The sequence below is a fragment of the Microbacterium hydrocarbonoxydans genome (assembly GCF_011752045.1).
GTDB lineage: Bacteria > Actinomycetota > Actinomycetes > Actinomycetales > Microbacteriaceae > Microbacterium.
The window spans coordinates 1,018,909-1,130,957 of sequence record NZ_JAAKXW010000001.1 but is presented as its reverse complement, the minus strand read 5'-3'; the positions used below and the strand labels follow the sequence as shown (position 1 = coordinate 1,130,957).

Genomic DNA, 112,049 nt, shown 5'->3' with positions numbered 1-112,049 from the left:
GTTCCCCAGCGTGAGCCTCACCCTCGACCGCGCCGCCACGGCCTCGCACGGCGGGCTCGCCCCGCGCTGGATCACGCCCGCCGACGGGCGCGTGACCCCGGATGCCGTCGCCGAGGCCCTCGACGACGAGGTCACGGCGGTCGTCGTCAGCCACGTCGACTTCCGCACCGGCTACCGTGCCGACCTCGCGGCGCTCCGCGAGCTGATCGGGCCCGACCGCCTGCTGATCGTCGACGCCGTGCAGTCGTTCGGCGTGATCGACGTGGACTGGTCCGCGGCGGATGTCGTCGCCGGGCACGGCTACAAGTGGCTCCGGGCCGGCCGCGGCAGCGGCTTCACCTGGTTCTCCTCGCACGCCAGGGAGCGGATCGCCCCGGTCCTCAGCGGCATCACGGGCACCACGGCGACCGGGCTCTTCGTGGACGAGCTGCCGGCGCCGGCGGCATCCGCCCAGGCCTTCACCGTGAGCATGCCGGACACGCTCGCCGCCGGGCGTCTCGCGATCGGCGTCCGCGACGTGCGCGATGCCGGGGTGGCGGCGATCGAGGGGCGCCTCGCCGAGCAGGTCGACGCGATCCTGGATATCGCCGATCATCGCGGGATCGCCGTGGTCTCGCCGCGGGAGCGGTCGGAGCGGGCGGGGATCGTGGCGCTCGCGCCGGAGGAGCCGGCGAGACTCGCCGCGGCGCTCGCGAACGCAGGGCTGGTCGTCACGGCGCGCGGCTCCACGATTCGCGTGGCACCGCACGCGGGCACGGATGCCGGCACCCTGCAGCTCCTCGACGACGCGCTCGCAGCGTTCGGATACGAGACGTTCACCATCGCGTAACAAGATCGTGGCGTGTCGGGTCGCGGTAATGTCCGCTCCCGGTCGTACCTTCTAGGCATCGGGCAAGGCGCCCGGTCGGGTCGACCTCAAGGTTTCCGACTCGAGACCCCCTGGTCGACTCGTTCGCATAGCCGGGAATCCCCGGGTCGGGAGTGGGTCGTGAGCACACGTACAGCGCAGCAGGCCACCAGCACAGCGCAGCAGTCCACCCGTAAGACGACGAGGCGAGCATCCTCCGCAGGTCCCGACCAGGATCTGCGCACGTACGTGCTGGACACGTCCGTGCTGCTGAGCGATCCGCAGGCGTTCTTCCGCTTCGCAGAGCACTCCGTCGTGCTCCCGGTCGTGGTGATCACGGAGCTCGAGGGCAAGCGGAACGATCCGGAGATAGGCTACTTCGCCCGCCAGGCGCTGCGGCACCTCGACGACCTGCGCGTCGAGCACGGGCGGCTGGACTTCCCGGTCGAGGTCGGAGACGGCGGCACCCTCCGGGTCGAGCTCGCGAACGTCGACACCTCCGTGCTCCCGGCAGGCATCCGGCTCAGCGACAACGACAGCCGCATCCTCTCCGTGGCCATGCATCTCGCCCAGGACGGACAGGACGTCACGATCGTCTCGAAGGACCTGCCGATGCGCGTGAAGGCCGCGTCCCTCGGCATCCGCGCCGAGGAGTACCTGGCTGAGCAGGCCATCGACTCGGGCTGGACCGGCATCAGCACCCTCGACCTCTCCGGCGACGACATGAGCGACCTCTACGAGAGCGAGGTCGGCATCAGCGAGGACGCCCGCGGCCTGCCCGTCAACACGGGGCTCATCATCCACTCCGAGCGCGGATCCGCGCTCGGCAGGGTCACCGGCGACGGCGAGTACCGTCTCGTGCGCGGCGACCGCGACATCTTCGGCATGCACGGCCGGTCGGCGGAGCAGCGCATCGCGATCGACCTGCTGCTCGACCCCGACATCGGCATCGTGTCGCTCGGCGGACGAGCAGGCACCGGCAAGTCGGCGCTCGCCCTGTGCGCGGGTCTCGAAGCGGTGCTGGAACGGCAGCAGCAGAAGAAGATCATCGTCTTCCGTCCCCTGTTCGCGGTCGGCGGTCAGGAGCTCGGCTACCTGCCCGGCGACCAGGGGGAGAAGATGAACCCGTGGGGGCAGGCGGTGTTCGACACCCTCGGCTCGGTGGTCTCAGGGAACGTCATGGAGGAGGTCATCGAGCGCGGCATGCTCGAGGTGCTTCCGCTGACGCACATCCGCGGTCGCTCCCTGCACGACGCCTTCGTGATCGTCGACGAGGCGCAGTCGCTGGAGCGCAACGTGCTGCTGACGGTGCTGAGCCGCATGGGACAGAACTCCCGCGTCATCCTCACGCACGACGTCGGCCAGCGCGACAACCTCCGCGTCGGCCGGCACGACGGCATCGCCAGCGTCATCGAGACGCTCAAGGGGCACGACCTTTTCGCCCACGTCACCCTGATGCGCTCGGAGCGCTCCGCGATCGCGGCGCTCGTCACCGAGCTCCTGGAGGGCGGCGAGCTCAGCTGAGATCGACGGGAACGGCGGATGCTGCGGCATCCGCCGTTCTCGCGTGTTCCGGCTGACGGCCCGGCGACCGCGGCTAGGCTCGGGGGCATCGACACGATGGAGTGACCATGACTGATGCGATGAAGACGGTTGATGAACGCGAGCTGCCGCCGGTGGCGGTGGACGAGAGACCCCGCTGGACGCCGCTGAAGATCGTGATCTGGGCCGCGGTCGCCCTGCTCGGCGGCGTGGCGTGGACGATGCTCGCGATCGTGCGGGGCGAGACCGTGAACGCGATCTGGTTCGTCTTCGCCGCGGTCTGCACCTATCTGATCTTCTATCGCTTCTACTCGAAGTACATCGAGCGGAACCTCGCCAGGCCGGATGACAGGAGGGCGACACCGGCCGAGTACAAGGCCGATGGCAAAGACTACGTCGCCACGGACCGCCGCGTGCTGTTCGGCCACCACTTCGCAGCGATCGCCGGCGCCGGACCGCTCGTCGGTCCCGTGCTCGCCGCGCAGATGGGCTACCTCCCCGGCACGCTGTGGATCATCGTCGGCGTGGTGCTCGCCGGCGCCGTGCAGGACTACCTCGTGATGTTCTTCTCGATGCGCCGAGGCGGCCGCTCTCTCGGTCAGATGGCGCGGGACGAGCTCGGCCGGTTCGGCGGCACGGCCGCGATCATCGCGACCCTGCTCATCATGATCATCATCACGGCGATCCTCGCGCTCGTCGTCGTCAACGCCCTCGGCGAGAGCCCATGGGGCGTGTTCTCGGTCGCGATGACGATTCCGATCGCGCTGTTCATGGGCGCGTACCTCCGCTGGATCAGGCCGGGGAAGATCACCGAGGTCTCCCTCATCGGCTTCGTGCTGCTGATGGCCGCGATCATCGGCGGCGGCATGGTCGCCGAGACCGACTGGGGCCAGGCGCTGTTCACGCTCGATCGGACCACGATCGCCTGGGGCATCATCGTCTACGGCTTCATCGCGGCTGTGCTGCCGGTGTGGATCCTGCTCGCACCGCGCGACTACCTCTCCACCTTCATGAAGATCGGCGTGATCGTGGCGCTCGCGGTGGCGATCGTGTTCGTCCGCCCGGAGATCTCGGTCCCGGCGTTCAGCGAGTTCGCCGGGGGACAGACGGGCCCCGTCTGGGCGGGAGCGCTGTTCCCGTTCCTGTTCGTCACGATCGCCTGCGGTGCCCTGAGCGGCTTCCATGCCCTCATCTCCTCCGGCACGACGCCGAAGATGATCGAGAAGGAGAAGCAGACCCGCTTCATCGGATACGGCGGGATGCTGATGGAGTCGTTCGTCGCGATCATGGCGCTCGTCGCGGCGATCTCGATCGATCGCGGCCTGTACTTCGCGATGAACTCCTCGCCGGCGGCGACGCTCGGCACGGTCGAGGGCGCCGTCGCGTTCGTGAACGGACTCGGCCTGACCGGGGTGAACCTCACGCCGGACATGCTGACGAGCACGGCTGCCGCGGTCGGCGAGGAGACGATCATCTCCCGTACCGGTGGTGCGCCGACGCTGGCGCTCGGTCTCGCGCACATCATGCAGCAATGGATCGGCGGCCCCGGCATGATGGCGTTCTGGTACCACTTCGCGATCATGTTCGAGGCGCTCTTCATCCTCACCGCGGTGGACGCCGGCACCCGCGTCGCGCGGTTCATGCTGCAGGACTCGGTGGGCAACGTCATCCCGCGCTTCAAGGACACGTCGTGGCGGGTGGGCGCGTGGATCTGCACAGCCGTGATGGTGGCCGGATGGGGCGCGGTGCTCATCATGGGCGTCACGGATCCGCTCGGCGGCATCAACACCCTGTTCCCGCTGTTCGGGATCGCGAACCAGCTGCTGGCGGCGATCGCGCTCGCCGTGGTGCTGACGATCGTCGCGCGACGTCGCACGTTCCGCGTGCTCTGGGTGGTCGCGCTGCCGCTGGCCTTCGTCACCGTGGTGACGGTGACGGCGTCGCTGCAGAAGATCTTCTCCACGGTCCCGCAGGTCGGCTACTTCGCGAATCACGTCGCGTTCCGCGATGCGCTCGCCGCAGGGGAGACGTCGTTCGGCACGGCGCAGACGGTCGAGGCGATGCAGGCGGTCGTGCGGAACACGATGATCCAGGGCACGCTGTCGGTGATCTTCCTCGCGCTCTCGGTCATCGTGATCACGATCTCGGTGGTCCGCGTGGTCCAGGCGTTCCGTCCCGGGCCGGTCGTCGACCGCGAGGACCCGGAGCGCCCGTCCCGCCGCTTCGCCCCTGCCGGCCTCATCGCCACGAGTGAGGAGCGGGCGCTGGAGAAGGAGTGGGACGCGCTCCCGGCATCCGCTCAGCCGACCAGGGGGCACTGATGAGCACCGTCACCGCCGGACCGGTGCGCCGGGCATGGGGCGCCCTCGCCTGGTACCTCAACGGCCTCACCGGTCAGTCGCGGTACGCGGCCTACCTGGAGCACGAGCGCACGCGGCATCCGGATCGGGAGCCGCTCACCGAGCGCGAGTTCTGGCGCCGCCATTACGCGGCCCAGGACGCCGACCCCGGCGCCCGCTGCTGCTGAGCCGTTCGTCCCGATCCGCGGACCGCGTCCCGATCTGCGGAGGATCCGATCGGCTTGCTCGGCGGATCGGGACAGGCTCCGCGCGTCGGGTCAGCAGCGGTCTCGCATCCGGGACAGCGCGGCGAGAATCGCGCTCTGAACCGTCGGCCATTCATGGACGATCTGCGCGTAGTCGAAGCGCAGGGTCTCGTACCCGAGGGCGGATGCCGCCGCATCCCGGACCAGGTCTCTGTGCCGCTTCCCCGGAGCATCGTGATTCCCCTTGCCGTCCGCCTCGAGTATCAGCATCCCGTCGATCATGAAGTCGACGCGGCCGACGCCGGCCAGCGGAACCTGGCAGTCCAGCCGGATGCCCAGCAGGTGCATGCGCAGGCGAAGGAGGGACTCGAGACCGCTGTCGGCGTCCGGCCTCGCCAGATCCAGGAGCCAACGAGCGGACGCCGGCACCATCGCGCGGATCCGGCTGCATGCGGCGCGGGACAGCAGACGGAGCCGAAGTGCGGACTCGTACGCCGCGAAGAAGGCCTCGTCCCCGGCGCAGCGGAGGAAATGGGCCAGGGCGGTCTCGAGCGGCGCGCTTCCCAGGGGAGGGACCCCGCGATAGTAGTGGGACACGCACACGCACCCCGGATGAGAGTGCGGATGCCGGTCGGCGCCGAGCCAGACGTGCGGGACGAGCGTCGGGCAGAGGACCCAGACGCCCATCATCTGCAGAACGCTCGCGCAGGTCAGCGCCCCGCCGTGCGCTGCAGCGGTCCGCAGACGAGCATCGATGTCGCCGGCGGAGAACACGCCGTCACGGATCCGCTCGATCTCTCCCCGCTGTACAGCGCGAGACAGGGCGCGGCGGGTGAAGCCGAGCTTCTGCAGATGCGTACCGCGTGCGATCCCGCCGAGGCGTCTGATGGTCTCCGGTGCTGAGAGCATGTCCGACAGGATGCCGTGGCCGCGGCATCCGTGTGACGCGGTGTGCCGGTGCATGGGGACAGCTGGGTCATCGGTCGGGTTGTGCAGAAGCAGCAGAACGCCCCGATCCGCTGACCTCGTCACGATCTGCTGATGAATCCGGGAGGAAGGTCAGCAGATCGGGACGACGGCCGCAGATCGGGGCGCCGCGACTGAGGTCAGCCGGCGTGCGTCATCGACAGCAGGTCGAGCTTCTCGTCGAGCTGCTCGAGGGTGAGCTCGCCGCGCTCCACGTAGCCGAGGTCGATCACGGCGTCGCGGACCGTGATGCCCTTGGCGACGGAGTGCTTCGCGATCTTCGCGGCCGCCTCGTAGCCGATGAGCTTGTTCAGCGGCGTGACGATCGACGGGCTCATGCCGGCGAACGCGGCGGCGCGCTCGAGGTTCGCCTGCAGGCCGTCGATGGTCTTGTCGGCCAGAACGCGCGAGGCGTTGGCGAGCAGGCGGATGGACTCGAGCAGCGCCGTGCCCATCACCGGGATGGCGACGTTGAGCTCGAAGGAACCGGATGCTCCGGCCCAGGCGACCGTCGCGTCGTTGCCGATCACGCGGGCGCAGACCATGAGCACGGCCTCCGGGACGACCGGGTTGACCTTGCCGGGCATGATCGAGGAGCCGGGCTGCAGGTCGGGGATGTGCAGTTCGCCGAGACCCGTGTTCGGGCCTGAGCCCATCCAGCGCAGGTCGTTGTTGATCTTCGTCAGCGAGACGGCGATCGTGCGCAGCGCGCCGGAGGTCTCGACGAGGCCGTCGCGGTTCGCCTGAGCCTCGAAGTGGTCCTTCGCCTCGGTGATGGGCAGCTCGGTCTCGGCCGCGAGCAGCGCGATGACCTTCTGCGGGAAGCCGAGCGGGGTGTTGATGCCGGTGCCGACGGCGGTGCCGCCGAGGGGGACCTCCGCGACGCGGGGGAGGGCGGACTGCACGCGCTCGATGCCGAGGCGGATCTGACGGGCGTAGCCGCCGAACTCCTGGCCGAGGGTCACCGGGGTGGCGTCCATGAGGTGGGTGCGGCCCGACTTCACGGCGTCCTTCCACAGCTCGGCCTTCGCCTCGAGCGCCACGGCGAGGTGGTCGAGCGACGGGATGAGCGTGTCGATGAGCGCCTGCGTGACGGCGATGTGCACGGAGGTCGGGAACACGTCGTTCGAGGACTGCGAGGCGTTCACATGGTCGTTGGGGTGCACGGTCGCGCCGAGGATGCGGGTCGCGAGGTTCGCGAGCACCTCGTTCATGTTCATGTTCGAGGAGGTGCCGGAACCGGTCTGGTACGTGTCGACGGGGAACTCGCCGTCGTGCCGGCCTGCTGCGACCTCGTCGGCGGCCTGGGCGATCGCGTCGGCGATGGCGCCGTCGAGCGTGCCGAGCTCCTTGTTCGCGAGGGCGGCGGCCTTCTTGATGCGGGCGAGCGCGGCGATCTGCGCGGACTCGAGGCCCTTGCCCGAGATCGGGAAGTTCTCCACGGCGCGCTGGGTCTGCGCCCCGTACAGCGCGTTCACGGGCACGCGCACCTCGCCCATGGTGTCGTGCTCGATGCGGTAGTCGATGTCGGTCATTCCGAACCCTCCTCGGTTGCGGGGTCGATCCCTGTGTGTGCGTGTCGGTGTGTATCGGGGGTCAGTGGGCGTCGTCGAGGCCGACCGTGATCACGGGCACGGCGGTCCCCTCGGCGAGCCGGTAGTTGGCGCCGACGATGCCGAGGCGGCCTTCGGCGACGGCGGCGCTGATCAGCTCGGAGGACTGCAGCAGGTCGTTGACCGTGTTGCGCAGGTGCTCCTGGCCGACGAGCTCGGCGTCGATGTCGGCGACGGTGCTGCCGCCGTTCTCGACGAGCACCTTGCGGGCGGCGGGGACGATCGGCGCGATGAGCTTCCAGATGTGCGGGGGGAGCGGGTCGGCGTCGATCGCGGTGCCGTCGATGGCCGCCCTCACCGCGCCGCACGAGTCATGCGCCAGCACGACGATGAGCGGCACTTCGAGAACCGCCACCGCGTACTCCAGGCTCGCGACGATCGACTCGCCGATGACCTGGCCGGCGTTGCGCACCACGAACAGGTCGCCGAGGCCGAGGTCGAAGATGATCTCCGCGGCGAGACGCGAGTCGGAGCATCCGAAGAGCGTCGCGACCGGGTTCTGCGCCGCGGTGAGGTCCTTGCGCCGCGCCACGTCCTGGTTCGGGTGCCTCGGCTCGTCGGCGACGAACCGGCGGTTGCCCTCCTGCATCTGGGCCCAGGCTGCGGCGGGGGTGAGGACGTGCGTCATGAGGCCTCCGAGAGGGAGCGGATCTGGGGGATGAGGGATTCGGCGAGGTCGGCGGTCGAATCTGCGGAACGCGAGCCGTACAGCAGCACGTAGTCGTCGCCCGCCTGAGTGCCGATCGCGTAGGTGAGGTTCTGCTTCGCGCCCGTGTCGCCCATCTCGAAGACGTCCCAATCCAGGCCGCCGATCGAGACGGTGCCGGTGGGAGCGATGCCGTTCAGGCGCTGCGGCGCCCAGGAGGAGTCGGCGTCGAACGCCTGGGCGAACTTCACGAAGCCGCGCTCATCCTCGGCGGAGGGGGCGAGCGTGACGTCCCAGACGACGGTCGCCCCGCTGCTGAGCTCGGCGGCGTTCACTCGCCAGAACTCGTCGGCCTCCGGGACGATCACCGGGCTGCCCATGGTCGACTCGACGTCGGCGGCGATGCGTGCGACGTCGATCTCCGGGGCGGCTGCGGGTTCGCCGCGAGGCACGGCGAAGACGATCACGGCCACGATCGCGAGCGTGGCCAGGAGAGCGGCGATGAGGTTTCGGACCGTCTGACTGGAGCGGTAGACCCGGCTCGACTCGGCCTTCCGCGCGGCGGTCTCGTCGGGCGTCTCCGGACGCCCGAGCTCGGCGACGATCGGCGGATGCTTGGCCATCACGCGTCGCCGCCGGGGGTGGCGGAGCCGGATGCTTCGGCGCGAGCGGCCTCGAGGCGGCGCTTCGCGCCCAGCAGCCATTCCTCGCAGCGGGCGGCCAGAGCCTCGCCGCGCTCCCACAGGGCGAGGGACTGCTCGAGCGTCGGCGCGCCCTGCTCGAGTTCGGAGACGACGCGGACGAGTTCGTCCCGAGCGGCCTCGAACGACAGCGTGTCCACGGGGGTGTCGTTCAGCGCGCTCACTCCTCCATCCTACGCGCTGCCCGGGACACGCTACGCGGGGCCCGGAGGGGACCCCTCGGCGATCTCGCCCTCCGAGCGCGCGGCCACCGAACCGCGATCGACCGTGATGGTGAGCGCGGTGCCGGCCGGCGCGTCCGCGGCATCCCGGAGGATCACTCCGCCCTCGAGATGGGCGATCGCGTACCCGCGCGCGAGCGTCGCGGCGGGGGAGAGCGCGCGGAGCGACGCCCGCAGTTCGCCGGTCTTGCGGGAAGCCGTGTCGAGCTGCCGCGCCACCGCGTCGCGCCCACGGGACTGCAGGAGCCAGAGCTCCTGGGCCCGCGACTCGATGATGGGATCGGGGGAGCGCAGCGCCGGGCGTGAGCGCAGCTGCTCCAGCTGGGCGATGTCGTGGGTGATGCGCTGCGTCAGCCGGCTCGTCGCCCGGGACCGCAGCTGGGCGATGAGGGCCCGCTGCTCGCTGACATCCGGGACGACGCGCTTCGCGGCATCCGTCGGCGTCGACGCGCGGAGGTCGGCGACGTCGTCGAGCAGGGGGTGATCATTCTCGTGCCCGATCGCGCTGACGATCGGCGTGGATGCCGCGGCGACCGCGCGCACCAGGCGCTCGTCGCTGAAGCCGAGGAGGGTCTGCGGGTCGCCGCCGCCGCGGGCGATGATGATGACGTCGACCTCGGGGTCGGCGTCGAGCCGCGCGAGCGCGGCGAGAGTGTCGGGCACGCACCGGTCGCCCTGCACGGCGGCGTACTCGGTGCGGAAGCGCACCTGCGGCCAGCGCAGCTCGGCATTGCGGTGCACGTCCTTCTCGGCATCCGATCGCTCGCCCGTGATCAGGCCGATCACGTGGGGGAGGAAAGGCAGCCGCTTCTTGCGGGACGGGTCGAAGAGGCCCTCCTGGCGCAGCTGCACGCGCAGCCGCTCGAGGCGTTCGAGCTGGTCGCCGAGCCCGACGTGCTTCATCGCGGAGACCGCGAAGCTGAAGTCGCCGCTCTTGACGAAGTAGTCGGCTTTGACCGCGGCCACGACGTGATCGCCGACGCCCAGGTCGTTCGGGGTCCGGGCGCGCACGCTCGACCAGATGCGGATCGAGATCTGGGCGTCGGAGCGGGTGTCCTTCAGTCGGGCGAACACGTTGCCGGCGCGGACGTTCCACGAGGTGATCTCGCCCTCGACCCAGACCGTGTTCCAGCGGGCGATGAAGTCGCGGATCGTCGCGTTCAGCCGGGCGACGGATGTCGGCGCGTCGGCCGTGGAGTCCCGAGGGGCCACGGAGTCGGCGGGCGGGGTCTCGCCGGGGCCGACGGCGGCCTCGAAGACTGTCATGCGGTGCTGTCCCTTCCCGGTCCTGCCCAGGTTCGCGGCGGTAGAATCCTCTGGTGACTTCGACTGCCGTGCATCTGCCTTCTCCGCGTGTCCCTCGAGTGCGCGCTGCGGCCGGGCGGCTTCAGGATAACCCGGTGGACGGACAGAAGAGGGTTCTGCTCGCCGCCCCCCGTGGCTACTGCGCCGGGGTCGACCGCGCGGTGGTCGCCGTGGAGAAGGCGCTCGAGCGCTACGGGGCTCCTGTGTACGTCCGCAAGCAGATCGTGCACAACATCCACGTCGTCACGGAGCTCGAGGCGAAGGGCGCCATCTTCGTCGAGGAGGTCGACGAGGTCCCCGAGGGCGCGCACGTCGTCTTCAGCGCCCACGGGGTGTCCCCGGCCGTCGTGAACGCGGCTTCCGACCGCGGCCTGCACGCCATCGACGCCACCTGCCCTCTCGTGACGAAGGTGCACCGCGAGGCCGTGCGCTTCGCCCGCGACGACTTCGAGATCCTCCTCATCGGTCACGAGGGGCACGAGGAGGTCGAGGGCACCGCGGGTGAGGCTCCCGAGCACGTCACGATCGTGAACTCCCCGGAGGAGGCCGAGACCGTCCAGGTCAAGGACCCGTCGAAGGTGGTCTGGCTCTCGCAGACGACGCTGTCGGTGGACGAGACCATGGAGACGGTCAACCGCCTGCGCACGCGGTTCCCCGAGCTGCACAACCCGCCGTCCGACGACATCTGCTACGCGACGCAGAACCGCCAGGTCGCGATCAAGAAGGTCGCCGCCCAGGCGGATCTCGTGATCGTCGTCGGATCCTCGAACTCCTCCAACTCCGTGCGGCTCGTCGAGGTGGCCCTCGAGCACGGCGCGAAGGCCGCCTACCGCGTGGACTACGCGGAGGAGGTCAAGCAGGAGTGGCTCGACGGCGTCGCCACGGTCGGCGTGACCAGCGGAGCATCCGTCCCCGAGGTGCTCGTGCGCGAGGTTCTCGAGGCGCTCGACGGCGCCGGCTATCACGACGTGGAAGAGGTGCGGACGGCCGAGGAGGACCTCATGTTCTCCCTTCCCAAGGAACTCCGTCAGGACGCCGCCGGACAGCGCGACGCCAGGGCGCTCGGCGGGCGGGCCTCCGGAGCCTGATCGCGCGTTTCACGCCGGCTTTTCTGGATCGGATCCAGGATTCTCCGCAGAACCCCTGGCGGGGCGGCATGCGCTTTCCTACAATCGAGGCAGAAGTCTGGGTGCAGAGCACTCGGCTCCCGGACCGGCGGGCGTCCCCAGCGTCACCGGCCGAAGAGGAGGCGGAGCGTCCCCAGCGCTCCGCTTCCGCGGCCCCCACGGCTTCCGTGCTTCGTGACGGCCGTGACACCCGCGACCTGGGAAGGCCCCGCAGCCCCGCCGGTTAGCATGGCGGGATGACCGATCAACGGCCTCAGTACGGCGAGCTCGCGACCCCCGAGGAGCAGCGGAGGGCCGCAGGGCTCCCTCCGCTGGACGAGACGGTGGCGCCGATCGCGGAGCCGCCGGCCCCGTCGGCGCAGGCCGCGCGTCCGGCCGGGCATCCTGTGGACCGGTTCGCGACCATCGCGCTTCTGGCCTACGGCCTGGTCAACGTGGTCATCTCCGGCCTGTCGTACCTCGATTTCGCTTCTGTGATGAACGAGGCCATGAAGACGCTCGGCGTCGAGGGGGAATTCACGAACTACGCCCAGGGCCGGATCTGGGGCACCGTCGCGGCGGTCGTGCTCGTCGTCGGCTGGTGCCTCACTGCGATGCTCTCCATCCGGCGGCTGCGCCAGGGCAGGCGAAGCTGGTGGGTCCCACTGGCCGGGGCGGCCGTGACGCTGCTCCTCACGTCGATCTGCGTCGCCGTGCCCATGATGAGCGATCCCGCGTTCATGGAGTACGTGTCCGACATGGCGGGCCGATGAGCAGGGTCGTGGCGGTCTGCACCGTGCACCAGCTGCGTCCGGATGCCGGCAGTGTCGGCATCACGGCGATCGACAAGCGCGCGGTCGAAGGTCCGGTGCGGATCGGCCCGTACGGGGTGTACGCCGACGTGCAGGCCGACCGCAAGCATCACGGCGGGCTGGACAAGGCCCTCTACGCCTATGCGCAGGAGGATGCGGAGCACTGGGCCGCTGAACTCGGCCGGGAGCTGCCACCGGGATGGTTCGGCGAGAACCTCCGGGTCGAGGGAATCGACGTCAACGCGGCGCTGGTGGGGGAGCAGTGGCGGATCGGTGCGACGGCGATCGTCGAGGTCACGATGCCCCGGACGCCGTGCCAGACCTTCGCGCGCTGGGTGGGCGGCGACGACGAGCGCGGCTGGGTCAAGCGCTTCTCGCAGGCGCGCCGGCTCGGTCCCTACCTGCGGGTGGTGAAGAGCGGGAGGGTGCAGGCCGGCGACGAGATCGTCGTCGTGCACCGTCCGGCAGGAGCGCCGAGCATCCTGGACATCTACCAGGGGCCTTGAACGTGACGAAGGTCCGGCCCCTCGGGGCCGGACCTTCCTCACTCGGGGATCAGTGGCTGTTGCCGCTGTTGTAGTGGTAGTCGCCGTCGGCGCCCTGGTCGCCGTTCGCGCCGGGGCCTCGGCCGTCGGTGCCGGGCTCGACGTGGTTCGTCCGGGTGTGCACGATGTCGTAGTAGACGCTCGTGTCGGCGGCGTTCGGGAAGACGCGGTAGGTGAAGACGTTCTTGTCGAGCCGGATGATCGGCACGACGCGCTGGAAGAGCACCTGGCCGGCGTCGTTCTTCGCGTTGATCCAGCGCTCGGAGCCGTCGGGGGTGACGGTCCAGTCTCCGTGCAGCTTCAGGCTGTCGTCGAGGTTGTAGATCGCGTAGGTGCCGTCCGCCCTGAAATAGGCCCAGCCCACGAAGTTCGCCACGGCCGGGTCGTCGAGGGCGATGCGGCTTCCGTCCTGGTCGAACGCGCCGGTCGTCTTCCACGGCGTCGAGGCGAGCACATCGGACGGGGTCTGCGCGACGCGGACCGAGGCGACGGATGCCGGCGCGGCGGGAGCCGCGGCAGCGGCCGTGGTCGGGACGATCGCGAGCGCGGCGAGCACGACGGTCGAGGCGGCGACAGCGGTACGACGGGAGATCAGCGTGGTGAGGTTCATGTCCTCCACGCTACGGAGCAGGCCAGGAGCGCCACATCATCCGATCGGCTATCGATGAGCGGCTGAGCAGATGATCCCTGCGCACACAGGAATGCCCCGGCCGCCCGGCCGGGGCATTCCTGTGTGCGTGAAAGCGGATGTCAGCTCTGCGACTGGCCGTAGGAGCCGAGCTGGCGGGTCGACTCGACCACGCGGGCGGCCATCGCCGTCTCGGCGATCTTGCCCCAGGCGCGCGGGTCGTACTGCTTCTTGTTGCCGACCTCGCCGTCGACCTTGAGGACGCCGTCGTAGTACTTGAACATGTAGTCGGCGATCGCGCGGGTGTACGCGTACTGCGTGTCGGTGTCGATGTTCATCTTGATGACGCCGTTCGCGACCGCGAGGGCGATCTCGTCGTCGCTCGAGCCGGAGCCGCCGTGGAAGACGAGGTCGAGCGGCTTCGGGCCGGTGCCGTACTTGGCGGCGACCTCGGCCTGGATCTCGCCGAGCAGCTCGGGACGGAGCTTCACGCCGCCGGGCTTGTAGACGCCGTGCACGTTGCCGAAGGTGAGCGCGGCGATGTAGCGGCCCTGCTCGCCGAGGCCGAGAGCCTGGACGGCCTGGTCGACGTCCGCGAACGTCGTGTAGAGGGCCTCGTTGGAGCCCTCGTGCTGGACGCCGTCCTCCTCGCCGCCGACGACGCCGATCTCGACCTCGAGGATGGCGTTGATGTTCTTCATGCGGGGGAGCAGGTCCTTGGCGATCTCGATGTTCTCCGCGAGGGGAACCGCCGAGCCGTCCCACATGTGCGACTGGAAGATCGGGTTGCGACCGGCCTTCACCTCCTCCTCGGAGGCGGCGATGAGCGGCTCGACGAAGCCCGCGAGCGCGTCCTTGGGGCAGTGGTCGGTGTGCAGGGCGACGGTGACGGGGTAGCTCTTGGCGACCTCAGTCGCATAGCGGGCGAAGGCGAGGGCACCGGTCGCGCGAGCCTTGACGGTGTGGCCGGCGAAGTAGTCGGCACCACCCGTGGTGACCTGGATGATGCCGTCGGAGCCGGCCTCGGTCAGGCCCTGCAGCACCGAGTTGATCGTCTGCGAGCTGGACACGTTGAACGCGGGGTAGGCGAAGCCGCCGGCCTTCGCGCGGTCGAGCATTTCGGCGTACTGATCCGGGGTGGCGACGGGCATGTGAACTCCTGGAGTAGGGGAAGCCGGGACAGCTGTCACTCTAGCGGGGAGCGCCGCCGGATGCCGTCGGCATGACGCCCTCGCCCCCGTCCTCCTGCACCCTGGTTAAGAATCCCGATTCCTTCACGGTAATCCTGCGGAAAACTGCCGGATTCGCGACCGTCGCTGGATATGCTGACCGCATGGTGAGTCTGACAGCCGATCTGAGCCCTCTTCGTCCTGACCGCAACCTGGCGATGGAGCTCGTGCGCGCCACCGAGGCCGCGGCGATCCGCGCGGTGCCGCACATCGGCCGCGGCGCCAAGGAGGTCGCCGACGGCGCGGCTGTCGATGCGATGCGCGCCTTCCTCGGCACGGTGGCGTTCCAGGGTCGCGTGGTGATCGGCGAGGGCGAGAAGGACAACGCGCCGATGCTGTTCAACGGCGAGGTCGTGGGCACCGGCACCGGTCCGCTGTGCGACATCGCGGTCGACCCGATCGACGGCACCACCCTCACCGCCGAGGGACGCCAGAACGCGCTCTCGGTCATCGCCGTCTCCGACCGCGGCACGATGCTCGACGCCTCGAGCGTCTTCTACATGGACAAGCTCGTCACCGGTCCCGCCGGTGTCGGCGTCGTCGACATCCGCCTCCCTGTGGGCGAGAACATCCGGCGCCTCGCCGGGGCGCTCGGCAAGCCCGTCGACGAGATCGTGGTCTCGGTGCTCAACCGTCCGCGTCACGAGAAGCTCATCCAGGAGATCCGAGACGCCGGAGCCGGTACGCGACTGATGAGCGACGGCGACGTCGCAGGCGGAATCAACGCGGCTCGGCACGGTGCGCGCACCGACATGTGCATCGGCATCGGCGGAAGCCCCGAGGGCATCGTCACGGCGTGCGCGATCAAGGCGCTCGGCGGTCACATCCAGGGTCGCCTCTGGCCCCGCGACGATGACGAGCGCCAGCGCGGCATCGACGCCGGTCTGGACATCGACAAGGTGTACGAGGCAGACGACCTGGTCAAGGGCGACAACACGATCTTCGTCGCGACCGGCGTCACCGACGGTCAGCTCGTCGCCGGTGTGCGGCGCGAGGCGGGCTACATCTACACGGAGAGCGTCGTCCTGCGCGGAGCCTCCGGCACGCTGCGGCGCATCGCTTCGGAGCACCTCGTCTCGAAGTGGCTCTGACCGGAGTCCGCTGAGCGGGCGGCGCCGAGCCGAGCTGATCCGGGCATCGTTACCGAGTCGGTACGCGCCGTCGACGGTGCGCGACCGGGATGCGCGGGCGCAGCGTGCCACAATTGTCACTGGGTTTGTCACTGTCGACGGAGCCACCAGGCGCCGCGGGCACAGGAAGGCGAACAGATGACAACGCAGCACACGAACGGCAAGGCCGGATCCGCCAAGATCGTGACCACGAACACCGGTCGCATCCTGCGCGTCGACCCCAACGAGGCCGCGCCCGTCGCGCCCGCGCCCGCTCACCCCGTGGTGATCGACCCGGCGCGCCGCACGGACGTCCTGTTCCGCGTGCGTCGCGACGAGGGCCACGAGATCAGCGCATGGTGGATGATCGGCGCGTTCGTCGTCACCAGCGGACTGGTCATCCTGCTTCTCAGCGGCGTCCCCGGCATCGCCTGAGACGCACATCTCCGCGGTCTCTCCGGCCCTGCGCCCTCAGCCCCCGGGCTCCGCGACGCGTCAGTCTCCCGGCTCTGTCGCGCCGTTGACCCGATCGCGGACCTCGCCGACATCGGCGCGGATCGCCTCGGCCGCGGCGCGGATGGCGTCGGCGTCGTCAGCGCCGTCGCCCACGAGCTCCGCGGCGGTGAACCGTCGCGCGGGCGAGGTGATCGCCGGGGGAGCACTGTCGAGTGCGGATGCGTCGATGCCGGGGAACTGCCGAGCCGTCACGAGCACCCGGCTCTCCAGCGAGCCCGCGAACCTGTTGTAGCTGTCGACAGTGCGCTCCAGCGCCTTCCGGAGGTCGTCGGCGTGACCGGCGAGCACGCCGAGGCGCTCGTAGAGCTGGGTGCCGAGGTTCAGCAGGGCGCGCGCCTCCGTCGAGACCTCCTGCTGCGTCCAGGTGTACGCGACGGTCTTCAGCACCGCCCAGAGGTTGACGGGCGAGGCGAGGGCGACGCGACGGCCGAAGGCGTAGTCGAGCAGCGTGGGATCCTCGTCGATGGCAGCGGCGAGAAGCGATTCGCTGGGGAGGAAGCAGATGACGAACTCCGGGCTCGCGTCGAGGCCCGCCCAGTACGCCTTCTTCGCGAGCGCGTCGACGTGGGCCCGCACCGCCTTGACGTGCTTCTGCATGTGCGCGCGACGCTGCCCCTCGTGGGCGTCGCCGGCCGGGAGCGCGGAGGCTTCGAGATAGGCATCGAGCGGCACCTTCGCGTCCACCGCGATCGAGGTGCCGCCGGCGAGCCGGATGACCATGTCGGGCCGGCCCTGGCCGCGGTCGGAGGAGATCGTCGCCTGCAGGTCGAAGTCCACGTGGCGGGTGAGGCCGGCAGCCTCCACGACGCGGCGCAGCTGCGTCTCACCCCAGACGCCGCGGGTGGCGGTGGAGCGGAGTGCCCCGGCCAGCGACTCCGTGGTCGCGCGGAGAGCCTCATCGGATTCCTGTGCGCGTCGCAGCTGCTCGGCGAGGGAGCCGAACTGGGCATGGCGCTCCTGCTCGATCGCCGTGACCTTGTGCTGCATCTGCTGCAGGCTCTCGCGCACCGGCGCGAGAGCGGTGAGCACGGCGTTCTGCTGCTGCACCCGCTCCGCCTCGGCCCGCTGCTGCGTGCGGGCGTGCTCGACGGCATCCCGGTAGAGGTCGTACTGCCGGTCGCGATCGTCCTTCGCGGCGGCGAGCTCGGCCTGCGCTCGCGCGAGATCCGCGGCGCCGCGGGCGGCGCGCAGATACCAGCCCGCTGCGGCGCCGGCCGCCAGGGCCACGAGCAGAAGAGCGATCGTCAGAGCATCCATGGGTCCATGGTGCCGCCGGCCTCCGACATTCCGACGATGCGACTCAGGCGGCGGCGTGCTCGGGTGCGGAGACGACGGGATCGGTGACGCGGAGGCCGAGCGCAGAGGCGAGGGCGAACACGTCGGCGGCGCCCGCGCGCGCGGCGGCGTCGACGACGATCTGGGCGCAGGCGCGAGCATCCGCCAGCGCGTCATGGTGCGAGAACTCGGCGAATCCGGCCGCAGCTGCCGCCTTGGGAAGCCGGTAGGAGTCGAGGTCGTAGGTCTTGCGGGCCACTTGCAGGCTGCACAGCGACCGGTACGGCGGACAGATCTCGCCGGTGGCCTCGGACGCGCGGCGCAGCACGTTCAGATCGAAGCCGGCGTTGTGCGCGACCAGCACGTCGGCGCCGGCGAACGCGCACAGACGTTCGAACTGCTCCGGCCAGGTCGCGGCCGAGCGCACGTCCTGCGGGCGGATGCCGTGGATCCTGATGTTCCACTCCTGGAACTCGTCATGCCCCGCGGGCGGCTGGATCAGCCATCCTGCAGTGGCGACGACCTTCCCGCCGCGCACCCGGACGAGTCCGACGGAGCAGGCGGAGGCGGGACTGGAGTTCGCCGTCTCGAAGTCGATCGCGGTGAAGTCCAGTGGCACGGGACAACTGTCCCCCAGGCGCGGAGCCCCGTCCGCCAGGCGCGCCGATCCCGCGACAACCTCAGGCGCCGGCGGTCAGGGGCGTTCGGCTCCGACGATGCGCCAGGCGCGTTCGGAGCGCCGGTGGCGCGGTGCGAAGCCGTGGCGCTCGAGAACCTCCACCATCGAATCGGGTGGGTGCACGAACCCGCGATACTCGCGCCGGAGGACGCCGCACCACGCGTTCACGGCGGCCACGCCGGCACGGGTGATCCACGTTCGCGGCGGATGGCTGAACACGACGGCCCGCCGGGCGTGATCCGCCGCCGCGCTCAGCAGCGCGGTGTAGTCGGGGTAGCAGCAGACGACCCGGTTGAGCACGACGATGTCGGCGGGGCCGACGGCGTCCGGGGTGACGGCGAGATCGACGCCGAGCATCCGCTCCGCCCGCGCGCCGAGGCCCGCTTCGTCCAGCAGCCGTCGTGCCTCTCGCTCGTACGCGCCGGACAGCTCGAGGTTCGTCGTCTTCGCGGCGCCGCGCTTCAGCAGCTCCAGCTGGATGTCGCCGATGCCGCCGCCGATCTCCAGGACCGACGCCCCTTCGATGCCGGCAGCGGCCGCGAACTCCACCACGTGCTGCGCCGTGGGGGTGAGGCCCCGGCGGCGGTAATCGCGTGCGAGCCGCCGGGCGAAGCGGTCGTCGAACTCGCGATCGTAACCGCCCGGTGTGCGCGATGCACAGCAGTCGTCCACCACTCCAGTATGCGCCGTAGGCTGGCGCCATGACCGATGATCGCGCGACGTCGTTCGGGGCAGAGGCCGGGAGCTACGAGGCCGGCCGGCCCGAGTACCCGTTCGAGGCCGTGGCCTGGATGCTGGAGACGATGCCGGAGGGCGGACGCCGGGTCGCGGATGTCGGTGCGGGCACCGGCAAGCTCACCAGAGCACTGGTCAAGGCACCGGATGCCGAGGTCGTCGCCGTCGACCCCGACCCGGCGATGCTGGCGGCGCTCCGCGAAGGCGTGCCCGGCATCCCCACGTTCGTCGGGACCGCGGAGCGGCTTCCCCTGCCCGATGCGAGCGTGGATGCCGTCGTGCTCGGCCAGGCCTGGCACTGGGTCGACCCGGTGGCGGCATCGGCGGAGATCGGCCGGGTGGTGCGCCCCGGAGGCGTGCTCGGCCTCATCTGGAATATCCGCGACGAGCGCGTGGAATGGGTGCGCAGGCTCACCGAGATCATGCACAGCAGCCCGGCAGAGGAGATGGTCAACGGCCCGACCGGTCCCCGGATCGCGGAGCCCTTCGGCTCCGTCGAGACCGGCCGGTGGGAGTGGACGCGACCGATGACGCGCGAGCAGCTGCACCACATGGCCTCCTCCCGCAGCCATCTCATCACCGCCTCCGAGGAGGAGCGTGCGCAGATCCGGCGGGGGATGGACGCGCTCTTCGACGAGGTCGGCCTCGTCGACGGGTCGACGGTCGACCTGCCGTACGTGACGACGGCGTTCCGCGCGATGCGGGGCTGACGGGCTCGCAGGGCGACGGCATCCGCGCCCGGTAGACTCATACCCCGTGGCTCTCACTATCGGCATCGTCGGCCTGCCCAACGTCGGCAAGTCCACCCTCTTCAACGCCCTCACCAAGAACGACGTGCTCGCGGCGAACTATCCGTTCGCGACGATCGAGCCGAACGTCGGCGTGGTGAACCTGCCCGACCCGCGGCTGAACAAGCTCGCGGAGATCTTCGGCAGCGAGCGCATCCTGCCCGCGGCGGTGTCGTTCGTCGACATCGCCGGCATCGTGCGCGGCGCGAGCGAGGGCGAGGGCCTGGGCAACAAGTTCCTCGCGAACATCCGCGAGGCCGACGCGATCGCGCAGGTCGTCCGCGGCTTCGCCGACGACGACGTCGTGCACGTGGACGGGGCCGTGAACCCGGCATCCGACATGGAGACGATCAACGCCGAGCTCATGCTCGCCGACCTCGAGACGCTCGACCGGGCGATCACCCGGTACGAGAAGGAGGTGCGCGGCAAGAAGATCGAGCCCGTCGTCCTCGAGACCGCGAAGGCGGCGAAGGACGCGCTCGAGCGCGGTGTGCTGCTGTCCGTCTCCGGTCTCGACCTCGCGCCGATCCGCGAGCTGGGCCTGCTCACCTCGAAGCCGGTCATCTTCGTCTTCAACGTCGACGAGAGCGTGCTGACGGACGCGGCGCGCAAGGAGGAGCTGGCCGCGCTCGTCGCCCCGGCGAAGGCGATCTTCCTCGACGCGAAGATCGAGTCGGAGCTCAAGGACCTCGACCCGGAGGATGCCGCCGAGCTCCTCGCATCGACCGGTCAGGACGAGTCGGGCCTCGACCAGCTCGCCCGCATCGGATTCGACACCCTCGGCCTGCAGACCTACCTCACCGCCGGCCCCAAGGAGGCCCGTGCGTGGACGATCGGCAAGGGCTGGAAGGCCCCGCAGGCGGCCGGCGTGATCCACACCGACTTCGAGAAGGGCTTCATCAAGGCCGAGGTCGTCTCGTTCGACGACCTGGTCGAGACGGGATCCGTCGTCGAGGCCCGCGCGAAGGGCAAGGCGCGGCTCGAGGGCAAGGACTACGTCATGCAGGACGGCGACGTGGTGGAGTTCCGCTTCAACAACTAGCGCCGATGGCGTGAGAGCTGGCAGGTGACGGAGATCCGGTCAGAGGTTCAGAATGTGTAATCCTCGGACCACTCGACCTTCGGATCGTGGCCGAACCTCGACGCATATGCCTCGATGAGGGCTGTCCTGCTGACCGCCTCGCCCGCCGCGAGCCGTGCGAGGTGCGGCACAAGCCAGCGAGCCTCGCAGGCGTCGAACTCCTCGGCGAATCGCTCATCCAACGCGCCGTCGATGATGATCTGGGCGACGCTGCGCTGCCCGCCCACGTTGGCTATCGGCGGACCCTTCGAGAAGTTCAGGAGGGTCTTCTCGCCGCGCGGATGGACACTGATCGTGACCGGGTGTGGCCAGCCGCTTGCGTCGTCGGTCGTCTGACCAAGCACCAGGAACTCCAGTCGTCGCGTCTCGTCGGTCATGTGCCACCCTTGTTCGCCGTTGAATCGGACAGCGGTGCGGAGCGTGTCTCCTCCGGCCCCACGGGCAGTCTAGGAGGTGCCGGTGGCCGGCTCGCGCACCGTGCGGCGCCTTCGGCCGGCGTCGCGAGCCCGACCATCCGCTTCAACAACTGAGGCGCGATGTCGGCACCCGGTGCGAGGATGGGCGCATGCCTGAGTCGCCGGAGGTGCAGGCGCTCGTCGAGTTCCTCGATGAGCGCGTCCAGGGTCGCGTCATCGCAGGAGTCGACATCGCCGAGTTCCGCGTGGTCAAGACACGCGACCGGCCGCCGGAATCGGTCGTCGGCGCGCGCATCACGGGGATGCGGCGCTTCGGCAAGCACGTCGGGTTCGAGACGACCGCCGGCTGGCTGATGATCGGTTTCGGCCGGAACGGGTGGATCCGCTGGCGCAGCGCCGACGACCCGCCGGCGGAGGAGCCTGTGCCGGAGGTCGTGCGCATCGTGCTCGACGACGGAGCGGTGATGCAGGTCGTGGACACCGGCGACTTCCTCGCCGTGACCGCGTCGGTGGTGGACGCCCCCACCGATGTCGCCGGCATCGCCGCGCTCGGGCCGGATCCGCTCGACCCCGGCTTCACCCGTGAGGAGTTCGAGCGAGCGCTCGGCTCCCGACGCAAGCAGATCAAGGCCCTGCTGCAGGAGCAGGCGTCGCTCGCCGGCATCGGCAACGCCTACTCCGACGAGATCCTGCATCGTGCCCGCCTGTCGCCCACCCTCCACGCTGCCGTTCTCGGCGCAGAGGCCAGGGAGCGGCTGTTCGACGCGGTGACCGATGTCATGCGAACGGCGGTCGCCGAGCGCCGCGGCCTGCCGCCGGACCGGCTCAAGCAGGCCAAAGTCGCCGCGATGGCCGTGCACGGGCGAGGCGGCGAGGAATGCCCGGTGTGCGGGACGGTGATCGTCGATCGCGTGTTCTCCGGAGCATCCGCGCAGCTGTGCCCGCACTGTCAGGCGGAGCGGGAGGCATCGGCAGGGGGCCGCGCATGATGCTTCTCGACATCGAGCGGGAGGATGCGCATCCGGGCGATCTTTACGGCCGGCATCTCATGCTCGAGGTGGCGGATGAGCTGTCGCTCTCCGCGCTGCTGGAGGGCACGCTGGAGCCGTTCATCGCGAAGGCGCCCCGGGCGCGATGGATCTGTCGCGCGCGGGGGCGCGGAGGGATGCGCGACGTCGCCGAGCTGGTGACGGCAGGAGAGCCGGCGCTTCGCGGCGCGCGGCTCCTCGTGCACGATGAATCCGTGCGATCCTTCGCAGGACCGGATGCTGGGGTGCTCCGCATCGGATGCCGGCACGAGTTCCCCGGCTGAGGTCCCAACGGCGGGATGTCACCCCTGCTGTGATCGCTGCTGCGCCAGCCAGGTGTGGTTCACGATCGCGGCGCTGACTTCGCTGCGGTAGTCGCGCCCCGGATCGCCGCCGCCGCGGTACAGATCGCGGGCGTAGTACGGCGACTCCTCCTGATAGGGCCCGCTCATGTGGATCCGGTATGCGAGCTCGCCGAGATAGGTGTGCCCGCCTCTGCGGTAGGACTCGCGTTCCGAGGCGTCGAGCTCTATCAGCGCGGAGGTGTCGATGAGGGCGCTGTACGAATAGCGGGCGTCGAGATAGAGGCGCTCGCCCTGACGCACGAGGAACCATGCTCCCGGCGAGTGATCGACGTACTGCATGGCCGCGTGTGCGGCGGCCTGGCGCTCGGGAGACCCCCATCTCTCCACTGGCGGGATCTCCTCCAGAGGATGCCGTCTCGCATCGTTCACCGAGCAGTACGTGAAGCTCGGCGCGCCGTCGCGCTGGAGCGCGAAGCAGATGACCCGCCTGCACGACCGGCACGTCAGCTGGCTCTCCACCCGGGTCATGAGCCCCGAGCCGTGCAGCATCCGCAGGTCGTCGAGCGGCACCCAGTGCAGGTCCTCCTTCAGGTCGCCGGCGTCGCGCGCCGACCGGAGCGCCTGATCCGTGGCCTCGACATCGACCTCCTCGGATGCGTCCCACCGGATCAGGAGGTCTGCGCAGCGAGGACAGTCGTCGTCGTCCGGTGCGCACACCAGACCCGGCTGCTCGACCGTGATCGCGAGGCTCTCCAGGTTGCCCGGTTCGTTCCAGCCGCGCCTGTCACGGAAGTCGGCCCGCACGAAGGCGCCGTCCACGGCGAACCACGGCGTGCCGATCCCGGCGAAACCGCGCCGGGTCCCGATCGCCGCGTTCAGGTCGTCGAGGGTGGCATCGTTCCCCGCCCCGGGGAGCCACTCCGCGAGATCGACGCCCTGCTGCTTCGGAGACTGCGGCACGACGTGCAGGAGCACCTCGACCACTGCGTCGTCGTGCAGGATGATCTCCCCGCCGGAGGCGAACAGCATCCGCCGCGACCGGACGGCGGGAGCGCCGATCAGCCGTTCTCTGACCTCGACCGGATCCCCGCCGAACGCGGCGGTGAGGGCGCGCACCTCGGGGTCCTGCTCGGCGTGGGTGAGGGAATCGAGGAGGAGGGAGAGCCCGCGCTGCGTCATCCCGCCATTATCCGCACAGGTGGCCAGGCTACGCTGGAACCCGACCCGTGAACGCCGAACGAGGAGCCTCACCCCGATGACCGACACCCAGATCTTCGAGCCCGACGACCGCGCCATCCCCTTCGTGGATGAGGGCGACGGTCCGGTCAAGCTCGTGCTGATCCAGGAGCACGGTCTCGCGGCGGACGTGCTCAGCGTCGTCGGGCACTACCTCGCCGAGGAGGCGGGATTCCATGTGCTCCGCGTCGGGCACCGCGCCGACAGCGCCGACGTGTCGTTCGAGGAGCGCGTCGCCGACGCGCTCGCCGTGATCGACCACGTGGGCCTCGAGGACACCTGGTTCGGCGGCCACGGCTTCGGCGGCACCGTCGCGCGCGCCCTCGTCGCCGCGCACCCCGACCGGGCGAACGGCCTGCTGCTGCTGGGCGTCGAGGAGGCGGACATCGAGCTGCCGCCGGCGATCCCGGTGCTGATCATCCAGGGCACCGAGGACGCCACGACGCCGGCCGCGAACGCCGAGCACCTGCAGGCATCCGTCCCGGACCGCGCCAGCATCAAGAGCGTCGACGGCGATCACCTGTTCCCCATGACCCACCCCATCGAGACGGCCGTCGTCATCGAGGAGTACCTCGACTGGGACTAGAGTCCCCGATCAGCGCCCTTGGCGCTTCTTGTAGGGCTTCGGCTGCCCCTTGACGACCGGCGCGCGGCCCTTCCCCTTCGACGCCCTGGCCTTGCCTCCGGAGGGTCCGGCCGGCCTCGCGACGGGAGCGGGCGCCGCGGCGATCCGCTCACGCGCCTCGGGGAGCAGCAGCTCGCCGGCCTTGGTCAGGCGCGTCTCGCCCTCGCGGATGACGAGCGGATGCCCGACCTCCTCCTCGAGCTTCTCGATCGACGAGTAGAGGGCGGCGAGCGGGATGCCGAGCGCGGCCGCCGCCCGCGGGAAATGGCGTTCCTCGGCGAGGGCGACGAATCGTCGCAGGTGCATGATCTTCACGGGAGCGGTCCTTTCCCGCACGAATCGCGGCCGCCTTCAGCGTACGCGTCTCCGGTGGCCGATGCCGCGCAGCGGTCGATGAAAGGATGAGAGCATGACCGCAACCCTCGTCGCCCAGGACCTCGCGGGCGGGTACGGCCATCGCACGCTCTTCGACGCCCTCGACCTGACCGTCGCGCCCGGGGATATCGTCGGCGTGGTCGGGGCGAACGGCGCAGGCAAGTCGACGCTGCTGCGCCTGCTCGCCGGCGTCGATGAGCCGCACGCCGGCAGTGTCTCCCTCGCGCCGGTCGACGCGTTCGTCGGCTGGCTTCCGCAGGAGCACGAGCGCATCGCGGGTGAGACGATCGCGGCATACATCGCCCGCCGCACCGGCTGCGCCGAGGCGACCAGGCAGATGGATGCCGCGGCCGCCGCGCTCGGAGACCCGGCCGTGGCCCCCGCGGGAGCCGACCCGGCCGACGCGTACTCGACCGCGCTCGAGCGCTGGCTCGCCAGCGGCGCGGCGGATCTCGAGGAGCGCATCCCCGCCGTCCTCGCCGAACTCGGGCTCGATCTCGACGGCGCCGCCGCCGGGGACGTCCTGATGACCGGCCTCTCCGGCGGGCAGGCCGCGCGCGTGGGGCTCGCCGCCCTGCTGCTCTCCCGATTCGACATCGCGCTCCTCGACGAGCCGACGAACGACCTCGACCTCGACGGCCTCGAACGGCTCGAGGCGTTCGTGCGCGGCCTCCGCGGCGGTGTCGTGCTCGTGAGCCACGACCGGGAGTTCCTCGCCCGCTGCGTCACGCGGGTGCTCGAACTCGATCTCGCGCAGGGAACGAACCGGGTCTACGGCGGCGGCTACGACGCCTACCTGGAGGAGCGCGCGACGCTGCGTCGTCACCTGCGCGAGAAGTACGACGAGTTCGCCGAGAAGAAGGCCGACCTCGTCGCCCGCGCGCGGACCCAGCGGGAGTGGTCGAGCCAGGGCGTGCGCAACGCGATGCGCAAAGCCCCCGACAACGACAAGATCAAGCGGAAGGCGTCGACGGAGTCGAGCGAGAAGCAGGCGCAGAAGGTCAGGCAGATGGAGAGCCGCATCGCGAGGCTGGAGGAGGTCGAGGAGCCGCGCAAGGAGTGGCAGCTCGAGTTCTCCATCGCCGCCGCCCCGCGCTCGGGAGCGGTCGTCAGCACCCTCAGCTCGGCGCGCTTCACGCAGGGGGACTTCATGCTGGGGCCGGTGTCGCTGCAGGTGAACGCCGGGGACCGCATCGGCATCACGGGGCCGAACGGGGCGGGCAAGTCGACGCTGCTGCGCGCGCTCCTCGGTCAGCAGCGACCGGACGAGGGCACAGCGAGCCTGGGGTCGAATGTGCAGGTCGGCGAGATCGACCAGGCGCGCTCTCTGCTCGAAGGCGAGAAGCCGCTCGCGGCCGCGTTCGAAGCGCTCATCCCCGAGATGGCGACCGGAGAGGTCCGCACGCTCCTCGCCAAGTTCGGCCTGCGCGCGGATCACGTGAACCGTCCCGTCGACGAGCTGTCCCCGGGGGAGCGCACGCGGGCCGCGCTGGCACTGCTCCAGGCGCGCGGGGTGAACCTGCTCGTCCTCGACGAGCCGACGAACCACCTGGACCTGCCGGCCATCGAGCAGCTGGAGCAGGCGCTCGACACGTACGCGGGAACCCTGCTGCTGGTCACGCACGACCGCCGGATGCTCGACACCGTCCGCACCGACCGTCGATGGCGGGTCGAGGCCGGGCAGGTCGCCGAGCTCTGAACGCCGCCGGCGGGGACCTGCCCGGCATCCGTCGACCGGGGGATGCTCGCCCGCACGAGTCGGCGCGCGTACGCTGAGGCTGTCGCCGACCGAAGGAGCATCCGTGTCAGATCGCACCGCTCACGATCACGTCCCTGAGCCTGACGAGCCGACGATCCCCGAACTCGAGGACGACGAGAACGTCGCCCCGCGCCCGGAGGAGGAGATCGCCGACGTGCTCCGGGCGGAACCCGACGTCGCCGACCACAGCGAGCACGACCACGGTGAGCACACGGATCACGGCGAGCACGCCGGCTGAACCCGGCGCGCTCGCAGCGACTCCTACTTGAGCTGGCCGCGGACCTCGCCGCCCGGGTAGGTCGGGGTGTGCACGTTCACGTACCAGCCGCGCGGGTTCTCCTGGATCCCTGCGAGGATCGCCGGGTCGGAGACGGTCGCGCAGCCCGCCACGGAGAACGAGGTCTCGTTCGGCACGGTGAGCGGGATGCGGACCGGGCCGGCCACACCCTGATCCCCGACGTGCACGTGGGCCGCGACCGCGCCGGTGGTCAGACCCGTCACGTCGAGCGTGTAGCAGAACTGGTCGCCGTCGATCGTGTAGCTGAACTTCCCGTGGGCGCCGCCTTCGGCGCCGGTGGTCTCCTGGCCGTTGTTGACCGGGATCGCGGGGGCGGCGCTCGCCGCGGTCGCGCCTCCGGCGATCGCGTAGAGCGACAGCGCCGCGGCGGCGGCGATGCGAGTGAGTCTCTTCATGGTCTGGTCCACTTCCTTGTCGTCCGGATCCTGTGACGGCGGCGCACGGCCGCACACGGAGATCACGACACAGCGGCCCGCAGGGTTCACCGTCATCGTGACGAGCGCGACCGCGCGGATCGGTAGAGTCTGAGGCAGGGATGAGACGAAGGATGCCGTGGACGTCATCGCGCTGACGCTGATCGTCGCCGCCGCGTTCGGCACGATCGCACATCTGCTGCGCGTTCCGGCGCTCGTCGGCTTCCTCGCCGCCGGATTCGTGCTCGGCGCGATGCACGTCGAGCCGTTCACGGGACTCGAGCGGATCGCCGAGATCGGCGTGACGCTGCTGCTCTTCACGATCGGCTTGAAGTTCGACATCCGCGCCCTGCTGCGGCCCGAGGCCTATGGCACGACGGCGATCCACATGGTGCTGAGCGTGCTCGTCGGGGCGGGTCTCGTCGGGCTCGCGGGCGTGATCGGGCTCACCTCGGTCGACGGGTGGCGCACACTCGCGCTCGTCGGCTTCGCGCTCTCGTTCTCGTCGACGGTGCTGTGCGTCAAGGTGCTCGAGGACCGGTCGGATGACGGCTCGCTCTACGGGCAGACGGCGATCGCGATCCTCGTCATCCAGGACGTCGCGGCCGTCGTCTTCATCACCGTGAACGGGGACGAGCCGCCGAGCCCGTGGGCGTTCGCGCTGGTGCTCCTGATCCCGCTGGCGTGGGTGCTGCGCAAGCTCCTGAACGTGATCGGGCACGGCGAGCTCCTCGTGCTGTTCGGGGTCGTGATGGCTCTCGGACCCGGGTACCTCGCCTTCGAGGCGGTCGGGATCAAGGGCGACCTCGGCGCCCTCGTCATGGGTCTGCTGTTCGCGACCCATCCCCGCGCCATCGAGATGTCCAAGGCCCTGTTCAGCGTCAAGGAGCTGTTCCTCATCGGCTTCTTCCTCCTGATCGGCATGGGCGCCTCGCCGACCTGGGCGGATGCCGGACTCGCGCTGCTTCTCTGCGTGATCCTGCTGCCGCTGACCTTCATCGGCTACGTCTGGCTCGGCCGGCTCTTCGGCCTGCGGAACCGCACCGCGATCCGGACCGGTCTGGTGTTGAGCAACTTCTCCGAGTTCTCGATCATCGTCGCCGCCGTCGGCGTGTCGGCAGGGCTGCTCACCGGTCGCTGGCTGACCGTCGTCGCGATCGCCGTGGCGCTGAGCATGGTGGCGTCCTCGGTGGCCAACGCGCACGGGCTGCGGCTCATCACCGCCCTCACCTGGCTGCCGGCGCAGGAGGTGTCCAAGCTGCGTCCGGCGGACCGTCCGATCGACACCAGCGGCTCCGACGTCGTCGTCCTCGGGATGGGACGCGTCGGACGGGCGGCCTATGACCGTCTCGTCGAGGAGGGCGGTCTGCGCGTCCTCGGCATCGACAACGACCACGCCGTCATCATGAGGCACGAGGCAGACGGCCTCAACGTGCTCGAGGGCGACGCCACCGACATCGAGTTCTGGAGCCGGCTCGTCTCCGGCGGCTTCGTGAAGACGGTCGTGCTCGCGATGGCGTTCCACGGTTCCAACACGTTCGCACTGGAGCGGCTCCACGAGGCGGGCTTCGACGGTCGCGTCGTCGCCGTCGCCCAGCATCCGGACCAGGTCGAGCATCTCGCGGAGAGCGGAGTGGACGGCGTCGTCAACATCTACGCCGGCGCGGGGCACACCCTCGCCGGACTCGCCATGGAGGCCGACGACGACCAGCCGTCGGGAGACGGCGCCCGATAGCATCCCTGTCATGACCGCTCCGACCGTCCGCGCCCTCGTGCGGCTGCGCGCCGTGCTCTCGATCGTCGCCGGGGCGGCGATCAGCATCGCCGTGGTCCCTGTGCTCGGGCCTGCCGCAGGCATCCTCTCGGGCTGGGGCGCGTTCGCGCTCATCAACGTGATCTGGGTGCTGCTGCTGATCTGGCCGATGGACGCGCAGGCGACCAGGGAGCACGCGACGCTGGAGGCCCCTGGCCGGCGGATCGCCCGCCTGATCTCCATCGCCGGGAGCCTGGTGAGCCTCGGCGCGGTGCTCGTCGTGATCATCCAGGCGCAGGACGCGCCCGGGATCGATGAGTACCTGCTCGCGGGCATCGCCGTGGTCAGCGTCGCCGCATCCTGGATGCTCATCCAGACCGAGTACGTGCTCCGCTACGCGCGCATGTACTACGGCGATCCGGTCGGCGGCATCGACTTCAACCAGCAGGAGGACCCGGAGTACACCGACTTCGTCTACTTCTCGGTGGGGCTCGGCATGACCTATCAGGTCTCCGACACGAACGTCACGGACAACGGCGTGCGTCGCGTCGTGATCGCGCAGACCGTGCTCGGATACCTCTTCGGCACCGTGATCCTCGCGTCGATCATCAACCTCGTGGTCGGGCTCGGCTGATCGCGCTCAGCCGCCCCACACCGCCCGCGCGCCCGCCTCGCCGATGAGGACGACGAGGGTCGTGCTCCCCGCCGCGACGACGACCGAGAGCACGGCGAACGCGATCCCGGCGATGCGGTCCGCCCGCGCCGGGTGCCCGACCTCGCGCGGTGCGCGGAACCGGTACCAGGCCCACTGCGCCGCGGCCACGAGGAGCATCGCGAACACCCACGGCGGCAGCATCCGCCCCAGCGCCTCGTGATGGAGCACCTGCGGGATCGGGCCGACCTCCTCCTTCAGCCTCTCGCCCGCGAGGATCGTCACCGGCACGAGCACGGCGACGAGCAGCGCGGCCAGCGGCGTCACGATCCCGAGCCGCCGGCGGGCTGCCGGGATCAGGGCGCCCAGCACCAGCGCCAGCGCGGTCAGCGGGACGAGCACGACCACCGCATGCACGATGAGCGGATGCAGAGGGAGCCCGGCGATCTCGAACAGGTCCATACTCGTGACACGAGGCGCGGCGGTTCAGGGTTCAGGTGAACCGGGAGCGCTCCGCTCTCGTGTCCTCGGAGGGAGGTGACGGATGCCGGGTGACGACGCGGCCCGCCTGGGGGCGCTCTACGACGCGCACGCGGCGCCGATCTGGCGCTACGTCGTGCACCTCACCGGCGACCGCGCCGGTGCCGACGACGTGGTGCAGGAGACGCTGCTGCGCGCCTGGCGCACTCCGCACATCCTCGCCGAGGATCCGGAGTCCACCCGCTCGTGGATGTACACGGTGGCACGTCACCTGGTCGTCGACGAGGCTCGGAGCGCGCGACGGCGCAGGGAGATCCCGGTGGAGTCGCCCCCCGACGCAGCGGTGAGGGACGCGACGGACGCCATCTTCGACGCCATCCTCATCGAGGAGGCGCTCGCCGCCCTCTCCGAGGCGCATCGGGACGTCGTCGTCCGGGCGTACTACCGCGGCCTCACGGTCGCGGAGATCGCTGAGGAGCTGACCGTTCCGGAGGGCACCGTCAAGTCGAGACTGCACTACGGACTCCGGGCGCTGCGCCTCGGGCTGCAGGAGAAGGGAGTGACGCGATGAACGCGGATCACGCGCGCTACGAGGACTGGGACGCCGCCTACCTCCTCGGTGCGCTCGGCCAGGCCGATCGCGCGCTCTACGAGGCGCACCTGGCCGAGTGCGAGCGGTGCCGGGCGGCGATCGCGGAGATCGCGCCGACTCTCGGCCTGCTGTCCCGCGTCGATCCGGGCCGCGCGGAATCGCTGCTCCGGCCGGAGGAGGCCGGGCACGACGGCCCCGGTGCCGGGCACCGTGCGCGCGTGCTCTCGCTCGCGGCGGCGAGGGACCGCCGGCGCCGCCGGCTCGCGATCGTCGCCGTCGCCGCCGCGGTCGTGATCGCCGCGGTGGTCGTCCCCGTGGCCTCCTCGCTGCTGCGCACCCCGGAGCAGGTGATCGCCCTCGAACCGGTCGCCGAGCTCCCGCTGTCGGCGACGGTCGAGCTCACCGAGGTCGCCTGGGGGACGCGCATCGACATGTCCTGCGCCTACGGGGAGGTGCCAGATGCGCCGGAGGAGGGGTGGGCGTACGCCCTGGTCGTCGTCGGCGCGGACGGCGCCGAGAGCGTGCTCTCCACCTGGCGGGCGCGGCCGGGATCCACGGCGCGGCTGAGCGCCGCCACGGCGCTCGCGTCCGCGGACATCGCCGCCGTCGAGATCCGGGCGGTCCGATCGGGCGACGTCCTGATGCGCAGCGACGCGGACCTCGACGGCGATTGAACGCCCGCCGGGCGGCTCTCGTGTCCCCGACGACGACCGCGTCCGCGGTCCAGCACAGGAGGTCCGACATGTTCGCGAAGGCCAGGCGGTCCGCAATCGCCGCCGCTCTGCTCATCACCCTCGCCCTGGCGGGCTGCTCGTCGCCGGGCGGCTCCGGCGGGACGGACCCGGGAGGCGGCGACCCCTACGGAGCGCCCTCGTCCGACTCGACGCCGTCCGAGGACTCGCCGCCCGCCGCGGACGACGCGGAGCTGAGGGTGGCGGACTCGCCGCTGGGGGAGATCGTCGTCGACGGCGAGGGGCTCACCGTGTACATGTTCGACAGCGACACGCAGGGCGCGGATGCCAGTGCGTGCGAGGGGCAGTGCCTCACGAACTGGCCGCCGGTCACGACCGACAGCACCGAGCCCGTGGTGTCGGGCGTGACGGGAGAGGTCGGCACGATCGCCGCCGCCGACGGCTCGATGCAGATCACGCTCGATGGCTGGCCGCTGTACTACTTCGCCGGCGATCAGGCTGCGGGCGACGTCAACGGGCAGGGCGTCAACGACGTCTGGTGGGTGCTGTCTCCCGCCGGCGAGCGGATCGCGGAATAGTCCGCAGACGAACGGATGCCGCGGCCCGAGCGGGCCGCGGCATCCGAGGATCAGATCAGGCGACCTGGGAGAGCACGGCGAAGGACACCGCGCCCTCGTCGTCCACCCCCGCGTCCAGGACCTTGTCGTCGAGGGCGATCGCGGCCGACTCCTCGAGGAAGACGCGTGCGCCGGACAGCTCGATGACCTGGTCCAGCGGTTCGGGGTGCTCCGCCACGACGACGGACAGACGGGAGGGGGCCCCGGCCTCGGGGGCGGCGGTGGAGTGGATGCGCAGGCCGGCATCCGCGGCGTCGCTCTGCCTGTTGACGAGGGTCGTCACGATGGCGGTGGCGTTGTCGGTGAGGGTGAGCATGGAGCTTTTCCTTCCGGGTGGGGGCATGGCGCGGTCGCGACATGTCCGGGCCACGATTCCCCACTGGCGCGGGTGTCTCAACCCCCTTGCGCCGATTCGGAGGGACCTCCCATCATCGGAGCCGCTTGCGGAGGAAGACCTGCGCGACGCCGTCCCCGTCGGGCACGCGCTCGCTCTCGCGGTAGCCGCAGGACCGGTAGAGGCGGAGATTCGCCTCGCTGAGGCTCCCGGTGAACAGCTCCGCCTCCGCAGCTCCCGAGGCCTGCTCCGCCGCCTCGAGAAGGAGTCTCCCGATCCCCGCTCCCTGCTGATCCGGGGCGACGGCGATGCGGCCGATGAGGAGCAGGTCGTCGTCGACCGTGAAGCGGATCGCTCCGACCAGGCGGCCGCCGACGCGAGCGCCCAGGCCGCCGTCGGCACGGATCTCCGCCGCCAGCTCCTCCGGCGTCTGGGTGAGGGGCGGCATGTCCGCGCTGCCGTAGATCTGCGCCTCCGACACGAACGCCGCGCGCTGCAGCGTCAGCAGCTCGCCGGCATCCGTCTCTCTCAGCGGCGAGATCTCCGGCCGGTCGCTCACCGGGCGTCCTCGTCGTCCGCGCCCACAGCATGCCGGATCGCGCCGGGGAGCGCCAGCCACACCGCGGCCACGACGATCAGCGAGCAGACGAGCGTCACGAGGCCGGCGATCCGGTCGAGCGCGAAGTCGACGATGAGGGTGGTGACCCCGACGGTGAGCGCCGCGATGACGAAGAGATCGAGCTTCACGATCCGCGAGGCCACTTTCACCAGCTCGGGCTTGCGCCGGCTGCCGAAGAGGGCGCGATGCATGCCGACCGGCGCGAGCGCGAGGATGGTCGCGAGCGCCGCGAGCGCCACGAGCACGATGTACAGCCCGCGCTGCAGCCCATCCATGTCGGTGAACCGCGGCTGGAACGCGACCGCGAGCAGGAACCCGGTCAGGATCTGCGTGCCCGTCTGCATGACGCGCAGTTCCTGCAGGAGCTCGGACCAATTGCGGTCCGCCCGCTCGTTGGGCGTCTCGTCCCGGCCGTCGGCGCGATCGTCGCGGTCCGCGTCGTGTGAGGGTCGTCGTTCGGCGTCCATGCGCTCAGTCTCGTGCGCCCGCGAGCAGGGTGTCCAGGGGCTTGCCTTCCTGCGGCCGTATGGTGCACTGCCACGCGTCACCCGGCTGACGCCGCCGGGCCCTCCTCGCGCAGGCGCGGTTCCGTGCGGCGTTCCGGACGGAGCCCCGCCTTGTCCGCGTAGAACTCGCGGATCCGGTCCATGTCCGCGGCGACGTCGCCGGTGAGGTCGAAGGTCGGCCCGAGCCCCGTGGTCATGGTGGTGCGGTCGACGAAGCCCAGAGTCACCGGCATGCCGGTCTCGCGGGCGATGCGGTAGAAGCCTGATTTCCAGTACGCGTTCCCGCCGCGCGTGCCGTCCGGCGTGACGACCAGGCCGAACACGCCGCCCGCCCTGACCTGGTCCACGACATCCTGCACGACACGCGCCGGGTCTGCGCGGTCGACGGGGATGCCGCCGAGCCGGCGCATGAGGGGGCCGCGCCAGCCGTGGAAGAGGCTCTTCTTCCCCAGCCAGTGCACCTCGATGCCCAGACGCCAGGCGATCGCCAGCATCAGCACGAAGTCCCAGTTCGAGGTGTGCGGGGCGCCGATGAGCACGGTCGGCCGGGAGGGGGCGGCTTCGCCGGCCAGCGTCCAGCGGCTGAACGTCCAGTAGAGGCGGGCGAGGAGGCGTCTGAGCATCAGACAACCGTACGGGAGAGCTGCTATCGATCCGCCGTCGCCTGTTGCCGTCCTCCCGATCGGGCGCTCCGCACCAGCGCCTCGGCGAGGGATCGCTCCAATCCGGGGACCGCGTCGGTCGGCACCGCGAGGGCGAGCAGCGCGCGGCTGAAGAAGTTCCTGGCGGCCGCGGCGAGCGTGATGTCCACGATCTGGCGGTCGGAGTAGCCCGCTTCGCGCAGCTCCTGGGTGTCGGCATCCGTCATCGCGCCCGGGTCGGACGACAGCTTCGACGCATACCGGATCACGGTCTGCTCGGCGGCGCTGAACGCGCTGTCATCGCCGCGCGCGAAGGCGCCGAGCCCCTCCTCGTCGACCACGTCGGCGCGGAGCGACTTGCGGCCGTGGGCGAGCAGGCAGTGCGTGGAGCCGATCGTGCGCGCGGCGCCGAGCGTGGCGGCCTCGTAGACGCGGATGCCGATGGAGGGGAGGATGGCGCGGATGAGGCTCTCGAACGCGAGGTGGGCGTCGGGGTTGACGGCCATGGCCTGCGTGTGGGCGAAGACGAAGCCGTCGGCGTCGAGGTCGCCCGCGTACATCTCGGCCACGTGGCCCTCCGCGTCCTCGACGGGCGGGGGAGTGACGATCATGGGAGGCTCCTTCGCATCCGTGCGGGGCATGCGGCGGAGGCGGCGCCACCGCTGAGCGAAGACTACGCCGCAGCCACCGGGGGTGGAAGGGGCCCGGAGCCCGTCGCCCTCCACGGGCGTACCATCGAAGGATGACCGACACGCACGGCGAGATCACCGCAGTCGACGCCCCCGAGGGACTGCGGCCGCTGCCGGGGGCTCTGAACCTGCTCAGCGGTGTCGCCGCCGGCTACTGCAGCGACGGCGTCTGCCACGTTCCCGCGCCTGCGGTGAAGCAGGGCGAGTAGCGGCAGACGCCGTCGTCCGGCGCCTGTCAGTGACCGGCGTGCGGGGCGCTCATGCCGTCGTCCGCCGGCTTGCGGATGAAGAACGCGCCGACGACGGTGAGGGTCGCGATCACCGCTCCGATGAGGAATGCCGCCTGGGAGCCGGTCGCCACGGCCTCCGGCACCTCGGTGCCGCCGTTCTCGTTCGTGACCACCGTGAACAGGGCGACCATCACCGCGATCCCGGCGGCGCCGGCGACCTGCTGGACGGTGCCGATCACCGCGCTGCCGTACGAATAGAACTTCGGCGTCAGTGAGGCGAGCGAGGCGGTGAAGAGCGGCGTGAACGACAGGGCCAGGCCGACCGACAGCAGGATCTGCGAGATCAGGATCACCCAGACCGGGGTGTGCACGCCGACCGTCGTGTAGAACCACAACGTGGCGGCGGCGAGGATCGAGCCGGGGATCAGCAGGATCTGCGTGCCGCGCGCATCGTAGATGCGGCCGATGACGGGGCCGAGCAGTCCCATCGCGAGCGCTCCCGGGAGCACGATGAGCCCGGAGTCGAGGGTCGACAGCTTCAGCGCGTTCTGCAGGTACAGCGGAACGAGGGTGATCGTGCCGAAGAACGCGAGCGACAGCAGGAACATCTGCGCCATCGAGAGCGAGAAGCCGAGCGACGTGAAGACGCGGAGGTCGAGGAGCGCGTCGTCCTCGCGCTGCAGCACGACCTGACGCCAGAGGAACACGGCGAAGGCGATGACGCCCACGGCCAGGGAGATCGCCAGCGGGGCGGGGTTGGCCCCGCCCTCGGCCAGCGAGCCGATCTGGCTGAGACCGTAGACGATGCCGCCGAAGCCGAATGCCGAGAGGATGATCGACAGCACGTCGAGCGGAGCATCCGTGGTCTCGCCGACGTCGGTCAGCCAGCGCCAGCCGACGAACATGGCGGCGAGGGCGATCGGCAGCACGACGACGAAGATCGAGCGCCAGCCGAAGTGGTCGAGCAGGAAGCCGGACATGGTCGGGCCGATCGACGGCGCGAGCGAGATGACGATGCTGACGCGGCCCATCATGCGCCCGCGCGACTCGTTCGGCACCAGGTTCATGATCGTCGTCATGAGCAGCGGCATGAGCATCGCGGTGCCGCCGGCCTGCACGACGCGCGCGACGAGCAGCATCTCGAAGCCGACCGCGAGGGCCGCCAGCAGGGTGCCGCCGGAGAACAGCGCCAGCGCGGAGAGGAACACCTGGCGCGTCGTGAACCGGCGCAGCAGGAATCCGGTGGTCGGGATGACCACGGCCATCGTGAGCATGAAGGCGCTGGTCACCCACTGCGCCGCGATCGGGGTGATGCCGAGATCGGTGATGAGGTGCGGGATCGCCATCCCCATCGTCGTCTCGTTGAGGATGGCGACGAAGGCGGCGGTCAGCAGCACCCAGATCACGCGCATGTCGCGGCGGGGGATGAGGCCGGTGGCGGGGGCCGGGGTCGTCGACACGGGACCGGTTTCGACGGCAGACATGGGCGGCCTCCTGAGGCGTCGTCGGAATGGGGGAGCGTGCGAACTGCACGAGAGTCACTCAGCGTAACGGCATCCTCGGACATTTCATTCCGTTCTCACAGGAATCCGCCGACAGCGGATGCGGCCTCCCCGGAGCGGCCGCGGTGTCCGCGGCGCTGGGTACGCTGGCGGGATGAGCATGGGCGGCGGACCTCGGGGCGGATTCCACGGCGTCGACGAGACCGCGCAGCGGCGCATCAACGCCGAGGCGCCCCGCATCTCCGGACTCGGCGCCCGGGTGATCGAGCTGTTCCGCACCTACCGCTGGCGGATCCTCCTCACCGGGATCCTCGTCGTCGCCGGCGCAGGCATCGCCGTCATCCCTCCGCTGATCGTCCAGAGAATCTTCGACGACGCGCTGTTCCCTGTCGCCGGCGGGCGACCGCAGCTCGAGCTCCTGCTCGTCCTCGTCATCGTGATGGTCGGGCTCTTCCTGCTGTCGGCGGTGCTCGGCGTCGTGCAGACCTGGCTCACCTCCACCGTCGGCAACCATGTCACCGGCGACCTGCGGGTCCGCCTCTTCGAGCACCTGCAGGCCATGGAGCTCGGCTTCTTCACCCGGACCAAGACCGGCGTCATCCAGTCGCGGCTGCAGAACGACGTCGGCGGCGTCTCCGGCGTCCTGACCAACACGGTGACGAGCATCCTGGGCAACGCGGTGACGGTCGTGGCGTCGCTGGTGGCGATGATCCTCATCGACTGGAGGCTCACGCTCATCGCCGTGGTGCTGATGCCGTTCCTCGTGCTGGTCCAGCGGCGGGTGGGACAGGTGCGCGCCCGCATCGCGGGGGAGACCCAGGAATCGCTCTCCGAGCTCACCTCGATCACCCAGGAGACCCTGAGCGTGTCCGGGATGCTCCTGTCGAAGGCGTTCAACCGGCAGCGCACGGAGTCGGAGCGGTACCAGGCGGAGAACCGCAACCAGGTGAAGCTGCAGGTGCGCCGAGCGATGAGCGGCCAGGGGTTCTTCGCGGTCGTCCAGGTGATCATGGCCAGCGTCCCCGCCGTGATCTACCTCGTGTCCGGGTGGCTCATCGCGGGCGGGACGGGGGCGATCACGGCCGGCACCGTCGTCGCCTTCACCACCGTGCAGGCGCGGCTGCTGATGCCGTTGATGGGGCTCATGCGGGTGTCGCTCGACCTGCAGACATCGTCGGCCCTGTTCGCCCGCATCTTCGAGTACCTCGATCTGGTGCCCGAGATCACCGATGCGCCGGACGCGATCCCCGTCGACCGCGCGCCAGGACCCCGCGGGCGGATCGAGTTCGCCGACGTCGTCTTCCGCTACCCGGACGCCGCCCCCGACGCCCGGGCGACACTGCAGGGCGTGTCCTTCGTCGCCGAACCGGGACAGCACGTGGCCTTCGTGGGGCCGTCGGGTGCGGGCAAGACCACCGTGCTCTACCTCGCGCCCCGGCTCTACGAGGCGCACGGCGGCGCGGTGCTGTTCGCAGGCGCCGACGTGCGCACGCTGACACAGGAGTCCCTGATCGATCAGGTCGGCATCGTCTCCCAGGAGACCTACCTGTTCCACGCGAGCATCCGCGACAACCTGCTCTATGCGAAGCCCGACGCCACCGAGGACGAGCTGATGGCGGCGTGCACGGCAGCCAACATCCACCACATCATCGCCGGCTTCGAGCGGGGATACGACACGATCGTGGGTGAACGCGGGTACCGGCTCTCCGGCGGCGAGAAGCAGCGGATCGCGATCGCGCGGGTGCTGCTGAAGGACCCGCCGGTGCTGCTGCTCGACGAGGCGACCTCGGCTCTCGACACCGTCTCGGAGCGGGTGGTGCAGGAAGCCCTCGATGAGGCCGCGCGGGGGCGCACCACGCTCACGATCGCGCACCGGCTGTCCACGGTGATGGGCGCCGACATGATCCACGTGCTCGACGCCGGCCGGATCATCGAATCAGGCACGCATGCCGAGCTCCTCGCCCGCGGCGGTCTCTACGCCGAGCTCGCCGAGCAGCAGGTCGCCTCGTCCCGCGTGCTGCAGTCCGAGACGGCCATGGAGGCGGTGTCCGGCGGGCTCGACGCCGCGCTCGCCGGGCGTCGCGCCGACCGCGCGCCCGAGGAGCCGGCGGCGGCGGACGCCGAGACAGCGCTCACCGCGCCGGTGCTGCTCCCCGAACCAGCCGCCGACGCGGACCGGACGCAGCCGTCCGGCGCCTGACGGCCGGATGCGCCGCGACGCGGGCCGCTGCGGGCGGGACTCTCGCGCGGGTCAGTGCACCGACAGCCCGCCGTCGACGAAGAGCGAGTGGCCGGTGATGTACGCAGACCCGGCCCCTGCGAGGAACACGGCGGCCGCGGCGAAGTCCTCTGGCAGTCCGTTGCGGCCGATCATCGTGCGCGCGGCGAGGGCGGCGATCTGGGCCTTGTCCTCCTGGAGGCGCGCGTTCAGCGGCGTGAGCACGAACCCGGGCACGAGAGTGTTGCTGGTGACGCCGGTGCCGCCCCATGCCTCGGCCTCTGAGCGCATCAGCGACTCGACCGCGCCCTTGGAGGCGCCGTAGACCCCGCTGCCGACGAAGGCGCGGTGCGCCTGCTGCGAGCTGATGTGGATGAGACGCCCGTAGCCGCGTTCCGCCATGCCCCGGGCGAAGCGCTGCCCGAGCAGGAACGGGGCGAGGGCGTTGACGGTCATCGTGGCGTCCCAGTCGGCCTCGGTGATCTCCGCGTAGGGCGGACGGATGTTGATGCCGGCCGAGTTCACCAGGATGTCGGGCTCGCCGAACGGCTCGGCCGCCGCCTCCGCCGTCGCGCGGATCCCGTCTCGGGTGGAGAGGTCGCCGACGACACCCGCCGCACGGCAGCCGGCCTCGGCGAGCTCCTTCACCGTCGCCTCGATCCGCGCCTCCCCGCGCGCCACGATCACCGTCGCCGCACCCGCGCGGGCGAGAGCGGTGGCGATGCCCCGGCCGATGCCGGAGCTGCCGCCGGTCACCACGGCCGTGCGTCCGTCCAGGGAGAAGAGGTCTGCGAGATAGTCGTTCATCGGTCTCCTGAGGTCACCACGCGAGCGCGGCGGCGAGAGTCGGGTCCGGGCGTGCGGCGGCGAACTCCGGCAGGGCGCGGAGCTCCTCGAGGAAGGCATCGAGCTCTGCGGCGTAGGCCGGGTCGGGATGCGTCGCGGCGATCTCGACGAGCGGCGGCACGTCCATCGCCAGGATCAGCTCGAGCCGTGCCGTCACCGCGGCGGCGGCCCCGGCCTCGTGCAGCACCCGGATGCCGCCGCGGAGAGCGGCCAGGTAGTCGCGGAGCACGGCGAGCCTCGCCTTGCCCTGCGTGATGGAGCTGCCGTCGGCGCGGAGGCGCCAGTGCACGAGCGCGTCGGGGATCACGTCGAAGGCGCGGGCTCGGGTGTACATCTCCTGGGCGACGATCTGATCCTCGTACGCGACGTGCTCGGGGAAGCGCAGATCCTGCCAGAACTCGGTCCGGCTGACCTTCGACCAGGCGACGATGTTCGCCGAGGCGTGCGGATGCTCGACGATCGTGGTGCCGAGGCGCTCGGGGGACGTGGCGGCGACGACCCAGGGCTGCACCCGGCCGGGGCGGTATCCATCGCCGTCGTGGCGGGAGCGCACGTACGCGGCGGCGGCGAAATCGCTCCCGGAGCGCTCGAGGGTTCCGGTGAGACGGCCGAGGGCCGTCGGCACGAGCTCGTCGTCGCCGTCGAGGAAGCCGAGATACGGGGTGTCGACGAGGTCGAGGCCCTGGTTGCGCGCGGCGCCGAGACCCCGCGGCTCGGCATTGCGCAGCATCCGGAACCGCGGGTCGGCGGCCGCAGCCGCAGTGAAGAGGTCGCGTGTGCCGTCGACGGAGCCGTCGTCGATGAGGACCGCCCGCCAGCGGGTCTCCGTCTGCGCGCGCAGGGAGTTCAGCGCCGCGGGAGCGAAGGCGGCGATGTCGCGACCGGGGACGATCAGCGTCACGATCGGGGCGGAAGCGGTCACCAGCCGAGTCTATGGCCGACCGCGCGGCACGTGCTCGCTCGGGCGGCGTCGGCTGTGCGTCGAGTTCCCGCGAGGTCAGGGGAGGGAGACGGCGCGCACGGATGCTGCGACCAGGGCGGCGAGCTGCTCGGGAGCGCCGTCGGGGAGCGGCTCGCGTCCGAAGGTGAAGCGCACGGAGGTCTGTGCGACCTCGGGGGCGATGCCGCACGCCAGAAGCACGTGCGAGGGCTCGTCGCTGCCGGCCGCGCAGGCCGACCCGCTGGACGACACCACACCCCGGCGCTCCAGCTCCAGCAGCACGGCCTCGCCGCTCGTCCCGGCGAAGGTGAAGCTCGCGGTGCCGGGCAGCCGATCGACCGGATGCCCGGTGAGGGCGGCCCCCGGCACCGCGGCGAGCACGCCCGCGATGAACCGCTCGGTGGCCGCGCGCACACGGGCCGCGCTCTCCGCGCGCTCCGACTCCGCGAGGTCGAGGGCCGTCGACAGGGCGACCGCTCCCGCGACGTTCTCGGTGCCCGAGCGCCGGCCTCGCTCCTGGCCGCCGCCGTGCAGCAGCGGTTCGAGCGGGATGCGTCCGCGGACGGCCAGTGCGCCGGTGCCCTTGGGGGCGCCGAGCTTGTGCCCGGCGATCGACACGGCATCGGCGCCGATCGCGTCGAGCGGCAGCCATCCGGCGGACTGCACCGCGTCGACATGCACGGGAATGCCGGCGCCCCGTGCGACCGCCGTCAGCGCGGCGGCATCCTGCACCGTTCCGATCTCGTTGTTCGCGTGGCCGAACGTGACCAGTGCGGTGTCCTCGCGCAGCGCGCCGGACAGCGCTTCGGGGGTGATGCTCCCCGCACCGTCGACGACCGGGGACGAGACGGACACGTCGTGGAAGCGCTGCAGATACGCGGCGGACTCCAGGATCGATTCGTGCTCGATCGGGGAGACGACGACGTGCCGTCGCCCGCGCGCCAGGGAGGCCAGCACGATCCCCTTGACCGCGAGGTTGTTCGCCTCGGTGCCGCCGGCGGTGAACACGACGTCGCCGGTGCGCATGCCGAGCACGCGGGCGACCCTGGCCCTGGCGTCCTCCAGGGCGCTCGCCGCGGCCTCGCCGACGGTGTGGTGGCTCGACGGATTGCCGAACACTCCCGTGAGGTACGGGCGCATCGCCTCGAGCACCTCCGGGCGGACCGGGGACGTGGCGGCGTGGTCGAGGTAGAGCATGCGATCAGTCGATCCGGACGTCGAGCCCCAGGTCGAGGGCCCTGGCCGAGTGCGTGAGCGCACCCACCGAGATGACGTCGACGCCGGTCGCCGCGATGCCCGCGACCGTGTCGAGGTTCACACCGCCCGAGGCCTCGGCCTGCGCGCGGTCGCCGATGAGCGCGACCCCGGCGCGCAGGTCGTCGAGGGAGAAGTTGTCGAGCAGCACCGTGTGCGCACCGCCGTCGAGCACGGCGGGGATCTGGTCGAGCCGGTCGACCTCGACCACCACGTGGGTCGTGTGGGGGAGCTGCGCGAACGCCTCGCGGAGGGCGGTCGCGAGGTCCGCCCCCGAGCGCTGCAGCACGGCGAGGTGGTTGTCCTTCGCCATCACGGCATCCGACAGCGAGTACCGGTGGTTGTGCCCGCCGCCCGAGACGACCGCGTGGCGCTCGAAGGCGCGCAGCCCGGGAGTCGTCTTGCGCGTGTCGGCGATGCGCGCCGAGGTGCCCTCGATCGCCCGCACGTAGGCGGCGGTCAGGGTGGCGATGCCGCTCATGCGCTGGGTGAAGTTCAGCGCGATGCGCTCCGCCGTGAGGATGCTGCGCGCGGAGCCGGACACGGAGGCGAGCACGTCGCCGGGGGCGAAGGCGTCACCGTCGCCCACGTGGACGTCGACGACGAGGGACGGGTCGGTGAGCGCGAACGCGGCGCTGAACACCTCGCCGCCGCTGAACACCCCCGACTCGCGCGCGACGAGGTCGGCGGTGGCGGTGGCGTCCGCCGGCAGCAGGGTCGTGCTGGTGAGGTCGCCCCAGGGGGCGTCCTCCTCCAGGGCCGCGCCGACGACACGGGCGATGGTGGCGGCGGTGAGCATCAGACGGTCTCCAGGACGGGTTCCGTGGCGGGTTCGAGGTAGTGCGCGCCGACGCTGCCGGTGCGGGCGAGTGCGGCGGATGCCGTGGCCTCGGCGAGCAGGAGCAGGTTCGCGTCCTCGTGCTCGGCGAGGGTGGCGGGCGCGGATGCGGCGGCTCGCCAGCCGCGGATCGTCTCGGCGGCGCGGGCGAGCCCTTCGCTCGTGCGCAGCAGCCCGACCTCGTCCCACATCAGCCGCTGGAGCGCGTCCCTGCCGAACCGGACGGCCGGAGCCCCGCTCCGGTATGAGTTCCGGTCGCGGAAACGGCTCGGCGGCGACACGAACTCATACGGGAGCGCGGGACTGCCCAGGGCCGCCGCCGCGCGGGCGCCGAACACGGCACCCTCGAGCAGCGAGTTGGACGCCAGCCGGTTCGCGCCGTGCACGCCGGTGCGAGCGACCTCGCCCACCGCGAAGACGCCGGGGATGCTCGTGCGGCCGTCGAGGTCGGTGACGACGCCGCCCATGAGGTAATGCTCCGCGGGCGTCACCGGGATCGGCTCCGCGGCCCAGTCGAAGCCGCGCTCGCGGGTCACGCGGTCGATCGTCGGGAACCGGCGGCGCAGCCTCTCCGCACCCAGCATCGTGGCGTCGAGCCGCACCGGGGATCCCTGCGCGGCGGCCTGCCTGGCGATGGCGCGCGACACGACGTCGCGCGGGGCGAGCTCCCCGTCGGGGTGGCTGTCGAAGGTGAAGCGGCGCCCTTCGTCGTCGATGAGCGTCGCGCCCTCGCCGCGCACGGCCTCGGAGATGAGGAACGCCGGACCCGCGGCGAGGATGGTGGGGTGGAACTGGACGAACTCCAGGTCCGCGACCGCCGCTCCCGCGCGCAGGGCCGCGGCGATGCCGTCTCCGGTTGCGCCGAGAGGGTTGGTCGTGTGCGCGTACAGCTGCCCCGCGCCGCCGGTCGCCAGGATCACGGCGTCGGCGTGCAGCTCGGAGACCTCTCCGCCCGCCAGGATCCGGATGCCGCGCGCCGCGCCATCGGTCACGACGAGATCGACGAGGAAGGCCCGCTCGTGCACGGCGATCGTGGTCGCCCTGACCGCGGAGACCAGGGCGCGCGAGATGACTGCGCCGGTCGCGTCGCCGCCCGCGTGCACGATGCGCGCGTGGCTGTGCGCGGCCTCACGGCCCAGCAGGAGCTCGCCGTCGGCGCCCCGATCGAAGGCGACGCCGCGCGCGATCAGCTCTGCGATGCGGTCGGCGCCCTCCTGCACGAGCACGGCGACGGCGGCGGCATCCGACAGGCCCGCGCCCGCGTCGAGCGTGTCGGACGCGTGCTGTGCCGCGGAGTCCCCGGGGCCGTAGATCCCGGCGACGCCGCCCTGGGCGTAGCCCGTGCAGCCGTCGCCGAGCGCGCCCTTGGTGACGAGCGTGACCCGGTGCCCGCCCTCATGCGCGTGCAGTGCTGCGGTCAGTCCTGCGATCCCCGAGCCGACGACGATGACGTTCATCGTGGCCCCGCAGCGGCCGGGGGCTTCGCCGCGAGCATCCGCTCCAACGACACCCGAGCCGGATCGGCGACGTCCGCCGGCACGGTGATGCGGTTCGGCGTGCGTCCGGCGACGAGCTCCTCGAGCACCCAGGCGAGGTAGCCGGGGTGGATGCGGTACATCGTGGAGCACGGGCACACGACCGGGTCGAGGCAGAAGATCTCGTGCTGCGGGTACTGGGCGGCCAGCCGGCGGACGAGGTTGATCTCGGTGCCGATCGCGAACGTGGCAGGCGCCGTCGCGGCGTCGATCGCGCGCCGGATGTAGTCGGTCGATCCCGCCTCATCGGCCGCATCGACGACCTCCATCGGGCACTCCGGGTGCACGATGACGCGAACGCCGGGATGCTCTGCGCGCGCCTGCTCGATCTGGGCGACCGTGAACCGGCGGTGCACCGAGCAGAAGCCGTGCCAGAGGATCACCTGCGCGTCGAGCAGGTCCGTCTCGGCGGAGCCGCCGAGCGGCTTGCGCGGGTTCCACATCGGCATCCGCTCCAGGGGCACGCCCATCGCCTTGGCGGTGTTGCGGCCCAGGTGCTGATCGGGGAAGAACAGCACGCGCCGTCCGCGTTCGAACGCCCACTCGAGCACGGTCCGCGCGTTCGACGAGGTGCAGACGATCCCGCCGTGGCGTCCGACGAAGCCTTTGATCGCGGCCGAGGAGTTCATGTAGGTGACCGGGATGACGGGCACGCGGCCGTCCTCGTCCGGAGCATCCATGTCGCCGTAGATCTCGGCGAGCTGCTCCCAGCAGTCCTCGACCTGGTCGATGTCGGCCATGTCCGCCATCGAGCACCCGGCGGCGAGGTTGGGGAGGATGACCGCCTGCTCCGGTGTGGAGAGGAGATCCGCGGTCTCGGCCATGAAGTGCACGCCGCAGAAAACGATGGCCTCGGCATCCGCCCGGCCTTTCGCGGCGGTGGCGAGCTGGAAGGAGTCCCCGACGTAGTCGGCGTGCTTCACGACCTCCTCGCGCTGATAGAAGTGCCCGAGGATCACGACACGGTCGCCCAGGGTCGCCTTGGCGGCGCGGATGCGGGAGTCGAGTTCCTCCTCGCTCGCCTCACGGTAGGCGGCGGGGAGCTCGCCCTGCCGAGGGGCGCCGGTGGGGATGACGTCGCCCATCGAGGAGCCAGGGCCGTAGCCGGGGCGGGCGTCGAAGTCCCAGGGGCCGGCGGCGAGGTCGGTGCTGCAGGTGGCGTCCGTGGACGCACCCGAGACGATCGCCTGGATCGCGTGGTCGACCGACGCGTCGAGCAGGGGGAGCGAGGACGTGGGCATCGGGAAGCCGCCTTCTGGTCGTCGTGACATTTACTGCCTGCCAACAGATTATGTCGAAATGACCAGAACTGCAATCGGTGGGACTTCCCGACGGCTCACGCGCTCCCGTTGTACCGGTACAGCCGGGCCGGACGGTGCTTGCCCGTGCGGAACGACTCGGTCGGCACGAGCTCGTCGCTTCCCTCGAGCAGACGCCGGAAGTTCGACGGGTCGAGCCTCCGGCCGAGCACCGCCTCGTACACCTCGCGCAGCTCGGTCAGCGTGAACTCATCGGGCAGGAGCCCGGCCGCGATGGTGCTGTACCCCACCTTGTTGCGCAGGCGCCACAGCGCGTACTCGGCGATCCGCCCATGATCGAACGCCAGCTCCGGCAGGTCGTCGGCGTCGAACCACTCGACGTTCTCCGGGGCGTCTTCGACCGCGCGCTGCGCGTCCACCAGGTCGGAGCGCAGCAGCGCCCAGTAGACGATGGCGATCGCGCGCGACGGCGCGCGATCGACCGCGCCGAAGGTGTACAGCTGCTCCAGGTAGCTCGGCGCCAGCGCGGTGGTCTCGGCGAGGGTGCGGGATGCCGCGGCGTCCAGATCCTCGGCGGGGTCGAGCCAGCCGCCGGGAAGGGCCCACATCCCCAGGTGGGGCTCGCGCGTCCGCCGCACCAGCGGCAGCATGAGCCGGTCGCCGTCGGGAGCCGACCGCAGGGAGAAGATCACGGTGGAGACGCCGACGCGGATCGCGTCGTTCTCGCCGGCCTCCACAGTCACACAGATGAGCCTAGGCGAACCGCTAGACTGGGTGCACAACCGAACACAGGCCGTATGACCCACGCGGGAGAGCCCCGGCGAACGCAGCCGGGCACCGAAGGAGCAAGCCTCCCCGCCAATCTCTCAGGTACGCGTACCGCGCGGTTCCGGCCACTCTGAAAAGCGATTTCGAGCGAAGCAAGAAATCGGGTTGAGCGAGGGCGTCCACGCCCGAGTCGAAACCCTGGTGAGACGAGTTCCGCGAGTCTCCCACCTGTCTTCCTCGCATGAGATCCGCCGACGGTGAAAGCCCAGTCCCTGGGCGAAGCTCTCAGGCCCATGACAGAGGGGGAGTTCCGAGGAGCGGCGGCGTCGCCGTTCCGCCCGACCCAGCCCGGGAGAACTCCATGTCCGAACCCCGCTACACCCCGCTGCGCGAGCGCCACGAGGCTCTCGGCGCGTCCTTCACCGACTTCGGCGGCTGGCAGATGCCGGTGCGCTACACGTCCGACCTCGCCGAGCACCACGCCGTCCGCCAGGGCGCCGGCATCTTCGACATCTCGCACATGGCCGAGTTCACCGTCCGCGGCGCCGGCGCCGCGGACTACCTCGACTACGCGCTGGCCGGCCGGCTCTCGGCGCTCGCCGTGGGCAAGGCGAAGTACTCGCTGCTGCTCGCCGAGACCGGCGGCATCGTCGACGACGTCATCGTCTACCGGCTGCAGGACGACGACTTCCTCATCATCTCCAACGCCGGCAACCGGGATGCCGTCCGCGAGGCGCTCTCCGCGCGCACCGACGGCTTCGAGGTCGACGTCGTCGACGTCTCCGACGACTATGCGCTCATCGCCGTGCAGGGTCCGAACGCAGAGGCCATCCTCGCCGCGACCGCCGGCATCGACGAGGTCAGCATCCCCTGGTCCGAGCAGAGGTACTACGCCTGGGCCTCGGCCACCTTCGCCGGCAAGCCCCTCCTGCTCGCCCGCACCGGCTACACCGGCGAGGACGGCTTCGAGCTGCTCGTCGCAGCCGAGGACGCCACCGCGCTGTGGGATGCCGTGCTCGCCGCAGGCGAGCCGCAGGGCCTCGTGCCGGCCGGTCTCGCCGCCCGCGACACCCTCCGTCTCGAGGCCGGCATGCCCCTCTACGGCCACGAGCTGACGCTGGACACCAAGCCGGTGCAGGCGGGCCTCGGCCGCGTCGTCGTCACCGCGAAGGAGCGCTTCGTCGGCAGGGACGGCATCGAGGCGGCATCCGACGCCCCCGTGCTCGTCGGCCTCGCCGCGGAGGGAAAGCGCGCCGGCCGCGCCGGCTACGCCGTGGTGTCCGAGGACGGCACCGTGCTCGGCGAGATCACCAGCGGCGCCCTGAGCCCGACGCTGGGCCACCCCATCGCGATGGCCTACGTCGACCCGTCTTCCGCGGAAGAGGGAACCGCAGTATTCCTTGATGTGCGGGGGACGAAGATCCCCGCGACCGTGACCGCCCTGCCTTTCTATCGGAGGACCAAATGACCGATCTGACCACCCTCAAGTACAGCGAAGAGCACGAGTGGGTCGCGCTCGACGGCGCCGTGGCGACCGTCGGCATCACCGACTTCGCGGCTGACGCCCTCGGCGACATCGTCTTCGTGGAGCTTCCCGCCGTCGGCACCGCGTTCTCCCGCGGCGACGTGTTCGGCGAGGCGGAGTCCACCAAGTCGGTCTCCGAGCTCTACGCCCCCGTGGCCGGCACGGTGACCGAGATCAACCAGGCCGTCGTCGACGACCCGGCGCTGCTGAACTCCTCGCCGTTCGAGGACGCGTGGCTCATCAAGGTCGAGGTCGCCGACGGCGCGCTCGACGGACTGCTCGACCGCGACGCCTACGTCGCGCACACGGAGGGCTGATCCCCAAGTGGTCTCTTTCGCCGATCGTCATATCGGAACGCCCGAGTCCGCTCAGCGCACCATGCTGGCGGCGCTGGGCGTGGAATCCGCGCTCGAGGACTGGAGCCCCGTCGAGGCGCTGATGCGCCAGGCGGTGCCGTCGTCCATCTTCACCGCAGCCACGACGGACTCCGTCATCCCGGGCGCCGCCAGCGAGACCGAGGCGCTCGCCGAGCTGCGCGCCCTCGCCTCGCGGAACGCGGTGAACCGGCCGATGATCGGCCTCGGGTACTACGGCACGATCACCCCGCAGGTGATCCAGCGCAACGTGCTCGAGAACCCGTCCTGGTACACGGCCTACACGCCGTACCAGCCGGAGATCTCCCAGGGGCGCCTGGAGGCGCTCATCAACTTCCAGACGATGGTCGCCGAGCTCACCGGGCTCACCACGGCCAACGCCTCGATGCTCGACGAGTCCACCGCCGTCGTGGAGGGCATGCTGCTCGCGCGTCGCGCCTCGAAGTCGAACTCGAACGTCTTCGCGGTCGACGCCGACGCGCTCCCGCAGACGAAGGCGCTGCTCGCGGCGCGGGCGGATGCCGTGGGCATCGACCTCGTGACCGTCGACTTCGCGGCGGGGGAGGAGCTGCCGTCCGAGCTCTTCGGCGTCCTCGTGCAGTACCCCGGAGCGTCGGGCCGGGTCTGGGACCCGTCCGCCGTGATCGACGCCGCCCACCTCGCCGGCGGCCTCGCGGTCGCCGCGGCCGATCTGCTCGCGCTCACGCTGATCGCCTCGCCGGGCTCGCTCGGCGCGGACGTCGCGGTGGGCACCACTCAGCGCTTCGGCGTGCCGATGGGCTTCGGCGGACCGCACGCCGGCTACATGGCCGTGCGCGGGGGCCTCGAGCGCCAGCTCCCCGGTCGCCTCGTGGGTGTCTCGGTGGATGCCGACGGCAAGCCCGCGTACCGCCTCTCGCTGCAGACGCGAGAGCAGCACATCCGCCGCGAGAAGGCGACCTCGAACATCTGCACGGCACAGGTGCTCCTCGCCGTGATGGCGTCGATGTACGCGGTCTATCACGGTCCGGACGGGCTGAAGGCGATCGCCGCCGAGGCCGCCGCGAAGGCCGCCCTGCTGCGCGACTGGCTGGTCGAGGCCGGCATCGAGGTCGTGCACGGCGCGTTCTTCGACACCCTCACGGTGCGCGTCCCCGGCCGCGCGGCCGAGTTCGCCGCACAGGCGCACGACGGGTACGGCATCCTCCTGCACGTGGCGGATGCCGACACCCTCGGCATCTCCGTGGACGAGACCACCACCGTCACCGAGCTGCATCAGGTCGCGATGGTGTTCGGCGGGAAGCAGGAGCGCGTTTTCGGCCTCTTCGGCGCCGGTTCGAACGGAGCTCTCCCTGAGGCACTTCTCCGTGAGGACGAGTACCTCACGCACCCCGTCTTCCACGCGCATCGCAGCGAGACCGCCATGATGCGGTACCTCAAGAGCCTCGCCGACCGCGACTACGCGCTCGACCGCGGAATGATCCCGCTGGGCTCGTGCACGATGAAGCTGAACGCCGCGACCGAGATGGCCGCCATCACGTGGCCGGAGTTCGCCGGCATCCACCCGTTCGCGCCCGCGTCCGACGTGCAGGGGTACCTGGATCTCATCACCCAGCTCGAGGGATGGCTGGCCGAGGTCACCGGGTACGACGCCGTCTCGCTGCAGCCGAACGCCGGTTCGCAGGGCGAGCTCGCTGGTCTCCTCGCGATCCGCGGCTACCACCACGCGAACGGCGACGCGCACCGCACCGTGTGCCTCATCCCGTCGTCCGCGCACGGCACGAACGCGGCATCCGCCGTGCTCGCAGGCATGAAGGTGGTCGTCGTCGCGACCGACGAGCTCGGCAACGTCGACCTCGGCGACCTGCGCGCGAAGATCGCCCAGCACGCCGACGACCTCGCGGCTCTGATGATCACATACCCGTCCACGCACGGCGTGTACGAGCACGATGTCGTCGAGATCACCTCCGCGGTGCACGAGGCCGGCGGTCAGGTGTACGTCGACGGCGCCAACCTCAACGCCCTCCTCGGCTACGCGCGCTTCGGCGACCTCGGCGGCGACGTCTCGCACCTCAACCTGCACAAGACCTTCGCGATCCCGCACGGCGGAGGCGGACCGGGCGTCGGCCCGGTCGCGGCGAAGGCCCACCTCGCGCCGTTCCTCCCGTCGCACCCGCTCGCGCAGCGCGCGGAGCACGCCGGCGGCTTCGTGTTCGAGGGCGGTCCGATCTCCGCGGCGCCGTACGGCTCCGCCGGCATCCTGCCGATCTCGTGGGCGTACGTGCGAATGATGGGCGCCGATGGCCTCCGTCACGCGACCGCGGCGGCCGTGCTCTCCGCGAACTACATCGCGGCCCGCCTCGGTGAGCACTACCCGGTGCTGTACACGGGCGAGAACGGCCGAGTGGCGCACGAGTGCATCCTCGACCTGCGTCCGCTCAAGGAGGCCACCGGCATCAGCGTCGACGACGTCGCCAAGCGCCTGATCGACTACGGCTTCCACGCGCCGACGATGTCGTTCCCGGTCGCCGGCACACTCATGGTCGAGCCGACCGAGTCGGAGGACCTGGGCGAGATCGAGCGCTTCATCGAGGCGATGATCATGATCAAGGCCGAGGCGGATGCCGTGGCGTCCGGACGGTGGCCGGCCGACGACAACCCGCTCGTGAACGCCCCGCACACGGCCGTCTCCCTCATCGCGGGGGAGTGGACGCACGCCTACACGCGCGAGGAGGCGGCGTATCCCGTGCACGCCCTCGTCGCGGGCAAGTACTGGCCGCCGGTGCGTCGCATCGACCAGGCGTACGGCGACCGGAACCTGGTCTGCGCCTGCCCGCCGATTGAGGCCTTCGCCTGAACGCACCCTGATCGGAGACGGCGCCGTGCACACCCGGAGCGGGTGTGCACGGCGCCGTTTGGTGTACCAGACGAAAGCCTTTGATCACCACTCAGTAACGGTTCATTCACTCTGTTAGGAGTGGGTCCCGGCACGGGTTAGTCTCAACTATCCCTTCGCGCTCGACGATGAGCGCGCAGTCTGATCGTCCAACAGGAGGACACAAGTGAAGCGGAACAAGATCGCCCTCGCGGGCACCGCACTCTTCGCGATCGGGGCCCTGGCGCTCGCCGGATGCTCGGCCGGCGGAAGCCCGGAACCCGGGGATGACACCTCGTCCGGTGATCCCACCGCCGTCATCTCGGTCAACAACACCGAACCGCAGAACCCGCTGATCCCGACGAACACCAACGAGGTGGGCGGTGGCCTGGTGCTGCAGAGCATCTTCGCCGGTCTGGTGTACTACGACGCCGAGGGCGCCGTGCACAACGACCTCGCCGAGTCCATCGAGACCGAGGACGCGCAGACCTACACGATCAAGATCAAGCCGGACCAGACCTTCACGAACGGCGACCCGGTCGACGCCGAGTCGTTCGTCAAGGCGTGGAACTACGGCGCAGCGCTCGACAACGCGCAGCTCTCGAGCTACTTCTTCGACTCCATCGAGGGCTTCTCGTACGACGAGAACGTCCCCGAGCTGTCCGGTCTCGAGGTCGTCGACGACCTGACCTTCACGGTCAAGCTGAAGCAGCCGGAGTCCGACTTCCCGCTCCGACTGGGCTACACGGCATACTTCCCGCTGCCGGCCTCCGCGTGGGAGGACCTCGAGGCCTTCGGCGAGAACCCGGTCGGCAACGGTCCGTACAAGTTCGAGGAGGAGGGTGCCTGGCAGCACAATGTGCGCATCGACCTCGTCAAGAACGAGGACTACACCGGCCCCCGCGAGGCGCAGAACGGCGGCGTGGACATGATCCTCTACGCGTCGACCGACGCCGCCTACGCCGACCTGCAGGGCGGCGACCTGGACATCATCCAGGAGATCCCGGACAGCGCGCTGCAGACGTTCGAGACCGACTTCGAGGGCCGCACGGTCAACCAGCCGGCTGCCGCGAACGCCACGATCACCATTCCGGAGCGCCTCGAGCACTTCAGCGGTGAGGAGGGTCAGCTGCGCCGCGCCGCGATCTCGCACGCGATCAACCGCGAGGAGATCACCGACGTCGTCTTCAACGGCACCCGCACCCCGGCGAAGGACTTCACCTCGCCGGTGATCGACGGCTACTCCGAGGACATCCCCGGTTCCGAGGTGCTCGAGTTCGACGCGGACAAGGCCAAGGAGCTGTGGGCCGAGGCCGACGCCATCGCCCCGTGGACCGGATCCTTCGAGATCCAGTACAACGCCGACGGCCCGAACCAGGGCTGGGTCGACGCAGTCGCGAACCAGATCAAGAACAACCTCGGCATCGAGGCGGCCGGCAAGCCGATCCCGACCTTCGCCGAGCACCGCACGCTGATCACCGAGCGTCAGTCGACCACCGCCTTCCGGACCGGCTGGCAGTTCGACTACCCGTCGATGTTCAACGGCCTCGGCCCGATCTTCGGCACGGGCGCAGGCTCGAACGACGGCGACTACTCGAACCCCGAGTTCGACGCTCTCCTGGACGAGGGTGCGGCGGCTCCGGACGTCGAGGCCGGCATCGAGAAGTTCCAGCAGGCGCAGGAGATCCTGTTCCAGGACCTCCCGGCCATCCCGCTCTGGTACACCAACGCCATGGGCGCCTGGGGTGAGGACGTCGAGAACGTGGAGTTCGGCTGGGACACCTGGCCGATCCTCTACCAGGTCACGAAGGCCGGCGAGTAAAGTCTGACGATACTCACCCTGTGAGGCGGTGACGATTCTTTCGTCACCGCCTCACAGGCTGTATCCGTCACGACTTCCTCGCCTCCTGACCCGACGGGACAACTGATGCTCGGTTATATCCTGAGACGTCTCCTGCAGGTGATTCCGGTGTTCTTCGGAGCCACCCTGCTCATCTACTTCCTCGTGTTCGCCATGCCCGGCGACCCGATCCTCGCGCTCTTCGGCGACCGCACCCCGAACCCGGCGGTCGTCGAGCAGCTGCGCGAGCACTACCACCTGAACGACCCGTTCATCGTCCAGTACTGGTACTACATCAGCGGCGTGTTCACGGGGAACCTCGGGGACACGTTCTCGGGTCGACCCGTCTCGGCCGTGCTCGCGGAGACGCTCCCGGTCACGGGACGGCTCGCGGTGATGTCGATCGGGATCGAGTTCACGCTCGCCATCATCATCGGAACCATCTCTGCGCTCCGCAAGGGCAAGCTGTTCGACCACGTCGCGCTGATCATCGCGCTCGTCGCGATCGCCATCCCGATCTTCGTCGTGGCGTTCCTCGCGCAGTACTTCCTCGCGATCCAGTGGGGCCTTTTCAAGCCCACGGTCGGTTCCGACAACGACTGGGGCGGTCTGTGGCTGCCGGCGATCGTGCTCGGCTTCAGCCTGTACGCGGTGAGCATGCGCCTGATGCGCAGCTCGGTGATCGACACCCTCAACCAGGACTGGGTGCGCACCGCCTACAGCAAGGGTCTCTCACGCGGTCGCGTGATCCCGGTGCACGTGCTGCGCAACTCGCTGATCCCGGTGATCACGAACTCGGCCACCAACTTCGGCGTGCTGCTCGTCGGCGCGACCGTCACCGAGGCGATCTTCAACGTCCCCGGCGTCGGCAACACGCTGTACAACGCCGCGATCCGCAACGAAGGACCGACCGTGGTCTCCTTCGTCACGGTGTTCGTGATCCTGTACGTCCTGGTGAACCTCGTCATCGACCTGCTCTATGGTCTGCTCGACCCAAGGATCCGCTATGCCTGACCCCACAACTCAGCATCATTACGTCGCTCCGGTCGAGACCGAGAGCATCGCGGTCGACGTGGTCCGGGTCGCGGAGAAGCCGAGCAACCTCTGGCGGGACGCCTGGGTCGACCTCCGGCGTCGCCCGCTGTTCTGGGCATCCGTCGTCCTCGCCGTCTTCTTCCTCGTGATGGCGCTCTGGCCGACTCTGTTCACCTCGGTCGACCCGCGGGCCTGCGAACTGCAGTACAGCAACGACGGTCCCGCAGCCGGTCATCCGCTCGGGTACACCTTCCAGGGCTGCGACATCTACGCGCGCATCATCTGGGGTGCTCAGACCTCGCTCTCCGTCGGTCTGCTCGCCACCCTGATCTCCTCCGTGCTGGGGCTCATCATGGGTGCGCTGGCGGGCTTCTACGGAGGCTGGCTCGACTCGTTCCTCTCCCGGGTCGGTGACATCTTCTTCGCGATCCCGTACATCCTCGCGGCCGTCGTCGTGATGACGGTCTTCTCGCAGTACCGGTCGGTGCCGGTGCTGGCCCTTGCGATCGGAGGCTTCGCCTGGGCGTCGACCGCCCGCGTCGTGCGCGCCGAGGTTCTGAGGGTGCGGCAGGCGGACTTCGTCGTGGCATCCCGCGCGCTCGGACGCTCCAAGTTCGGCACGCTCATCGGGCACGTCATCCCGAACGCTCTCGCGCCGCTGCTCGTCGTGACCACGCTCAGCCTCGCCGCTTCCATCGTCGCGGAGGCGACCCTGTCGTTCCTCGGCGTCGGTCTCGGAAGCAGCGTGATGTCGTGGGGACTCGACATCGGCGCGGCGCAGGCGTCGCTCCGCGTCGCTCCGATGGCGCTCATCTATCCGTCGATCGCGCTCACCCTCGCGGTGCTCGCGTTCGTGACCCTGGGTGAGCTCATCCGAGACGCCCTCGACCCGAAGGCGAGGGCGCGTCGATGAGCGATAACGCAGCCGCACGGATCCCGCTGCTGAGCGTGCGCGACCTCAAGGTCGCGTTCCGCACGCAGGAGGGCGCGAAGGAAGTGCTCCACGGAGCGAGCTTCGACATCTACCCCGGCGAGACCGTGGCGATCGTGGGAGAGTCGGGTTCCGGCAAGTCCACGACGGCGACCGCCATCGTGAACCTCCTGCCGGGAACCGGAACCATCACCGGCGGATCGATCACCCTCGACGGGCGTGAGCTGACGACGCTCGGCCGCACCGCGATGGAGGGGGTGCGCGGCCGGGACATCGGCTTCGTCCCGCAGGATCCGATGTCGAACCTGAACCCGGTGTGGAGCATCGGCTTCCAGGTCAAGGAGGCCATCAGGGCCAACGGCATCGCGCAGGGCCGCGCCGCGGTCAGGGAGCGCGCGATCGAGGTTCTGAAGCAGGCGGGGCTCGCGGATGCCGAGCGGCGCCTGCACCAGTTCCCGCATCAGTTCTCCGGCGGCATGCGCCAGCGCGCGCTGATCGGCATCGGCCTCGCGGCCGACCCGAAGCTGCTGATCGCCGATGAGCCGACCTCGGCGCTGGACGTCACCGTCCAGCGGGTGATCCTCGATCACATGGCCTCTCTCACGCGCGACAAGGGCACCTCGGTGCTCCTCATCACGCACGACCTCGGCCTCGCTGCCGAGCGCGCAGAGAAGATCATCGTGATGAACAACGGGAACATCGTCGAGGCGGGCCCGAGCCGGCAGATCCTCGAGGATCCGCAGCATCCGTACACCAAGCGGCTCGTCGGCGCGGCGCCCAGCATCGCGTCGCAGCGCATCCAGGCTGTGGTGGAGGATCGGGGCATCGAGACGCTCGAGGACCTCGCCGACATCCCGCCGACCGTGCGCGTCTCCGGCCTCACGAAGGACTACCGGATCCGCCAGGGCGGCTTCCGCAGCGAGGCCTTCCGCGCCGTCGACGACGTCAGCTTCGAGATCCCGAAGGGCAAGACCCTCGCGCTGGTGGGGGAGTCGGGCTCCGGGAAGTCGACCGTGGCGAAGATGGTCCTCAAGCTCGAGGAGCCGACCAGCGGCACGATCGAGATCGACGGCAAGGACGTCTCGCGGCTGTCGAACGCGCAGGCGTTCGGGCTGCGGCGGCGGATGCAGCCGGTGTTCCAGGACCCGTACGGATCGCTGGATCCGCTGCGGAACATCGGGAACACCATCGCCGAGCCGCTGCAGATCCACAGCGTCGGAGACCGCGCTTCGCAGCGCGCGCGGGTCGAGGAGCTCCTCGACCAGGTCGCCCTGCCGCGCGCACTGGCCACCCGCTATCCGAACGAGCTCTCGGGTGGCCAGCGCCAGCGCGTCGCGATCGCCCGTGCGCTCGCGCTGAAGCCCGACATCGTCGTGCTCGACGAGGCCGTGTCCGCGCTCGACGTGCTGGTGCAGGACCAGATCCTGAAGCTGCTCGCCGACCTGCAGTCGGAGCTCGACCTGACGTACCTGTTCATCACCCACGACCTCGCGGTCGTGCGCGTGTCGAGCGATCTCGTCTGCGTGATGGAGAAGGGCCGCGTCGTCGAGCAGGGCACTGTCGACGAGATCTTCGCCAACCCGCAGGAGGAGTACACGGAGCGCCTGCTCCAGGCCATCCCGGGAGCGTCGATCACTCTCGGCGGCCGCTGACGGTGACGAAGCCGGAACACCCCGAGGACGCACGGACCTTCCGTGCGTCCTCGGGCCCCGTCATCCTGATCCTGACGGTGCTCTTCGCGCTGTTCCTCCTCGGCGACGCAGTGGTGCGCGCCGGCTGGGGGCAGATGCTGCTGCTCGCGCCGTGGATCCTGCTCATCGTCTGGGTGGTCTACGAGCTGAGCTTCGCCTCATCGGTGCGGATCGACGACCACGGCGCGGTCGTGCAGAACTTCCTCCGTCGCACGACGTTCGGCTGGCACCGGGTGCGCGACATCGATCTGCGCTGGCAGCTCGAGTTCGCGCTGGAGGACGGCTCGACGCTCAGCTCCTACGGAGGCCCGGCGCGTTCCCGGCCCGTGCGTGCACGGGGAAACGAGGACGAGCCCGCCAAGGCTCCCGCGGGTCTGCGCGACCTCACAGCGATCCGCGACCGCTGGGACGCGGCCGCCGGGATGGCGGCATCCGCTCCGATCCGCCGCACCTGGGACGCGCCGGCGCTCGTCGCGCTGGGAGTCATCGCAGTGTGGGCGACCGCGGCCGTCCTCATCGCGAACACCTGAGGGCGTTGCGGAGGCTCCTCATAGGTCAGCCTGGGAGGATCGTCGCATGCAGTGTCCCGCAGATGGTTCCACCCTGGTGATGAGCGAGCGCAGCGGCATCGAGATCGACTACTGCCCGCAATGCCGTGGCGTGTGGCTCGACCGCGGCGAGCTCGACAAGATCATCGAGCGCTCGGCATCCGCTCCGCAGCCGCAGGCATACGAGCCGCCGAGCTATGGCACGCAGCCGCGCTACGAGCAGCCGCGCTACGAGCAGCCGCGCTACGAGCAGCCGCGCCACGACGACCGCGGGCAGCGCCCGCACAAGCGCAAGCGGGAGAGCTGGCTCAGCGACCTCTTCGACTGAGCGGAACTCAGCCGGGCAGCCCGAACAGCGCGGGCCAGGCGGCTGCTGCCCACGGGTAGCCCACGAACGCCGTCGTGTCGATGAGGAAGTGCGCCACCAGGAACGGCATCAGCCGGCCGCCGCGCTGGAACAGCCAGCCGAAGAGCAGGCCCATGGCCAGATTGCCGAGGAATGCGCCCGGCCCCTGATACAGGTGGTACGTGGCGCGCAGCACCGAGGTGGCGACGATGATCGTCCACGGGCCCCAGCCGAGCCGCCGCAGCCGTGCGAACAGGTAGCCGAGAACGACGAACTCCTCCGAGATCGAGGCGCGCGCCGCGGCCAGCAGCAGCACCGGCACCGTCCACCAGTGCGCGTCGAGGCCGGCGGGGTTCACGGCCACGAACAGGCCGAGAGCACGCCCCGCGAGATACAGGCCCAGTCCCGGGATGCCGATGGCGAGGACGAGCAGGAAGCCGCGCCCGGCATCCGGCAGCATCCTCGTGCCGTCGAGACCCAGCCGGCCGAGATGCGGGCGCCGGCGCTGCCAGAGCAGGAAGCAGACCAGCAGGACGGGCACGAGCGAGAAGCCGATGGACAGGACCTGATAGATCAGGTCGAAGATCTCGCGGTCGCTGCGTGGCGGGTTCAAGGTCGCGGTCTGCTCCGCGAGCGGCGCGGTGTCGGTGAGACGGTAGGCGAGCTGGACGATCGCGTACACCGCGGACTGGCCGAGGCCGAGGGCGAGCACGATCGCGATCTCCCACCACAGGCGCGTGCGCCCCGGGGCCCGATGCCGTGCGCCCACGGACGTGGGGGAGAGGTCTGTGCCGGTCACGCTCCCGATCGTACGATGACCGCTCAGGAACAGGCTGAGTCCGTACGGTATCCTGGAACGTCGGCTTCCCGGCGCATCCCACCCCTCCTCTTAGGACTCCTGCATGGCGCACGCCCTCCGCTCAGACCTCCGAAACGTCGCGATCGTCGCTCACGTCGACCACGGCAAGACCACCCTCGTCGACGCGATGCTCCGTCAGACGGGCTCGTTCGGCGAGCACGCTCACGTCGAGGAGCGCGCCATGGACTCGAACGACCTCGAGCGCGAGAAGGGCATCACGATCCTCGCCAAGAACACGGCGATCACGTACAAGGGCAAGCACGCCGACGGCAAGGAGATCACGATCAACGTGATCGACACCCCGGGCCACGCCGACTTCGGTGGCGAGGTCGAGCGCGGCCTGTCGATGGTCGACGGCGTGGTGCTGCTGGTCGACGCCTCCGAGGGGCCGCTGCCGCAGACCCGCTTCGTGCTGCGCAAGGCGCTCGAGGCGAAGCTCCCCGTCATCCTCCTGGTCAACAAGACCGACCGTCCCGACGCGCGCATCGCCGAGGTCGAGGAGGAGGCGCACGACCTGCTGCTGGGTCTGGCCTCCGACCTCGTCGACGACGTGCCCGACCTCGACGTCGACGCCCTCCTCGACGTGCCGGTGGTCTACGCCTCCGGTCGCGCGGGTGCGGCATCGCAGAATCGCCCCGCCGACGGGTCGCTGCCGGACAACGACGACCTCGAGCCGCTGTTCGAGGCGATCCTCGAGCACGTCCCCGCCCCGTCGTACGACGATGAGGCGCCGCTGCAGGCGTGGGTCACCAACCTCGACTCGAGCCCGTTCCTCGGCCGCCTCGCGCTGCTGCGGGTCTTCAACGGCACGCTGAAGAAGGGGCAGACGGTCGCCTGGGTCCGTGCCGACGGCACAACCAGCAACGCCCGCATCACGGAGCTGCTCAAGACCCGCGCCCTCGAGCGCTACCCGGCCGAGGAGGCCGGCCCCGGCGACATCGTCGCCATCGCCGGCTTCGAGAACATCACGATCGGCGAGACCATCGCCGACCCCGAGGACGTCCGTCCGCTGCCGGCGATCACCGTCGACGACCCCGCCATCTCCATGACCATCGGCACGAACACCTCGCCGCTGATGGGCAAGGTCAAGGGGCACAAGCTCACCGCCCGCATGGTGAAGGACCGGCTCGACCGCGAGCTCATCGGAAACGTCTCGATCAAGGTCGTCGACATCGGTCGCCCGGACGCCTGGGAGGTGCAGGGTCGAGGCGAGCTCGCCCTCGCCATCCTCGTCGAGAACATGCGACGCGAGGGCTTCGAGCTCACCGTCGGCAAGCCGCAGGTGGTCACGAAGAAGATCGACGGCAAGACCTACGAGCCCTTCGAGCACCTGACGATCGACACCCCGGAGGAGCACCTCGGCGCGATCACCCAGCTGCTGGCGAACCGCAAGGGCCGGATGGAGAACATGACGAACCACGGCACCGGCTGGGTGCGCATGGAGTTCGTCGTCCCCTCGCGCGGCCTCATCGGCTTCCGCAGCGAGTTCCTCACCACCACCCGCGGCACCGGTATCGCCAACGCGATCTCGCACGGCTACGAGCCCTGGGCGGGGCAGATCGTGACGCGTCAGAACGGCTCCATCGTCGCCGATCGCCAGGGCGTCGTCACGCCGTTCGCGATGATCGCCCTGCAGGAGCGCATGTCGTTCTTCGTGCAGCCCACCGAAGAGGTCTACGAGGGCATGGTCATCGGCGAGAACTCGCGTGCCGATGACATGGACGTGAACATCACGAAGGAGAAGAAGCTCACCAACATGCGCTCCTCCACCGCCGACAACTTCGAGTCGATGACGCCGCCGCGTCTGCTCACGCTCGAGGAGAGCCTGGAGTTCGCCCGCGACGACGAATGCGTCGAGGTCACGCCCGAGAAGGTCCGCATCCGCAAGGTGATCCTGGACCAGACGATCCGCGCGCGCGAGACGTCCCGGCTCAAGCGCCAGGACGCCAACGCCTGAGAGAAGCCTGCGAGGTCGCTGAGCGAGACCTCCGCGAAAGGGCCCCACACCGCCGAAACGGCGGCTGTGGGGCCCTTTTCTCATGGAACGTCCAGGTCCGATGGATTTTTCGCTCAGGAAGCTCCTCCAGACTCGGTGACTTGCGCCCGGGACGAACTCCCGATGAGTGTCCTGTGCGGGCGCACGACGACCCGAAAGTCGAACCCATGCTTCAGAACACCCGTGCCCTTCGGCGCGCCTCCGCGGCGGCCGCCGCCCGCGACGCCGTCACCTCCCGCCGCCCGATGCTGATCCTGGGTGCCGCTTTCGGCGCCCTCCTCGGCATCACCCTCACCGTCGGCGTCGTGTCGGCTCCGGCCGCCGGCGCCGAGAGCACCGACCCTGTCGCGGCGGTCACCGAGTTCGTCACCGGCGAGGAGCCGCTGACGAGGATCGCCGACGAGGCGGCCGTCACGCTCATGGACGCCGAGGATGCCGTCGCCGCAGCCCGGTCTCTGAACGCCGACGTGGCCGTCTCCGGTCTGGTGCTGGACGCGGCGACGGCGTCGGTGGACACCGCGGACGTCGAGCGCGACATCGACCGCCTGGCCGATCGTGCGCTGATGCCCGCGATGCTCGTGGCGCTGCTGACTGCCGATGCGGCGCAGGAGACCGCGGAGGTCGTCGAGAGCACCGCGACGCTGCAGGCGGCGTTCACCGCCGCACAGGAGAAGAAGGCGGCAGAGGAGGCGGCGCGCATCGCCGCCGAGCAGGCCGCGGCGGCCGCCGCGGCCAACACGCCTGATGGGGCGAAGGCGGTCGCGCAGCAGATGGCGTCCAGCCAGTACGGCTGGGGTGCCGATCAGTTCCAGTGCCTCGTCTCACTGTGGAACAAGGAGTCGGGCTGGAACTACCAGGCCTACAACCCGTCCGGCGCCACCGGCATCCCGCAGGCGCTGCCGGGCAGCAAGATGGCGTCCGCCGGTGCCGACTGGCAGACGAACGCCGCCACCCAGATCGCGTGGGGTCTCGGCTACATCTCCTCGGTCTACGGAACGCCCTGCGCCGCGTGGGGGCACTCCCAGGCCACGAACTGGTACTGATCCCGCTCAGCGCAGTTCGGAGATGAGGACCGCGCTCGTGCCGGGAGCGGTCGCCTCGAAGAGGTGCGGAGCGTCGCCCGCATACGTGAGGTAGTCGCCGGGATTCAGCAGCACCGGTTCGCCGGCCGGGCCGATGCGTGCCTGGCCGGTCATCAGCACGACGTGCTCGATCGTGCCGGCGTGGTGCGGCTCGGAGCGTCTCGGGTCGCCGGGCTCGGCCTTGATCAGGTAGATGTCCCGGCGGGCGCCCGGCGGGCTGGCCGAGAGCAGCGTCGCGCTGTAGGCAGCGGCGGCGGACGGGACGCCCGCGAGCTCGTCGGCGCGGATGAGCGTCGGCGCATTCGACTGCTGGTCGACGAGCACCGCGAACGGGATGCCGAGGGCGACGCCGAGCGCCCACAGGGTCTCCACGCTCGGGTTTCCGGAGCCGGACTCGAGCTGAGACACCGTCGCCTTGGAGATTCCGGCGCGGCGGGCGAGCTCGGAGACGGACAGCGAGGCGGCCTCGCGCTCCCTGCGGAGCGTTCGTGCGATGCGGGTGCGGAGATCCTCCATCTGTTCATCATGTCAAACGTTCGTTCGCTTGACTATCCATCGCGCGTTGTTCAGAATGATGATCATGTGTTCACTCGAGCGAACGAGCGGCTCGTGAGCGCTGAGCGCGAGGTCTGGCGCGAGGCGCTCGGCGTCGTCCTCGCCACCAGCGCGTACGGCATCTCCTTCGGGGCCCTGGCCGTCGCATCCGGGCTCGACGTCTGGCAGACGTGCGTGCTGAGCCTGCTGATGTTCACCGGCGGCTCCCAGTTCGCCTTCGTCGGCGTGTTCGCGGCAGGCGGCATGGCGGCGCTGCCTTCCGCGATCGCCTCGGCCGCGCTGCTCGGCATCCGCAACGTCGCCTACGGCATGCGGATGTCGCCGATCATCGGAGGGACGTCCCGGCACCGGGTGGCCGCCGCGCACTTCACGATCGACGAGTCGACGGCCGTCGCGATCTCCCAGGACGACCCGCGGCTTCGACGCGTCGGGTTCTGGGTCACCGGCATCGGCATCTTCGTCGGATGGAACATCACCACGCTGATCGGCGCACTCGTCGGCGACGTCCTGGGCGACCCGCGCGCATGGGGACTGGATGCCGCGGCCGCGGCCGCCTTCCTCGCCCTGCTGTGGCCCCGGCTCAAGCAGCGGCAGGCGATCGCCGTGGGCATCGCCGCCGCCGTGGTGGCGACGGCGCTCACTCCGTTCCTGATGCCAGGGCTTCCGGTGCTCGTCGCCGCGCTCGTCGCGATCCTCGTCGGCTGGTTCAACTGGCTGGGGAGCAGGCAAGAGGTCGCGGAGGCGGCCGCGTGAGCATCTGGAGCGCGATCCTGCTCGCCGCCCTGATCTGCCTGTCACTCAAGGCCGTCGGCTACCTCGTGCCGCCGAAGGTGCTGGATGCGCCGCGCACCGCACGGATCTCCGACCTGCTCACGGTCGCCCTGCTCGCGGCGCTCGTCGCGGTGCAGACCCTGGGTGCGGGGCAGGCCGTCGTCGTCGACGCGCGGGTTCCCGCCCTGCTCGTCGCCGCGGGGCTGCTGTGGCTGCGTCAGTCGTTCCTCGTGGTGGTGGTCGCGGCCGCCGTCGTCGCGGCGATGCTCCGGCTGTTCGGGCTGGCCGTCTGACGTCGGTGCGGTCCTCGGCAGGAGAGACGTTCGCGGCCGGCACGCGTAGGATCGTCTGGTGCGCATCAGCTGGATCTCGAAGGTGCTGTCCTGGGTGGCGGCCGCATTGGTCGGCGGGGTCTTCGGCGTCGCGGGGACGATCGGGCACAGCGTGAGCTGGGGTCCCGTCCCCGTCGGGATGATCGTCGGCACGGTCGCATGCGGGGCGATCCTCGTGGCGATCAGGGCACTCACGCACGACCGCGGTGCGACCCTCGCCGCGGGGCTCGGGATGGTCGGGATGCTGGTGCTGATCTCCGGCGTCGGCCCTGGCGGCTCCGTGGTCGTCGAGGACACGGCGTACGGTCGCGTCTGGATCTATCTCGTCGCAGGTCTCGTGCTCCTCGCCGTGGCCTGGCCCCGGCTCTCGAAGCTTCCCGTGACGACGCAGTCCAGTGCCTCCCATGCCACCGGCGAGGCGGCTGCGCCACTGATCATCGAGGTGCCGGGCGTCACCGGGGGAGAGCAGACCGCCCGCGAGTCGTAGACTGAAGCGGTGACGTATGTGATCGCCCTTCCCTGTGTCGATGTGAAGGATCGTGCCTGCATCGACGAGTGCCCCGTGGACTGCATCTACGAGGGTGAACGCTCGCTGTACATCCATCCGGACGAGTGCGTGGACTGCGGCGCCTGCGAGCCGGTGTGCCCTGTCGAGGCGATCTACTACGAGGACGACCTGCCCGAGGAGTGGCAGGACTACTACAAGGCGAACGTCGAGTTCTTCGACGAGATCGGCTCGCCCGGCGGCGCCGCCAAGGTCGGCGTCTACGACTTCGACCACCCGATCATCGCCGCCCTCCCGCCCCAGGGCGAGTAGGCCGTGAGCGTCCGGGACCTCGCCGACTACCCCTGGGACGCGGTCGCACCGTTCCGCGAGCGTGCGGAGCAGCATCCGCAGGGGCTCGTGGACCTCTCCATCGGCTCTCCGGTGGATCCGACGCCCGAGCTGATCCGCCGCGCCCTGGCCGAGGCGACCGACGCGCACGCCTATCCCCAGACCGTCGGCACGCCGGCGCTGCGCGAGGCGATCGTGGACTGGTACGCGCGTCGCCGCGGCGTCCCCGACCTCCGCGTCGACAACGTGCTGCCGACGATCGGCTCCAAGGAGCTCGTGGCGCTGCTGCCCACCCTGCTCGGCCTGGGGGAGGGCGACATCGTCGTGCACCCGCGCGTCGCCTACCCGACCTACGACGTCGGCGCGAGAGTGGCCGGCGCCACGCCGCTCCCCGCCGACGACCCCGCCGAGTGGCCCGAGGGCGCGAAGCTCATCTGGATCAACACCCCGGGGAACCCTGACGGGCGCACCTGGGGCGTCGATGAACTGGCCGCCGCGGTGTCCCGCGCGCGTGAGATCGGAGCGGTGCTGGCCAGCGACGAGTGCTACGCGGAGCTCGGCTGGGACGGTCCGTGGGCCACCGAGCCCGTCCCGTCGATCCTCGATCCGCGCGTCACCGGCGGAAGCCGCTCGAACCTTCTGAGCGTGTACTCGCTGAGCAAGCAGTCGAACCTCGCCGGGTACCGCGCGGCCTTCCTCGCCGGCTGCGCGCGGATCGTGGGCGAGCTCCTCACCGCGCGCAAGCACCTCGGGCTGATGCCGCCCGCGCCGGTGCAGCACGCCATGGCGGTCGCGCTGCGCGACGACGAACACGTCCGTGCGCAGAAGGAGCTCTATCGCGCCCGCCGCGACGCGCTGCGGCCCGCTCTCGAGGCCGCGGGCTTCCGCATCGACGGATCCGAGGCCGGGCTGTACCTCTGGGCGACGGAGGGACGCGACGCCTGGGAGAGCATGGACCGCCTCGCCGGCCTCGGCATCCTGGCCGGCCCCGGTCCGTTCTACGGTGCGCACTCGGGTGAACACGTCCGGCTCTCGCTCACGGCGCCGAGCGCGCGCGTCGACGAGGCTGCCCGGCGCCTGCTTGGGGAGAGTCTGTAGAGAATCTCCTTGTGTTTCCGATCCTTTTGGCGGATGTCACAGTAGGCCGATGCGGCTATTAGGCTGTAGTGGCGATTCGGTCGTCATCCCCCAGACCGAACTGAAGAGGAGGCCCGCGTGAGCGCAGCGGCAGACCAGCAGACGACGGCGAAGCTGACCATCGGCGAGACCACCGCCGAATTCCCGCTCGTGCGAGGCACAGCGGGTCACGACAGCATCGACTTCTCGACGCTGACCCGCCAGACCGGTTACACGGGTCTCGACTACGGTTTCGTGAACACCGCCTCCACGAAGTCGGAGATCACGTTCATCGACGGAGACAAGGGCATCCTCCGCTACCGCGGCTATCCGATCGAGCAGCTCGCAGGCAGGACGAGCTACCTCGAGGTCGCCTGGCTGCTGATCTACGGCGAGCTGCCCTCCGCCTCCGAGCTGGCAGAGTTCGACGAGAAGATCCGTCGCCACACCCTGCTGCACGAGGACCTCAAGCACTTCTTCTCGGCCCTGCCGCACACCGCGCATCCGATGTCGGTGCTCTCTTCGGCCGTCGCCGCCCTCTCCACCTACTACGAGGGACAGACCGACCCGCACAATCCTGAGCACGTCGAGCTGAACATGGTGCGCATGCTCGCCAAGCTCCCCGTCATCGCGGCCTACGCGCACAAGAAGAGCATCGGCCAGGCGTTCCTCTACCCGGACAACTCGCTCAGCTTCGTCGACAACTTCCTCAAGCTGAACTTCGGCGTGCACAGCGAGCCGTACGAGATCAACCCGGTCATGTCGAAGGCGCTCGAGCTGCTGCTGATCCTCCACGAGGACCACGAGCAGAACGCCTCCACCTCCACGGTGCGACTGGTGGGGTCGACCGGGGCGAACCAGTTCGCCTCCATCTCCGCCGGCATCCAGGCGCTCTCCGGACCGCTGCACGGCGGCGCCAACGAGGCCGTGCTGACGATGCTCGGGCAGATCCGGGAGTCGGGCCAGAGCGTCTCCCGCTTCGTCGAGCGGGTGAAGAACAAGGAAGACGGCGTGAAGCTGATGGGCTTCGGGCACCGCGTGTACAAGAACTACGATCCGCGCGCGAAGCTCGTCAAGGAGGCCGCCGACGAGGTGCTCTCCGAGCTCGGCGTCACCGACCCGCTCCTCGACCTCGCCAAGGAACTCGAGGAGATCGCCCTCGGGGACGACTACTTCCGCGAGCGCCGGCTGTACCCGAACGTCGATTTCTACACCGGCGTGATCTACAAGGCCATGGGCTTCCCGACCCGGATGTTCACCGTGCTCTTCGCGATCGGTCGGCTGCCCGGCTGGCTCGCTCAGTGGCGCGAGCTGCAGAACGACCCGCAGACGAAGATCGGGCGTCCGCAGCAGCTGTACGTCGGCTCCCCGGAGCGGACGTTCCAGACCCGCTGAGTCCGGCCAGTCCGTGCCTGTGGTCAGTGCTGAGGCCGTCGTCCCGGTCGATCCGGCGACGGCCTTCGCCGTCTCGCAGACCACGGGAGCGGTGCGCCGGCGGTGGGATCGATTCATCAGCGAGCAGCACTTCCTCGACGGAGCGGATGCCGCGGCCCGGGACGTGCGCACGTTCACGCGCCAGCGATTCGGGTTCGCGATGACCAGCCGATACGTCTCCTACACGCCGCCGACGAACGTCGGCATGGTGATGGAGTCGGGGCCGTGGTTCTTCGAGAGGCTCGGCGGCGGGTGGCGCTTCACCGCAGTGCCCGAGGGCACGCTGGCGGTGTGGAAGTACAACTTCGCCTGCCGCCCGGCCTGGCTCGCGCCGCTGGCGGAGCGGATCGGGGAGCGGCTGCTCGGCTACGAGATCCGGCGAAGGCTGGCCGGTTTCGTGCGCGGATGCTCCGACCCCGAGGTGCTCGCGGCCGTGAGGCGCTGAGCCCTTCGCGGCGCACCCCGCACACGCCGACGCCCCACCGGCGCGCCCACGCCCCATCCTGCTGACGTCTGTCAGAGGGGGCGTCGGCGGCCGGGTGGGGCGTCGGCGATGAGTCGAGGGTCAGCGGCCCTGGTAACCGCGGCCGCCGCCCTGTCGGGGCTGGCCGCCCTGACGCGACTGGCCGCCCTGACGGGACTGGCCGCCCTGACGGGATGCGCCGGGCTGCCCCTGACCGCCGCCCTGTCCCGAGCGGGGGCGACGACGACGGGCGGGGGGAGTGGTGGCTCCGGCACGCTCGCCGCCGGCAGGACGCTGCTTGGCCTGACGCTGCGGCTGAGCCTGCACGGGGGCAGGGCGCACGTGCGGCGCGCGCTCGGGGACGAGCTCTGTGACGGCATCCGCCGTCAGGTTCTCGAGCGGAGCCGTGATCTCGGCCTTGCGGAGGAGGTCCTTCACGTCGCGACGCTGGTCCGGCAGCACGACGGTGACGACGGTGCCCGCAGCGCCCGCGCGGGCGGTACGGCCCGAGCGGTGCAGGTACGCCTTGTGCTCCATGGGCGGGTCGACGTGCACGACGAGGTCGACGTTGTCGACGTGCACCCCGCGCGCGGCGACATCGGTCGCCACGAGAACGCGCACGCCGCCCTCATCCGGGTCGGAGGAGAACGCGCCGAGGTTGCGCTCGCGGGCGTTCTGCGAGAGGTTGCCGTGCAGGTCGACGGCCGGGATGCCGGACGCGGTCAGCTGCTTGGCGAGCTTCTTCGCCTGGTGCTTGGTGCGGGTGAAGAGGATGCGGCGTCCGGTGCCCGAGGCGAGGTCGCGCACGAGGGTCGTCTTGTTCTCCGTGGAGTCGACGACGAGGACGCGGTGCGTCATCTCGCCGACCGGCACGCTGGCCTCGTCGACCTCGTGGCTCACCGGGTTCACCAGGAACCGCCGCGCCAGCGTGTCGATGCCGCGGTCGAGCGTGGCGCTGAACAGCAGGCGCTGACCGCCGGCGGGCGTCGCGGTGAGGATGCGGGTGACGCCGGGGAGGAAGCCGAGGTCTGCCATGTGGTCGGCCTCGTCGAGCACGGTGACCTCGACCGCGCTGAGCCGCACGATCTGCTGCTTCATGAGGTCTTCGAGGCGGCCAGGGCACGCGACCACGATGTCGACGCCGCCGCGCAGCGCCTGCTCCTGCGGGCGCTGGCTGACGCCGCCGAAGACGGTGGTGACGGTGAGGCCGGCGGCCTCGGCCAGCGGGGCCACGGTCGCGGCGATCTGCGTGGCGAGCTCGCGGGTCGGGGCGAGCACGAGGCCTCGCGGGAGGCCGCTGCGGCGCCTGTTGCCGGAGGCGGCGAGACGCGCGACCAGGGGCAGCGCGAACGCGATGGTCTTGCCGCTGCCGGTGCGGCCGCGGCCGAGCAGGTCGCGACCGGCGAGGGAGTCGGGGAGGGTGTCGCGCTGGATGGCGAACGCCTCGGTCTTGCCGGAGGCGGCGAGGACGCTGGCGAGTTCGGCGGGAACGCCGAGTTCGAGGAAGGAAGGCATGGGGAGATCTCCGAGAGTGCACGCGCAGGCGAAGGGCCCGGGTGCGGGAAGGGTGGGCGACGGCGCGGGATCGCGCATCGTTTCGCCGTTCGAAATGGCCAGAACCAGGCTAGTGGCGCGGGAGCGTGTCGACGACGCAGACGTCTCGCCGGGCGAGTGGCGTCGAGACGACAGTATCACGCGCCGCCGGTGTGGGCCTGAACGCCCACCCGGCGACGTTCCGGTCGCACTCCGGCACAGTGCCGCTGCGCGGGACTGTGCGCGACTGCGACCGGAGGGCCCGCGGATGCCGCGTCAGGCGTGCAGGGCCTCGTTCAGGGTGACGCCGACGCCCGAGCGGCGGACCGCCTCGACTGCGCCGCTCAGCGAGTTGCGGCGGAACAGCAGCCCGTCCTGGCCGGAGAGCTCGGCGCCCTTCACGGTCTTCTTGGCGCCGTCGGCGGTCACCGGGCCGTCCACGAGCACGATCTTCGTGCCGGCGGTGACGTACAGTCCGGCCTCCACCACGCAGTCGTCGCCGAGGGAGATGCCGATGCCGGCGTTCGCGCCGAGCAGGGTGCGCGACCCGATCGACACCCGGTGCGAGCCTCCGCCGGACAGCGTGCCCATGATGGACGAGCCACCGCCGATGTCGCTGCCGTCGCCGACGACGACTCCCTGGGAGATCCGTCCCTCCACCATCGAGGATCCGAGGGTCCCGGCGTTGAAGTTCACGAAGCCCTCGTGCATCACGGTGGTGCCGGGGGAGAGGTGGGCGCCCAGGCGCACACGGGAGGCGTCGGCGATCCGGACCCCGGCCGGCTGCACGTAGTCGGTGAGGCGCGGGAACTTGTCGAGGCCCTGCACCTGGATGCCGGCGCGCTGCAGCAGCGGCCGGAGGCGGTTCGCGTCGTCGGGGTGCACCGGGCCCGCGTTGGTCCAGGCCACGTTCGGGAGATGTCCGAAGATGCCGTCGAGGTTGAGCTCGTTCGGGCGGACGACGAGGTGCGAGAGCGCGTGCAGGCGCAGGTACGCGTCGGCGGTCGAGGCCGGGGCGGCGTCGAGATCGATCTCGAGCTGCACCGTCTCGACGGTCACGTTGCGGCGCTCATCGGGGCCGGTGAGCGGTTCGAGCGTTGCCAGCGCCGCGGCGACGTCTGCGGCGGCGGGCGCGGCGCTGAGCACCTCGGGGAACCAGGCGTCGAGGACGGTGCCGTCCCCGGCGATCGTGGTCAGTCCCGTACCCCATACCGTGCGCGCGTCAGTCATCCCTCCACGCTAGCGCGCCGCCACGCGGGTCACGCCGCAGATGACGGTGAAAGTAGGCTGGGGGCATGGTGCTCGATCTGACCGCGACCTCCGTCGACCTCACCCGTGCGATCTGCGACATCCCGAGCGTCTCGGGCGACGAGAAGCCGCTCGCCGACGCGATCGAGGCGGCGCTCCGGCCCTTCGCTCACCTCGAGGTGATCCGGCACGGGAACACGATCGTCGCCCGCACGGACCTCGGCCGCGCTCAGCGCGTCGCGATCGCCGGGCACATCGACACCGTGCCGATCAACGGCAACGTCCCGACGAAGGACGTCGAGATCGACGGCGTGCCGCACCTATGGGGGCGCGGCACCGTCGACATGAAGGCCGGCGCCGCCGTGCAGCTCAAGCTCGCCGCGGAGCTCTCCGACCCGGCGATCGACATCACCTGGATGTGGTACGACAACGAGGAGGTCGAGGCCTCCAAGAACGGTCTCGGGCTGCTCGCCGCCGTGCGCCCTGACCTCTTCGAGGCCGACTTCGCGATCCTCGGCGAGCCGTCGAACGGCGAGGTCGAGGGCGGATGCAACGGCACGCTGCGCGCCCTGGTCCGCACGCACGGGGTGCGCGCCCACGCCGCGCGCGCCTGGATCGGCGAGAACGCGATCCACAGGGCCGCCCCGATCCTCACCCGTCTCGCCGAGTACCGGGCGCAGGAGGTCGAGGTCGAGGGGCTCGTGTACCGCGAGAGCCTGAGCGCCGTGCGCATCGTCGGCGGCGTCGCCGGGAACGTCATCCCCGACGCCTGCGAGATCGAGGTCAACTACCGGTTCGCACCCAGCAAGACGGCTGCCGAAGCCGAGGAGCACATCCGCACCGTGCTCGCCGGGTTCGAGGTGGAGGTGACGGATGCCGCGGAGGGCGCCCGCCCCGGTCTGGACGCCCCGATCGCGCAGCAGTTCGTCACAGCCGTCGGGGCAGAGCCCCGGCCGAAGTACGGCTGGACCGACGTCGCGCGCTTCTCCGCCCTCGGCATCCCGGCCGTGAACTACGGTCCCGGTGATCCGCATCTCGCACACCACGACGAGGAGCGCGTCCCGCTCGCGCAGATCGATGCGGTCGAGCGCGGGCTGCGCGCATGGCTCAGCGCGCGCTGAGCGTCGCGCGCCGGTGGGCGCACGCGCCTGCGGCGCTGCGGATCGCCGTGGTGTACCTCCTCGCGCGCCTGGCGACCACGCTCCTGCTGATCGGCGCTGCCGCGCAGTCCACCTCGCTCTCCCGATTCGGACCGGACCCTGGTCTCGCCGACTTCGTACTCGGCTGGGACGCCCAGTGGTACTGGCTCGTCGCCGAGAACGGCTATCCCGCCGAGCTCCCGCGCACCGAATCCGGGGAGGTGGCGGAGAACGCCTGGGCGTTCATGCCGGTCTTCGCCTACGCCGCCAAGGGGATCGGCTTCCTGTTCGGCTCGTGGGGTGTCGGCGCCTTCCTGCTCTCCTTCGTCGCGGGCTACCTCGCCTGCCTCGCCCTGCACCGGCTGCTGCGCGAGCGGATCGGGAGATCGGCGGCGCTGTGGTCCGTCGCCTTCTTCGCGGCGGGCCCGCTCGCCGCGATGTTCCAGGTCGGGTACGCCGAGTCCCTGTTCCTCCTGCTGCTGTTCCTCGCCCTCGACGCGGTGGCGCGCCGTCGCTACGCCTGGCTGTACGCGATCGTCCCCGTGATGGCGTTCACGCGCCCCGGCATCCTCGCCTTCGCCCTCTACCTCGGCCTGCACGGCATCCTGCGCTGGATCCGCCGCCGGGACGACCCGCTGGCCGCGCGGGAGATCGTGCACATCGTGGCGCTCGGCGCGCTGAGCACCGCCTGCGGCTTCGCCTGGCAGCTGATCGCCGGAGTCGTCACCGGCGATCCGGGTGCCTACCTCGCGACCGAGCTCGCCTGGCGACGCCACTGGGTCGCCGGCGGCGTCGAGCACTTCGTCCCCTTCGAGGGCTGGGTCCAGGCCTCGCAGTTCTGGTTCGGGCAGTGGGGGATGCCGCAGGCCTGGGGACCGGTCGTCCTCGTGCTCCTCGTCGTCGCCGCGGGTGCGGCGCTGCTGTACGCGCCCCCGGTGCGCGCGATCGGTGCCGATCTGCGGCTGTGGAGCGCGAGCTACCTGCTCTACCTGCTCGCGGTGTTCTTCCCGCAGTCGAGCACGTTCCGGCTGCTGCTGCCGCTCAGCCCGCTCTGGGGCGCCGTCGCCGTGCCGCGTTCGCGCTGGTGGCGGCTCGGCGTCCTCTCCCTGTGTCTCGGCGGTCAGTGGGCGTGGATCCACCATGTGTACGCGCTCGGCAACACCTTCTGGCAGGTGCCCTGATCGTCGACGGCTGATGCATTTCTTCTCAGGCGACGTCCAGGTCTCGGTGACACCCGATAAACTGGTTTTCATACCACCGGAGGAAAAGGAGCCACGATGGCAGCGATGAAGCCGAGGACCGGAGACGGACCCATGGAGGCCGTGAAAGAAGGGCGACTCATCATCGTGCGTGTCCCGCTCGAAGGCGGCGGCCGTCTGGTCGTCTCCGTGAACGACGCCGAGGCCAAGGAGCTTCACGACGTGCTGGCAGCCGTCGTGGCACCGGCCTGATCGACATGCACCCGCATCAGCGGGTCGCGAAGGGCGACGGATCACCGATCCGTCGCCCTTCTTCCATCTGCGGGCGGCGACGCCCCCTGCGCGGCGCGCCGATCAGCGGTCGGCGATGCTGCTCAGCGGTCGGCGATGCTGATCAGCTGGAGCAGGCCCTCGCCGGACGAGGAGACGGTCGCGAGGACCGCCGAGGACTCCTGCGTCTCCTGGATCAGGGAGCGGTAGGCCGAGGTGACCTCGTCGCGCTGCACGGGATCGGCGACCCGTCCGCCGGCGAGGACGCGGGGGACGAGCACCATGCCGCCGGTGCGGGCGAGGCGGAGGCCGTGCTCCACGTACTCGATGACGTTCTCCGGATCGGCGTCCACGAGGACGATGTCGTACGACGCCTCGTTCATCCGGGGGAGCACGTCGGCGGCGCGGCCGGTGATGAAGCGGGCCCTGGTGGCCGGGATGCGGGCCTCGGTGAAGGACTGGCGCGCCGCGGCGAGGTGCTCCGGCTCGTTGTCGATCGTCGTCAGGACCGCCTGCGGAGCACCGCGCAGCACCCAGAGGCCGGACACTCCGGCGCCGGTTCCGATCTCGACGATCGAGCGCGCACCGGTCGCGGCGGCGAGAACGGCGATCTGCGAGCCGACGGCTGCGCTCACCGGCGCCGCCCCCAGTTCGACGGCGTGGGCACGGGCGCGCGCGATCGGATTCGGCTCCACGATCGATTCGCGGATGAAACGTGCGTTCGCGTCATGCTCGCTCATGTCTCCAGGGTATGCGCTCGACGTGCACCGAGAAGGCAGGCGCGGCGGTAGCCTGGTGACATGACGTTCGGGCTCACCTTCGAGAAGCTGCTGCTTATCGGTCTGATCGCCGTGCTCATCATCGGGCCTGATCGTCTGCCGAAGGTCGCCGAGAGCTTCGCCCGGACGGTGCGCCGGGCCGGCGAGTACATCCGCGACACCAAGTCGAAGATGCGCGACGAGATCGGACCGGAGATCGACGACGTCGACTGGCGCAAGCTCGACCCGCGCCAGTACGACCCGCGGCGCATCATCCGCGACGCCCTGCTCGAGGACACCCCGAAGCCGGCCGCACCCGCCGTGGCCACCGCGATCGCCGAGCCGCCGCGCGTCCCGACGCCGCGTCCCGAGTTCTCGCGGACGTCGCCGCCGCCGTTCGACGTCGAAGCGACCTGATCCGCAAGCCGCGAGCCGCGAGCCGCAGGCTGCGGGGTCAGCCGAGGGACATCGGCAGTGAGCGGCCGGCGAGCCCCCGGCCCTGACCGGAGAGCGTCCTGGCGAGTTCGCGGATCGCTGCGGCCGCGGCATCCTGCGCGTCCCCGGTCACCACGGGAACCCCTGCGTCCCCGCCCTGCCGCAGCGCGGGGCTCAGCGGGATCGAGGCGAGGAGGGGCACGGGGACGTCGGCGGACAGCGCCTCGGCCACGGCGGCGCCCCCGCCGGAGCCGAACAGGTCGACCACGGTGCCGTCCGGCAGCGTGAACGCGGCCATGTTCTCGACGACGCCGATCACCCTCTGTCCGGTCTGCCTGGCGACGAGACCGCTGCGGATCGCGACGTCGGATGCCGCCGTCTGCGGAGTCGTCACGACGAGGACCTCGGCGTGGGGGAGCAGCTGGCCGATGGAGATCGCGATGTCCCCGGTGCCGGGCGGCATGTCGATGAGGAGGATGTCGAGGTCGCCGAAGAAGACGTCGGTGAGGAACTGCTGCACGGTGCGGTGCAGCATCGGGCCCCGCCAGGCGACGACGGCTTCGCCGTCTCGCAGGAACATGCCGATCGAGATCGCCTTCACCCCGTGCGCCACCGGGGGGAGCATGAGGTCGTCGATGCGGGTCGGCTGGGTGCCGGCCGGGATGCCCAGCAGCCCGGGGATCGAGAACCCGTGCACGTCGGCGTCGACGAGGCCGACCGCGAGCCCCTGGTCTGCGAGGGCCACGGCGAGGTTGGCGGTGACCGTCGATTTGCCGACGCCGCCCTTGCCGCTGGAGACGAGGATCACGCGCGTGAGCGACTCGGGGCCGAAGGGCATCTGCCGGGGCGCGCGTCCGTCGCGGAGCCTCTCCGTGAGCGCCTTGCGCTCGGCCGGGGTCATCACGCCGACCTCGACCTCGACCTCGACGATGCCGGGGACGGATGCCGCGGCGGTGCGGACATCGGACTCGATGCGCTGCGCGGCCGGGCAGCCGACGATCGTCAGCACGATGCCGACGCGCGCGGTGCCGTCCTCGACATCGATGTCGCGCACCATGTCGAGGTCGCCGATCGGCCGGCGCAGCTCCGGGTCGGTGACGGCGGAGACGGCGGCGCGGACGGCGTCGGCGGCGGTCATGAGGCGGGGCCGCCCGCGGCCGGCCGGCCCTCGGCGCGGTCGGCCACCTCGAGCTCGGCGAGCAGCGCCTTGAGCTCCTGGCGCAGCACATCGCGCGTGACGACCTGCGTGTTGCGCTCCTCGAGCGACATCCGCAGCGCCACGATCTCGCGGGCGAGGTACTCCGTGTCGGCGAGGTTGCGCTCCGCGCGCTGACGGTCCTGCTCGATCTGCACCCGGTCGCGGTCATCCTGACGGTTCTGCGCGAGCAGGATCAGCGGCGCCGCGTACGAGGCCTGCAGCGACAGCATCAGCGTGAGCGCGGTGAAGCCGAGGGCGGCGTCGTCGAAGCGCAGATGGTTCGGCATGAGCGTGTTCCAGGTGATCCAGAGGATGCAGAACAGGCTGAGGATCACCAGGAACGCCGGCGTGCCCATGGCGCGGGCCACCCACTCCGTGAACCGCCCGAAGCGGTCGCGGGAGCTCGCCCGGGGGCGCGTCGCGCCGCGGCCGAGGGGCGCGTCGAGGCGGGGCGAGCGTGCCATCAGCGCACCTCCTTCGGGGCGTTCTCGTCACTGTCGTCGTGGCTGCGCCAGTCATCGGGCAGGAGGTAGTCGAGCACGTCGTCGACGCTCACCGCGCCGACGAGACGATGTGCGGCATCGATCACCGGGAGCGAGACGAGATCGTAGCTCGCGAGCATCCGCGCCACCTCGGCGGCGGATGCCGTCACCGGGACCGGCTCGAGGCTGTCGTCGACGATCGCGCCGAGCCGCTCGTGCGGCGGGTAGCGCAGCATCCGCTGGAAGTGCACGACGCCGAGGAGACGGCCGGTCGGGGTCTCGAACGGCGGCAGGGTCACGAACACGGCGGCGGCGAGGGCGGGGTGCAGCTCGTGCCGGCGGATCAGGGCGAGGGCCTCGGCGACCGTGGCGTCGGCGGAGAGGATGATCGGCTCCGGCGTCATCAGACCGCCGGCCGTGTCCGGGCCGTAGCGGAGCAGCATCCGGACGTCTTCGGCCTCTTCCGGCTCCATCAGCTCCAGGAGCTGCTCGAGGCGGCTCGGCGGGAGCTGGGCGAGGAGGTCGGCGGCGTCGTCCGGCTCCATCTGATCGAGCACGTCGGCCGCGCGCTCGTCGCCGAGCCGGTCGAGGATGTGCACCTGCTCGTCTTCCGGCATCTCCTCGAGCGCGTCGGCGAGCCGGTCATCCGGGAGCTCCTCTGCGACTTCCAGCAGTCGCTGCTGCGGCAGATCGAGGAGGGTGTTGGCGAGGTCGGCGGCGTGCAGCTCGGAGTACGAGGCGACGAGCTGCTCAGCGGACTGCGACTCGCCGGGCGCGCGCTGCTCCGAGACCTCGTTCCAGGCAGCGAAGGTCGTGGGGCCCTTCGCGAAGGGCGAGGCGCTGGTCTTCGGGCGGCGCAGGAAAAGCTGGCTGATGGCCCACTCTCCGAGCCGGTTCGGTTCGATGGCGACGTCCTCGATGACGGCCGTGCCGCTGCCGTCCACGAGGCTCACCCGGCGGCCGAGGAGCTCGGCCAGCACCCGCACCTCGCCGGCGCGCGGGGAGAAGCGCCGCACGTTGATGAGGCCGGTGGTGATGACCTGCCCGGCGCGGATGGACGTGACGCGTCCGATCGAGAGGAACACCTGGCGGCGGCCCGGAATCTCCACGACCAGGCCGATGACGCGGGGAGCGGCGGTACTTCGGTACACGATGACGACGTCACGGACCTTGCCGAGCCGGTCGCCCACGGGGTCGAAGACGGCGCACCCGGCGAGGCGCGCGGCGAATACCCGTTGTGTGCTCACCCCTCCAGCGTAGTGCGCGGCATCCGCGGGGAACCCCAGTGCCGCACTCTCGGACAGGTCATCGGCGGGCATGGAAGAATGGCCGGATGAGCATGCTTAATCGTCCGGCCGACTCCGCTGACACCGGCGAGATCGTGGCATCGATGCGCGACTACGAGAGCGCGCAGAAGACGGTGTCCAAGCTGATCGCTGCCGAGGTGCCCGCCCGCGACATCGCCATCATCGGGCAGAGCGTGCGCACGGTGGAGCGGATCACGGGCCGGCTGGGCTACGCGGCGGCCGCCCGCTCCGGCGCGATCAACGGCGTGCTGATCGGACTGTTCCTCTCCGCGATCCTGGTTCTCGGCAACCCGGACGTGCCGATCCAGCTGTTCGTGGGCTTCGTGTTCATCGGCGTGGCGGTCGGCATGCTGCTGAGCCTGGTGACCTACGCGATCGTGCGCCGTCGTCGCGACTTCGCGAGCGTCACGCAGTTCGCCGCCGACCACTACGAGGTCACCGTGCTCCCCGGTTCGCTGGCGAAGGCGCGGCAGGCACTCGGCGCGGTGCGCCCGGCAGCGACGCGCGCCCCCGTGAACCTCGACGAGCCGCCGCGCTACGGCGAGCGGATCACCCCGGCCGGCACGCCGGCGCAGACGGCGCCGGCGGCGCCCACGCCGGCGGAGCCCGTGATCCCGCCCCGTCCGGCGGACCCGGTGCCGCAGTCGGATGCCGGGCCCGTCGCGGCTCCCGAGTCCGAGCCGGCCTCGGAGGAGCCCGCTCCGGAGAAGCCCGCCGAGAACTCCTGATGGAGGAGGCCGTCGCGATCGAGGTCGCGCTTCCCACCGGCCCGGTGACGGTCTCGGCCGACTGGCGGCAGGGATCGAACGGAGCGACCGTGGTGATCGCCCACGGTGCCGGCGCGGGAAAGGATCACCCGTTCCTCACCGGGTTTGCCCACGGGCTCGCCGACCTCGGCTGCTCCACCCTGCGGTTCAACTTCCCGTACGTCGAGCAGGGGAGGCGGATGCCGGGCCCGGCCACGCACGCGATCGCGACCTGGCGTGCCGTCGTGGAGCACGCCCGCACCAGGGAACCCGGCGCCGCGATCTGGGCCGCAGGCAAGTCGTACGGCGGCCGGATGGCTTCGATGGCCGTCGCCGAGGGACTCGAGGTCGACGGGCTCGTGTACCTCGGCTATCCGCTGCACGCGCCGGGGAAGCCGGAGAAGCCCCGCGCGGAGCACCTGCCGGCGATCGCCGTGCCGCAGCTGTTCATCGAGGGGACGAACGACCCGTTCATCCAGCCGATCTCGCAGTTCGAGGAGGTCGTCGCGACCTGTCAGGACGCGACCGTCGTGTGGATCGAGGGCGGCGGGCACACCTTCGAGGTGAAGGGGCAGAAGCGCCCGGCATCCGAGGCGGGGTCATCATTGGTCACATTCGTGTCGGAGTTCGCAGCCCGCTGAGACCATGGAAGCGTCATGAACGCTTCACACCCCTACGACGCCATCGGCATCGACGAGCTGCGCCGGAGCGGCAGCTTCAAGTGGTCGGCGCACCCGGAGGCCATCGGCGCCTTCATCGCGGAGATGGATTTCGGCGTCGCGCCGGCCGTCACCGAGGCGCTCGTGGGATCGATCGGGAGACTCGTCGGCTACCCGACGCCCGCACTCGTGAACGAGATGGCGGAGTCGTGTTCGCGCTGGATGCGCGACGCCTACGGCTGGGAGGTGCCGGCGTCCCGCATCCGGCCCGTCGGCGACGTGCTGATCGCCCTGCGGGCCACGATCGACCATTTCACCCGGCCGGGATCGAAGGTGATCCTGCCGACTCCCGCGTACATGCCGTTCCTGAAGATCCCGCCCATGCACGACCGCGAGGTCATCGAGGTCCCCCTGATCGAGGAGGACGGCCGCCACGTCTTCGATCTCGAGGGCATCGACAGGGCGTTCGCCGACGGCGGCGGGCTGCTCATCCTGTGCAACCCCTACAACCCGGTGGGGCGCGTGTTCACCCGGGACGAGCTCCTGGCCGTGTCCGAGGTCGTCGAGCGGCGCGGCGGGCGGGTGTTCTCCGACGAGATCCATGCGCCGCTGGTGTTCGCCCCGCACAGGCACATCCCGTACGCGAGCATCAGCTCGGCGGCCGCCGGCCACACCATCACGTCCACCAGCGCGTCGAAGGCCTGGAACCTCCCCGGACTCAAGACGGCGCAGGTGATCCTCAGCAACGACGCCGACGCCGCCACCTGGGCCACCCCGGTCGTGACCCGCAACGAGCTGCTGGCCAGCAACCCCGGCATCGTCGCGAACACCGCGGCGTACGACCGCGGACGGGACTGGCTGGCCGACACCCATGCCTACCTCGACGGCAACCGCACGCTGCTCGCCGCACTGCTCGCCGAGCACATCCCGGCGATGGGCTACCGGATCGCGGAGGGCACCTACATCGCCTGGCTGGACGCGCGCGAGCTGGACATCGACGGTTCGCCCGCGGAGTTCTTCCTGAAGGAGGCCGGGGTCGCATTGACCGACGGCACCGCGTGCGGAGCGGCCGGGGACGGCTTCCTCCGCTTCATCCTGGCGACGCCGCGCCCCGTCATCGAGCAGGCAGTGATGCAGATGGCTGCGGCGCTCGCGCGACGGCGGGTCGCCGCGACGGTCTGAGCGGCACCATCCGCCTGCGAGGATGGCGGGATGACACGGGAACGCATGAAGGGGCTGCACCACGTCGAGATCTGGGTCGCCGACCTCGAGAGCGCCGCGCGCTCCTGGGGGTGGCTGCTCGGCCGCGTGGGCTTCGAGCGCATCGCGGAGTGGCCGGAGGGCGAGAGCTGGGATGCGGAGGGCGTCTACGTCACTCTGACGACCTCCCCGAACCTGTCGGCCGGCGGGCACGACCGTCGTCGGCCCGGCCTGAACCACCTGGCGTTCCGGGGCGGCTCCCGTGCCGAGGTGGACGCGATCATGGCGGAGGCGGCGGCGCACGGCTGGCGTCCGCTGTATCACGAGCGATACCCGCACGCGGGCGGACCCGATCACTACGCCGGGTGGCTGGAGAACGCCGACGGGTTCAAGGCGGAGATCGTCGCCGGATAGCGACGGCCTCCGCCCTTCGGGCTGACGGCCGGGCGGGCGTGTCGAGTTCCCGTGCAGTCGGCGGGCCGGCCGGAACGGACTCAGCCCTTCTGCACGCGCGCCATCCACGCCTCGACCTCGTCGGCCGTGCGGGGGATGCCTGCGGACAGGTTGACCGGGCCGTCCTCGGTCATCAGGATGTCGTCCTCGATGCGCACGCCGATGCCGCGCAGCTCGGCGGGAACGGTCAGGTCGTCGATCTGGAAATACAGGCCCGGCTCGATGGTGAACACCATTCCCGGGGCGAGGATGCCGTCGTAGTACATCTCGCGACGGGCCTGCGCGCAGTCGTGCACGTCGATGCCGAGGTGGTGCGAGGTGCCGTGAACCATGTAGCGGCGGTGCTGACCGCCGGCATCCGCGTCCAGCGCCTCCTCCGCCGTGACCGGCAGGAGGCCCCACTCGGCCACGCGGGCGGCGATGACCTTCATGGCCGCCCCGTGGACCTCGCGGAACGGCACGCCGACCTGCGCGGCCGCGAAGGCGGCGTCTGCGGCCTCGCGCACCGTCTCGTAGACGCGGCGCTGCACGTCCGTGAACGTGCCGGACACCGGGAGGGTGCGGGTGATGTCGGCCGTGTACAGGCTGTCGGCCTCGACGCCGGCGTCCACGAGGATGAGGTCGCCCGGCACGACGGTGCCGTCGTTGCGGGTCCAGTGCAGATAGCAGGCGTGCGGGCCGGATGCCGCGATCGTGTCGTAGCCCTCGCCGTTGCCGTCCTCCCGGGCGCGGCGGTGGAACACGCCCTCGACCACTCGCTCGCCGCGGGAGTGCGCGACGGCTTCGGGGAGCGAGCGGATGATGTCGTCGAAGCCCTTCGCCGTGATCTCCACGGCATGGCGCATCTCGGCGATCTCGAACTCGTCCTTGATGAGGCGGAGCTCGGAGACGAAGCGGTCCAGCTCCTCGGACTCGCCGAGCACGAGCTCGCCCTCGGCGGCGGCGAAGTCGTCGAGATGGGCGGTCGCGATCTGCAGGTCGGCGGCGACGCCGGCGAGCGACGGGCGCGGACCGATCCAGAACTCCCCGATCGTCGCGTCGGCGTAGAACTCGGTCGTCGTGCGGTCGGCCCGCTCGCGGAAGTACAGGGTGACGTCGTGGCCGGCATCCGTCGGCTCGAACACGAGCACCGAGTCGGGCTCGGCATCCGACGCCCAGCCGGTGAGGTGCGCGAATGCGGAGTGCGCGCGGAACACGTAGTCCGTGTCGTTGCTGCGCTGCTTGAGAGAGCCGGCCGGGATGACCAGCCGCTTGCCGGGGAACGCCGCCGACACGGCGGCGCGGCGGGCGGCGGCGAACGGAGCCTGCGCCCGGGCCGCGGGCATCGACTCCGGACGCTCAGCCCATCCGGTCGAGATCGTGTCGAGGAATCCACGAGGGAAGGGCTGCTTCCGGTTGGTGGTGCTGTTCTCGACGGCCTTGTCGGTTCCGGGCTCCGCGATCGTGTCGCGCTCTGCGGTGTTCATCCCACCAGTCTGTCACCTGCACGGCGGGTGCGATTCGTCTCGCCTCGCCCGCTCGACGACCGCGGCGTCAGCCCGCGGGCTCCAGCTGCACGACGAGTGCCCTGTGATCGCTGCCGGCGGCGTCGTCGAGGACCACGGATCCGGTCGGCGTCCAGTTCGCCGATGCCATCACGTGGTCGATGGGGACGCCCAGCGGGGCGGGCAGGGAGCTCGGCCAGGTGCCGCTGACGCCGTTGCCGGTGCGCGAGGCGGCATCCCGGCAGTAGCCCATGTCGCCGCCGTCGATGCCCAGCGGGGCCATGTGGTCGACGGTGGCGTTGAAGTCGCCGGCGAGGATGAAGTCACCGGCAGGGCACTGATCGGCGATCCACTGCAGGTCGCTGCGCCACAGCTCCATCTCCTCGACCCGCGGCGCGACGGCGTGCACCGCGACGATCGTCGGCCCGGAACCGTCGATCGGCATCAGCACCGCGCTCGGCACGGACCCGGTGTTGCTGGACCCGTTCTGCGACGACTCGATGACCGAGTACTCGCCGAGGTCGGGGGAGACGAGGACGGTTGTCTGCCACGACTTCGGCCCGTCGACGACGTCGGGCCGGAACTGGACGTGGTGCACCCACATCGGATGACCCTGCTCGCGGAGCATCACGGCGATCTGCTCGCCGACCGCCTCGGTGGTCTCCGGCAGCGCGACGATGTCGGCGCCCTGAGCGAGGATCTGCTCGGCGACGACCTCCGCCGGAACGGCCTCGCCGGCCGTGTTCCAGGTCAGGACGCGGATGCTCTGCTCCGTCTCCGCGGGCAGGGTGCTCCCGCCGAATCCGCGAGCGAGCCCGATGACCCCCGTCGCGCCGGCGCCGAGGAGCGCGACGATGAGGACGGACGCCGCGAAGCCGCGCAGCGGGCGCGCCAGAAGGAGCAGCAGCGCGAGCACGGCGATGGCGAGGAACGCGACGAGGACCACTCCGCGCACCGCGACCACCTGCGCGAAGGGATACGTGTGCTCGAGATGGAAGAACTGGGGCCACACCACGATCGCCGCCGCGATCGCGAGCAGCACGGTGAACAGGATCCCGACAAGACGAAGCATCCCCTCCAGCCTAGGAGGACCGCCTGTGAAGTCTCTGCCGCTCCGCGGGCGCGCCGGTGCTCTCCTGTCTCGGTACGCTCGGAGGATGGCGAACCTCTTCGCGGGCCCGGCGGACCTGCACCTGCACTCCAACCATTCCGATGGCACGGAGTCACCCGCCGAGGTGGTGCGACAGGCGCACGCGCACGGGGTCCGCACCGTCGCGCTCACCGATCACGACCGCACGACGGGCTGGGCGGAGGCCGGGGACGCCGCGGCCGCGCTCGGCGTGACCTTCATCCCAGGGATGGAGCTGTCCGCGAAGCACGAATGGCGCAGCGTCCACGTGCTCGGCTACCTCTTCGATCCGCTCGACGAGGCGCTCCGGGCGGAGACCGACAGGATCCGCGACGACCGGGTGGGGAGGGCGGAGCGCATCGTCCGCAGCATCGGCCGGGACTACGACCTGCTCTGGGAGCACGTGCTCGAGCAGACCACCCTCGACGCCACCGTCGGGCGCCCGCACATCGCCGACGCCCTCGTCGCGAGAGGCATCGTGCGCGACCGGACCGAGGCCTTCGACGGCATCCTGCACCCGCGCGAGGGCTATTACGAGCCGCACTACGCTCCCGATCCGCTCACCGCGGTGCGTCTGATCACGGAAGCCGGGGGAGTGGCGATCATCGCGCACCCGGCGACGTCCGGGCGCGACCGGATGATGCCGGTCCCCTTCATCGAGAAGCTGATCGCCGCCGGTCTCGGAGGCTTCGAGATCGACCACCGTGAGAACACGGCGGCCGGCAAGCGGACGCTGCGCGAGATCGCCGCCGCGCACGACCTCATCGTCACCGGCTCCAGCGACTACCACGGCACCGGGAAGCCCAACCGTCCCGGTGAGAACACCACGTCCGAGGAGATGGTCGCCCGACTGATCGCCCGAGGCACCGGCACCCCGCCCCGCTATCCCTGACGCACGGCGTTCTGTCGGGAACCTCCCTGCGGACTGTCGATCAGGCCGGATACCGTTCCCGGCATGCAGCGTGCCACAACCCTCGAGCAGCGCATCGATGCGGCAGCTCACCGCATCCTCCGTGAGGCCCCCGCAGACGGCGTGCGCGCCGGTCTCGTCGAAGCTGCCGTGTTCATGCTCAAGCAGGCATGGGCGTGCGTCTTCGGAGCGGCGCTCCTCGTCGTCATCGTCGCCGCACGGCTGTGGTATCCGGACGACGCCGCCCTCGCGCGCAACGACGCGCTGACGCTCGCGGCCGTGCTGATCCAGGTCGCGATGCTCGTGTTCCGGCTGGAGACCGGCCGCGAGGTCTGGGTGATCGTCCTGTTCCACATCGCCGGGACCGCCATGGAGCTGTTCAAGACCGATGCCGGCTCCTGGGCGTACGCCGCGGACGGCGTTCTCCGCCTCGGCGCGGTGCCCCTCTTCAGCGGGTTCATGTACGCGGCCGTCGGCTCGTACATGGTGCGCGTGCACCGGCTGTTCGACCTCGGCTTCGTCCGCTACCCACGACGCTGGCTCACCACGGCGCTCGCCGCGGCGATCTACGCGAACTTCTTCACCCACCACTTCTGGTGGGACGCGCGCTGGGTGCTCCTCGCCGCCGTCGTCCTGCTCTGGCTGCCGACAGTGATGCATGCGCGCGTGTGGCGCCGCACCCTGAGGCTGCCGCTGCTCGCCGTGTTCGCCGGCGTCGCCGTGTTCATCTACGCCGCGGAGAACATCGGCACCTGGTCCGGCGCCTGGGTCTATCCCGACCAGGTCGCGGCCTGGCAGCCGGTGTCTCCGAGCAAGGTCAGCTCCTGGTTCCTGCTGATGATCATCTCGGTCGTGATGGTCACGTGGGTGTATCCGCCGCAGCGCCCTGCCGGCCGCGTGCGGACGGCAGAGGGGGCGGATGCCGCAGCTGCAGCATCCGCCCCCTCTGCGGTGTCTCAGGCTCCGGCGACCGGAGCCGCCCCTGCCCCGCCGGACCCGCCGCGACGGCGACGGCGACGACGTGCCGGAGCCGGCTTGCCGTCGTGATGCTCCTTGCCGGCTCCGTCGTGGGTGCCGGCTCCCTCGGCGCCGCGGTCTGCGGCCGGTGCCGTGTGCGCGTCGGAGGAGGTCGTCTCCTGCGCGCCGTCGGCGAACGTCGAGCCGACCGGGTTCGCGCCGCCGCGGCGACGGCGACGGCGACGGGTGCCGCCCTCGGAGGTGCCCTCGGCGGCAGCATCCGCAGCCCGCTCAGGACGCGGGGCGCGTGCCGGCTTCTCGGCCTTCGGCGCGGAGACGAGACGACCCTTGGTGCCCTCGGGGATGTTCAGGTCCTCGTACAGGTGCGGGCTCGAGGAGTAGGTCTCCGTCGGCTCCGGCTGCCCGAACTCGAGCGCGCGGTTGATGAGGGCCCACTTGTGCAGGTCCTCCCAGTCGACGAACGTCACCGCGATGCCGGTCTTGCCGGCGCGGCCGGTGCGGCCGGCGCGGTGCAGGTACGTCTTCTCCTCATCGGGGATGGTGTGGTTGATGACGTGCGTGACGTCGTCCACGTCGATGCCGCGAGCGGCGACGTCGGTCGCGACGAGCACGTCGCGCTTGCCGGCCTTGAACGCGGCCATGGAGCGCTCGCGCTGGTCCTGGCCCATGTCGCCGTGCACGCCGCCCACGTTGAAGCCGCGGTCGCTGAGCTCGTCGACGAGACGCTGCGCAGCGCGCTTCGTCCGCGTGAAGATCACGGTCTTGCCGCGGCCCTCGGCCTGCAGGATGCGGGCGATGACCTCGTCCTTGTCGAGGGAGTGCGCGCGGTAGACGACGTGCTTGATGTTCGCCTGGGTGAGGCCCTCGTCGGGGTCGTTCGCCCGGATGTGGATCGGGTTCGTCATGAACCGGCGCGCGAGGGCGACGATCGGCCCCGGCATCGTCGCCGAGAACAGCTGCGTGTGCCGGACCGGCGGGACCTTCTGGAAGATCTTCTCGATGTCGGCGAGGAAGCCGAGGTCGAGCATCTTGTCCGCCTCGTCGAGCACGACCTCGGCCGCGTGCGAGAGGTCGAGCAGGCGCTGGTTCGCCAGGTCGATGAGACGACCGGGAGTGCCCACGACGATCTGCGCGCCGGCCTTGAGCTGGTCGATCTGACCCTCGTAGGCCTTGCCGCCGTAGATCGCGACGACGCTCGTCGAGCGGTTGCTGGTCAGCAGGTCGATGTCCTCGTACACCTGCACCGCGAGCTCGCGGGTCGGCACGACGATGAGCGCCTTGACGCCGGGCTCCGGGTCCTGCCCGAGCCGCTGCACGACGGGGATGCCGAAGCCGAAGGTCTTGCCGGTGCCCGTCTTGGCCTGACCGATGATGTCCTGGCCGGGAAGGCCCAGGGGGATGGTCTGCTCCTGGATGGGGAAGGCGTCGACGATCCCCTTGGAGGCGAGTGCGTCGACGATGTCCTGATCGATTCCGAGATCAGCGAAAGTTGTCACTTGTTCAATTTGCCTGTCCGGCGACCATGCGAAGGCCGCCACGTTCACGTGTCCACGCCTTCTCATGTGCCACAGGCGCGGGCCCCGCTCCGACGGCGGGGACAGCACCAGCCTACCCGAGGGGGTGCGCGCACCCGGAAGAGCGGCTTCGCCCGAGTATTGTGAACGTCGTGGTGAACTGGTTCTGGAAGCGGCGGACCCCGAGGCGCACGCTCACGCTGCGCAGTCGCGGGGAGCAGAGCGGTGCGACCCGCGTCGACTTCGCCGAGCTCGCCCCCGAGCTGAACCGCTTCCTGGGCCAGGCGGCCTACCTTCAGCTGGGTTACTTCGAGACCCTCACGCGGCTCATCCGCGCCACCCCGGAGCTCGCCGAGAAGGAGTCGCTGTCCCGGGCGGCGGGCGCCGCGCTGACGAAGCACCGGGCGATCGTCGACCTCATCGCCGAGCGCGGCGACGACCCGACCCAGCTCATGCTCCCGTTCCGCGAGAACCTCGACGCGTTCCGGCGCAAGACGATCGGGGCACGGCCGCGGGAGACGCTCCTCGCCGTGTACATCACGGCCGGGATGCTGGACGACTTCTACCTTGCGCTCGCCGGCAGCTACGGCGACACCGGCGCCAGGGTCGTCGAGATCCTCAGCGAGGACGACGCGCGCCAGGAGATCGTCGCGATCATGCAGGAGACGATCGAGAGCGACGGGGAGTGGCGCTCGCTGCTGTCGATGTGGGCGCGCCGGCTCGTCGGCGACACCATCCTCGTGTGCCGCTCGGCGCTGCGCCCCGAGCGGCTGGCCGCGATGGACGACGAGCGCATCGAACCGGTGTACACCGAGCTGATGGGCGCCCACGCCCGCCGCATGGACGCGATGGGACTCGCCTCCTAGGCGGACGGCCTCCTCGCCTCTGCGCTCAGCCACCGTGTCCTGACCGGGGATCTATCTGCTTCTGTCCCCGGGGCGGTGCGAAACGTCGGACTTTCCGCGCGACACGCCGTGGGAGAAGACCGCGACACGGCGTGTCGCCGTCGCGCTCCTACTTTTCGCGCAGGCGACGTCCGATCTCACGCAGGTGAGGTGGTCAACCGCACGCCGGTCGGGCCGCCGGCGGTTCCGACCGGCGCATCAGACGCGATGCAACAGGCCCGTGCTCAGATGCCGAGCGCGGCCCTGGCGGCGGCATCCGATCGGCGACGGGACGCTACGAGCGCGACGGTCGCGACGGAGGCGAGGACCACGGCCCCGAGCACGCTCGCGAGCCACAGCCAGATGCTGCCCTCGCCGACGCCCGCCCACTGCATCGCCGTGTAGACGACAGCGGCGATCGCGGTGGCGATCGCGGGCGTGACGGCGACGCCGCGCAGCTCGCGGCCGCCGATGAGGAAGTGGGCGGCGATGCCGAGGGCGCACGCGCCGATCAGCGCGAGAAGGATGTACATCCCGGACTCAGGCGACGAAGCCGACCCGGCGCGACTCCTCGGTGCCCAGCTCGATGTAGGCGAGGTTCGCGGTGGGGACGAGGTAGGAGTTGCCCTTCACATCGGCGAAGCTCAGGTGCGCGGTGCTCTGCTCGAGGGCGGCCGTGACCTGGCTGCGGACCTCGTCAGCGCTCGCTGCGGTCTCGAAGCTCAGCTCGCGGCCGGTGTTGATGATGCCGATGCGGATTTCCACGCGTGCTCCCTTTGATGCGGTGCGACCGTGAAGGTCGGGACTCGCCCAACTCTACCCCCGGGCCGCGCGGCGGGATCGGCGCACGGGACCGGTTTCGCCGTGAGCGCACACCGGGGCATCGCGCTCCCGGGGGAGGATGTCCGCGTGCCCCAGTAGCGTGGATGACATGACAGAGGATGCCGCGCAGCGAGCCGTCGTCGGCGCCGCCGTCGACGCATCCGGAGTGATCATCGGCGCACCGGGGACGGGCAAGACCCGCGCGCTCATCGACAGGGTCGTGCACCTGCTCGACGCCGGCGGGCTCCGCCCTGAGGAGGTGCTGGTGCTGACGCCGAGCCGTCAGGCGGCCACCGCCCTGCGCGACCGCATCGGCGTGCGGATCGGCCAGGCGACGCCGGGTCCGCTCGCGCGGTCGCTGGGCTCCTTCGCGTTCCAGCTGGTCCGCGGTGCGATGGTGCGGGAGGGAGAGGAGCCCCCGGCCCTGCTCACCGGCGCCGATCAGGACCGGCTCATCGCCGAGCTGCTCGCCGGGGACGCCGAGGACGGCCGGATCGGCTGGCCGGACGCGCTCAGCGCGTCGGTGCGGGCGTCGAAGGGCTTCCGCTCGGAGCTGCGCGCGTTCATCGCGGAGTGCGCCGAGCTGGGAGCGCGGCCGGCCGAGCTGCGCGCCACCGGCGATGAGGTCTGGGCGGCCGTCGCCGACTTCATGGACGACTATCGCGCCGTGCTCGACCAGGCGCGCGCCGCCCATCGCGACGCAGCCGACCTCCTCGCCGAGGCGTGCGGCATCCTGCAGACCGCCGACGCCGCCGGTCTCGGTCCGCTGGCCGCGCTGCGCGTCGTTCTCATCGACGACGCGCAGGAGCTCACCCGCGGCGGCGTCGCAGTGGCGCAGGCCCTCCGCGGCAGGGGGGCGGCCGTGCTCGCCTTCGGTGATCCCGACATCTCCTCCGGCGCCTTCCGCGGTGCGAGTCCCGAGCTGTTCGCGCAGCTCGCCGGTGCGCTCGGCGACGTCCACGTGCTGGATGCGCCGCATCGCCAGGCGCCGCCGCTGACCGCGCTCACCCGCACAGTGACGCAGGCGATCGGCGTCTCCGGCCGCGTGGAGCACCGTCGACCGCCCGCCCCCGCGGAGCCTGCGGACACCGCCGACGCCGTGCTCACGACGTTCATCGCGCCCTCGCCGCACGAGGAGCTCGACCGCATCGCCGGCGTCATGCGGGACTGGCACCTCCGCGCCGACGTCCCGTGGGACCGGATGGCCGTCATCGCGCACGACACGCGCCAGGTCACGCAGCTCGAGACGGAGCTCGCGGCGAGGGAGATCCCGACCAGGGCAGCCGGCGTGCAGCGCCCCCTCGGCAGCGAGACGATCGTGCGCGACATCGTCGGCATCGTCCGGCTGGCGCTGACCCCGGCCGAGGAGCGCACGCCGCAGGAGCTCGAGGAGGCGCTGCGCACACCGTTCGGCGGGATGGACGCCATCGGCCTGCGGCGCCTCCGCGCCCGGCTGCGGCACATCGAGCTCGAGCAGGGCGGTTCGACGCCTGCGAGGGAGCTGCTGCGGCAGGCGTTCGCCGCGCCCGCCCACTTCACGCTCATCGACGCCCCCGAGTCCCGCACCGCGGCGCGGTTCGCCGAGACGGTCGCGGCGGTGAGCCTCGCCGCCGCGCAGGGCGAGACGATCCACGACCTGCTCTGGCGCGTCTGGGAGCAGGCGCGAGCGGTCGACGGCCGCCGTCTCGAGGTCGCCTGGCGGGAGATGGCGCTGCAGGCGACGGGAGCCGAGACGGCCCGCGCCCTCGACGCCCTCGTCTCCCTGTTCGGCGCCGCCAAGAGGTTCGTCGAGCGCACCCCGAACGAGAAGCCCGAGATCTTCGTGCGCGACATCCTCGACAGCGAGGTCCCCGAGGACTCCCTCTCCAGCCCGGATCGCCCCGGCCGGGTCACCCTGCTGACCCCCGCGACCGCTCTCGGCACGGAGTTCGACGCGGTCGTCGTCGCCGGGGTGCAGGACGGCATCTGGCCGAACGTGCGACTGCGGGGAGGGATGCTGCAGACCTGGCGCCTCGCCGACGCGCTCGCCGCGGCCCGCACCGGTGCGGTCGCCGAGCCGCCGGGAGCTTTGGACCGGAGGCGCGCCGCGCTGCACGACGAGCTCCGGCTCTTCGTCCGCGCCGTGTCCCGGCCACGACGGCGGCTGCTCATCACCGCGGTCGACGATGACGACATGACGCCGAGCCCCTTCTTCGGATTCCTGCCCGCGCCGGAGCCGCCGGAGCTGCATGCCTCGGCCGAGCATCCGCTCACGCTGCGCGGCCTCGTGGCCCGGCATCGTCGCGTGCTCACGACCTCTTCCTCCGCGGACGCCAGGGCGGAGGCGGCCGCACAGCTGGCCGTCCTCGCGAGGGAGGGCGTACCCGGCGCAGACCCGGCTGACTGGTACGGAGTGCGTCCGCCCTCCACCGGCGCCCCGCTGCGCGACCTCGCCGTCGACGGTGCGAGGGTGTCGCCGTCGAAGATGGAGTCCTTCGAGGAGTGCGGCGTCAACTGGGTGGTCTCGGCACTCGGCGGCGACACCGTGATGCCGCCGACCGCGGGCATCGGCACGATCGTGCACGAGGCGATGGAGAAGGTGCCGGACGGCGACCTCGAGCGGATGCGCGCGATCGTCGACGAGCACTGGCCCGAGCTCGACTTCGAGACGGAGTGGATCGGCAGGAAGGAGCGACGGCGCGCGGACACCTACGTCGACCGGCTGCATTCCTACCTGGGCGCTGTGCGGCGAGACGGCGGCCGGGTGATCGCCAGCGAGGTGGAGTTCCGCTTCGCCGTGGACGTCTCCGACGCGCCCGCGGCGCACCCCGTCGGAGAGGATCGCGCGGGCCAGGCGATCATCCACGGCTTCATCGATCGCGTCGAACAGTACCCGCCGGGGAGCGGCGATCATCCGGAGTCGCGCGGCGCACGCAGCGGCTGGCGCCCGATCGATGCTGCGGCATCGGACGGCCGCACCGTCATCGTCGACCTGAAGACGGGCAAGAGCGAACCGGTGGGGGAGGCGAAGGTGGCAGAGCACGCTCAGCTCGCGGCGTATCAGATCGCCGTCCAGCAGGGGCTCATCGAGGGGGCGCCCGCCGAGTCGCTCACCGGCGCGCGTCTGGTGGTCGTGTCGCAGACGCTCGCCAAGAGCGACTACCGGATCGCCCACCAGCACACCCTCGACGACGAGGCCCGCGACTCCTTCCTGCGCCGGGTGGCCGAGGCCGCCCGCGGCATGTCGGCCTCGAGCTTCACGGCGCAGGTCGAGTCCCACTGCAGCGACACCCAGGCAGGCCGCGTGAAGCCGTGCCGGATCCACACCATCCCGGCGGTGAGCGCATGCGGTGCGCTGAGCGACCGGAGGGAGACGAAGTGAGCCTGGCCGCAGCGACCCTCGAGGACGTCGCCGCAGGCGATCGCTGGCCGGGGACGCTCGGCATCTCGGCCACCGATGTCGCGGCGGCGCTCGGGCAGCCGATGCCGACCCCCGCCCAGCAGCGCGTGATCGAGGCGCCGCCCTCGCCGGCGCTCGTCGTGGCCGGCGCCGGCAGCGGCAAGACCGAGACGATGTCGGGCCGGGTGGTGTGGCTCGTCGCGAACGGCCACGTGCGCCGCGAGGAGATCCTCGGTCTCACCTTCACCCGCAAGGCGGCGGGCGAGCTCGCGGAGCGCATCGGAGCCAGACTCGCTCTCATCGACGAGTACGGCCGTCGCGGTCTGCTCCCGCACCTGCCCGAGATCGTCGCGACGGGTGCCCTCCGGCGCGTCGACGAGACCTCCTCGTCGCGGCAGCGGGAACTCGTGCGCCGGCACGTGCTCGACGAGCTCGCCGCACGGTACGGCACAGGCTGGGACCCGGCCGCTCCGCGGCCTGCCGAGGAGCTGATGATCCGCCCCCGGGTGTCGACGTACAACGCGTTCGCGGACGGCATCGTGCGCGAGCACGCCGCGCGCATCGGGCGGGAGTCGGATGTCGCGATGCTCAGTCAGGCGGCATCCTGGATGCTCGCCAGGGAGGTCGTGCTCAGAGCCGACCTGCCGGAGCTGGAGGAGATCGACTATTCGGTGCCGTACGTCGTCGACGCGGTGCAGCGGCTGGCCGGCGAGGCGCTCGATCATCGCGTCGATCTCGATGAGGCCGTGCGTCTCGCGAGTGCGCAGGCTCTGGCCTTCGAGCCGTACCGGAGCAACGACACGATCGACAAGGCGGCGGCCAACCTGCTCAGCCTGTCGACCCTCGCACGGCTGGTGCGCGACTACATCGCCGAGAAGGAGCGCCGGGGCGTGCTCGACTTCGCGGATCAGGTGAGCGGCGCGTACGACATCGTCGAGACCGCGCCCGACGTGCGCGCAGAGCTCCGCGAGCAGCACAGGGTCGTCCTCCTCGACGAGTACCAGGACACCTCGGTGATCCAGACGCGCTTCCTCGCCGAGCTGTTCCGCGACACCGCGGTGATGGCCGTCGGCGACCCGCACCAGTCCATCTACGGCTGGCGCGGAGCGAGCGCGGACAACCTGTACGCGTTCGCCGGGGCGTTCTCGCGCGGCCGTGACGCGCGCACGTACAGCCTGATGACGAGCTGGCGCAACGACCGGCGCATCCTCGACATCGCCAACGAGGTCCTGCGTCCGCTGCAGCGGCCGGGTCTCGACGTGCCTCCGCTCGAGGCTCGTCCCGGCGCCGGCGACGGCCGCGCCGAGGTGCGCTATGCGCACACGGTCGACGAGGAGGCCGAGTCCGTCGCGAGCTGGTTCGCGGAGCGTTCGGCGGAGCACGATGCGGCGGTGGCCGGGAGGCCGCACACGGGGGCGATCCTGTTCCGCTCGAAGAAGCACATGCAGACGTTCGCGGCCGCGCTCGCGGCCCGGGGCATCCCGCACCGCATCCTCGGTCTCGGCGGCCTGCTGAGTACGCCCGAGGTCGTGGACGTCGTGTCCACGCTTCGCGTCGTGCACGACCCCACCGCGGGCTCGGCCCTGATCCGCCTGCTCACCGGGCCCCGGTTCGGGGTGGGCGTCGCGGACATGGCGGCCCTCTACGACCTCGGCCGCCGGCTCTCCGAATCGGACCCCGGGATGGGGCCGCTGCCGGAGGAGGTCCGCGTGCGCCTGCGCGGCTCGCGGGGCGCCGACGAGGCGGTCTCCATCATCGACGCCGTGGACGTGGTGCGGGGCGTCCCCGACGACTACCGGGTGCTGGAGGCCATCAGCCCCGAGGGACGGAGTCGCATCCGCGCGGCGGGGGAGATGCTGGAGCGGCTGCGCCGGGCGTCGTCGCAGCCGATCCCGGAACTGATCCGTCTCATCGAGCTGGAGCTGCGCCTGGACATCGAGCTCGCCGCGAACGAGACCCGCGGACCTGCGCGCATCGCCGCCACCCAGCTGCGCGCGTTCGCCGACGAGGTGCGCGCCTTCCTCAGCGCCGACGAGCGCGGCACGATCGGAAGCCTGCTGGCCTGGCTGGACAAGGCGGAGAGCACGGACGAGCTGATGCCGCGCCCGGAGCCGCCCGAGCCCGGCGTCGTGCAGCTGCTGACGATCCACGGATCGAAGGGCCTGGAGTGGGATGCGGTGGCGGTCGTGCGCCTGGTCGCCGACGAGCTCCCGAGCCGCCCCACCGACACCTCCGGCTGGTTCGGGTTCGGCGTCGTGCCGTTCGAGCTCCGCGGCGACCGCGCCGCCCTTCCGCGCTTCACCTGGGATCCTCTCGAGGCGGTCGCCGGCGAGAGCGATCCCGCGAAGAGGCTCAAGGCGGGAGTCGCCTCGCTCACCAGCGCGAGTGCAAGCGCGCCTGGGGCCATCACCGTGTTCAAGGCCGCCTACCGGGACTATCAGCAGCAGGAGGAGCGCCGTCTCGCCTACGTGGCCGTCACCCGGGCCCGCACCGACCTGCTCCTGAGCGGCGCGCACTGGGCGGGGCAGAAGAAGCCTCGGGACCCGAGTCCCTATCTCCTCGAGGCGATGGAGGTGCTCGGCGCCGATCCCATCGACCCCGTCGACCCCGAGGAGAACCCGTACGACGGGCCGGGGGCGACGCTCACCTGGCCGCTCGACCCGCTGGGCGCCCGCCGGGGACTCGTCGAGGCCGCCGCGGACGCGGTGCGCGCGGCCGCCTCGACGAACCCGCAGCCGACGGAGGAGCTGTCCCGGCTGCTCGCCGAGCGCGCCGCGCGACTGCGCGGAACGGACGCCGCTCCGCCCACGCGCGTGCCCGCCTCCCGGTTCAAGGACTACGTGACGGACTTCGGCGGGACGATCTCCTCGATCGTGCGTCCGATGCCGGAGCGGCCGTACCGGCAGACCCGCCTGGGGACGCTCTTCCACGCCTGGGTGGAGCGGCGCAGCGAGCTCGTCGGCGTCGGGACCCGCGTGGACGAGGCGCTGTGGGAGCTCGACGAGGACGATGCGGCGGCCGCCGACGTGTCTGCCGTCGACGCTGCGGACCTGGCCCTGCTCCAGGAAATCTTCGAACGCAGCGAGTGGGGAGCGCGCAGGCCGATCGCGGTCGAGATCGAGATCGACTTCGCGCTCGGCGGGGCCGGCGATGAGGGGCACATCGTCATCTGCAAGCTCGACGCGGTGTACCGCCGGGAGGACAGGGGCGGGCGCATCGAGATCGTCGACTGGAAGACCGGCAGGGCCCCTCGCACCGCGGCCGAGCGCGAGGAGCGGATGCTGCAGCTCGCCCTCTACCGTCTCGCCTACCATCGGCGCTTCGGAGTGCCGCTCGAGGAGATCGACGTGGCGCTGTACTACGTCGCGGACGACCTCGTGATCCGCGGTGACCGGGTCTACTCGGAGGAGGAGCTCTTCCAGCGCTGGAGTGCGGCGCGCGCCGCCCGCTGAGCCTCGTCCTCCGGGGCGTCCTCGGGGTGCTCGTCCGCGGGCAGCGCCGAGACGGCGCCATGGTCGGCGGTCTCCGTGTGCGCGTCGCGGAGTGCGGTGAGGTCCTCGGTCTCGAGGCTGCCGACCTCGGCCCGGTACGCGTCGTCGTCCGAGGACCCGGCCTCCGCCTCGTCGTCCCGCCAGAGCTGGCTCGGGTTGTACGCGTCGGTCTGCATGGAGGTGTCGATTCCGGAGACGGCCTCGGCCGGCACCCGGTCGAGTGCGTCCATCGCGGAGTCCACGCCCTCGCTGCGCGCGGCGATGACGGTGAGGTCGTCGGAGCGCAGCCCGTCGGCGAGCGCCTCGAGCAGGCCGGCCGCGTCGTCGACGATGTCAGGACGGCGCAGCGAGTCGCCGTGGACCAGCCAGCGCGCGAACTCCAGCTCGGCGAGGAGCCGGGCGCGCACCTCGAGCGCGGCATCCGGGACGCGGTCGGCGGCGCGCGCATAGGCGGCGCGCACGTCTGCGGCCGCATCGGGGGCGGTGGACAGCCAGGAGAGATCCACGGCGGGGTCCCCGACCGAGAGCGAATGCCAGCCGACGAGTCCGGTGACCTCGGGTCCTCGCTCGGGATCGTCGGCGAAGAGGAACGACGTCGCCTGGACGCCCCCCAGCACGACCGTGGACTCGAAGCGCCACAGGTCGTCGTCGGCGGCGGCCTCGCGCCAGCGGACGGTGAGACGCGCCGGCACGCGCCCGGTGGCCGCGGCGGTGTCGACGAGGCGGGAGATCTCGTCGCGGCTCTCCTGGGCGGTGCGGCTGAGCAGCCCGGCGCTGCGGACCACCGAGGTCGGGAGCGCGTGCACGGCGGCGATCGCGGCACCCATCGACTCTGCGGCGCCGGGGCCGGCCGGGACGAGTCCGGGCTCGATCTGGAAGCCGGGCAGCAACTCGGTGACGAGGGCCCTGGCATCGCCGAGGCGGGTCTCGCCGATGTACTCCGGGGCGCGGAAGGGGAGCATGGCGCGGGCGCCGGCGGTCAGCGCGCGCAGCGCGATCGACTCGGCCGCGAGCTCCCTCGCCGTCTCGTCATCGTCGGCGACGCGGATCGCGAGCTCCCTGCCGTCGGCGAGGGTGGCCACGGCGGAGTCGAACCGTGCGTCTCCGCCGGCGGTCAGCGCACGGGCGCCCGTCACGTCCGCCCCCGGCAGTGCGGCCGTCACGGCCGCGGCTAGAGTGAAAGGAGAGCGTCCCATACCCCCAGGGTAGGTCGGCTCAGGGGCGGTCCCGCCTCCGCCACGCCCGTGAGAGAGGGAGTCGATGACCATTCCGCGCACGTCGTTCGACCGTGCCGCCGCACTGCGCGAGGAGCCCGGCGTCATCGACCGGCTCCGCGCCGAGTCGTCCACGAGGGCCGTCGCGGTCCGCGAGGGGCGCGTGCGGGTGGCCGGTGACTTGCTGGTGCGGGTGGAGGCGTCGGAGATCTCCGAGGCGACCTGGGCGCTGCTCGGGCGAGACGAGGACGGCACGGCCGTGCTGCTCGCGGCTCTCGCGCCGGAGGCCGGCAGCATCGATGCCGCACCGGACGAGACCTGGCTGGGACTCCGCGACATCGGCGCGCGCCTCGGACCCGCGGATGCCGAACTGGTCGTGGAGGCTCTCGCGCTGGGCGGTTGGCTGCGCGACGCGCCGTTCTGCCCCGCATGCGGCGGGGGCACCGAGCTGCGGCAGGCCGGCTGGTCGCGACGCTGCCTGTCCTGCGGCCGCGAGCACTTCCCGCGCACCGATCCGGCGGTCATCGTCGCCGTCGAGAGCGCGGACGGCGAGCGGCTGCTGCTCGGCGCGAACGCCAACTGGGGCGGCAGGATGTACTCCTGCTTCGCAGGCTTCACCGAGGCAGGGGAGTCGCTGGAGTCGACCGTCCACCGCGAGATCGAGGAGGAGGCCGGCGTGCGGCTCGTCGACGTGCGCTACGTGGCGTCGCAGCCGTGGCCCTTCCCGCGCTCCCTGATGATCGGCTTCCGAGCGGTCGCCCTCGACGAGCGCGAGGCGCAGGCCGACGGCGAGGAGATCCTCGACGTGCGCTGGTTCACCCGCGCCGAGATCGGCACGGCGCTCGCCGGCGACGGCCCGGTGGGGCTGCCCGGACCGGCGTCCATCGCCCGCGCCCTGATCTCCGCCTGGTACGAGGAGCAGAAGGCATACGCCGTGCCGATCGAGCGAAGCGAGACGATGTGAGCGCCCTGGAGGCGCTCGACGAACGGCAGCGGGAGGCGGCGACCGTGCTCCGCGGTCCGGTCGCCGTGCTGGCCGGCGCGGGCACCGGCAAGACCCGGGTGATCACGCATCGGATCGCCCACGGCGTCGACACCGGCGCCTACTCGCCGTCTCGCGTGATGGCCGTGACCTTCACGGCGAAGGCGGCGGGGGAGCTGCGCGGTCGTCTTCGCGCCCTCGGCGTCGAGGGGGTCGCCGCGCGCACCTTCCATGCCGCGGCGCTCGCGCAGCTGAACTTCTTCTGGCCCACCCTCGCCGGGGCGCCTGCCCCGTCGATCATCGACAACAAGGTGCGGATGCTGGGGCAGGCCGCCGACGCCATGCGGCTGCGGCCGAGCACGGCGACGCTGCGCGACATCGCCTCGGAGATCGAATGGCGCAAGGTCTCGATGCTGTCCATCGACCAGCATGCCGCTCTCGGACGCACCGTGACGGGCGTGGATCAGACGCAGCTCGCGGAGCTCCAGCGCGCCTACGAGGCGCTGAAGGACGAGCGGCATCAGCTCGACTTCGAAGACGTGCTGCTCGCCTGCGCCGGCATGCTCGAGGCGGAGCCCCGGGTCGCCGCCTCGGTCCACGAGCAGTATCGCCACTTCACCGTGGACGAGTTCCAGGACGTGTCGCCCCTGCAGAACCGCCTCCTCGAGCTGTGGCTCGGCGACCGCCGGGACATCTGCGTGGTCGGCGACGCCAGCCAGACGATCTACTCCTTCGCCGGCGCCGAGCAGCGGTTCCTGCTCGAGTTCGAGCGACGCTTCCCCGATGCCACGGTCGTGCGGCTGGAGACGAACTACCGCTCCCAGGCGCCGATCCTCGCCGCGGCGAACGCCCTGATGCGCGGCAGGCCGGGGGCGCTCGAGCTGGTGCCCGCGCGCGAGACCTTCACCGCGGATGCCCCCACCGTGACCGCCTACTACACCGAGCGCGAGGAGGCCGAGGGCATCGCCGCGTCGGTCTCGGCGCGCATCGAGGCCGGCGCCTCACCCGCGGACATCGCCGTGCTCTACCGGGCGCACGCGCAGTCGGCGGTGCTGCAGCAGGCGCTCGCCGCGGAGGGCATCGCCACCTCGGTCCTCGGCGGCACCCGGTTCTTCGCGATGCCGGAGGTGCGTCAGGCGATCCTGGCTCTGCGCGCCGCCGCCGTCGCGCCCACAGAGCAGGGGTTCCTCCCGGGCGTCCAGCGGGTGCTGCGCGAGCTCGGTCTCACCGAGGAGCCGCCCGCCGCCGGAGGCGCCCAGCGCGACGGCTGGGAGGCCCGTCGCGCGATCCTCCGGCTGGCGGAGGAGGCCGGACCGCACGAGACGCTGCGCACCTTCAGCGACGCGCTGATGGCACGGGCGAAGGACCAGCACGAGCCGACCATGCGCACCGTGACGCTGTCCACCCTTCACGCCGCGAAGGGCCTCGAGTGGCCGCACGTGTATCTCGCGGGCTGGGCGGAAGGGGCGCTGCCGATCTCGTACGCGTCGGACTTCGAGGCGATCGACGAGGAACGGCGTCTCGCCTACGTCGGCGTCACGCGGGCCGCGCGAACGCTCGCACTCTCGTGGTCGCGCTCGGCCGGTCGAGGGGAACGGGCGCCGTCGCGCTTCCTCGCGGAGATGGGGACGACAGGTCGCGGCACCGGCATTCTGCGTGAAACGTCACCGAGCGCCACACGCGCTCGCCGTCCGCACTGACCTCGACCGACGCCCCTCCGGCATCCGGCTGACGCAGCAGGCGCGCGGCGAGCGTCGCCGCCTCACCGATGCGCGCCGCGCTGATGACGCCGGCGCCGCGCCCGACGAGCTGGGCATGCATCCGCGGCCAGGCGGGGTCGCGATCGCGCGCGTGGCCGTCGCGACAGCTGAGGCACGGCGACGCGCCGGGGAGGACGAGCGGGCCGACGGTGGTGCGACCCCGCTCGATCGCCACCGGCAGGTGCGGGACGTCCTCGCGCAGGTAGCGGGCGAGCTGCAGTGCGGCGGCGGCGCCCTCGACGAGGATCACCCCGACATGATCGGGCCGGCCGCGGTCTCCGCCGGGCACCCCCTCGTCTGCCAGCGCCTCCCGCATCCGGTACTCGCAGCGGGCGTCCGCGATGTCGATGCTCTCCACCCAGGCCGCCCGCGGGGCGACCGGGTCGTCTACCAGCCGGTCCTGGAGACGCGCCAGCAGCATCCGGGCCTCGTCCCGCGGCGCGCCGACGGCGTGGGCGACCACGTCGAACCCCGCCCGCCGGAATCCGGTCGCCATGCGCGTCAGCAGCGGCTCCACCCAGGGCTCGCCGACGTCGATGCGGAGGTCGCCGTCGTCGCCGAACTGGATCGTCCGCCCGTCGCGCCACAGCAGCGGAACGGCGGGGTCGAGGCGGGTGAGGGTCTTCGGAGTCAGGGGCGGCATGCCCCGATTCTGCGCATTCCGGCACCCGTGCGGGGGCCGGAACCGGGGTCCGTGGACAACTCCGTCCGGTCGCCGCGGTTGTGCAGGAACACTGCGGGACTGCCGTACGACGACCCCGGGGATCACACCGGACGGTCGCCGCCGGTGCCGCCGTCGTCGGCCGAGTCCTCGTCGCCGGAGGGCGAGTCCTCGTCGCCGGAGGCCGAGTCCTCGTCGGCCGCATCGCCGGAGGCGTCGTTCGCCTCGGCATCGCCGGAGAAGTCGTCGCCGTCGAGCAGGCGGGCCAGAGCCTCGTCGAACTCGTCGGCGACCGGCTGCTCGCCGCGGGCCACGGCCTGCAGACGGGCCACGAGCGCGGTGGGATCGTCGATGTCCTCCGCCGTCGGCATGAGATCGGGGTAGTCCCACAGCGCATCCCGTGCCGCCGTGCCGACGGCATCCGTCACCGCCTGCCACATCGCCGACGCCTCGCGGATGCGCCGCGGACGCAGCTTCAGGCCGACGAGCGCGCCCAGGGCGTCCTCCGCAGGCCCGCCCACCGCTCGGCGACGGCGCGCCGCCTCGGCGATGCGGGCGCCGTCGGGAAGCCGCGAGGTCGCCTGCGCCGTCACGACGTCGACCCAGCCGTCGATCGTCGCGACGAGGTTCTCCAGCCGGGCGAGCGCCTCGCGCTGCGCCTCGGTCTGCGCCGGGAGCAGCGCTCCGCCCTCGATCGCGGCCCGCAGCTCCTCGGGGTTCGAAGGGTCGAGCCGGCTCGCGACGTCCTCCAGCGCCTCGACGTCCACGGTCACGCCCCGGGCGAAGTCGGTGATCTGCGCCATCACGTGCAGATGCAGCCACTTCGCGTGCCGGTAGAGGCGGGCATAGGCGAGCTCGCGGGTCGCGAGGTAGAGGGCGATCTGGTCCTCCGGGATCTCCAGCCCCTCGCCGAACGCGGTGAGGTTCTGCGGGATGACCGCGGCTGTCCCTGCCGGGAGCACGGGGATGCCGACGTCGCCACCGGACACCACCTCGAGCGACAGGTTGCCGAGGACCTGGCCGAACTGGGCGGCGAACACCGAGCCGCCGAGGCCCCGCATGAGCTTGCCTGCGCCCTGGACGATGCTCCGCATCTCCTCGGGCACCTGGGTGTCCAGAGCGCTGGTGAGCGCGTCGGCGATGCTCGTCGACACCGGGCCCGCGATCTCCTTCCAGACCGGAAGGGTCGCCTCGACCCACTCGCCGCGGGTCATCGCCCTGGGGCTCTCGGCGAGGTCGGAGATGGTCGTCGCCTCGCCCAGCCACAGGTTCGCCAGCGCGAACGCGTCCACGAGCGAGGTGCGGGCGCCGTCCGAGATGCCGAGGCCGTCGCGGTTCGCGATGTGCAGGGCCTGCTTGAGGGCGTTCTCCCACGGGTCCGCGCCGAACGCGCCCTGGAGCTGCGCCATGAGCGTCTGCATCATGGCCGGGTCGATCTGGAAGCCCTCCATGCCGGAGAACGCGTTCCGGAGCGTCTCCGGATCGATGTCGCCGGCGCCCTGGCCGGGCAGCATCCGTCGGAGGAACTCCTGGAAGTCCTCGGGGTCGGGGGTGTTGTCTGCCATGGGATCGCCCTCTCAGCACGTCTGTAGCCGTGACATCTACGCTAGTCATCGAGACAGGCGTCGGACCCGGAGGCGAGCAGATCGCTGTACGCCGCTCGCGAACGACGGAGGACTGCTGTGGACCGAACCCGGCCTGTGAAGCTCGGCCTGGGCGTGTGGGCGCTGATCGTGGCGCTGATCGCGCTCGTCGTGCTGACCTTCCTGCCGACGCCGTACGTGATCCAGCGTCCGGGCCCGGTCTACGACACCCTCGGCACCGCGGCGGGTGCGGACGGCGAGCAGGTGCCCCTGATCAGCGTCGAGGGTGCGGAGACCTACGAGACCGGCGGATCCCTGGACCTCACCACCGTGCAGGTGGTCGGCAACCGCGAGCGCACGCCGAACTGGTTCGAGCTCGCCTTCGCCTGGATGGACTCGTCGCGCGCGGTCGTGCCGCTGGAATCCGTCTTCCCGGCAGGCGTCACGACCGAGCAGCGGGACGAGCGCAACGCGACGCTCATGGTCGACTCGCAGCACGAGGCGACCGCGGCGGCGCTCTCCGAGCTGGGGCATGACACCGGTGCGCGGGTCGTCGTCGTCGAGGCCGTCGAGGACATGCCCGCAGACGGTCTGCTCGAGGAGGAGGACGTGATCGCCGCCGTGGACGGCACGGCGGTCGAGTCCGCCAAGCAGCTGCGGCAGGCGATCCAGGATGCCGAGGGTGAGGCCGTCGAGCTCACCGTCCTCCGCGCGGGCGAGGAGCAGACGGTCGAGGTGACGCCGGAGCAGCACACCGAGGGCGACCAGACGACCTGGCTGATCGGCGTGACGCTCCGCACCGACTACGACTTCCCCTTCGACGTGACGATCCAGCTCGACAACGTCGGCGGCCCGAGTGCCGGCATGATGTTCGCGCTCGGCATCATCGACACCCTCACCCCCGGCCAGCTGAACGGGGGAGAAGAGGTCGCCGGCACCGGCACGATCGAGGCCGACGGCACCGTCGGCCCCATCGGCGGCATCCGTCAGAAGCTCTACGGAGCGCGGGGCGCCGGGGCGGACTACTTCCTCGCCCCCGAATCGAACTGCGACGAGGTCGTGGGTCACATCCCCGACGGACTGACCGTGATCCGCACGGCCACGCTGGAGCAGTCGCTGGACGCGCTGGAGGTCATCGCCGACGGCGGGGACGTCGGTGGGCTGCCTCGCTGCGAGACCGCCGAGGGCTGAGCCCAGCCCGGTGCGACGCGTGCGCCCGTGACCTCCCCGTGACAGGGATGACAGCCGGGGCACAGCGCGCGTGCCTAGGATGGGACGGTGACCTCGACTTCCGCTCCGAATCCGGCCACGCCTCGAGCCTCGCGGCGAATCCTCGGCACCTCGCTGGCGATCATCGCCGCGCTGATCGCCGCGTTCTTCGTCTTCGCCTCGCTCTACACCGAGTTCCTCTGGTTCGACCAGGTGGGCTTCGCCGGCGTCCTCACCACGCAGTGGATCGCGACGGCGGTGATGTTCACCGTCGGCTTCCTCGGAATGGCGGTGCCCCTGTTCGTCGCCATCCAGCTCGCCTACCGGCTCCGGCCGGTGTACGTGCGGCTGAGCTCGCAGCTGGACCGCTACCAGGAGGTCATCGAACCGCTGCGCCGTCTGGCGATGTGGGGCATGCCGATCTTCTTCGGCCTCTTCGCCGGCTTCTCCGCCGCCAGCCAGTGGAAGACCGCCTGGCTGTGGGCGAACGGCGTCGCCACCGACGCCGTCGACCCGCAGTTCGGCGTGGACACCGGCTTCTACATGTTCGCGATGCCGTTCTATTCGATCCTGCTCGCGTTCGTCTCGGCGGTGCTGCTGCTGTCGCTCCTGGTGACCGCGCTGGTCTCCTACCTGTACGGCTCCGTGCGCATCGGGCAGGGCGAGCTGCGCATCTCCAAGCCCGCACGCATCCAGCTCGCCGTGATCGCCGGCCTCTACCTGCTGGTGCAGGCGGCGAGCCTGTGGCTCGACCGCTTCAAGACCCTGGTCGCCCCTGACGACCGCATCACCGGCGCGGCGTACACCGGCGTCAACGCCACGATCCCCGGTCTCGCGATCCTCGCGATCATCGCGGCGCTGGTCGCGGTGCTCTTCTTCGTCACGGCCGTCATCGGCCGGTGGCGCTTCCCGCTCGCGGCGACCGCACTTCTCATCGTCGCCTCCCTCGTCGTCGGCGTCGGCTACCCGTGGGCGGTCACCACCTTCCAGGTGCGGCCGAACCAGAACGCCTACCAGGCCGAGTACTACCAGCGGAACATCGACGGCACGAAGGAGGCCTTCGGCGTCGCCGACCTGGAGACCACCGCGTTCGAGGCCGAGACCGAGGCCGAGGCCGGTCAGCTGCGCGAGGATGCCGAGACCACGGCGTCGATCCGCATCGTCGACCCGACCGTGATCAGCCCGACCGTCCGTCAGCTCGAGCAGTACCGCGGCTACTACCAGTTCCAGGAGGATCTGGATGTCGACCGCTATGAGATCGACGGCGCGATGCAGGACACCGTGGTGTCCGTGCGCGACCTCGACATGGACGGCGTGGACAACACCTGGAACAACCGGGTGGCGGTGTACACCCACGGCTACGGTCTCGTCGCCGCGGCGGGCAACCAGCGCACGAGCGACGGGGAGCCGGTCTTCCTCGAGCGCGGCATCCCGACGTCGGGGTTCCTGACCGAGCAGGAGAACTTCGAGCCTCGCGTCTACTTCGGCGAGAACTCGCCCGAGTACTCCATCGTCGGCGCTCCCGACGGCGCGGATGCGGTGGAGATCGACTACCCCCGCGGCAAGGACGGATCGAGCGAGACGAAGACGACCTTCGAGGGCGACGGCGGACCGCGGATCGGCAACACCTTCACCAAGCTGCTGTACGCGCTGAAGTTCCAGTCCGAGCAGATCCTGTTCTCGAACCTCGTGAACGAGGACTCGCAGATCCTCTACGACCGCGACCCGAAGACCCGCGTGCAGAAGGTCGCCCCGTACCTCGAGCTGGACAGCGACCCGTACCCGAGCGTGGTGGACGGCCGCATCGTCTGGATCGTCGATGGCTACACGACGAGCTCCACGTACCCGTACTCGACGAGCGTGAGCCTCTCGGAGGCGATCGCCGACTCGAACCTCCCGTCGCCGACGCTCGCGATCGACGAGATCAACTACATCCGCAACTCCGTGAAGGCCACGGTCGACGCCTACGACGGCTCCGTGACGCTGTACGCGTGGGATGACGAGGATCCGGTGCTGCAGGCCTGGCAGAAGGTCTACCCGTCGACCGTGCAGCCGATCAGCGAGATGTCCGCCGACCTGATGAGCCACGTCCGCTACCCGACCGACCTGTTCAAGGTGCAGCGCGACATCCTCGGCACGTACCACATCGACAGCGCGGGCTCCTTCGCGCAGCAGGACAACCGGTGGCAGACGCCGAACGACCCCCGTCGCGACGACGTGCTGCAGCCGCCGTACTACCTGACGATGCAGATGCCCGGTCAGGATGCGCCCCGCTTCTCGATGTTCTCGACGTTCATCCCCTCGGCCACCGGCGGCAGCAACCGCGACGTGCTGATGGGCTACCTCGCCGTGGACTCGGATGCCGGGTCGAAGGCAGGGGAGAAGGCCGAGGGCTACGGCCAACTGCGCATGCTGGAGATCGACACCGACACGACCGTGCCGGGGCCGGGTCAGGTGCAGAACACCTACAACTCCGACACGGCCGTGGTGCCGCAGCTCAACCTGCTCCAGCAGGGTGAATCGGAGGTGCTCTACGGGAATCTGCTGACGCTGCCCGTCGGCGGCGGACTGCTGTACGTGCAGCCGGTGTACGTCCAGTCGTCCGAGGGCACGAAGCTGCCGCGCCTGCAGAAGGTGCTCGTCGCCTTCGGCGACAAGGTGGCCTTCGAGGACACCCTCACCGCCGCGCTCGATGCACTGTTCGGCGGTGACGCCGGCGCCACCGGCGGCGACGACGAGGTCGAGCCGACCGAACCCGATCCCGGCACCGGAGAGGTGCCGACGGAGCCGACCGAGCCGACGGATGCTCAGGCCGAGGCGCTGGCCGCAGCGCGTCAGGCGCTGCTGGACCGCGAAGCCGCCCTGAAGGAGGGCGACCTGACGAAGTTCGCCGAAGCCGACAAGCGTCTGACGGACGCCGTCAACACGCTGCTCGAACTGGACGCCGCGACGGGCGAGGGCTGACCCACCCGCCGCGGACCGTCCGGTCGCGGGATTCACGAGAACAGGCGGATGCTCCTCAGGCGTCCGCCTGTTCTCGCTTCCGGAGCGCGATCCGCGGGTCCCGCGCGCACGCTCCGATCAGGAGCAGCTGACGCAAGGCGGACGCGGGACGCCTGAGCCGCGAACCCCAGTGCGGCGGGCCCCGGCGCGGCCGTTGGCGCGTCGTGTGCTCCCACGCGCCGAGGTTTCCCTGACCCCGGCGCGGGCTTTAGTCCAATGCATTGAATTGAATACTGCCATCATGGCAGACGCGTGCAGGCGACGTGGTGAGCCGAGGATCGGATACCGGCATACAGTGGGCGGCTTCGCCGCGCACTGCCGTTCCGACACGACGATGGAGCGTCGCAGAGGAGGTCGGGGACCGAGAGGCGCGCGCGATTCGCGGACCCTCTGCATCCGTGATAAGCTATCCCTTGTGCCGCGGGGTGGAGCAGTTCGGTAGCTCGCCGGGCTCATAACCCGGAGGTCGCAGGTTCAAATCCTGTCCCCGCAACAAAGAAAAGGCTCCTGATCAGGGAATAACTGATCAGGAGCCTTTTGCTTCGAGAGCTGTTGCGTGCTCCGGAGTCAGACGTTCCGCCCGGGACGCGCCCGCTCTCAGGGTGCTTTAGGAATCGGCGCACCCGGCCCGCTAAGCTGGTGGACGTGCCGCGGGGTGGAGCAGTTCGGTAGCTCGCCGGGCTCATAACCCGGAGGTCGCAGGTTCAAATCCTGTCCCCGCAACGAGAGAGAAGGCCCGATCCGTCAGGATCGGGCCTTCTCGCGTCCGGCGAGGGCTGGTCGAGCGCCTGCCGGAGGATGCCGGAGGGCGCGAACCGTGCGCGGATGGGGGAGGATGTCGTCATGCCTGAGACCGCAGCCGTCCCCGTCGCCGTGTGCCAGTTCGCCCCCTCCGCCTCCCGCGAGGGGAACCGGGAGCGCATCGCCGAGCTCACGGCGCAGGCGGCGGCACGCGGCGCGCGCGTGGTCGTCTTCCCCGAGTACTCCAGCTACTTCGTCGATCCGATGGACGCGACGCTCGCGGCGAACGCCGAGGACCTCGACGGGGAGTTCGTCGGCGCGCTCGGCGCGCTCGCCGGCGACCACGGCGTGGTCATCGTGGCCGGACTCGTCGAGCGCGCGGGCGACGGCCGGCGCGTGCGGAACACGATCGTGGCGGTCCGCGGCGACGGCATCCTCGCGACCTACCGGAAGCAGCACCTCTACGACGCGTTCGGGCAGACCGAGTCGGACTGGATCGAGGCCGGAGAACTCGGTGGCGCAGCGGTCTTCGACGTGGCCGGAATCCGGTTCGGCCTGATGACGTGTTACGACCTCCGCTTCCCCGAGGTCGCCCGCACCCTGATGGATGCCGGCGCCGATGCGCTCGTGGTCCCTGCCGAGTGGGTTCGCGGGCCGCTCAAGGAGCACCACTGGACGACCCTGCTGGCGGCCAGGGCGATCGAGAACACCGCCTATGTCGTCGCCGCCGACCATCCGGCCCCGATCGGCGTCGGGCACTCGCAGGTCCTGGACCCGCAGGGCGTGGTCATCGCCGGCGTCGGCGCAGCCGACGGGATCGCCACCGCTGTCGTCGAACGGGCGGCGATCGAGCGCGTGCGCGCCGCCAACCCGTCGCTGCGGGTGCGCCGCTACCGGGTCGCGCCCGCCTGACCGAACGCCGCGAGCCGCGACGCGGCCTCTTCGAGCACCTCGATCCGCTTACAGGCGGCGAAGCGCACGAGACCGGCGTAGTCGCCCTGCCTGGACTCGGCGACGAATGCGGAGAGCGGGATCGCCGCGACGCCGGCCCGCTCCGGGAGCGTGCGGCAGAAGGCTGCGGCATCCGTCCCGCCGAGCGCCGTCGCGTCGGCGACGGTGAAGTACCCGCCCTGCGGCGCCAGTGCCGTGAAGCCGGCCGCACGGAGACCCTCGCCGAGGATCTCGTGCTTGTGCCTCAGCGCGGCGGCGGCATCCGTGAAGTAGGCGTCCGGGAGCCGCAGCCCCACGGCCACCGCGGGCTGGAACGGCGACCCGTTCACGTAGGTGAGGTACTGCTTCACGGTGAGCACCGCGGTGATCAGGTCTGCGGGTCCGTGCACCCAGCCGATCTTCCAGCCCGTGGTGGAGAAGGTCTTGCCCGCGGAGGAGATCGTCAGGGTGCGCCCGGCGGCGCCGGGAAGCGTGGCGATCGGGGTGTGCGGGGCGGCGAACGACAGATGCTCGTAGACCTCGTCGGTCACGATGACGGCGTCGTGGAGCTCCGCCAGCCGGACGACCTCGGCGAGCACCTCGCCGCCGAACACGGCGCCGGTGGGGTTGTGCGGGTCGTTCACGAGGATGATCCTCGTGCGATCGCCGACGGCCGCGGCCAGGCGCTCGAGGTCGGGCTGGAAGTCCGGCGCGTGCAGCGGCACGGTGACCAGTCGCGCTCCGGCGAGGGCGACCGCGGCCGCGTAGGAGTCGTAGTAGGGCTCGAACACGACGACCTCGTCGTCCGGGCCGTCGATGAGGGCCAGCAGCGTCGCCGTGAGCGCCTCGGTCGCGCCGGCCGTGACGATGACCTCGGTCGCGGGATCGACCTCGAGCCCGTAGAAGCGCCGCTGGTGCTCGCTGATCGCGGAGAGCAGGTCGGGCACGCCGCGTCCCGGCGGGTACTGGTTCGCGCCGCCGGCGATGGCCGCGCGTGCGGCCTCCAGCACCTCGGCGGGTCCGTCCTCGTCGGGGAACCCCTGACCCAGGTTGACCGCGCCGGTGCGGACCGCCGCCGCCGACATCTCTGCGAAGATGGTGGGCCGGGCGGATCCGTCTGCCGCGAGGAGTCCTGCGCCTGCCGCCGTGCGCCGCCATGCGCCGGGAATGACACTCATGAAGAACAGGCTAAGGCCATAGCGGAAACTCACCCTCGACATAAGAAACGCACAGACACGGGCGTCACTCTGAAGGGGCGTTGTTGAAGGAGCACACCATGAACGAAGACAGCACCCAGGACCACCCGGCGCCGGCGTCGAACGACGCGGCGCCGTCAGAGCAGGCAGCAGCGGTCGTCGACGGATCGACGACGGAGGCCGCCACCGAGAGCATCTCCGCCGCGGCGGCCTCCGCCTCGCCGGCGCCGGTTGCCGAGGCGGCCTCCGCCCCGGCACCGGGGCATCAGCTCCCGCCGACGTTCGCCTCCGGGCCGGCAGGAGGCGATGCCGCGCTCGTCGCCTCGGCGCCGTCCTTCGCCGCATCGGCTCCGTCGATCCCTGCCCCGTCGGACTCTGCGCCGTCGGCTCCGGCACCGTCCGCTCCTGCAGGCACGGCCGCGACGGCACCCGGTGCGGCCTTCGGCATCCGCCCCGGCGAGCAGCCGACCACGCCCCTCCCCGGTGGAGCGCCGTTCGGCTTCGGAGGTCCCGGAGATCCCGCGTCCGGCGCTGCGGACGGGAAGGCCCCGAAGCCGCGCAGCGGCGTGAAGTTCGCGGCCATCGTGGTCGCGGCCGCGCTGGTCGGAGGCGTCGCCGGGTTCGGCGGCGGAGCGCTCATGGCAGGCATCTCGAACCAGAACTCGACCGGGGTCGCGGAAGGACCGCAGACGGTCACGGTGAACAACCCCGGCTCGGTGAACGAGACCACCGCGGTGGCCACGGAGGCGCTGCCCTCGGTCGTCACGATCGAGGTAGCGGGTTCGCAGGAGGCCGGCAGCGGCTCCGGCGTGATCATCAGCGACGACGGGTACGTGCTCACCAACACCCACGTGGTGACGCTCGGCGGGGCCGTCGCGGATCCGACGATCCGGGTGACCACCTCCGACGGACGCATCTACGAGGCGACCATCGTCGGGACCGACCCGATCTACGACCTCGCCGTGATCAAGCTGAAGGACGCGGAGGACCTCACGGCGATCGATTTCGCCGACTCCTCGAAGCTGAACGTCGGCGACACCGCCGTGGCGCTGGGCGCTCCTCTGGGGCTGTCGAACTCGGTCACCACCGGAATCGTGAGCGCCCTGAACCGCAGCATCCAGATCGCGTCGTCCGCCCTGCCGGATTCCTCCGCCGAGGACGCTCCGGAGGAGCAGGAGACGCCTGAGGAGGGCGAGGGGCCGTTCCAGTTCGACATCCCCGGCACGACCCCGCAGCAGGGATCGGAGTCGATCTCCATCGCCGTGATCCAGACGGATGCCGCGATCAACCACGGCAACTCCGGTGGCGCGCTCGTGAACAGCAAGGGCGAGCTGATCGGCATCAACGTGGCCATCGCCAGCTCCGGCGGCTCGGAGGACTCCGGGTCGATCGGCATCGGATTCGCGATCCCCTCGAACATCGCCCAGCGCGTCTCCGAGGAGATCATCGCCGACGGCAGCGCCACCCACGGCCTGCTCGGAGCCTCGGTCCGCGACGCCGCGAGCGTCGAGGGCGCCACCGTCGCCGGCGCATACATCGCCGAGGTGACCGGAGGCGGCGCGGCGGAGGAGGGCGGTCTGAAGGCCGATGACGTCGTGACCGCGTTCAACGGCGTTCCGATCACCAGCGCCAGCGACCTCACCGCCCAGGTGCGGGCGGCGGCCCCGGGCAGCGACGCCACCGTCACCTACGTCAGGGGCGGCAAGGAGTACGAGGTCGACGTCACGCTGGGGGAGCTCGCCGGCTGACGGCGAAGGGCTCCGGCACGCAGAGAAGGACGCCACCCGCGCGATAGGCTCGCGGGGTGGCGTCCTTCTCTTTCGGCTCCGGCAACGCGGCGAAGCTGCTCCGGATCCCGCTGTACGCCGCCGGCCGACTCGGCACCCTGCTCGTGCCGCGGGGCAGCAGATGGGTGTTCGGGTGCGGAGCCGGCATCGGCGACGGCGCCCTCGCCCTGCAGCGTCTCGCCGCCGGTGAAGGGCATGACACGATCTGGCTGACCGCTTCCGAGCGGGAGGCGCGCGATGCCGCCGCCCTCGGCATCCGCAGCGTGCCGAAGAGCGGACTGCGCGGCTGGTGGGCGACCGCCAGGGCGGGGGTGGTCGTCGTCACGCACGGCCTCGGCGACGTGAACCGCTATGCGAACGCGGGAGCATTCATCGTCCAGCTCTGGCACGGCATCCCGCTCAAGCGGATCGGCCTCGACTCGCCGGCGACGACGCAGGTCCCCGCCGTTCCCGGCGCGGCGCTGCTGCGACGCCTCATCGGTCTTCTCTACCGCGGCGCCGCCCAGCGCATCCGCGTGCTTCCCGCCGCCTCGCACCGGTCCCGCGGCCGCCTCGAATCCGCCTTCGGGCTGGGCGGCGACCGCGTGGTCGTGACCGGCGAACCCCGCGTCGATGTGCTCTCGGCCGGCTCGGCGGAGGAGCGCCGTGCGGCGGCATCCGCTCTGCTGGAGCGCACGGTCGGCTCGCTGCCTCCGGGTGCCAGGACCGTCCTGTACGCCCCCACCTGGCGCGACGGCGCCCCGGACCCGGCCGTGCCGAGCGCCGCGCAGTGGGTCCGGATCGTCCGCGTGCTCGAGGAGCACGACGCCGTGCTCCTGGTACGGTCCCACCCCCTCGGGGAGGGCGGTTACGCGCCGCCGATCCCGACGCGGCGAGTGCGGATGCTGGGCTCCGCCGTGCTCCCGGACGTCACGCCGGCGCTCCCCGCCGTCGACGCGCTGGTGACCGACTACTCCTCGATGGCGTACGACGTGGGTCTGCTGGCGATGCCGGTGCTGTTCCTCGCCCCGGACGCCGAGGAGTACGCCCGCGTCCGGGGGTTCTACGGCCGGTTCGAGGAGGTCGCCGGTGCCGACGCGGCGGAGACCTGGGAGCGGCTGCTGGAGCAGCTGAGCACCCTGCTTCGCGACGACGACACGTTCGCGGAGCGGGCCGCACGGTCCGCCGCTCTCAGCGCGGAGATGCACGCGCACCGAGACGGCGGCAACACCCGCCGCGTGTACGAGGCGATTCGCTCGCGGGGCATCCCCGCGCCGAAGGGAGCAGCATGACAACGGCCCTGATCGACGAGGCGACGGAGTCGCTGGTCATCTCCGGGGACGGCGTGCGCCCGGCCGGCGCCGACCTGATCGGACCCCGCGCGCGCGTCGCGGCGCGGATCACCGGCGGTGGGAAGACGTGGAAGGCGACCTTCCCCCTGCGCGCCGCGCGCTGGGGCGGGCCGGAGCTGCCGCTGCCGGCGGGGGACTACGAGCTGCGGATCGGCGGAGCCGACCTCGACGGACTCGACCTCGACGGACTCGTCATCGCCCCGACCGTGCTGAGCGGCGTCCGCCTGGCCGTCTCTGGCGCGACCGTGCACATCGGCGCCCCCGTCGATCCGGTGTACGAGACCCCCGAGGGGCAGTCGACCCTGGAGGAGCGCTACGTCGCCCAGGCAGGTGGCACCGAGAACGCCGTGTTCTTCGAGAGCTTCTACGGCCGCAGCGTGGGCTGCAACCCGCAGGCGATCGACCGTGCCCTGGCCGCGGAGGCCCCGGGGGTACGGCGGTACTGGAGCGTCGTCGACCTGTCCGTCGTCGTGCCGGACGGCGCCGTGGCCGTGGTCGAGGGAAGCCCCGAGTGGTGGCGTGCTCGCGCGGCGGCCCGGCTCCTCGTCGTCAACGACTGGCTGCGCCGCCGCTTCGCCCGCAAGACGGGCCAGAAGGTGCTCCAGACCTGGCACGGCACGCCGCTGAAGCGGCTGGCCCTGCACCGCCCGGGCTTCGACCCGCGGCGCATGGCAGCGGTGATCAAGGAGTCGCGCCGCTGGGACGTCCTGCTCGCGCAGAACTCCTACTCCGAGCGCATCCTCCGCAAGGCCTACGCGTTCTTCGGGCGTCCGATCTGGGTGGAGGGCTATCCCCGCAACGACGCGCTCGTCACCGGTGATCCGGCGTCCATCCGCAGCGCGCTCGGCATCACCGCGGGGGAGCGGGTGCTGCTCTACGCGCCCACCTGGCGCGACGATCGCGCGGAGATGGTCGACTTCGTCGATCCGGCGGAGCTCGCCAGGGCGGCGGACGCCGTGATCCTGGTGCGGGGCCACTCCCGCACGATCGACACCGGGCGGGACCGCTCCGGTGCCCGGGTGATCGACGTGACCGGATTCCCGGAGACCGCGCAGCTGCTGCTCGCCGCCGATGCGCTCATCACCGACTACTCCTCGGTGATGTTCGACTTCAGCGTCACCGGCAAGCCGATGTACTTCCTCGTGCCCGACCTCGACCACTACCGGGGGAAGCTCCGGGGCTTCTACTTCGACCTCGCCGCCAGGGCGCCCGGCCCGCTGGTGCGGAACCAGGACGAGCTCGTGGCCGCGCTCGGCGACGCCGGGCACGAGAAGCGCTACGCTTCCCGGTACGCGGCCTGGCGCGCGCAGTTCAACACCCGTGACGACGGCAGGGCCGCCGAGCGGGTGGTCGCGCGCATCCTCGATCAGGGATACGTCACTCGCTGAGCGGCGCTACGGCAGCGGCGTGTTCCGCGTGCCCAGACGTGAGGCGTCCACGGTGTCGCCGGCGCCCTTGAGCACGCCGCCGAGGAAGCCGAGCCCCCAGGACACGTGCATGGTGGGCAGCACGAGGAGGGTCCACAGACGCTGGCGGAT

General features: G+C 70.9%; 108 protein-coding genes, 2 tRNA genes and 1 riboswitch (2 of these 111 only partly in view). Of the genes, 64 read left to right on the top strand and 46 right to left on the bottom strand.

Going from position 1 to position 112,049, the window contains the following annotated elements:
* The 4 genes from G6G98_RS05360 to G6G98_RS05345 all read left to right on the top strand — a co-directional run.
* Positions 1–829, top strand: partial view of an aminotransferase class V-fold PLP-dependent enzyme gene (locus G6G98_RS05360; protein WP_243842012.1) — the 3' portion only. 302 nt of this gene lie to the left of the window's left edge; the window shows 829 of its 1,131 coding nt (coding positions 303–1,131); its start codon lies off the left edge, out of view; its stop codon occupies positions 827–829.
* A 159-nt stretch (positions 830–988) separates the two neighbouring features.
* A complete protein-coding gene (locus tag G6G98_RS05355; protein WP_067350230.1) occupies positions 989–2,371 on the top strand; it encodes a PhoH family protein in 1,383 nt (460 codons plus the stop codon).
* A 119-nt stretch (positions 2,372–2,490) separates the two neighbouring features.
* On the top strand, positions 2,491–4,710 hold the full coding sequence (locus G6G98_RS05350) for a carbon starvation CstA family protein (protein ID WP_243842011.1): 2,220 nt from the start codon (positions 2,491–2,493) through the stop codon (positions 4,708–4,710).
* Positions 4,710–4,916 carry a YbdD/YjiX family protein gene (locus tag G6G98_RS05345; protein ID WP_067353491.1) on the top strand — a complete coding sequence of 69 codons (207 nt, stop codon included), beginning with the start codon at positions 4,710–4,712 and terminating at the stop codon, positions 4,914–4,916. Before G6G98_RS05350 ends, G6G98_RS05345 begins: the two co-directional genes overlap by 1 nt.
* Positions 4,917–5,006: 90 nt before the next feature.
* Here G6G98_RS05345 and G6G98_RS05340 read toward each other — a convergent pair whose 3' ends face one another.
* The 6 genes from G6G98_RS05340 to xseA form a co-directional block, all read right to left on the bottom strand.
* A complete protein-coding gene (locus G6G98_RS05340; protein ID WP_164233382.1) occupies positions 5,007–5,843 on the bottom strand; it encodes a DUF559 domain-containing protein in 837 nt (278 codons plus the stop codon).
* 197 nt (positions 5,844–6,040) lie between these two features.
* The gene (locus G6G98_RS05335; protein ID WP_067350236.1) at positions 6,041–7,435 is read right to left on the bottom strand and encodes a class II fumarate hydratase; all 1,395 of its coding nucleotides are present in this window, start codon (positions 7,433–7,435) and stop codon (positions 6,041–6,043) included.
* Positions 7,436–7,496: 61 nt separating this feature from the next.
* Positions 7,497–8,141: a carbonic anhydrase gene (locus G6G98_RS05330; RefSeq protein ID WP_067350239.1), complete on the bottom strand. Its 645-nt coding sequence runs from the start codon at positions 8,139–8,141 to the stop codon at positions 7,497–7,499.
* The gene (locus G6G98_RS05325; RefSeq protein WP_164233384.1) at positions 8,138–8,782 is read right to left on the bottom strand and encodes a DUF4245 family protein; all 645 of its coding nucleotides are present in this window, start codon (positions 8,780–8,782) and stop codon (positions 8,138–8,140) included. The genes G6G98_RS05330 and G6G98_RS05325 overlap by 4 nt, the downstream gene beginning before the upstream one ends.
* The gene (locus G6G98_RS05320; RefSeq protein ID WP_067350245.1) at positions 8,782–9,024 is read right to left on the bottom strand and encodes an exodeoxyribonuclease VII small subunit; all 243 of its coding nucleotides are present in this window, start codon (positions 9,022–9,024) and stop codon (positions 8,782–8,784) included. The genes G6G98_RS05325 and G6G98_RS05320 overlap by 1 nt, the downstream gene beginning before the upstream one ends.
* Positions 9,025–9,054: 30 nt before the next feature.
* Positions 9,055–10,347 (bottom strand): exodeoxyribonuclease VII large subunit, encoded by a 1,293-nt coding sequence (xseA, locus tag G6G98_RS05315; RefSeq protein WP_164233386.1) that lies wholly within the window; start codon positions 10,345–10,347, stop codon positions 9,055–9,057.
* A 74-nt stretch (positions 10,348–10,421) separates the two neighbouring features.
* On the opposite strand from xseA, the gene G6G98_RS05310 reads away from it, so the two are divergent.
* The 3 genes from G6G98_RS05310 (at position 10,422) to G6G98_RS05300 (ending at position 12,810) form a co-directional block, all read left to right on the top strand.
* Positions 10,422–11,474 (top strand): 4-hydroxy-3-methylbut-2-enyl diphosphate reductase, encoded by a 1,053-nt coding sequence (locus G6G98_RS05310; RefSeq protein ID WP_208321448.1) that lies wholly within the window; start codon positions 10,422–10,424, stop codon positions 11,472–11,474.
* 275 nt (positions 11,475–11,749) lie between these two features.
* The gene (locus tag G6G98_RS05305; RefSeq protein WP_164233388.1) at positions 11,750–12,265 is read left to right on the top strand and encodes a DUF6264 family protein; all 516 of its coding nucleotides are present in this window, start codon (positions 11,750–11,752) and stop codon (positions 12,263–12,265) included.
* Positions 12,262–12,810 (top strand): MOSC domain-containing protein, encoded by a 549-nt coding sequence (locus tag G6G98_RS05300; protein WP_164233389.1) that lies wholly within the window; start codon positions 12,262–12,264, stop codon positions 12,808–12,810. Before G6G98_RS05305 ends, G6G98_RS05300 begins: the two co-directional genes overlap by 4 nt.
* Positions 12,811–12,859: 49 nt before the next feature.
* Here the strand turns inward: G6G98_RS05300 and G6G98_RS05295 are convergent, their stop codons facing one another.
* Both G6G98_RS05295 and fbaA read right to left on the bottom strand, forming a co-directional pair.
* A complete protein-coding gene (locus G6G98_RS05295) occupies positions 12,860–13,459 on the bottom strand; it encodes a DUF4822 domain-containing protein (RefSeq protein ID WP_164233391.1) in 600 nt (199 codons plus the stop codon).
* 140 nt (positions 13,460–13,599) lie between these two features.
* Complete coding sequence (gene fbaA / locus G6G98_RS05290; protein ID WP_164233393.1) at positions 13,600–14,628, bottom strand: class II fructose-bisphosphate aldolase; 1,029 nt, start codon at positions 14,626–14,628, stop codon at positions 13,600–13,602.
* 182 nt (positions 14,629–14,810) lie between these two features.
* On the opposite strand from fbaA, the gene glpX reads away from it, so the two are divergent.
* Positions 14,811–15,797: a class II fructose-bisphosphatase gene (gene glpX / locus G6G98_RS05285; RefSeq protein WP_067350265.1), complete on the top strand. Its 987-nt coding sequence runs from the start codon at positions 14,811–14,813 to the stop codon at positions 15,795–15,797.
* A gap of 177 nt (positions 15,798–15,974) precedes the next feature.
* On the top strand, positions 15,975–16,250 hold the full coding sequence (locus tag G6G98_RS05280; protein WP_067350268.1) for a hypothetical protein: 276 nt from the start codon (positions 15,975–15,977) through the stop codon (positions 16,248–16,250).
* Positions 16,251–16,310: 60 nt separating this feature from the next.
* Here G6G98_RS05280 and G6G98_RS05275 read toward each other — a convergent pair whose 3' ends face one another.
* From G6G98_RS05275 to G6G98_RS05265, 3 genes are all read right to left on the bottom strand, one after another.
* On the bottom strand, positions 16,311–17,588 hold the full coding sequence (locus G6G98_RS05275; protein WP_164233395.1) for a DNA recombination protein RmuC: 1,278 nt from the start codon (positions 17,586–17,588) through the stop codon (positions 16,311–16,313).
* Between the two features lie 43 nt (positions 17,589–17,631).
* Positions 17,632–18,225 carry a 3'-5' exonuclease gene (locus G6G98_RS05270; protein ID WP_164233396.1) on the bottom strand — a complete coding sequence of 198 codons (594 nt, stop codon included), beginning with the start codon at positions 18,223–18,225 and terminating at the stop codon, positions 17,632–17,634.
* A 75-nt stretch (positions 18,226–18,300) separates the two neighbouring features.
* Positions 18,301–18,957, bottom strand: coding sequence for a methyltransferase domain-containing protein (locus G6G98_RS05265; protein ID WP_164233398.1), 657 nt, complete (start codon positions 18,955–18,957; stop codon positions 18,301–18,303).
* A 29-nt stretch (positions 18,958–18,986) separates the two neighbouring features.
* On the opposite strand from G6G98_RS05265, the gene G6G98_RS05260 reads away from it, so the two are divergent.
* Both G6G98_RS05260 and ychF read left to right on the top strand, forming a co-directional pair.
* Positions 18,987–19,730, top strand: a complete 744-nt coding sequence (locus G6G98_RS05260; protein WP_164233400.1) for a class I SAM-dependent methyltransferase — start codon at positions 18,987–18,989, stop codon at positions 19,728–19,730.
* A gap of 46 nt (positions 19,731–19,776) precedes the next feature.
* On the top strand, positions 19,777–20,850 hold the full coding sequence (ychF, locus tag G6G98_RS05255) for a redox-regulated ATPase YchF (protein WP_067350282.1): 1,074 nt from the start codon (positions 19,777–19,779) through the stop codon (positions 20,848–20,850).
* A 47-nt stretch (positions 20,851–20,897) separates the two neighbouring features.
* On the opposite strand, the gene G6G98_RS05250 is transcribed toward ychF, so the two are convergent.
* On the bottom strand, positions 20,898–21,266 hold the full coding sequence (locus G6G98_RS05250; protein ID WP_164233402.1) for a hypothetical protein: 369 nt from the start codon (positions 21,264–21,266) through the stop codon (positions 20,898–20,900).
* Positions 21,267–21,454: 188 nt separating this feature from the next.
* Between G6G98_RS05250 and G6G98_RS05245 the strand changes: the two genes are divergently transcribed.
* The gene (locus G6G98_RS05245; RefSeq protein WP_164233404.1) at positions 21,455–22,294 is read left to right on the top strand and encodes an Fpg/Nei family DNA glycosylase; all 840 of its coding nucleotides are present in this window, start codon (positions 21,455–21,457) and stop codon (positions 22,292–22,294) included.
* Positions 22,291–22,617 carry a hypothetical protein gene (locus G6G98_RS05240; RefSeq protein ID WP_164233406.1) on the top strand — a complete coding sequence of 109 codons (327 nt, stop codon included), beginning with the start codon at positions 22,291–22,293 and terminating at the stop codon, positions 22,615–22,617. Before G6G98_RS05245 ends, G6G98_RS05240 begins: the two co-directional genes overlap by 4 nt.
* Before the next feature lie 18 nt (positions 22,618–22,635).
* Here G6G98_RS05240 and G6G98_RS05235 read toward each other — a convergent pair whose 3' ends face one another.
* The gene (locus G6G98_RS05235; protein WP_164233409.1) at positions 22,636–23,817 is read right to left on the bottom strand and encodes a hypothetical protein; all 1,182 of its coding nucleotides are present in this window, start codon (positions 23,815–23,817) and stop codon (positions 22,636–22,638) included.
* A gap of 76 nt (positions 23,818–23,893) precedes the next feature.
* Here G6G98_RS05235 and G6G98_RS05230 point away from each other — a divergent pair, with 76 nt between their 5' ends.
* A complete protein-coding gene (locus G6G98_RS05230; RefSeq protein ID WP_164233411.1) occupies positions 23,894–24,460 on the top strand; it encodes an alpha/beta fold hydrolase in 567 nt (188 codons plus the stop codon).
* Between the two features lie 9 nt (positions 24,461–24,469).
* Here the strand turns inward: G6G98_RS05230 and G6G98_RS05225 are convergent, their stop codons facing one another.
* Complete coding sequence (locus G6G98_RS05225; protein ID WP_243842055.1) at positions 24,470–24,805, bottom strand: LysR family transcriptional regulator; 336 nt, start codon at positions 24,803–24,805, stop codon at positions 24,470–24,472.
* A 103-nt stretch (positions 24,806–24,908) separates the two neighbouring features.
* On the opposite strand from G6G98_RS05225, the gene G6G98_RS05220 reads away from it, so the two are divergent.
* Positions 24,909–26,573: an ABC-F family ATP-binding cassette domain-containing protein gene (locus G6G98_RS05220; protein ID WP_164233415.1), complete on the top strand. Its 1,665-nt coding sequence runs from the start codon at positions 24,909–24,911 to the stop codon at positions 26,571–26,573.
* 103 nt (positions 26,574–26,676) lie between these two features.
* The gene (locus G6G98_RS05215; protein ID WP_084788222.1) at positions 26,677–26,871 is read left to right on the top strand and encodes a hypothetical protein; all 195 of its coding nucleotides are present in this window, start codon (positions 26,677–26,679) and stop codon (positions 26,869–26,871) included.
* A gap of 23 nt (positions 26,872–26,894) precedes the next feature.
* On the opposite strand, the gene G6G98_RS05210 is transcribed toward G6G98_RS05215, so the two are convergent.
* Positions 26,895–27,326, bottom strand: coding sequence for a CHRD domain-containing protein (locus tag G6G98_RS05210; RefSeq protein WP_164233417.1), 432 nt, complete (start codon positions 27,324–27,326; stop codon positions 26,895–26,897).
* A gap of 157 nt (positions 27,327–27,483) precedes the next feature.
* Here G6G98_RS05210 and G6G98_RS05205 point away from each other — a divergent pair, with 157 nt between their 5' ends.
* The gene (locus tag G6G98_RS05205; RefSeq protein ID WP_067350308.1) at positions 27,484–29,079 is read left to right on the top strand and encodes a cation:proton antiporter family protein; all 1,596 of its coding nucleotides are present in this window, start codon (positions 27,484–27,486) and stop codon (positions 29,077–29,079) included.
* Between the two features lie 10 nt (positions 29,080–29,089).
* Positions 29,090–29,731 carry a DUF1345 domain-containing protein gene (locus G6G98_RS05200; RefSeq protein ID WP_164233419.1) on the top strand — a complete coding sequence of 214 codons (642 nt, stop codon included), beginning with the start codon at positions 29,090–29,092 and terminating at the stop codon, positions 29,729–29,731.
* Between the two features lie 6 nt (positions 29,732–29,737).
* On the opposite strand, the gene G6G98_RS05195 is transcribed toward G6G98_RS05200, so the two are convergent.
* A complete protein-coding gene (locus tag G6G98_RS05195; protein WP_164233421.1) occupies positions 29,738–30,211 on the bottom strand; it encodes a DUF2231 domain-containing protein in 474 nt (157 codons plus the stop codon).
* An 82-nt stretch (positions 30,212–30,293) separates the two neighbouring features.
* Between G6G98_RS05195 and G6G98_RS05190 the strand changes: the two genes are divergently transcribed.
* From G6G98_RS05190 to G6G98_RS05180, 3 genes are all read left to right on the top strand, one after another.
* On the top strand, positions 30,294–30,800 hold the full coding sequence (locus G6G98_RS05190) for a sigma-70 family RNA polymerase sigma factor (RefSeq protein ID WP_067350319.1): 507 nt from the start codon (positions 30,294–30,296) through the stop codon (positions 30,798–30,800).
* Positions 30,797–31,495: a zf-HC2 domain-containing protein gene (locus G6G98_RS05185; protein ID WP_067350321.1), complete on the top strand. Its 699-nt coding sequence runs from the start codon at positions 30,797–30,799 to the stop codon at positions 31,493–31,495. Before G6G98_RS05190 ends, G6G98_RS05185 begins: the two co-directional genes overlap by 4 nt.
* Before the next feature lie 68 nt (positions 31,496–31,563).
* A complete protein-coding gene (locus G6G98_RS05180) occupies positions 31,564–32,091 on the top strand; it encodes a COG4315 family predicted lipoprotein (protein WP_164233423.1) in 528 nt (175 codons plus the stop codon).
* 55 nt (positions 32,092–32,146) lie between these two features.
* Here the strand turns inward: G6G98_RS05180 and G6G98_RS05175 are convergent, their stop codons facing one another.
* The 5 genes from G6G98_RS05175 to G6G98_RS05155 form a co-directional block, all read right to left on the bottom strand.
* Positions 32,147–32,446 carry a Fe-S cluster assembly protein HesB gene (locus tag G6G98_RS05175; RefSeq protein ID WP_067350325.1) on the bottom strand — a complete coding sequence of 100 codons (300 nt, stop codon included), beginning with the start codon at positions 32,444–32,446 and terminating at the stop codon, positions 32,147–32,149.
* A 112-nt stretch (positions 32,447–32,558) separates the two neighbouring features.
* On the bottom strand, positions 32,559–33,023 hold the full coding sequence (locus G6G98_RS05170; RefSeq protein WP_243842009.1) for a GNAT family N-acetyltransferase: 465 nt from the start codon (positions 33,021–33,023) through the stop codon (positions 32,559–32,561).
* Positions 33,020–33,550 carry a DUF6328 family protein gene (locus G6G98_RS05165; protein WP_164233425.1) on the bottom strand — a complete coding sequence of 177 codons (531 nt, stop codon included), beginning with the start codon at positions 33,548–33,550 and terminating at the stop codon, positions 33,020–33,022. Before G6G98_RS05165 ends, G6G98_RS05170 begins: the two co-directional genes overlap by 4 nt.
* A gap of 77 nt (positions 33,551–33,627) precedes the next feature.
* Positions 33,628–34,212: a 1-acyl-sn-glycerol-3-phosphate acyltransferase gene (locus G6G98_RS05160; RefSeq protein ID WP_067350332.1), complete on the bottom strand. Its 585-nt coding sequence runs from the start codon at positions 34,210–34,212 to the stop codon at positions 33,628–33,630.
* A gap of 23 nt (positions 34,213–34,235) precedes the next feature.
* Positions 34,236–34,841 (bottom strand): carboxymuconolactone decarboxylase family protein, encoded by a 606-nt coding sequence (locus G6G98_RS05155; protein WP_164233427.1) that lies wholly within the window; start codon positions 34,839–34,841, stop codon positions 34,236–34,238.
* Positions 34,842–34,972: 131 nt separating this feature from the next.
* Here G6G98_RS05155 and G6G98_RS05150 point away from each other — a divergent pair, with 131 nt between their 5' ends.
* On the top strand, positions 34,973–35,128 hold the full coding sequence (locus G6G98_RS05150; RefSeq protein WP_166706058.1) for a hypothetical protein: 156 nt from the start codon (positions 34,973–34,975) through the stop codon (positions 35,126–35,128).
* 26 nt (positions 35,129–35,154) lie between these two features.
* On the opposite strand, the gene G6G98_RS05145 is transcribed toward G6G98_RS05150, so the two are convergent.
* Positions 35,155–36,633, bottom strand: a complete 1,479-nt coding sequence (locus tag G6G98_RS05145) for an MDR family MFS transporter (protein WP_067350337.1) — start codon at positions 36,631–36,633, stop codon at positions 35,155–35,157.
* A gap of 172 nt (positions 36,634–36,805) precedes the next feature.
* Between G6G98_RS05145 and G6G98_RS05140 the strand changes: the two genes are divergently transcribed.
* Positions 36,806–38,851 carry an ABC transporter ATP-binding protein gene (locus G6G98_RS05140; protein WP_164233429.1) on the top strand — a complete coding sequence of 682 codons (2,046 nt, stop codon included), beginning with the start codon at positions 36,806–36,808 and terminating at the stop codon, positions 38,849–38,851.
* Between the two features lie 51 nt (positions 38,852–38,902).
* Here G6G98_RS05140 and G6G98_RS05135 read toward each other — a convergent pair whose 3' ends face one another.
* The 7 genes from G6G98_RS05135 to G6G98_RS05105 all read right to left on the bottom strand — a co-directional run bounded on the left by G6G98_RS05135 (position 38,903) and on the right by G6G98_RS05105 (position 46,191).
* Positions 38,903–39,676 carry an SDR family NAD(P)-dependent oxidoreductase gene (locus G6G98_RS05135; RefSeq protein WP_067350344.1) on the bottom strand — a complete coding sequence of 258 codons (774 nt, stop codon included), beginning with the start codon at positions 39,674–39,676 and terminating at the stop codon, positions 38,903–38,905.
* Between the two features lie 13 nt (positions 39,677–39,689).
* Positions 39,690–40,637 carry a glycosyltransferase family 2 protein gene (locus G6G98_RS05130; RefSeq protein WP_164233432.1) on the bottom strand — a complete coding sequence of 316 codons (948 nt, stop codon included), beginning with the start codon at positions 40,635–40,637 and terminating at the stop codon, positions 39,690–39,692.
* 75 nt (positions 40,638–40,712) lie between these two features.
* Positions 40,713–41,852, bottom strand: coding sequence for a cysteine desulfurase family protein (locus G6G98_RS05125; RefSeq protein WP_164233434.1), 1,140 nt, complete (start codon positions 41,850–41,852; stop codon positions 40,713–40,715).
* A gap of 4 nt (positions 41,853–41,856) precedes the next feature.
* Entirely contained in the window at positions 41,857–42,708 is an 852-nt protein-coding gene (gene nadC, locus G6G98_RS05120) for a carboxylating nicotinate-nucleotide diphosphorylase (protein ID WP_067350354.1), read from the bottom strand.
* Entirely contained in the window at positions 42,708–44,204 is a 1,497-nt protein-coding gene (gene nadB, locus G6G98_RS05115) for an L-aspartate oxidase (protein ID WP_164233436.1), read from the bottom strand. Before nadB ends, nadC begins: the two co-directional genes overlap by 1 nt.
* The gene (gene nadA, locus G6G98_RS05110) at positions 44,201–45,523 is read right to left on the bottom strand and encodes a quinolinate synthase NadA (RefSeq protein WP_164233438.1); all 1,323 of its coding nucleotides are present in this window, start codon (positions 45,521–45,523) and stop codon (positions 44,201–44,203) included. Before nadA ends, nadB begins: the two co-directional genes overlap by 4 nt.
* 95 nt (positions 45,524–45,618) lie before the next feature.
* Positions 45,619–46,191: an NUDIX hydrolase gene (locus G6G98_RS05105; RefSeq protein ID WP_067353505.1), complete on the bottom strand. Its 573-nt coding sequence runs from the start codon at positions 46,189–46,191 to the stop codon at positions 45,619–45,621.
* A 147-nt stretch (positions 46,192–46,338) separates the two neighbouring features.
* Positions 46,339–46,433: riboswitch (glycine riboswitch) on the top strand.
* A 237-nt stretch (positions 46,434–46,670) separates the two neighbouring features.
* Between G6G98_RS05105 and gcvT the strand changes: the two genes are divergently transcribed.
* The 9 genes from gcvT (at position 46,671) to G6G98_RS05060 (ending at position 57,435) form a co-directional block, all read left to right on the top strand.
* Complete coding sequence (gcvT, locus tag G6G98_RS05100) at positions 46,671–47,777, top strand: glycine cleavage system aminomethyltransferase GcvT (RefSeq protein ID WP_164233440.1); 1,107 nt, start codon at positions 46,671–46,673, stop codon at positions 47,775–47,777.
* Entirely contained in the window at positions 47,774–48,151 is a 378-nt protein-coding gene (gene gcvH / locus G6G98_RS05095) for a glycine cleavage system protein GcvH (RefSeq protein ID WP_067350366.1), read from the top strand. The genes gcvT and gcvH overlap by 4 nt, the downstream gene beginning before the upstream one ends.
* Before the next feature lie 61 nt (positions 48,152–48,212).
* The gene (gene gcvP, locus G6G98_RS05090; RefSeq protein WP_243842054.1) at positions 48,213–51,044 is read left to right on the top strand and encodes an aminomethyl-transferring glycine dehydrogenase; all 2,832 of its coding nucleotides are present in this window, start codon (positions 48,213–48,215) and stop codon (positions 51,042–51,044) included.
* A gap of 205 nt (positions 51,045–51,249) precedes the next feature.
* A complete protein-coding gene (locus tag G6G98_RS05085) occupies positions 51,250–52,884 on the top strand; it encodes a peptide ABC transporter substrate-binding protein (protein ID WP_067350372.1) in 1,635 nt (544 codons plus the stop codon).
* Positions 52,885–52,989: 105 nt separating this feature from the next.
* Positions 52,990–53,916: an ABC transporter permease gene (locus G6G98_RS05080; RefSeq protein WP_067350376.1), complete on the top strand. Its 927-nt coding sequence runs from the start codon at positions 52,990–52,992 to the stop codon at positions 53,914–53,916.
* Positions 53,909–54,850 (top strand): ABC transporter permease, encoded by a 942-nt coding sequence (locus G6G98_RS05075; protein ID WP_067350379.1) that lies wholly within the window; start codon positions 53,909–53,911, stop codon positions 54,848–54,850. Before G6G98_RS05080 ends, G6G98_RS05075 begins: the two co-directional genes overlap by 8 nt.
* Entirely contained in the window at positions 54,847–56,520 is a 1,674-nt protein-coding gene (locus tag G6G98_RS05070; RefSeq protein ID WP_067350383.1) for a dipeptide ABC transporter ATP-binding protein, read from the top strand. Before G6G98_RS05075 ends, G6G98_RS05070 begins: the two co-directional genes overlap by 4 nt.
* 2 nt (positions 56,521–56,522) lie before the next feature.
* Positions 56,523–57,089, top strand: a complete 567-nt coding sequence (locus G6G98_RS05065; protein WP_164233444.1) for a PH domain-containing protein — start codon at positions 56,523–56,525, stop codon at positions 57,087–57,089.
* Positions 57,090–57,135: 46 nt separating this feature from the next.
* Positions 57,136–57,435 (top strand): zf-TFIIB domain-containing protein, encoded by a 300-nt coding sequence (locus G6G98_RS05060; protein ID WP_067350390.1) that lies wholly within the window; start codon positions 57,136–57,138, stop codon positions 57,433–57,435.
* A gap of 7 nt (positions 57,436–57,442) precedes the next feature.
* On the opposite strand, the gene G6G98_RS05055 is transcribed toward G6G98_RS05060, so the two are convergent.
* Positions 57,443–58,252: a CPBP family intramembrane glutamic endopeptidase gene (locus G6G98_RS05055; protein ID WP_166706056.1), complete on the bottom strand. Its 810-nt coding sequence runs from the start codon at positions 58,250–58,252 to the stop codon at positions 57,443–57,445.
* 103 nt (positions 58,253–58,355) lie between these two features.
* Between G6G98_RS05055 and typA the strand changes: the two genes are divergently transcribed.
* Positions 58,356–60,269: a translational GTPase TypA gene (typA, locus tag G6G98_RS05050; protein WP_067350393.1), complete on the top strand. Its 1,914-nt coding sequence runs from the start codon at positions 58,356–58,358 to the stop codon at positions 60,267–60,269.
* Positions 60,270–60,475: 206 nt separating this feature from the next.
* Positions 60,476–61,351 (top strand): phospholipase, encoded by an 876-nt coding sequence (locus G6G98_RS05045; RefSeq protein ID WP_164233446.1) that lies wholly within the window; start codon positions 60,476–60,478, stop codon positions 61,349–61,351.
* 6 nt (positions 61,352–61,357) lie between these two features.
* Here the strand turns inward: G6G98_RS05045 and G6G98_RS05040 are convergent, their stop codons facing one another.
* Positions 61,358–61,906 carry a helix-turn-helix domain-containing protein gene (locus G6G98_RS05040; RefSeq protein ID WP_067350396.1) on the bottom strand — a complete coding sequence of 183 codons (549 nt, stop codon included), beginning with the start codon at positions 61,904–61,906 and terminating at the stop codon, positions 61,358–61,360.
* A gap of 93 nt (positions 61,907–61,999) precedes the next feature.
* Between G6G98_RS05040 and G6G98_RS05035 the strand changes: the two genes are divergently transcribed.
* The 7 genes from G6G98_RS05035 to G6G98_RS05005 all read left to right on the top strand — a co-directional run bounded on the left by G6G98_RS05035 (position 62,000) and on the right by G6G98_RS05005 (position 66,878).
* A complete protein-coding gene (locus G6G98_RS05035) occupies positions 62,000–62,698 on the top strand; it encodes an AzlC family ABC transporter permease (protein WP_067353515.1) in 699 nt (232 codons plus the stop codon).
* Entirely contained in the window at positions 62,695–63,009 is a 315-nt protein-coding gene (locus tag G6G98_RS05030; protein ID WP_067350399.1) for an AzlD domain-containing protein, read from the top strand. Before G6G98_RS05035 ends, G6G98_RS05030 begins: the two co-directional genes overlap by 4 nt.
* A gap of 58 nt (positions 63,010–63,067) precedes the next feature.
* A complete protein-coding gene (locus G6G98_RS05025) occupies positions 63,068–63,535 on the top strand; it encodes a histidinol dehydrogenase (protein ID WP_243842008.1) in 468 nt (155 codons plus the stop codon).
* A 9-nt stretch (positions 63,536–63,544) separates the two neighbouring features.
* Positions 63,545–63,865 carry a ferredoxin gene (gene fdxA / locus G6G98_RS05020; protein WP_067350402.1) on the top strand — a complete coding sequence of 107 codons (321 nt, stop codon included), beginning with the start codon at positions 63,545–63,547 and terminating at the stop codon, positions 63,863–63,865.
* 3 nt (positions 63,866–63,868) lie between these two features.
* A complete protein-coding gene (gene dapC, locus G6G98_RS05015) occupies positions 63,869–64,981 on the top strand; it encodes a succinyldiaminopimelate transaminase (protein WP_067350406.1) in 1,113 nt (370 codons plus the stop codon).
* 117 nt (positions 64,982–65,098) lie between these two features.
* Positions 65,099–66,394, top strand: a complete 1,296-nt coding sequence (locus G6G98_RS05010; RefSeq protein ID WP_084788226.1) for a citrate synthase — start codon at positions 65,099–65,101, stop codon at positions 66,392–66,394.
* A gap of 13 nt (positions 66,395–66,407) precedes the next feature.
* Positions 66,408–66,878, top strand: a complete 471-nt coding sequence (locus G6G98_RS05005; RefSeq protein ID WP_164233448.1) for an SRPBCC family protein — start codon at positions 66,408–66,410, stop codon at positions 66,876–66,878.
* 120 nt (positions 66,879–66,998) lie between these two features.
* Here the strand turns inward: G6G98_RS05005 and G6G98_RS05000 are convergent, their stop codons facing one another.
* Together G6G98_RS05000 and dapD are read right to left on the bottom strand one after the other, a co-directional pair.
* Positions 66,999–68,411 carry a DEAD/DEAH box helicase gene (locus tag G6G98_RS05000; RefSeq protein WP_164233450.1) on the bottom strand — a complete coding sequence of 471 codons (1,413 nt, stop codon included), beginning with the start codon at positions 68,409–68,411 and terminating at the stop codon, positions 66,999–67,001.
* A 294-nt stretch (positions 68,412–68,705) separates the two neighbouring features.
* The gene (gene dapD, locus G6G98_RS04995; protein ID WP_067350417.1) at positions 68,706–69,659 is read right to left on the bottom strand and encodes a 2,3,4,5-tetrahydropyridine-2,6-dicarboxylate N-succinyltransferase; all 954 of its coding nucleotides are present in this window, start codon (positions 69,657–69,659) and stop codon (positions 68,706–68,708) included.
* 65 nt (positions 69,660–69,724) lie between these two features.
* On the opposite strand from dapD, the gene dapE reads away from it, so the two are divergent.
* From dapE to G6G98_RS04980, 3 genes are all read left to right on the top strand, one after another.
* Positions 69,725–70,798, top strand: a complete 1,074-nt coding sequence (gene dapE / locus G6G98_RS04990; RefSeq protein ID WP_164233452.1) for a succinyl-diaminopimelate desuccinylase — start codon at positions 69,725–69,727, stop codon at positions 70,796–70,798.
* On the top strand, positions 70,780–71,997 hold the full coding sequence (locus G6G98_RS04985; RefSeq protein WP_164233454.1) for a hypothetical protein: 1,218 nt from the start codon (positions 70,780–70,782) through the stop codon (positions 71,995–71,997). The genes dapE and G6G98_RS04985 overlap by 19 nt, the downstream gene beginning before the upstream one ends.
* Positions 71,998–72,093: 96 nt before the next feature.
* Positions 72,094–72,267: a DUF3117 domain-containing protein gene (locus G6G98_RS04980; protein ID WP_017203323.1), complete on the top strand. Its 174-nt coding sequence runs from the start codon at positions 72,094–72,096 to the stop codon at positions 72,265–72,267.
* A 122-nt stretch (positions 72,268–72,389) separates the two neighbouring features.
* Here the strand turns inward: G6G98_RS04980 and G6G98_RS04975 are convergent, their stop codons facing one another.
* Positions 72,390–73,025: an O-methyltransferase gene (locus tag G6G98_RS04975; protein WP_067350428.1), complete on the bottom strand. Its 636-nt coding sequence runs from the start codon at positions 73,023–73,025 to the stop codon at positions 72,390–72,392.
* Between the two features lie 60 nt (positions 73,026–73,085).
* Here G6G98_RS04975 and G6G98_RS04970 point away from each other — a divergent pair, with 60 nt between their 5' ends.
* Complete coding sequence (locus G6G98_RS04970) at positions 73,086–73,460, top strand: twin-arginine translocase TatA/TatE family subunit (protein WP_067350433.1); 375 nt, start codon at positions 73,086–73,088, stop codon at positions 73,458–73,460.
* 37 nt (positions 73,461–73,497) lie between these two features.
* Here the strand turns inward: G6G98_RS04970 and G6G98_RS04965 are convergent, their stop codons facing one another.
* Genes G6G98_RS04965 through G6G98_RS04955 form a run of 3 tightly spaced genes read right to left on the bottom strand, consistent with a single transcriptional unit; the run spans position 73,498 to position 76,405 of the window.
* On the bottom strand, positions 73,498–74,616 hold the full coding sequence (locus tag G6G98_RS04965; protein ID WP_164233456.1) for an Mrp/NBP35 family ATP-binding protein: 1,119 nt from the start codon (positions 74,614–74,616) through the stop codon (positions 73,498–73,500).
* Positions 74,613–75,140, bottom strand: a complete 528-nt coding sequence (locus G6G98_RS04960) for a DUF1003 domain-containing protein (RefSeq protein WP_067350439.1) — start codon at positions 75,138–75,140, stop codon at positions 74,613–74,615. The genes G6G98_RS04965 and G6G98_RS04960 overlap by 4 nt, the downstream gene beginning before the upstream one ends.
* A complete protein-coding gene (locus G6G98_RS04955; protein WP_067353524.1) occupies positions 75,140–76,405 on the bottom strand; it encodes a magnesium transporter MgtE N-terminal domain-containing protein in 1,266 nt (421 codons plus the stop codon). The genes G6G98_RS04960 and G6G98_RS04955 overlap by 1 nt, the downstream gene beginning before the upstream one ends.
* Positions 76,406–76,491: 86 nt before the next feature.
* Here G6G98_RS04955 and G6G98_RS04950 point away from each other — a divergent pair, with 86 nt between their 5' ends.
* Genes G6G98_RS04950 through G6G98_RS04935 form a run of 4 tightly spaced genes read left to right on the top strand, consistent with a single transcriptional unit; the run spans position 76,492 to position 79,484 of the window.
* Positions 76,492–77,193: a general stress protein gene (locus tag G6G98_RS04950; protein ID WP_164233458.1), complete on the top strand. Its 702-nt coding sequence runs from the start codon at positions 76,492–76,494 to the stop codon at positions 77,191–77,193.
* Complete coding sequence (locus G6G98_RS04945) at positions 77,193–77,852, top strand: alpha/beta hydrolase family protein (RefSeq protein WP_164233460.1); 660 nt, start codon at positions 77,193–77,195, stop codon at positions 77,850–77,852. Before G6G98_RS04950 ends, G6G98_RS04945 begins: the two co-directional genes overlap by 1 nt.
* A 15-nt stretch (positions 77,853–77,867) precedes the next feature.
* Positions 77,868–79,052, top strand: coding sequence for a MalY/PatB family protein (locus tag G6G98_RS04940; protein WP_067350457.1), 1,185 nt, complete (start codon positions 77,868–77,870; stop codon positions 79,050–79,052).
* A gap of 45 nt (positions 79,053–79,097) precedes the next feature.
* Positions 79,098–79,484 (top strand): VOC family protein, encoded by a 387-nt coding sequence (locus G6G98_RS04935; RefSeq protein ID WP_164233922.1) that lies wholly within the window; start codon positions 79,098–79,100, stop codon positions 79,482–79,484.
* A gap of 80 nt (positions 79,485–79,564) precedes the next feature.
* On the opposite strand, the gene G6G98_RS04930 is transcribed toward G6G98_RS04935, so the two are convergent.
* Positions 79,565–80,989: an aminopeptidase P family protein gene (locus tag G6G98_RS04930; protein ID WP_067350460.1), complete on the bottom strand. Its 1,425-nt coding sequence runs from the start codon at positions 80,987–80,989 to the stop codon at positions 79,565–79,567.
* A 67-nt stretch (positions 80,990–81,056) separates the two neighbouring features.
* Entirely contained in the window at positions 81,057–82,079 is a 1,023-nt protein-coding gene (locus tag G6G98_RS04925; RefSeq protein ID WP_067350463.1) for an endonuclease/exonuclease/phosphatase family protein, read from the bottom strand.
* Positions 82,080–82,164: 85 nt separating this feature from the next.
* Between G6G98_RS04925 and G6G98_RS04920 the strand changes: the two genes are divergently transcribed.
* Positions 82,165–83,028, top strand: a complete 864-nt coding sequence (locus tag G6G98_RS04920) for a PHP domain-containing protein (RefSeq protein WP_164233462.1) — start codon at positions 82,165–82,167, stop codon at positions 83,026–83,028.
* Between the two features lie 63 nt (positions 83,029–83,091).
* A complete protein-coding gene (locus G6G98_RS04915) occupies positions 83,092–84,093 on the top strand; it encodes a DUF817 domain-containing protein (RefSeq protein WP_164233464.1) in 1,002 nt (333 codons plus the stop codon).
* Here G6G98_RS04915 and G6G98_RS04910 read toward each other — a convergent pair.
* Positions 84,003–85,520, bottom strand: a complete 1,518-nt coding sequence (locus G6G98_RS04910; protein ID WP_067350471.1) for a DEAD/DEAH box helicase — start codon at positions 85,518–85,520, stop codon at positions 84,003–84,005. The two genes, G6G98_RS04915 and G6G98_RS04910, sit on opposite strands and share 91 nt — an antisense overlap.
* A 170-nt stretch (positions 85,521–85,690) precedes the next feature.
* On the opposite strand from G6G98_RS04910, the gene G6G98_RS04905 reads away from it, so the two are divergent.
* Complete coding sequence (locus tag G6G98_RS04905; RefSeq protein WP_067353531.1) at positions 85,691–86,404, top strand: ferritin-like fold-containing protein; 714 nt, start codon at positions 85,691–85,693, stop codon at positions 86,402–86,404.
* 263 nt (positions 86,405–86,667) lie between these two features.
* Here the strand turns inward: G6G98_RS04905 and G6G98_RS04900 are convergent, their stop codons facing one another.
* Both G6G98_RS04900 and G6G98_RS04895 read right to left on the bottom strand, forming a co-directional pair.
* Positions 86,668–86,955, bottom strand: a complete 288-nt coding sequence (locus G6G98_RS04900) for a hypothetical protein (protein WP_067350475.1) — start codon at positions 86,953–86,955, stop codon at positions 86,668–86,670.
* Between the two features lie 7 nt (positions 86,956–86,962).
* Entirely contained in the window at positions 86,963–87,187 is a 225-nt protein-coding gene (locus G6G98_RS04895) for a DUF3107 domain-containing protein (RefSeq protein WP_067350480.1), read from the bottom strand.
* Between the two features lie 166 nt (positions 87,188–87,353).
* Between G6G98_RS04895 and G6G98_RS04890 the strand changes: the two genes are divergently transcribed.
* Both G6G98_RS04890 and G6G98_RS04885 read left to right on the top strand, forming a co-directional pair.
* Positions 87,354–90,605: an ATP-dependent helicase gene (locus G6G98_RS04890; protein ID WP_164233466.1), complete on the top strand. Its 3,252-nt coding sequence runs from the start codon at positions 87,354–87,356 to the stop codon at positions 90,603–90,605.
* 101 nt (positions 90,606–90,706) lie between these two features.
* Entirely contained in the window at positions 90,707–94,075 is a 3,369-nt protein-coding gene (locus G6G98_RS04885) for an ATP-dependent DNA helicase (RefSeq protein ID WP_166706074.1), read from the top strand.
* Here G6G98_RS04885 and G6G98_RS04880 read toward each other — a convergent pair.
* Positions 94,021–95,310 carry a phosphotransferase gene (locus G6G98_RS04880; protein ID WP_243842006.1) on the bottom strand — a complete coding sequence of 430 codons (1,290 nt, stop codon included), beginning with the start codon at positions 95,308–95,310 and terminating at the stop codon, positions 94,021–94,023. The two genes, G6G98_RS04885 and G6G98_RS04880, sit on opposite strands and share 55 nt — an antisense overlap.
* A 64-nt stretch (positions 95,311–95,374) precedes the next feature.
* Between G6G98_RS04880 and nudC the strand changes: the two genes are divergently transcribed.
* Together nudC and G6G98_RS04870 are read left to right on the top strand one after the other, a co-directional pair.
* Positions 95,375–96,292 (top strand): NAD(+) diphosphatase, encoded by a 918-nt coding sequence (gene nudC, locus G6G98_RS04875; RefSeq protein ID WP_164233470.1) that lies wholly within the window; start codon positions 95,375–95,377, stop codon positions 96,290–96,292.
* The gene (locus G6G98_RS04870) at positions 96,289–98,010 is read left to right on the top strand and encodes an ATP-dependent helicase (protein ID WP_164233472.1); all 1,722 of its coding nucleotides are present in this window, start codon (positions 96,289–96,291) and stop codon (positions 98,008–98,010) included. The genes nudC and G6G98_RS04870 overlap by 4 nt, the downstream gene beginning before the upstream one ends.
* A gap of 825 nt (positions 98,011–98,835) precedes the next feature.
* Here the strand turns inward: G6G98_RS04870 and G6G98_RS04865 are convergent.
* Complete coding sequence (locus tag G6G98_RS04865) at positions 98,836–100,296, bottom strand: zinc-dependent metalloprotease (protein ID WP_164233474.1); 1,461 nt, start codon at positions 100,294–100,296, stop codon at positions 98,836–98,838.
* Between the two features lie 117 nt (positions 100,297–100,413).
* Here G6G98_RS04865 and G6G98_RS04860 point away from each other — a divergent pair, with 117 nt between their 5' ends.
* The 5 genes from G6G98_RS04860 to G6G98_RS04840 all read left to right on the top strand — a co-directional run bounded on the left by G6G98_RS04860 (position 100,414) and on the right by G6G98_RS04840 (position 106,179).
* Positions 100,414–101,505: a YlbL family protein gene (locus G6G98_RS04860; protein ID WP_164233476.1), complete on the top strand. Its 1,092-nt coding sequence runs from the start codon at positions 100,414–100,416 to the stop codon at positions 101,503–101,505.
* Positions 101,506–101,592: 87 nt separating this feature from the next.
* A complete protein-coding gene (locus tag G6G98_RS04855; RefSeq protein WP_067350500.1) occupies positions 101,593–104,487 on the top strand; it encodes a UPF0182 family membrane protein in 2,895 nt (964 codons plus the stop codon).
* A gap of 458 nt (positions 104,488–104,945) precedes the next feature.
* Positions 104,946–105,019, top strand: a tRNA-Met gene (locus G6G98_RS04850).
* 156 nt (positions 105,020–105,175) lie between these two features.
* A tRNA-Met gene (locus tag G6G98_RS04845) sits at positions 105,176–105,249 on the top strand.
* Between the two features lie 120 nt (positions 105,250–105,369).
* Positions 105,370–106,179: a carbon-nitrogen hydrolase family protein gene (locus G6G98_RS04840; protein ID WP_164233478.1), complete on the top strand. Its 810-nt coding sequence runs from the start codon at positions 105,370–105,372 to the stop codon at positions 106,177–106,179.
* Here G6G98_RS04840 and G6G98_RS04835 read toward each other — a convergent pair.
* Positions 106,158–107,375, bottom strand: coding sequence for an aminotransferase class I/II-fold pyridoxal phosphate-dependent enzyme (locus tag G6G98_RS04835; RefSeq protein WP_067350507.1), 1,218 nt, complete (start codon positions 107,373–107,375; stop codon positions 106,158–106,160). The two genes, G6G98_RS04840 and G6G98_RS04835, sit on opposite strands and share 22 nt — an antisense overlap.
* A gap of 98 nt (positions 107,376–107,473) precedes the next feature.
* Between G6G98_RS04835 and G6G98_RS04830 the strand changes: the two genes are divergently transcribed.
* Genes G6G98_RS04830 through G6G98_RS04820 form a run of 3 tightly spaced genes read left to right on the top strand, consistent with a single transcriptional unit; the run spans position 107,474 to position 111,899 of the window.
* Complete coding sequence (locus G6G98_RS04830; RefSeq protein WP_164233480.1) at positions 107,474–109,141, top strand: S1C family serine protease; 1,668 nt, start codon at positions 107,474–107,476, stop codon at positions 109,139–109,141.
* A 56-nt stretch (positions 109,142–109,197) separates the two neighbouring features.
* Positions 109,198–110,451 (top strand): CDP-glycerol glycerophosphotransferase family protein, encoded by a 1,254-nt coding sequence (locus tag G6G98_RS04825; RefSeq protein ID WP_164233483.1) that lies wholly within the window; start codon positions 109,198–109,200, stop codon positions 110,449–110,451.
* Positions 110,448–111,899 carry a CDP-glycerol glycerophosphotransferase family protein gene (locus G6G98_RS04820; RefSeq protein WP_164233485.1) on the top strand — a complete coding sequence of 484 codons (1,452 nt, stop codon included), beginning with the start codon at positions 110,448–110,450 and terminating at the stop codon, positions 111,897–111,899. Before G6G98_RS04825 ends, G6G98_RS04820 begins: the two co-directional genes overlap by 4 nt.
* A gap of 6 nt (positions 111,900–111,905) precedes the next feature.
* Here the strand turns inward: G6G98_RS04820 and G6G98_RS04815 are convergent, their stop codons facing one another.
* A protein-coding gene (locus G6G98_RS04815) for a glycosyltransferase family 2 protein (RefSeq protein WP_164233487.1) crosses the window boundary here: on the bottom strand, positions 111,906–112,049 show its 3' end. It continues 927 nt past the right edge of the window; 144 of the gene's 1,071 nt are visible here — the last part of the coding sequence; the start codon falls outside the window, past its right edge; it ends in the stop codon at positions 111,906–111,908.

Bases quoted from the DNA above. Each gene is read 5' to 3' on its own strand.
- G6G98_RS04835 (WP_067350507.1), bottom strand. From the start codon at position 107,375: ATGAGTGTCATTCCCGGCGCATGGCGGCGCACGGCGGCAGGCGCAGGA.
- G6G98_RS05300 (WP_164233389.1), top strand. From the start codon at position 12,262: ATGAGCAGGGTCGTGGCGGTCTGCACCGTGCACCAGCTGCGTCCGGAT.
- G6G98_RS05345 (WP_067353491.1), top strand. From the start codon at position 4,710: ATGAGCACCGTCACCGCCGGACCGGTGCGCCGGGCATGGGGCGCCCTC.
- G6G98_RS04945 (WP_164233460.1), top strand. From the start codon at position 77,193: ATGGAGGAGGCCGTCGCGATCGAGGTCGCGCTTCCCACCGGCCCGGTG.
- G6G98_RS05165 (WP_164233425.1), bottom strand. From the start codon at position 33,550: ATGGACGCCGAACGACGACCCTCACACGACGCGGACCGCGACGATCGC.
- G6G98_RS05040 (WP_067350396.1), bottom strand. From the start codon at position 61,906: ATGGAGGATCTCCGCACCCGCATCGCACGAACGCTCCGCAGGGAGCGC.
- G6G98_RS05045 (WP_164233446.1), top strand. From the start codon at position 60,476: ATGCTTCAGAACACCCGTGCCCTTCGGCGCGCCTCCGCGGCGGCCGCC.
- fbaA (WP_164233393.1), bottom strand. From the start codon at position 14,628: ATGCCCGTCGCCACCCCGGATCAGTACGCCGAAATGCTCGACCGCGCG.
- G6G98_RS05330 (WP_067350239.1), bottom strand. From the start codon at position 8,141: ATGACGCACGTCCTCACCCCCGCCGCAGCCTGGGCCCAGATGCAGGAG.
- G6G98_RS04920 (WP_164233462.1), top strand. From the start codon at position 82,165: ATGGCGAACCTCTTCGCGGGCCCGGCGGACCTGCACCTGCACTCCAAC.
- G6G98_RS05185 (WP_067350321.1), top strand. From the start codon at position 30,797: ATGAACGCGGATCACGCGCGCTACGAGGACTGGGACGCCGCCTACCTC.
- G6G98_RS04930 (WP_067350460.1), bottom strand. From the start codon at position 80,989: ATGAACACCGCAGAGCGCGACACGATCGCGGAGCCCGGAACCGACAAG.
- G6G98_RS05135 (WP_067350344.1), bottom strand. From the start codon at position 39,676: ATGAACGACTATCTCGCAGACCTCTTCTCCCTGGACGGACGCACGGCC.
- G6G98_RS04950 (WP_164233458.1), top strand. From the start codon at position 76,492: ATGAGCATGCTTAATCGTCCGGCCGACTCCGCTGACACCGGCGAGATC.
- G6G98_RS05080 (WP_067350376.1), top strand. From the start codon at position 52,990: ATGCTCGGTTATATCCTGAGACGTCTCCTGCAGGTGATTCCGGTGTTC.
- typA (WP_067350393.1), top strand. From the start codon at position 58,356: ATGGCGCACGCCCTCCGCTCAGACCTCCGAAACGTCGCGATCGTCGCT.
- G6G98_RS05225 (WP_243842055.1), bottom strand. From the start codon at position 24,805: ATGCACCTGCGACGATTCGTCGCCCTCGCCGAGGAACGCCATTTCCCG.
- G6G98_RS05340 (WP_164233382.1), bottom strand. From the start codon at position 5,843: ATGCTCTCAGCACCGGAGACCATCAGACGCCTCGGCGGGATCGCACGC.
- G6G98_RS05260 (WP_164233400.1), top strand. From the start codon at position 18,987: ATGACCGATGATCGCGCGACGTCGTTCGGGGCAGAGGCCGGGAGCTAC.
- G6G98_RS05350 (WP_243842011.1), top strand. From the start codon at position 2,491: ATGAAGACGGTTGATGAACGCGAGCTGCCGCCGGTGGCGGTGGACGAG.
- G6G98_RS05210 (WP_164233417.1), bottom strand. From the start codon at position 27,326: ATGAAGAGACTCACTCGCATCGCCGCCGCCGCGGCGCTGTCGCTCTAC.
- dapD (WP_067350417.1), bottom strand. From the start codon at position 69,659: ATGACTGACGCGCGCACGGTATGGGGTACGGGACTGACCACGATCGCC.
- nadA (WP_164233438.1), bottom strand. From the start codon at position 45,523: ATGCCCACGTCCTCGCTCCCCCTGCTCGACGCGTCGGTCGACCACGCG.
- G6G98_RS04890 (WP_164233466.1), top strand. From the start codon at position 87,354: ATGACAGAGGATGCCGCGCAGCGAGCCGTCGTCGGCGCCGCCGTCGAC.
- G6G98_RS05155 (WP_164233427.1), bottom strand. From the start codon at position 34,841: ATGATCGTCACTCCCCCGCCCGTCGAGGACGCGGAGGGCCACGTGGCC.
- G6G98_RS05295 (WP_164233391.1), bottom strand. From the start codon at position 13,459: ATGAACCTCACCACGCTGATCTCCCGTCGTACCGCTGTCGCCGCCTCG.
- gcvP (WP_243842054.1), top strand. From the start codon at position 48,213: ATGCTGGCGGCGCTGGGCGTGGAATCCGCGCTCGAGGACTGGAGCCCC.
- G6G98_RS04840 (WP_164233478.1), top strand. From the start codon at position 105,370: ATGCCTGAGACCGCAGCCGTCCCCGTCGCCGTGTGCCAGTTCGCCCCC.
- G6G98_RS04980 (WP_017203323.1), top strand. From the start codon at position 72,094: ATGGCAGCGATGAAGCCGAGGACCGGAGACGGACCCATGGAGGCCGTG.
- nudC (WP_164233470.1), top strand. From the start codon at position 95,375: ATGACCATTCCGCGCACGTCGTTCGACCGTGCCGCCGCACTGCGCGAG.
- G6G98_RS04865 (WP_164233474.1), bottom strand. From the start codon at position 100,296: ATGGCAGACAACACCCCCGACCCCGAGGACTTCCAGGAGTTCCTCCGA.
- G6G98_RS04975 (WP_067350428.1), bottom strand. From the start codon at position 73,025: ATGAGCGAGCATGACGCGAACGCACGTTTCATCCGCGAATCGATCGTG.
- G6G98_RS05275 (WP_164233395.1), bottom strand. From the start codon at position 17,588: ATGGATGCTCTGACGATCGCTCTTCTGCTCGTGGCCCTGGCGGCCGGC.
- G6G98_RS04900 (WP_067350475.1), bottom strand. From the start codon at position 86,955: ATGTACATCCTTCTCGCGCTGATCGGCGCGTGCGCCCTCGGCATCGCC.
- G6G98_RS05280 (WP_067350268.1), top strand. From the start codon at position 15,975: ATGACAACGCAGCACACGAACGGCAAGGCCGGATCCGCCAAGATCGTG.
- G6G98_RS05335 (WP_067350236.1), bottom strand. From the start codon at position 7,435: ATGACCGACATCGACTACCGCATCGAGCACGACACCATGGGCGAGGTG.
- G6G98_RS05140 (WP_164233429.1), top strand. From the start codon at position 36,806: ATGAGCATGGGCGGCGGACCTCGGGGCGGATTCCACGGCGTCGACGAG.
- G6G98_RS05145 (WP_067350337.1), bottom strand. From the start codon at position 36,633: ATGTCTGCCGTCGAAACCGGTCCCGTGTCGACGACCCCGGCCCCCGCC.
- G6G98_RS04880 (WP_243842006.1), bottom strand. From the start codon at position 95,310: ATGGGACGCTCTCCTTTCACTCTAGCCGCGGCCGTGACGGCCGCACTG.
- G6G98_RS05235 (WP_164233409.1), bottom strand. From the start codon at position 23,817: ATGACGCAGCGCGGGCTCTCCCTCCTCCTCGATTCCCTCACCCACGCC.
- G6G98_RS04940 (WP_067350457.1), top strand. From the start codon at position 77,868: ATGAACGCTTCACACCCCTACGACGCCATCGGCATCGACGAGCTGCGC.
- G6G98_RS04820 (WP_164233485.1), top strand. From the start codon at position 110,448: ATGACAACGGCCCTGATCGACGAGGCGACGGAGTCGCTGGTCATCTCC.
- G6G98_RS05000 (WP_164233450.1), bottom strand. From the start codon at position 68,411: ATGCCTTCCTTCCTCGAACTCGGCGTTCCCGCCGAACTCGCCAGCGTC.
- glpX (WP_067350265.1), top strand. From the start codon at position 14,811: ATGGTGAGTCTGACAGCCGATCTGAGCCCTCTTCGTCCTGACCGCAAC.
- dapE (WP_164233452.1), top strand. From the start codon at position 69,725: ATGGTGCTCGATCTGACCGCGACCTCCGTCGACCTCACCCGTGCGATC.
- G6G98_RS04970 (WP_067350433.1), top strand. From the start codon at position 73,086: ATGACGTTCGGGCTCACCTTCGAGAAGCTGCTGCTTATCGGTCTGATC.
- G6G98_RS04935 (WP_164233922.1), top strand. From the start codon at position 79,098: ATGAAGGGGCTGCACCACGTCGAGATCTGGGTCGCCGACCTCGAGAGC.
- gcvT (WP_164233440.1), top strand. From the start codon at position 46,671: ATGTCCGAACCCCGCTACACCCCGCTGCGCGAGCGCCACGAGGCTCTC.
- G6G98_RS05105 (WP_067353505.1), bottom strand. From the start codon at position 46,191: ATGCTGCCGCTGGTGCGGCGGACGCGCGAGCCCCACCTGGGGATGTGG.
- G6G98_RS05230 (WP_164233411.1), top strand. From the start codon at position 23,894: ATGACCGACACCCAGATCTTCGAGCCCGACGACCGCGCCATCCCCTTC.
- G6G98_RS04830 (WP_164233480.1), top strand. From the start codon at position 107,474: ATGAACGAAGACAGCACCCAGGACCACCCGGCGCCGGCGTCGAACGAC.
- G6G98_RS05150 (WP_166706058.1), top strand. From the start codon at position 34,973: ATGACCGACACGCACGGCGAGATCACCGCAGTCGACGCCCCCGAGGGA.
- G6G98_RS05195 (WP_164233421.1), bottom strand. From the start codon at position 30,211: ATGGACCTGTTCGAGATCGCCGGGCTCCCTCTGCATCCGCTCATCGTG.
- G6G98_RS04985 (WP_164233454.1), top strand. From the start codon at position 70,780: ATGGCTCAGCGCGCGCTGAGCGTCGCGCGCCGGTGGGCGCACGCGCCT.
- nadB (WP_164233436.1), bottom strand. From the start codon at position 44,204: ATGAACGTCATCGTCGTCGGCTCGGGGATCGCAGGACTGACCGCAGCA.
- G6G98_RS05175 (WP_067350325.1), bottom strand. From the start codon at position 32,446: ATGCTCACCCTCACCGACAACGCCACCGCCATCGTGACGACCCTCGTC.
- G6G98_RS05075 (WP_067350379.1), top strand. From the start codon at position 53,909: ATGCCTGACCCCACAACTCAGCATCATTACGTCGCTCCGGTCGAGACC.
- G6G98_RS05325 (WP_164233384.1), bottom strand. From the start codon at position 8,782: ATGGCCAAGCATCCGCCGATCGTCGCCGAGCTCGGGCGTCCGGAGACG.
- G6G98_RS05160 (WP_067350332.1), bottom strand. From the start codon at position 34,212: ATGCTCAGACGCCTCCTCGCCCGCCTCTACTGGACGTTCAGCCGCTGG.
- nadC (WP_067350354.1), bottom strand. From the start codon at position 42,708: ATGCTCACCGCCGCCACCATCGCCCGTGTCGTCGGCGCGGCCCTGGAG.
- G6G98_RS04925 (WP_067350463.1), bottom strand. From the start codon at position 82,079: ATGCTTCGTCTTGTCGGGATCCTGTTCACCGTGCTGCTCGCGATCGCG.
- gcvH (WP_067350366.1), top strand. From the start codon at position 47,774: ATGACCGATCTGACCACCCTCAAGTACAGCGAAGAGCACGAGTGGGTC.
- G6G98_RS05245 (WP_164233404.1), top strand. From the start codon at position 21,455: ATGCCTGAGTCGCCGGAGGTGCAGGCGCTCGTCGAGTTCCTCGATGAG.
- G6G98_RS05240 (WP_164233406.1), top strand. From the start codon at position 22,291: ATGATGCTTCTCGACATCGAGCGGGAGGATGCGCATCCGGGCGATCTT.
- G6G98_RS05220 (WP_164233415.1), top strand. From the start codon at position 24,909: ATGACCGCAACCCTCGTCGCCCAGGACCTCGCGGGCGGGTACGGCCAT.
- G6G98_RS04965 (WP_164233456.1), bottom strand. From the start codon at position 74,616: ATGACCGCCGCCGACGCCGTCCGCGCCGCCGTCTCCGCCGTCACCGAC.
- G6G98_RS05125 (WP_164233434.1), bottom strand. From the start codon at position 41,852: ATGCTCTACCTCGACCACGCCGCCACGTCCCCGGTCCGCCCGGAGGTG.
- G6G98_RS05305 (WP_164233388.1), top strand. From the start codon at position 11,750: ATGACCGATCAACGGCCTCAGTACGGCGAGCTCGCGACCCCCGAGGAG.
- xseA (WP_164233386.1), bottom strand. From the start codon at position 10,347: ATGACAGTCTTCGAGGCCGCCGTCGGCCCCGGCGAGACCCCGCCCGCC.
- G6G98_RS05200 (WP_164233419.1), top strand. From the start codon at position 29,090: ATGACCGCTCCGACCGTCCGCGCCCTCGTGCGGCTGCGCGCCGTGCTC.
- G6G98_RS05180 (WP_164233423.1), top strand. From the start codon at position 31,564: ATGTTCGCGAAGGCCAGGCGGTCCGCAATCGCCGCCGCTCTGCTCATC.
- G6G98_RS04915 (WP_164233464.1), top strand. From the start codon at position 83,092: ATGCAGCGTGCCACAACCCTCGAGCAGCGCATCGATGCGGCAGCTCAC.
- G6G98_RS05250 (WP_164233402.1), bottom strand. From the start codon at position 21,266: ATGACCGACGAGACGCGACGACTGGAGTTCCTGGTGCTTGGTCAGACG.
- G6G98_RS05070 (WP_067350383.1), top strand. From the start codon at position 54,847: ATGAGCGATAACGCAGCCGCACGGATCCCGCTGCTGAGCGTGCGCGAC.
- G6G98_RS04885 (WP_166706074.1), top strand. From the start codon at position 90,707: ATGCCGACCCCCGCCCAGCAGCGCGTGATCGAGGCGCCGCCCTCGCCG.
- G6G98_RS04960 (WP_067350439.1), bottom strand. From the start codon at position 75,140: ATGGCACGCTCGCCCCGCCTCGACGCGCCCCTCGGCCGCGGCGCGACG.
- G6G98_RS05190 (WP_067350319.1), top strand. From the start codon at position 30,294: ATGCCGGGTGACGACGCGGCCCGCCTGGGGGCGCTCTACGACGCGCAC.
- G6G98_RS05060 (WP_067350390.1), top strand. From the start codon at position 57,136: ATGCAGTGTCCCGCAGATGGTTCCACCCTGGTGATGAGCGAGCGCAGC.